Below are 115,343 nucleotides of genomic sequence, written 5' to 3' on the forward strand. Positions count from 1 at the left end.
TGCGAAAGAAAATATACGTTACCTCATTGAAACGATTATTGTCGATTTAATATACATGGGCGATAAAAGGGTGGTAATTTTTCTGCTGATAAGCATCGTTCCCTTTTCTTGGCTTACGTTTGCAATTCTGAAATCAAAATCAATAAAAGACAATCCACTTATAATAACAAAGCCCTTTAGTTTTCGTGGAATAGACAAGCCTGAAGAAGACTCTCTTTTTTGGAGTATTATTATATTCCAAATAGCGCTATTCTTTCATTGTATAATCAGCATCGCAAAACCCGACATTGATACCAAAATACTTTCTATAAGCATTTTATTAAGTTGGTTTACAATTGGAGCATTTACTCTTTTATGCATAAAATCATTTAGGCGATGGAAAAAGTCAAAAAACCTGCAAGACCTACTTTTCGACTGGCCTTTTAAAAACAAATCGTTGCCGAACAAATTAGAATAAATCAAATCCAATAAAGAAAGACCTTTATCTCTACACCTCAGTCAAAATTTTCTCTTTACTTTTTTTAGAAGCGACTTTTCGCCTAATGAATAAAGTGTCATGGTTCGCTATTTCCTAATGCCCTTCGGGTCGGAAATAGGCAGTTTGACACCTTCGAACGGCCACCCCCAACAATCCCCCTCTTTGCGGTTCTTTTCCGGCATGAGCCTCCTTTGCCATTTTCACAAACGGTTTCTTGTAACTGCGACTCATATTATAGCCTCCGTTGTTATGGCCGCATTTGCGACCGGTTGTTTTTCAGAGGCGTTCTTTCGCAAAGGGCCGTGAAACCCAAATTAAAAAGAACGCACCTCGCCTTTCCTTAGACGAGATGCGTTCGGGGATGCAGGAAATGTACCTAAAAAACTACATTTCAAGTCATGCTCACCTCACCCATCGACAACATTCTCGTAGAAAAGGCGAAACGCCAAATGCACTTGCGAAGCGGCGAGAACATTGTCAAGACGTACAAGATTTCTTTGGGCAAGAATCCTGTGGGAGCGAAGGTCAAGTCCGGAGACAACAAGACCCCCGAGGGCAACTACACCATCGAGAAGCACAACCCCAAAAGCAAATTTCATTTATCGCTGAGAATTTCGTACCCAAACGCAGAGCAAATCAAGGCCGCGAAAGATGGCAACTACGAGCCCGGCGGCGACATCATGATCCACGGCTATCCGAACAAGGTTCCGGCATTCCTCTTTAAATTCTGGTACAAGTGGAAAGACTGGACTGCCGGCTGCATCGCCGTCACGAACGACGAAATTGAAGAAATCTACGGCGCAGTCAAGGACGGAACTCCGATAACCATCAAGCCTTAGAATGCCGGATTTTAGGGCGGAGCCTTTCCCCTACCCCTTATACCTTGATTTATACCCGTGATTTTCCTTGGGGCGGAGGTCATTGGGGTACATCACGTCGGTGTAGATGTCCTCTTGCAGCTTTTTCACGAGCTTGTACACTTCCGCGTAATCGGCGATGCTGTCGATGGAAATACCCGCGTTGGTAGAAGTCCTCCGGCCATTCAGCGTTGCGGGATTTGCCTGCGCGGAGGTCGTGATGATGTCGCCCACGCCGAACCACTGGTCGAAAATGCCGCGGTGCAGGTCCACGTGCGAAAGTTCCGCAAACGGCTTTGACTTGTATGTCCTGGCGATGATACCACCGGACGCGTAGATTCCCTTGTCCGTAACGATGTAGGCCGTATTGCGGTACCGCCGAAACGAGAGCAGAGCCCCGCCAAGGTAGAGCCAGACCGGCATCATGTGCAGTGCCATGAACGGGATGATAAAGAAGGCCGCCTCGTCCGCCTTGTCCGAAGAGAATGCTGCCCCGATAAAGAACATGTCAAAAAGTCCCCAGACAATCGCAAACGGGAGCAGCGGATTGAAGATGCATTCGAAGATAAAGCACCTTTTGTCCGGCTTGCCGGCGTAGAGAATCTTTTCGCCTTCCCCAATCAAAAGCGTCAGCTCGTTGTCCATGCACCACCTCGTAAAGAACTATTTCCCCTACTAATATAAACAATTTAACGCACTTTATAAAAAATAAATCTATATTCGGGGAAAATTCGTTAGGAGGACGAATGAAACGAATCATTCTACTAGCCCTTTTGTTCTTTTTAGCCGGTTGCGGCGAAGACAGGGCTTTCATGACACCATCGGAGAACGTCGTCGTCATCGACGTGAACTCGAGGGAATACTTTATCAACGGCAAGAAGGTCGGAGATTCCGTGAAGGATTTTCTCCAAAGCGGGGACTGGAAAGTCCAACCCATTCTCGTTTTTTTCAGCCAGTTCAAGAAAGACAAATCAAGACCGCTGGACGAAAAGGAAGTCCATGTTCACGTTGCCGGGAACTGCACCTTCAACGCTTTCGGCAAGGTGCTGACGACCTTGAACTTCGAACCGCTTGTCGGCAAGGTTCTGTACGTCATCGACAAGGATTTCGCCTCCCCTATCCAGGCAATCAACCCGGCCTGGGATTCCGACGTTCAGACATGCAGGAATGCCACCAAGGACAACGTCATCAAGGTTTCCCACATGGTGATTGGGGAAAAGGGCCTGACGGACGAGGAGATTCTTGCAAAACGACTCAGTGAAAAGAAACTGGAAGCCGAATGCGCCGAAGATTTTATGATGATCAGCGTGATCGTGAATCTCTACGACAAGACAAGCCCCTTCATCGTGAGCCTGAACGAACTCGGTTTCCTTGGCGGAAAAAGGATGTACAATATCGCGAGCGAAGAGGAATTCTGGAAATTTATCGACGAAATCAAGTCGCGCGAATCCCTCCAGAACAAGAAGGACAAGAACCAAATCCTGTTTGTCGTCAACAGAGAAGCCCCTGTGGCAAGCATGAGCCATATCATCAGGAAACTGAACGATTACGGCTACGAAATCACGTTCGCATACACGATTCTACAATCTTTCCCCTAAAAGAAAAGCCCCGCTCGAAGCGGGGCGAAAGTTCAACTCTGGGAAGAATTACTTGGCGTGGCGCTACTTCGTAGCGCTAGCCAATCGGCTCGGTCATGCCGGCAAATAAATTTGCCGTCGCGACGCTCGCCTTACTTGGCTTTCTTGGCGGACTTCTTGGCCGGAGCCTTCTTGGCAGAGGGCTTCTTTGCAGAAGCCTTGCAGAACTTCACGTAGGCAGCGAGGGTGTCGCAGAACACTTCGTCCGGGGTGTTGTCGCCGTTGATGCGGCTGATGATGGACTTGCTGTACTTGCCGAGCACCTTGGCGGTGGATTCCTTGTACACCTTGAGGCGGTTCTTGATAACGGCTTCGTCGGCGTCGTCCTTGCGGCCTTCGATCTTGGCGCGGTTCAGGAGGCGGGCAACGATGGTCTTCTCGTCCTTGATGTCGAGCACGAAGATGTGCTTCACGTCGACAACGGATTCGATGAGCTTGACCTGGGCAACCGTGCGGGGAATACCGTCGAGGAGGAGGGTGTCCTTATCCGGGTTTACCTTGTTCGTATTGATGAGGCCTTCGATGAAGCGGCCGAAAATTTCGACAGTGGCTTCGTCCGGAACCAAGAGGCCCTTGCTGGAGTAAGAAGCGAGGAGCTTGCCGGATTCGCTGGAAGGAGCAATGCCACGGAAGATGTCGCCCGTGGAAATGTGCTTGAGGGAAGTGGTAGCAGCGAGCTTCGCGCCGACGGTACCCTTGCCGGAACCCGGTGCGCCGAAGATAAGAACTGCAGGAATTTTAGCCATTGTTAACCTCTTGGGTTTGATTGTTGAAATTTTTCGCGGTCAAAGATAGCATTTTTACGACTGTATCTTTTCGCACTTGAAACTGAGCTTGCCGTTTTCGACGCCGATGCTTATCGTGGAGAAGTCCGTGAGGGTACCGAGCAGGAGCCCTTCGGCAATCGCGTCTTCCACGAGGTTCTGGATGGAACGGCGGATGGGTCGCGCGCCCAGGGTGGAATCGTAATTGTTGTTCACGATAAATTCCTTCGCCTCCTGGCTGATTTCCAGCAGGATTCCGCGATCGGAGATGTTCTTCTGGAGGAACCCCATCTGGATGTCCACGACGGAAACGAGGTCCTTCTTGCTGAGGGCTCGGAACACAATCTGCTCGTCGATGCGGTTCAGGAATTCCGGCGAGAACACGCGCTTGACCTCTTCGCGGATGGCGTTTTCCATGCGCTCGTAGTCGTCGGTCTCCCCTTCCTTGGTGAACCCCATGCCGCCGCTGTGGCGCACTTCGCGCGCACCCGCGTTACTCGTCATGATGATGATGGTGTTCTTGAAGTTGATCTTGCGGCCGTAACTGTCGGTAAGGATTCCGTCGTCAAGAATCTGGAGCAGGATATTGTAGATGTCCGGATGCGCCTTCTCGATTTCGTCGAGGAGCACCACGGAATAAGGCTTCTTGCGCACCTTCTCGGTGAGCTGTCCGCCGCCTTCCTCGAAGCCCACGTATCCCGGAGGAGCACCGATAAGGCGCGAGACGCTGTGCTTTTCCATGTATTCGCTCATGTCGATGCGGATCATGGATTCCTCGCTCCCGAACAGCGAGAGACTCAGCACCTTCGCAAGTTCGGTCTTGCCCACGCCGGTAGGCCCGAGGAAGAGGAAACTGCCCATCGGGCGCTTGCTGCTGCGGATGCCCGCACGCGTGCGGCGGATGGACTTGACAATCGCATCGACTGCGGCGTCCTGCCCGATAATGCGCTGCTTGATTTCTTCGCCGAGGTGCAGGAGTTTCTGCGTCTCTTCGCCGCCGAGGCGGCTCACGGGAATGCCCGTCATCTTGCTGATGCAGTCGCGGATGTCGCTTTCGTCCACGACAGGGGTCTCCTGCCCTTCTTCCTGCAACTGCTTCTTGCGTTCCGCGATGGAATTCTGGAGTTCCTCCTCGCGGGCACGGCACTTGGCCGCATTCTCGTAATCCTGGTTCGCGACCGCCTCTTCCTTCTTCGAAAGGACTTCGGCAAGTTCCGATTCCATGTCGAGCAGGTCCTGCGGAACCTTGATGGAATTGAGCTTCACGCGCGCGCCCGTCTCGTCGAGCACGTCGATTGCCTTGTCGGGCAAGAACCGCTCGCTGATATAGCGTTCGGCAAGCGTCACCGCGGCACGAATGGCCTCGGGCGTGTAGTGAACCTTGTGGTGCTGCTCGTACTTCGGGCGGAGTCCCTCAAGAATTTGGATAGAATCTTCCGAGTTGGGCGGGTTCACGAGAATCGTCTGGAAGCGACGTTCGAGAGCCGCATCCTTCTCGATGTACTTGCGGTATTCGTCAATCGTTGTTGCACCGATGCACTGCAGTTCACCACGTGCAAGGGCCGGCTTGAAAATGTTGCTCGCATCGAGGCTGCCTTCCGCACCGCCTGCACCCACGATGGTGTGGAGTTCGTCGATGAAAAGAATCACGGAGTTGCTCACGCGCTGGAGTTCCATGATGAGGCCCTTCATGCGTTCCTCGAACTGCCCGCGGTACTTGGTTCCCGCAACCATCGCCGCCACGTCGAGCGTCACGACGCGCTTGTTCACGAGCAGGTCGGGAATCTTCTTCTGCACAATCTTCTGCGCGAGGCCCTCGATAATCGCGGTCTTGCCCACGCCGGGTTCGCCGATGAGCGCCGGGTTGTTCTTCTTGCGGCGGCAGAGAATCTGGATGAGGCGTTCAATTTCCGCTTCGCGCCCGATAATCGGGTCGAGCTTGCCCGCACGCGCCATTGCCGTAAGGTCGCGGCCAAAATGGTCGAGAATCGGGGTCTTGGACTTGGAACCGCCGCGCATCTCGCGCCCGCCCTGCTGCTGGCGAGGCCCCTCTTCGGGGATATCCTGCGGGGCATTGCCGTCGCCATTATGCTTGAGCTGGTCGAGCGTCTGCTGGAAATTCTCGTACGTTATGTTGTACGAAGACAAAATGCCCACCGCAGAGGAATCTACCTGCTGGAGAATCGCGAGCATCAGGTGTTCGGGGCCGATGTACTGGTCGCCTTCTTCCTTCGCGATTTTTGCGGCATTGAAAAGCACCGCCTTCGCGCGGACCGTAAACTGCAACAGGCCGTCGCGCGGGTTTCCGCCGATGGTCATGAGTCCGCCGTTCGAGGAGAGCGAACGCTGGATATCTTCGCTCAGGTCCACGAGGTTTATCCGGAGCGCCTTGAGGGTCTCGACAGCAAAGCCCGAATCCTCGCGTACGAGACCGAGCAAAAGGTGTTCGGTCGAAACGCAGTCGCTCCCGAGGTTACGCGCCGCCATGCGGGCGGCCTGGAGCACGGCCTTCGCCTTCGCAGAGAAAATACCGTTATTGTCAGCCATACCAAATCTCCTATCCGATATCCTGAATCAATCCGTTATGCATTACCACGCGGCGCTTCGCAAAACTCGCCAACTTCTCGTCGTGCGTCACAATCAAGAAGGCCTGGTTGAACTTCTCGTTGAGCTCGCCAAAGAGTTCGTTCAGCTTCGCGGAGTTCGCCTCGTCCAGGTTGCCGCTCGGTTCGTCGGCCAGCACCAGGTCCGGGTGATTCATCAGCGCACGCGCAATCGCAATACGCTGGCGCTCGCCGCCACTGAGTTCGCGCGGCAAGTGCCTGAGGCGGTCCTTGAGCCCGACCGTTTCCAGGAGCATCTCGCCACGTTCGCGGCATTCCTTTTCGGACTTGCCCGCAATGCGGCCCGGGACGCACACGTTCTCGATGGCAGTAAACTCGCTGAGCAAGTGATGGAACTGGAACACGAACCCCACCTTGAAGCGGTGGTACGCGTCGCGCTCGTCGCTGTTGAACTTGCTGAGCGGCTTGCCCTTGAAAAGTATTTCGCCCGAGGTCGGCGTGTCGAGCATGCCTACGAGGTTCAGGAACGTCGACTTGCCCGAACCGGAGGAACCCGTGAGCGCCACGAGTTCGCCCTCTTCTATCGAGAAGTTAACGCCCTTCAAAATCTCGAGCTGTTCGCCCGTCTCGGAGAAAACACGCCTGAGGTCGACAGTCTGCAACAAACTACTCATGCCTAATCGCTCCTACAGGGTCAAGCCTGCTCGCCTTCCATGCCGGAAGCAAGGTCGCGAGCACACAAAGCGCAATGCCAATCACGAAAATAAGGACCACGTCAATCAGGTGCACAGAAATCGGGAAGTACGGAATCACGTAGACATCGCCTGGGAGCGTGATGAAGTGGTAGGCTTCCTGCAACTTGCAGAGCACAAGCCCGATGGTACCACCCACGATGGTGCCGCCCACGCCAATGAAGCTGCCCATGAGCATGAACACGCGCATGATGCCCGCCTTGCTGAAGCCCATGCTGCGGAGGATGCCGATTTCCTTCGTCTTGTCGATAACGACCATGATGAGGGAACTGATGATGTTGAACGCAGCCACGAGGATGATGAGGCAGATGACCGCCGCCACGATGAACTTCTCGTAGTTCATCCACTTGAGGAGCGTGATGTTCTTCGCCTTCCAGTCCATCGAGTAGTACGGGTAGGTAAGCCACTGGCTCATGTCGTAGGCCGCCTCGCCCGCCTTCCAGTGGTCCTTGATGCGGAACTGGATACCCATCACGGCGTCACCCATGCCGAGCAGTTTCTGCATTTCCTTGAGCCCGATGTAGGCCAGGTTGCCGTCGTACTCGTAGGTGCCCGTCTCGAAGATGCCGCTCACCACGCACATCATCATCTTGGGGCCCGAGCCGAGCGCCTCGTCCGGGCTCTGGAACAGCTGGAGCACGAGCTTGTCGCCCACAACCACGCGCAGGCGGTTCGCAAGCCCCGAACCGAGGATGATTCCCGGGCGCATCTTGCCCGTGAGGTCTTCCAGGCTATCGACGGAATACTCGCCCCACTTGATGTACTTGTAGATGTCGGTCACGCCCTTCGCGCTTTCGGCATCGATGCCGTAAATCACGATGCCGTCGTTCACCTTTTTGGAGCTGATGCCCACCTTGTAGATGATGAACGGCGACGAGGCCACGATGTTCGAATCGCGGTTCTTTGCCTCGCGGGTAAGGCTGTCGTAGCTCGCGATGGGTTCGCCGTTGTACGACATGATTTCGAGGTGGGCGTCCTTCCCTATCATCTGGGCGGTGACCTCTTCCTCGAAGCCGTTGACCGCAGCAAGGGCCACCACCAGCGCGAATACGCCGATACTCACACCGAGCATACTGAAGATGCCGATAAGCGAGACAAAGAGACTCTTGCGCTGAGCCCCCAGGTAACGCCAGGCTATTAAAAGTTCAAGTTTATTCATTCTTAGACGAAAGACGAAAGACGAAAGACGAAAGATTATGACTTTTTAGCGGCTTTCAATCCACTCAGCATTTTGGCAATCTCTATAGTCTTTTCATCTAAATCGTCCATTTGTTCCTTAGTAATATAGTTTAACAGTTGAGCAATTTCCATTTGGCTCTGCACTTCCATCAAAGATCCAAAACTTATTTCCAAAAAATGAAGAACCTCTTTACTCGAAGAACGGCTCATTCCTTCAGCTATATTCGACGTTACAGACACTGCCGCACGACGGACTTGACTTACAAGAGCGAATTTTTCTTCATTAGGAAAAGAACTACATAACCTATAGACATCCATAACCCATAAGAGGGACTTCTGGTAAACTTTTAGCTTTCTATACGCAAACATAGCCATCTTAAAAAGTCTATCGTCTTTCGTCTATAGGCTCGTAGAGCCGTTCTTTCGTCTTAACTAGCAGGTCTCCGGCTTCATCAGCGGGAACAGTTGAACGTCGCGGATGGTCTGCTGGTTCGTAAGCAGCATGACCATGCGGTCGATGCCGAAACCAACGCCGCCCGTAGGAGGCAGGCCACTTTCGATAGCGTGCATGAAGTTTTCGTCCATCGGGTGCGTTTCGCCTTCGCCACCGCGGCCGCGGCGCACCTGGTCTTCCAGGAGCTCACGCTGACGGATGGGGTCGTTAAGTTCGGTATAGGCGTTGCCCAGTTCCCATCCGTTAGCGTACGGCTCGAACTGTTCGATGAGCCCTTCGATGGTACGGTGCTTCTTGCAGAGCGGGGTGCTCTCAGTCGGCATGTCTTTGATGAACGTCGGCTGGATGAGCTTGTCTTCCACGGTGAGCTCGAACAGTTCGAGGATACCGCGGCCGCGGCTGAATTCACCGTCCAGGTGTCCGCCGAGTTCTTCCATCTTGGCCTTGAGTTCGTCGTCGCTCATCTCGTTCACCTTCAGGCCGCCGAACTTCTCGATGGCCTCAATCATGCTGTAGCGGGGCCACGGTGCCTTGAAGTCGATAACCTTCCCCTGGTAGTCAATCTTGGTGGTGCCGTTCGCCGCAATGCAGGCGCGTTCGTAGATGTTCTCGAAGTGCACCATCATGTCGTTGTAGTCGGCGTATGCTTCGTAGAACTCGAGGCCGGTGAATTCCGGGCTGTGCGTGCGGTCCATGCCTTCGTTACGGAAGTTCTTGGAGAACTCGAAGACCTTTTCCATGCCGCCCACGATGCAGCGCTTCAGGTAGAGTTCCGGGGCCACGCGCAGGTAGAGCGTCATGTCGCAAGCGTTGTGGTGTGTGGTGAACGGGCGGGCGTTCGCGCCACCGTAAATCGGCTGGAGCGTCGGGGTCTCGACTTCGATGAATCCCTTTTCAATGAGGTATTCGCGGATAGCCTGCAGAATCTTGAAGCGCTTGATGAACACGTCCTTCACGTCGTCGTTCAGCGCCATGTCGATGTAACGCTGGCGGTAGCGGGTATCCACGTCGGCAAACTCGTTGAACACGACCTTGTTGCCGTTCTCGTCGACCTTCTCTTTGGCGACAGGGAGCGGGCGCACGGCCTTACTGAGCATCGTCACCTTCTTCACGTGCACGGAGTACTCGCCCGTCTGCGTCTCGAACATGAAGCCGTTCACGCCGATAAAGTCACCGAGGTCGGTCATCTTGACGACTTCGTAGTTCTCCTCGCCCACCTCGTCGCGGGCGCAAACCACCTGGAGGCGGCCATAGCGGTCCTTCAGGTGCATGAAGCACATCTTTCCCTTGCGGTTGAAGCGGACCACACGGCCAGCGAAGGCGACTTCCTCGCCCGATGCCATCAGGGCTTCCTTGTTTTCCTTGAGCATCTTGGAATCGTGCGTGCGGTTGAACTTGTGCGGATAGGCCTCGATGCCCATTTCCTTGAACTTCGCAAGCTTCGCCAAACGAGCTTGCACCTGGTCATTCATGTCTTGCATTGCCATAATCGGTATCCTGTGATACAATCACGTGAAATTTTGAACGTGGTAAAGATAGAAATTTGACGGTAGCCATCACTTCATCCTTGCGGGATTCGCCCCTCCCATGTAGCCCGTTTCGCAAATAAAATCGACAAAACCCTTGTGCCACCCGTTTCGCCACATGCTATCTTTAGAAAAAAGAGGCATTAGCCTCCCCTTTCAAAAAGGAAAATTTTTTATGGCAGGCTCTACTTACGAAGTTGAAGACAAGACTCTTATAGAACAAATTAAATCCGACGCTCATAGCGCAGCCTTACAACTCATCGAAAAAGCGCACCTGACAAGCGGCCAAATCGTCGTTGTCGGCTGCAGTACGAGTTCAACACTCGGAAACAACATCGGGAGCCATTCCGTACCAGAAGTCGGCAAGGCTATTTTCGAAGGCCTACAATCCGCATTCAAGCCAAGCGGCATCTTTATCGCGGCTCAATGTTGCGAACATCTGAACCGCGCGATTATCATAGAGCACGCCGCAGTCCCGAATGCTGAAATCGTGAACGTGGTTCCGCAACCCAAGGCAGGCGGCTCATTCGCCACCGCCTGCTACGCCGCGTTTGAGCATCCGGTTGCAATCGAGCACATCAAGGCCGATGCCGGACTCGACATCGGCGGAACACTCATCGGGATGCACCTCAAGGAGGTCGCCGTCCCCCTACAGCTTACGCAAAGCCACATCGGCAAAGCAATCCTGCTTGCCGCCCGCACACGTCCGAAATTCATCGGCGGGGATCGCGCACACTACGACGAAAGCCTCAAGGACGGCTATCCGAAATTCTAGAGTTCCTTGTGACGGTGCATGGCACGGATATTCTTCGGCAACACTTCCTTGTGCCACTTGATCCACTCGTCATAATAGATATATTGCCGTTCGCGCTGGCGAAAGACTCGGCCATGAACCGTGCGGCGTCCGTTTTTGACTTCCACAGGAATCACCACATGCAGGCACTCATGATAAACGACGCCCGCGACAGCGTATAGCGGACAATTTGCGGCATCGTAGCCACGGCTGATGCTTATCAGGTGGAAATTTTCGCCCGTTATCGGATCCTTGCGTACGGAATGGAAGCTCAAGCCCCCCACACGATTACTCCAGGTAATACGGCAAGTCAGCTGTTCATCGAAATACGTATGGTTGATGGCGGCGAGCACGTCGTCGAGATTGAAGTAGCGGCCGCGCGGCTTGATTGGCGGCAGACGGCATGTGTTTTCGAGCGGGGAATCGCCCCGGTCCACCAGCACCTGATCGACAACTTCCCAAAAACGGGCAACAAGGTCCTTGACAATGGCCTTGTTCTTCTGCGTCTTGCGGCGGACTGCATGCTCCGCCCACTCGGCAGCAAGTTCGCGAGCAGCGGCAAATTCCGGCGCACGCATATATTCCGGGAGCAAGACTTCCGGATGCCCGAAAAGAAAGCCGGCCTTGCAGCGGATGCTCCTTTTCATGCGGCTGTTATACTTGAAATGGACAAGGCCGTTCGCAGAACACTTTCCCGAAGGGCGCGGAGCAAGGGATTCCCCCTGGACATCGGCCTTCTGGGCCATGTTCAGTTGCGCGAAAAAATCCAACTGTCCTTCCGTTTCGTTCAACCTAAAATTCCTTCGTATGCATTTAGCGAAAGCAACCCGCCGAAAAAACTTTCGGGAAGGTCGAGCGCCGCATAGTGTTCAGAAATTCCGAGCAGGGCCTCCTCGATGTTGTCCGGCAGGTACACAATATAGCTTTCGTTCAGCTCGGTCTGGAGGGTTTCCGGCTTGCAATAGCAGGGATCCGTCTGGCTAAAGTACATCCGGCACGAGACGGGGCGGAAGGCGTATTCTCCGCAGTCCCCCTTTGCATCGGAAAAGGGACAGGGCGTCCACATCGAAAAATAATCGTGAAGCGCCATGTCCTCGGCCACATCCTCGGAATCAACCTCACCCAGCCTTTTTACAAACAAATTATTAAAATTCTCCGAGCGGCCCTGACACGCCTCCATGATGGTGATGAGGTCGCCGCGCTTGCGGATTTCCTGATACAGGTAAATGAGTTCGAACGGTTCCACCGACATGGGATAATGGTGGCAACAGTTTCCGCAGGCGGGCCTGCACTGGATAGGCTTTTCCTGCTGCGGCAACACGGCCTTGAGATACCGGTCGTAGGCAGCGTGGTAGGCCTTCGTGAATTCAACTATCCGGGGGAGCTCCTCGCGCAGGTTGTCGGGACCGACAGCCTGCGGGCGCCCGAGCCTTGCGGCGAGGGCGTCCAGGCGATCCCTTTCCGCCCCGAGGAGCGAACCCATTTTCGCCTCGGCAATGCGGTATGCCCTCGTGGGGAAATAGTCTCTACAAAGTTCCATCGAGCACAAATATATCATTAACACATGAAATTTGTCCTTTTTTTCGAAAAAAAAGAAAGATTTGACATATAAATGAGTCGATTCTTCCTCATGCCCGAGCCAAAATCTTCCAAAGAAATTTATTTTTTGCTTATCGAATTCATTCAAAAAATTTGTTTTTTGGAAGTTGGATTTATGAAACGATTTAAAAGATTCTGGTTGTGTGCGACTGCGGCCCTAGCCATAGGGATTGCCGGTTGCAACCTGTTCAACCCCACGGAAAATGCCGACATCGCCGACGACGATGTCGATGCCCTCACCTACGAGGCCTACATCCATTTCCGCAATGCAGAATACACCATCGCAAGGGAATACTTCGAAAAGGTGCTCAAGGCGGATTCCACCGTCTCCGAGGCGTGGTACGGCCTTGCCAAGTGCGTGCTGAACCAGCAGGGGCTGAACGTCTTCGAAATGCTCAAGTACGCAAACGCAAAGGATGGCCAGAGCGCATTCCTGGAAATGGACGATTCTACAGCAAACCACTACAAAACCGCAATTACCGCAGTCCTGGAAGTCCTCGACCCGTTCATTGAAAGAGATTCCACCGGAAGAACCGACGGAAAGGTGACCTTCAAGACCATCTCGGCAAGCTACACGGTACTCCACCTGACCAAGGCCGCCATCATGGTCCGCAACAACATCAACGACATAACAGGCCTGTTCCGTTTCTCGGACGGAGCCATGGACATCGACTGGAGTTCCCTGAAGGGTATGGGCGAATCCTCCGTCGAAATGTTCGAATCCATGGGCGACATCGGACATGCCATCAAGGCAGACCCGAGTATCGCGACCGAAGTCCTCAAGAGCTATGTTCCTGAAGCGGCCCTGCTCAGCGACTCCGGTCTCACGGTTGCGACCGAAGCCATGGCGACCTACATGATTACCGCGAGCGAAGCGGTCACAAGCAACGAGGACGCCATCATCGCCTACACAAGCATCGGTGACATGATGGACGGAGACGGAGACGGCTGCATCGACGAAGAAATCGCCGACAACTTCGACAACGACGGCGACGGCCTCGTCGACGAAGACATGCGCCAAAACCAGGCGATGGTTCCCGAAACGAACTTCCTGCAGCACCGCTTCGGCCAGATAGCATCGGTCAAGACCGCTGAAGGCTACGAAACGGTCGACATCGACATGAATGGAAAGGCCGCCGATGAAGGGGAATTTACCTTCGTCATCGAAGGTTCCAACGACCGCGACGCCCAGAACAACCACCTGTTCAAGGCATTCGCTGCGAACTTCGGTTTCGCCGAATCGGGCAATACGCTCGCAGAGAACATGAATCTTGCAAAGAAGGATAGGGACGTAAACAACATCAAATACGACCTCGCCTGGCGCAAGGCCAACATCGGCGGATGCTGGGCCAACTACGACGAAGAAATGTTCCTCAAATGGTTTGAAGGGAGGGACTAAGCGATGAAAAGAATTTTAGCGACACTCTTATGCCTCGGACTGGGGGCGGCAGTCTTTGCCGCCAAAGCCCCGACTCACCACTCGATGCGCGGCGAATCCATGGGTAACGCACATGTGGCCGTAGTCGATGACAAGGAAGCCATCTACTACAACTACGCAGGCCTTTCCCAGATTAACCGACTGGGCAACTACGACAAGCGCCCGGAACAAGGCTACTACCCGCGCAACTTCATCGGCGATGCTCGACTGAACTTGGGCGGCGCGGGTCCGTTCGAAACCTACTTCTCCACCTACAACGTGGCGAAGGACCTGCAAGCCCTCTACCAGAACGTGGCCGATGCGGCCGAGGCTCTCGGCCTAAACCAGAACCAGCTTCTGATGGATACGCTTTCCTCGCACCCGGAACTCATCCATAAGATCAATTCCTACGACCACAAGTACCTCACCATGAAAATCAAGATGGATGCGGAACTCGCCATCCACGGATTCGGCGGTGCGGTCTGGGTGGACGGAAGCGTCGCCCCCTACCTCGACGGCGGCCTCATCCTTCCCTTCCTCGGCGTCGACACATTCTACGTCGACGGCGTGGTGCAGGGCGGTGTCGCCTACGGATTCACCGATAACCTCTCCGTGGGTATCGGTGCAAAGGCGGCGAAGCGCCACAAGGTGGAAGTCATCACCATCGACATCCTGAACTACGCCTCCATCCAGGACACCCTCGAAGACCGTTATGACGACGCGACGCACAGCATCTTCGATTTCGAGTCCATCTCGTTCGGCCTCGACTTCGGCGTGCTCTATCAGCTGACCCGTGAATTCCGCGTGGGTGCTTCGCTTCGCGACGTGTACTTCAAGGAACTCGCCGGTGACAAGATTACCCCGAACCTGAGCGTAGGCTTCAACTACTCCCCGAGATTCTTCAACAAGAACACCGGCTACGCGCGCAAGTTCAACTTCGCCTGCGACTATGCCGACGCTTTCAACTCCGACAGGAACTACAAGCCCCTCTCCCACCTGAACTTCGGTCTGGAAGTGGAGCAGACGTTGCTTGCCTGGCCCGGCTACAACAACGAGCTGCGCGCCCTGAGCCTGCGCCTCGCCGGCGGTTTCAAGGGCGGCTACCCCTCCGCGGGCGTGAGCCTCGAAGTGCTCCGTGTCGTGACGCTCGAATTCGCGACCTGGGCCGAAGAACTCGGCTACTACACCGGTCAGGACGAAGAACGTATCTACATGGGACAGATTAGCCTCGGCTTCTAGCCTTTTCTAATTGTTCCAGCCTTAACTGACTAGCTTAAGATAATCCCCCGGTTTATGCCGGGGGTTTTTCGTATCAAATGACTTTGCCGGAAGCACCTGCGTGCTGAGCGGGCAATAACAACCAGGGGTTACTTTCTGGGAACTAACTGCGGCCAGTAGTTTTCAGGCTTTTGGTTCAAGTAGGTGAGGCGCGTCCAAGTTTCGTCACGGAAGCAGCCGCCCACCATGAGCTCGTCAAGCTTGCCCGTAAAGCCGCCCACCTCGAAGTAGGCACGGACGCCGACAGAATCGCTCCTGTCAGAAGGTTCCAGCGAGAACGTAACCTTCGAACCGTCCCAATCGGATTGTTCCGGCGAGGCCGAAACCTTAGCGTCGTTCAGGTAGAACACCGTCTGTTCAAACGCACGCCTGCTGAACGCCACGTAAGTCCATTCGCCCGCCTTGATTCCGTCCGTGCCCGAAGCCCAGGAAACCTTGTAGCTCATAGTATCGAGTGCATCGGACGAATCGGCAACGTGGTAGACTTCCACGACAAAGCCCTTTTCGGGAACATAGAGCAGCGCGTATTCCTTGGCCTTCTCGAAGATGGTCTGCTCCTTGTCGAGCGCATCGAGTTCCACCCATGTCGAGAAGCAGAAGTATCCGTCCTCTTCAAAAGACATATTCACGCTGCGAGTCGAATCCATCTTGGCAGATTCCTTGACATAGAACGAGCCTGCGGAGTCCATTTCCACTCCAATCCCGACAACGCCTTCGGTTATCGCATCGGCATCGACCGAGCCAAATGCAGTACCGTCAAAGTACCCCTTTTCGGCGTAATCTGTCTGGGGAGAAACCGCATAGCCAAAATGCCACACCAGAGAATAGCTGCGGTTCGTGGGGAACACATCGGACGCATAAGCCGGGTCTAGCAGCCCGTCATAAGAGAGTTCCAGCGAATCGGTCACGTTCAACGAATCCACCCTCACCCAAAGCACGGCCTGTTTGGATTCCACTCCGTATACGGGGGTCGCCAACTCGTGGAAGGATACCGGGAGCTTCTTGCTGCGGGAACCATCCTTCGAGACACGCACGGCCTCCCAACGACCCGTCATGTGCTGCAGCGAATCAAAATTGCAGTTCTCTTCCGTAAGGCGAAGCGCAATCGGGATGTCGGTCACTACGGACTTGAGCGTATCTACCCCTTCGGGGAGCGCAAGCGGCGCCACGAACGTCATCGTGACAGAATCATGGGGAATTTCAATTTCGGGTTCACCGTTATAGGGGTCCAGCACGAAAATCGTCTCGGTATCTCCCGGAGCGACGGGAACAGTATCTTGCAGCCAAAGCCTCATCTCGGAAGAATCGCCATAGAAAATCCGCAACTCGAGCGATCCCGCAGGCAGGCTGTCGAATACCATCTCGTCATTGCGAACGACAACTTCCCTACGGATAGTCGTCCCCAGGACAGTCAGGACACCCACCCAGCCCTCATTGAAGGAAGGCCCGGTTCCTGCAAACTTCAACACGCCCGGAGCACGCAGCGTATCGCTCACGGCGACAGAATCGTCTTCCGTCACTTCGATATCCTGCACCAGGAGGCGCTCGCCCGACTGCGCGTGGTAAGCCTCGAGAGCGTAAGTCCCATCGGGCACAGAATCCAGGTGGTAACGGCCGTCCTTGTCGGTCTCTGTGGAATATGCGGCAGGAAGTTCCGTACCGGTCATGGCGTCATAGCCCTCGGGCACGCACTGCACTCGCGCACGAGCCGCAGGCTTACCATCATCGAGCACTAGGATACCCGCAAGTTCCGGTGAACCCGTTTCGGCGCTATTGCCTGCCGACTGACTATTGGAGGAACAACCCCAAAAGGCCGCCAAAGAGGCGACCGCAACAGTCAATATGGTTCTACGGAACTTCATCGATACCAATATAATTAAGTTTTTTTCAAAAAGAAATATTTATTGCAAATACCTGCATTTTATGGAGCCTGCCGTGGTGTATTCCACCACGATGACCCGCGCCGCGGGCATCTTCGCAGGCTTTCTATAGCCTGCGAACAGCGGGCGCCCCTGCATGTCGAATATGCGGTAGTAGGCGGTTTCGGCCTCGGTCGCCCTGTTCACGCGTTGAGCAATCGAAGTCGTTCCGCTGCTGGATTCGACAACTTCGCCCGAAGAAGACTCCGTTTCGGCACTTGAAGAAGATTCGGGAGTATTCGGGTCCGTCACCACGATGCGGCCGCTCTTGACAAAGGTGGAATCGTTGTTGGTTGCCGTGACGGTAAAGGCGAACTCGCCCGCTTCCGCAGGAGTCCCGCTAATAGAAATCTTACGGTTTTCCTTGTCGATGCTAGTCGTAACACCCGCCGGGAAACCTTCAGGCACGACCGTCTCGGCGCCGCTCCAGGTGTAGCAGAAATCTACGATCGGCTCGCCCAGGTTAATACTCTGGCTGCTGGAACCAGCCCCGCACTTCACGACCTCGGGGTAAGCAGCCCCTTCAACCGTGAAGGTCACGAACGAAGACATCTGCGAAAGGCCCGAATTGTCCGTCACCACGGCGACCGCGGAATACACGCCCGGTTCAAGCCCGCTCGCGTTTACCTGGTAGGGAGCGCTTGTCGCAGAGCCGACCAAAGTATTGCCCACGTAGAAGGCGACACTTTTCACGGAACCGTCGTTGTCCTTCGCGTCGGCCTTCAAGGCAACCGTCGCACCCACTTCGAACTTCGCACCCGACGCAGGGGCGGTCATCGAGACCGTCGCCGCCTTGTTGCTCAGTCCGAAAGCCTGGTTGTATTCGGGCATTTTGCCGTAGCGGCCACCCACACCCGCGAGGCTCGGGATTTCTTTCGGGAGATTTGCCACGGTACGCTTTTCAAAACTGTAGCTCGGGTTGAACGTCGCCGCATTCGGAACGCCCTGCGTCACCGTACCGTTGTAGCGGTGCTGTTGCTTGGTCCCGCTCCCGAACGTGACTCCGCTAAAGTAAACGTAGCCGTTGTCGCCCCATTCGGCCAAATAACCCTGGCCGTTATCAATGTAGCTGTTCTCGTAGCGCACGTAGGCCTTCGCGTTTGCGCTGTGGCCGTTCGCACCCGCGATAAAGAAGCGGTTGTAGTCCACGTACTGGTTGTACAGATGCACCTGCGAACCATTGCTTTCGCCCGTCACCTTCGGCACGCGACCATAGGTATTGTGCCAGTAGTTGTTCGCGTATGTCAGATGAGCATCTTCGACAAGTGCCATGTAAGGATCGGTACCCCAGCAGTTGAAATCATTCGCGCCGTCAAAATCCAGGTAGCTGATAGTGGCGTCGTCCACGAATTCCATGTCCATGCCGTCACTGATCCACTTGTAGCTGATGTGGTCGGCCCAAAACTTTTTAACGTGGTTCGATGCGGAGCCCACCGTCTCGAGGCCGTCGCCGCCTTCAATCAAGTGCGGGTTCACATCGTAAATGGCGAGGTTGCGATAGATATGGTTTCCGGACCCTTCGTAGCTACGCACCACGATGGAGGCTCCACGCAGGTTCGCACCGCGACCCATGCCAACAAGGCTCTTGTTAGGCTTGGTGGTAATCCAGTTGCTCCACGCCTGCAGATTGTCCGATTCCTTCACGATTTCGAGTCCGGATTCGCCGAGGCTCGCGCAACTGTTCTTTTCGAAGGCGATACGGTAGAACTTGTTCGTCTTGCCCGTCACGCGGTTCTTCTCGCCGCAAGTCGTGCGGCACCAGGTACGCCCGGCCGCATTCGCCTCGGTCACCGCATTGCGCATCCGCCTGAAGTCGTAGGTACCTTCGGGCACCAGAATCGTCACAGCGTCGTTACTCTGCAGGTACTTGCGGATGCTAGCCGAATCGCTTGCAATCACGATGTTACCCGCTTCACCACCCGTCGTTGAGGCACCAAAGCCTTCCGCCTTCACGTTGAACGTGAAAAGCAGAACCGCCGTCGGATCGGTTTCTGCAGAAGTCCAAATCCACTTTGCCTGCGTGTTTGCGGCAAATCCCGAAAGGGCAGCCCCGCTCGGGAGCTTGTTGCTCGCATAGTTCAAAGTCGTAGCACCGCCCCACTGGCTAAGGTCGCGCCCCTTGTTCTTCCAGGAGTTGTTACCCACCGTAGGTTTCGCCTTCCAAGCGCTGCCGGAATAGTAGGATTTGTCGAGATCATCAATCTGCACAAGAACGCCGGGAGCGCCGGAACCGTTCACTCCCACGACCGAAATTGCGTTCTCGCCAGGAAGGAAGGTCATCGGCACAAAACGCACGCGGCCCGCCTGGTTGTCTTCGGCAAGGAGCGCGCCATTGTGGTAGAGCCTGTAGCCGCCATCGGCCACAATCCAGATACCCGGACCCTCGCCCGCGTTGTACGTCGCGGCCACCAGCTGCGACCCCACCTTGTCGCCACCACCATAGGCGGCGTCGCCCGGAAGCGACACCACCTCGGAGGGGCTTATCGCCGCAGCGGCAATCCACACTCCGCACGCCACGACACCAAACACTTTTTTCATCATAATACACCCTTTCCCGGACAACGCAGACATTTGCGCAACTTTCTCGGGGACCATATAAAATCTACCTCGAAAAAGTGATTTTGCCCACTTATTTATTATTCGACCCCTCTTTTCCGTTGTTTCTAGACAACGCAAAACTTTTTTTCGTTACCCGCTAAATAATCTTTTTTCTTACATTTAGGGCATGGGCGAAAAGAAACCGTCAAAGAAAATCTTCGAATACCTGGACTACCGGGAATTCCTGAAAGATTACTACAACGCAAAGAAGGAGGCAAACCCCGCCTTCTCGCTCCGCGTGTTTTCGGACAAGATCGGTTTCAAGGCCAAGGACTTCATCAGCCGCGTGATGAACGGCGACAAGAACCTTTCAAGCCAGAGCATCCCCAAGGTCGCAAGCGGGCTTCGGCTCGGCAAGCACGAGACGGAATTCTTCGTTGCACTCGTCAAGTTCAACCAGGCTGAAACTACAGAAGAGAGGAACAGCGCATTCGAAGAGATGCAGGCCATACTCAAGGTGGTCCGCTTCGCCGAAAAGCAGCACCTGCTCGGACATGCGCAATACATGGTCTATAGCCACTGGCGCCACCTTACCATAAGGAGCCTCATCGGCATGTTCGGTTTTGACGGCGACTACGAGACACTCGCCAAGCAAGTTCACCCGCACATCACCGCCGAAGAAGCGAAGAAGTCCGTAAAATTGCTCGAAGACTGCCAGCTCATCAAGAAGGGCAAGGACGGCAAATACGAATTGACAGAAAGCGCGATTACCACCGGAGACCGCACGTCAAAACTCGCACTCCGCGGTTTCCACCAGAATTGCCTGAAGCTCGCCGCCGATTCCATCGACCGCGACCCGCCGGGCACACGCCATATTTCAGGGCTCACCCTCGGTATAAGCCAAGAAGGCTACGAACGCATCGTGGAACGCATCAACGCCTTCCGTAAAGAAATTGCGCTCATCGCCGAAGAAGACGCCGACGCGGACAAGGTTTTCCAGTTGCAGTTCGCGCTGTTCCCTGTCGGTGGCAAATAAGAATCGTCAGAACATCACCCGGTAACGGATTTGCTTGTCGAAACTACGACCCTTGAGGTCGCGGTAGGCCTTGCGGGCGGGTGCCGGAGAATCGTGGCGTACAGCATGCGGGGCAATCGCGTCCGTTCCGCTGCTGGAACTAGACTGCGGTTCAGCGGTTCCTGAGCTGGTCGAAGGGTTGCTGGAGCTTGAAATCGGGTCGCCACACGGTGCTTGGTTGCAGACAACCTGCATCGGCTCAAAGATGAGATTCCCGAGAATCGCCTCGCCGGAAATTCCCGATGCCGTCAGGTACAGGTCCTTGATGCCGCGCAGGCCCATATCGCCCGAGCATTTCGCCGCAGACCAGCCGCCACCCATGAGAGATCTATTTGACAGGTCACATGTGAAGACCGCAGTCCCGTCCTTCTTGCCGTCGCGAATCACGATCTTACCCGACGAAGCATTTTTCACCTGAAGGAAAACATTGCCGATATCCTTGAGCGAATCCAGCACCACGTTCTCGAAAATCGCGTAACCGCCGTCCTTGATGGCGAACTCGTCGTCCTTCGTGAGACGCACGCGGATGCCGTTGTCAAATCCGTTCGCGGGAATCGTATCGCGGATAATGCGCAAGAAGTCGATGCGGTCGAGTTCCGCAAAATTTCCGTTCGGCGAAGGCTCGATTTCGATGAAGTTGCCGCCGCGCTTGAGTTTCGCAGGCACCATCACCACAGAATTTTCGGGGAAAGAGCCCCAGGAACCCGTCGGCGGGAGCGTCACCGTCTGCGACTTGCCATTCACCGTCACCTTGTGCGTCGCAGCCGCATCGCCACCGTTCGCGTAGCGGTAACGCAGCAGGTAGTCGCCCGCCTGCATAATGTTCATCGGCAGGCGAATCTTGGAGCCCTCAGTATTCACGTACGCGAGGTATTCCCCGTTCGAGGCCGTATTGCTGCGCGTAATCGCAAGGTCGCCCGAAACGGCGCGGGTCAGCACGCCGTGCTCGACTTCGGCACTCAAATAACGCCCGAGGAAGGGCTGTCCCATCTCGGCCCAGTTATCCTCGGTGAAGACAATATCACGTATATGAATGTGATTGTACTTGTCTCCGTTCAAGTCGTAGTAGTGGTGCACAAATCGCACGCGGTTCAGGTCCTGGAAGGCCTCGCCGCCGCCCGGACCCACGTAGCGCCCGTAGCGTTCCAACAGAATCGTGCCGCCGCCGTTCGCCATGGTGTAACCGGCGCGGTCCTTGTACGGTCCGGTTACTTTGTCTGCACGGCCGTAAGCCGTCTTGTAGGTGGTTTGCTCGATGTCCGGGCCCTGCATGCAGCACTTGTCCCATGCCGTAAACAAGAAGTACTGCCCGCCATGCTCAATCAGGCTCGGGCCTTCTTCGGCGCCGCCGCTCGCGCTGCTGGTACGGCGCGCAATGTTGTAGACCGTCTTGTCGTCGCTCGCCTGGTAGCCTGTCGTTGCATCTAACTTAATCAGCTGAATGCCAAGCCCGAACGAACCGAACGCCATCCAGTAATTGCCCTCGGTGTCACGCACAACGTCGGCATCGATGGCATTGTACTTGTCGCTAGTCGTCGTGTGGAAAACGTGGCCGTGGTCGGTCCAGCCGTAGCCCGATGAGCCCGGCATAATGGACTTTGTGGACTGGTAGCCGATTGCCGAAGAACGCTTGCCAAAGACGGACACGCAGTAATACACGCGGTACTCGCCGTTCATGTAGAAAACGTCGGGAGCCCAGATGCCTTCGGTGCCCGGAGCATAGGTGTAGGCCCACTGCGGAATGGCGCTCACGGTCGACTTGTGGTCGCGCCACGTGTAAGCGTCTTCGCTTGTCCACAGTTGCAGATTGTTATTCGTGCTCATGAGGGCGTAGCCGTCCTCGAACCGTACCATGCTCGGGTCGTGACCGGGTTGCAAATTATCCTTCGCATACCAGTCGGCAGCGGAGGAAACCGACACTCCAAACACAAGCCCAAGGCCAACACGCCCGAACATAGCACGCACGCCGAAGCGTGATCCCATTCCAAACATAAACAGCTCCCTTTTATTGCATCCACCCATCCCAAATATAAATACCGGCACGTCAAAAGTCAATAATTTTTCGATTAAATGTCTACATTTTTACACAAATAGCAAAAATTCGTTCGGTTTTTACAAAAAAATATAAAATAAAAAGTCAACAAAATAGGTAATAAAAAAGTCCTGACCGAGGCCGGGATTTTACAAATTTTCGAGCCAGTCAGCGATAATCACTTGCCGATATCAATTTTCTTTCCATTGAACACAACTTCGTCCTGCACGAGGTCATCGAAATCGGGCTCACGTTCCTTCGAAATTCCTGCCTCCTCGCCCTCCTTCATCAGGTGCACCACGCGCTGCGGGAACGGAATCTCGATATTGTGTTCGTCGAGGACATCCTTGACAATCCTGGAGTACTTGCGCTGGAGCTCGTAGTATTCGAACGTCCGAACCCATACCCATACAGTGATATTTATCGAACTGTCGGCGTATTCGCTCACAAAAAACTTCGGAGGCGGCACTTTCAGGAAGCTTGTCTCGCGCTCTACCATCCTGCGCATGGCGCAAAAGACAACGTCCAGCGAGGTATCGTACGAAACGCCCACCTTGATCTCGAGCCTGCGAACGGGATTGCGGGCATAGTTTACGATAGGCGCGCCCCAAAGCGACCTGTTAGGCGCAGAAACAGCGATTCCCTCGAACGTCTCGAGCGTCGTATTGAAAAGCCCGATGGCACAAATCTTGCCCTTGATGGAACCGCATTCAATATAGTCGCCCGCCACGAACGGGCGCAGGAACAAAAGCAACAAGCCCGAAGCGATATTCGCAAGCGTATCCTTGAGTGCAAGGCCCACAGCAAGGCTTGCCGCACCGAGCATCGCCAAAAGACCATTCGTATTCACGCCAAGAATATTAAGCCCGAGCAAAAGGCCAAGCGCATACGTCGTGTACTTGACAAGGTCCGAAATCAGAGGTATCGCCGCACGGTCCAGGCCATGCCTTTCAGCACGCTTCAAAAACAGGCGGAAGGACTTGTTAAAGAGCCAAATGACGACAATAAGAAGAACCACGAGCAGCAGCTGCTCGATTATCGAATCCTTCGGTATGAGTTCCCTTATTTTTTCCACGTCCACAAATCTAACAATAATTTAAGGAGAAAAATCGCGCAGGAGCCAAACCTATCGTCCCTTTATGACTCCGCTCACAAACTGCAGCACGTCCTGTGCGCTATATTACAAAAAAGACAAGGGAGGGATCCCCTCCCTAAGACCCTCCCCCCTCCATAAAAAAATCCCTGGCCGAAGCCGAGGGATTTTTCATAGGAAGATCCCCGCCTACGCGGGGATGACATCTCTATAATTACGTATGTGCGTCGACCCATTCGGCGTTCTTCTTGCAAGCCTCGACGGACTTTTCGAAGGCGGCCTTTTCTTCGTCGCTCATCTTGACTTCGAGAATCTTCTCGACACCGTTTGCACCGACCACGACCGGCACACCGCAGTAGAGGCCCTTCACGCCGTATTCGCCGTTCAGCTTGGCAGCGCAAGAGAACACGCTCTTCTTGTCGAGGAGGTAGGCTTCGGCCATGTGGATGGCAGAAGTAGCCGGGCTGTAGAAAGCGGAGCCGCGGCCGAGGAGGTTCACGATTTCGCCACCGGCACCGGCGGTACGCTTGGCGAGTTCGGCAAACTTTTCCTTGCTCATGAGCTGAGAAACCGGGATACCGCCAACAGACACGCATTCCATGATGGAAACCATGGTGTCGCCGTGGCCACCCATCACGAGGGCCTTCACGTCTTCGACAGACACGCCGAGTTCGTCGGCGACGAAGCAAGCGAGACGGGCAGAGTCAAGCACGCCAGCCATACCGATGACCTTGTTGGCCGGGAGGCCGGACTGCTTCTGCATGTTGTAGACCATGGCGTCGAGCGGGTTGGTGATCACGATGACGAATGCATCCGGAGCGTTTTCCTTGATGGCTTCGGCAACGGTCTTGATCACGCCGCAGTTCTTGTCCAGGAGGTCGTCACGGCTCATGCCCGGCATACGCGGAAAACCGGCAGTCACGATCACAACGTCTGCACCCTTGAGGTCGGCGTAGTCGGTAGAACCCTGAAGATCGACAGAGGAGTTGATGACGCTGCGGCCTTCCATGATGTCGAGAGCCTTGCCCTTGGGCATGCCCTGAGTCTGCGGAATATCGATAAGGACCACGTCGCCAAGATTCTTCTGAGCGAGCACGAGAGCCATTGTACCACCGATTTGACCAGCACCAACGAGTGCAATCTTCTTTCTAGCCATGATTAACCTTCCTTTTAAGGTATAGAATTATTACGGCGTAAATATAGCAATATTTCGGGCCAATGCTAGACCATCGCGGCAACGAAATCGGCTTCGCACATCAGTTTTTCGTCGAGGAAGGCCTTGCCCGAATACTTGAAGATGCCGTGACGCACGGAAAGGAGCTTCACTTCGAGGCGAATGTCCATACCAGGGAGCACGGGGTTCCTGAAACGGCAGTTCTCGATGCCCATGAAAGCGGGACGCTTGCCCACCACTTCGGCTTCGCGGGCAATCATCGTGAGGAGTGTCGCCGCCTGGGCCATGGATTCCACCTGCAGCACGCCGGGCATCACCGGATTGCCGGGGAAATGTCCCTGGAAGAACTTTTCCTCGCCCGTCACGTGGAAAAGACCCGTCAGGGACGGAAGGACCTCCTTGCCGTCGCCCAAGTCGAGGCTCAGGATTTCGTCGACAAAGGCGAACGGGAACTTCTGCGGGAGCAGTTCGTGAACCACGGCGGCATCGTAAAGGATTCCGGGTTTATCAGACTTCTTGAGGGTTTCCAGTAGAGACATAAGGCAGGAGTTTCTCCATGATTTTATGGTGAATGGTATGGCCGCCGTTCAATATTTGAACGCGAACCTTTGGTAAAGCAGGGACCGCGAAGGCAAGATCGCCCAGCAGGTCCAAAATTTTGTGACAGGCGGGTTCTTCCGCCATGCGGTAACGGGGGTGTTCTCCCGCGCTACCCAGGAGCATGCCGCAGGATTCGTCTACCCCGGCGAGGAGACCTTCGGCGCGGGCCTTCGCGTAATCTTCTTCGAAAATGAACGTGCGGGCCGAAAATGCGCGGTAGAGGTCTTCCGCAGAATACACCGAGAGGGTCGCCGCCGAGCGGAAAGCGACGTCACCCGCAGTCGCATCGCGGGTAATCTCGTATTCCACCTCGAAGCAGTCCGCAGGCGATACGCTCACGCGACCACGCGGGAACTCCAGGTCAAACGACACGGGAACATCGTAAAAGCAGAGGGGTTCGGGAATACCGGCAACTTTCCTCAAGGCATGGAAGAACGGGAGAGCGCTACCGTCCATCATCGGGAGTTCGGTGGCATGCACATCGAACCGCTGGTTCGGCCACATGAGGAATACGGGCGCCAGATGCTCCGTCGAGGCGAGGGAAAGCGGGCCGTGCAGGCCAGGTCTCGAGTAAATCGCCGTGCGCGCCACGCGATACCCGAGTTCGCCATAACAATGCAGGGAATCCGTCGAATAGAAAAGTTCATCGCCAACATACCAGCATACGCGTGGCGCACGGTTCGGATCCTTCTCGAGGATATCCACGCGGACTCTAGCCTGCGGGTACGAAAGCGAAGGCGACGCAAATTCTAGACTCTTGAAGGCCGGCATGCTACTTCTTCCCCATCTGGCGGAGGCGCACCATCGAGCGGCGCCACTGCGTAATTTCTTCGGCAGGGAAACCGGCAACAGTCCGGCCAGCCGGGACACTCTTTGTCACTCCCGCCTTCGCGGCGACGCGCGCCCCCTTGCCTATGGTCAAGTGGCCCGCGGCCTTCGCGCCTCCCGCGAATTCCACGCCGTCCTCAACCACCACGGAACCGGCAACCGCCGTCTGCGAGGCCATGTAGACGCCACTGCCCAATCGGCAGTTGTGAGCGATTTGAACAAACGAATCGAACTGGCACCCGTCCCCAATCGTGGTGGGGTTCAAGAATCCCGCGGCCACCACTGCATTCGCCCCAAAGCCGCAGTTGTCTCCGATGCGCACGCCAGCAAGGTGTGGGACCGGCCGGCGCCTGCCCTCAAATTCATAGAACCCGAACCCGCGCGAACCTATAACGGCGCCCGCCTGGAACACGCAGTTCCGGCCTATCTTTACGTTCGGATAAACGGTCACATTTGCTTCCAGAACACAGCCGTCACCCACTTCAGCACCCCGCATCACCACGCATCCCGGACCCACGACCGCATTTTCGCCCACGCGACCTTCGACGACGGCGCTCGCATGCACACGCGCGGTATTTGCGACAGCCGGCGCATGCGCAGGTTCGTCCGCGGCAAACTTTTCCAAGAACAGTACCATCGCATGATACGGGTTTTCGACAGGGACGACGCAGAGCACCTGCTTAAACAATTCGCACGCGTCATCGAAAGCATCGCGCGGCACGAACAACAAACCGGCCCGCACCCGCGGCAAGAGCGACGACGCGAAGCCATTCGCATTCGTCTCGTTCTTCGCAGAAGCGCCCATCCAAAAGCTGGCATCGGCCGGTCCGGCCGAGTCTATAGACGCAAAACCCGTTATTTCGAATTCCGGCGAGACGCGCGTTTCCGCATCGGCCCGTAGCCATTCCAGGACAACCGATAGCTTGACCGGACGCATCAATCCTCCAGCCTCAGCATCTGCACCTGCGCGGCAAACTCGATCGAAATCTTTTCGCCCAGCCTGCCACTCATGTCTTCGCCGTCAAGCTGCAAGAACTCGTCCGGACGCACCATCATTTCAAGAGAATGGACCTTGATTGACTTGAGAAAATGGCGTTTGAAAATGTAGCCGAGCAGCGGGATGTTCCCTATCGCAATCGCAAGCAAGAAGGCGGGCATATTAGGCACGTCGACCACCTCTAGGAATCCATCCGCCATATTGGCCCTGAAAAAGGGATTCGTGCCACTCGCAAAGCTCGGGATATTCCCGACAATCAAGGTGCGGTGGCCCTTCAAGTCAAGGCTATGCGACTTGCCGTACTTATCGACATAGCGGAGAGAGCCCTGCGTAAGGCGGTAGTTCCTGTCGGCAAAGAAACGGCGGACGTAATGCAGCTTGTTTGCCACCACGGAAGACGAAGAAATCGCTCCGCTAGCACGGTCCTGGTTGAAATCATGCGCTATGCGGGCGTCGATACCACCCGAAAAGTAGTTGGCGAGCGCATATTTCCCGTTGACTTTCCAGATATCGAACGGAACCGCAGGAGCACGCAGCAGCCGACGCACCAGGAACAAAAGCCCCTGGTCCACAAAAGGCTTGTAGAGCTTTAGCACGCGTGCAAGGTCGTTGCCCGTCCCCAGCGGAATAAGCCCAATCTTCACCCTGGTCGCGAAATCGGAGGCAAGCATCGTCGACAAGACCGCGGACACCGTTCCGTCGCCACCGACCGCGATAAGCGTTTCCGTATGGGAAAGCGCATCAAGAATCTGCGCTTCCATGCCTTCGTAGTGGGTGAACTCGGCCTTCCATTCTTCTGCAGCAAAGCCCATGGATGCCATAATTTCGGGCAAGAAGTTAAAGATAACCTTGCCCTGCCCGCCTCCACTGATGGGATTGATGAGAAATACGAACTTGAAACCCATCAGCCGTTCCCGCGCAAGAGCTTGTCCTTTATTTCGACATAGCGGAACATCCCGCCGCGGACATTCTCGATTTCTTCAACAGTCAGTTCGCGGACCACATGGGCGGGAGAACCAAGGACCAGGGAATTCTCAGGAAATTCCTTGCCCTGGGTAACGACGGCTCCGGCCCCCACAATGCAATTTTTCTTGATGTGCGCGCCATCCATCACGATAGCCCCCATGCCAATAAGCACATTGTCGTCAATCGTGCAGGCATGCAGCACCGCGTTGTGCCCCACGGTCACCTCGTTTCCAATAACTGTCGGGACATCCGTCGAAACATGGACCGTCACGTTATCCTGGATATTCGTCCGCATACCTACGCGAATCGGAGCTAGGTCGCCACGGAGCACTGCCCCGTAAAACACGGAAGAATCATCCCCCAATTCCACGTCGCCAACGAGAAATGCCCCATCGGCCACAAACACGCGTTCCCCCAGTCGGGGAGACATTCCGTCAATCTCGACAAACCTAGACATAACCCCAATCTACATTATTATTCCGCAATGGAGACCACGCCGGGACTTATTCGGCCACGGGAATCGCAGAAATCTTGTTCCATTCCGCCGCATCAGCGGGGCGAAGGAGCTTGGCGCCGGCATATTTGCGAAGCATTGTGACGGCCTTGACCGTATCGCCCTCGTCGAGGGCACCCTTCGCATCTTCGAGGATATCCTTCTGGGCGCTACGCATATCGGCAATGGCACCCTGGCGGTTCTGGCGCAGCACTTCCATGGAATCGCTCACGAACCCGAGTTCCCAGGTGCTGTCGTAGCATGCTTCCACTTCCGCATACTTCTGCGGATCTTCCTGGGCGGCCTGATAAAGCGCATCACAGCGGGCAAACGTTTCCGCGCTGGAACGCTTTGCATACTGGTAATACTGGTAGCCGCCGACAATCAGGGCGATGACCACCAAAAGGAACACGCCGTCTTGCCAGCCCATGATGGGGCCGGTTGGCATCTTGGGGCGACCGTTTACAGTCTCCCCCGCTTCCAGCTTTTCTTCTGCTTCGTCAAAGGGGCTCTTGCCATTCAAGAAACTAACCATATTCTAACCTACCTTTTACTTTTTAGACATGGCGTCAAAGACGCGCGCGTACAGATAAATTTGTTTTAGCAGACTCGCAAAGCCGTTGGAGCGGGTCGGCGAAAGTCCGACGTTCAAGCCAATCTGCTGAAAAAACACGGGGTCGAGCGAAAGGATTTCGCTTGGCGGCAAATCGTTGTAGACCCTGAGGGCTAGCGCTCCGAGGCCCCGGCTGATCAGCGGGTTCGTCGTGCCGCCCTCGACATCCATCTCGAAATGGAGAACGGCGCCATCGAACTTGGGCACAAGGTACATCGTGGAGGCGCACCCCTGGATGATGAATTTTTCCGCCTTGAGCGAAGCGTCCATCCCCTTGTGGGCGCGAGCGAGATCGAGCAGGAATTTCCACTTGTCGTCCGGATCGGCAAACGAAGCGAACTTGGCCCTGACATCCTCGACTCTTTCTGCAATATTTCCCGACATCATCGATTCCTACCGAATAAACGAGCGCATTTTCCAGATAACAGTGGGGCACGCCCAAAGCACCGCGAAGAAGATGCGGAGGAGAGTCTGCTTTTCGCGCGGCAGCTTCGAGAGTTTCTTGGCGGCACGGTCGAACTGCGCATCCGAAATACTGTTGAATCCGGGTTTTGCCCGAGCAATCTGCAGGTGCTGCCGACCGAGGGCCGCCATCCAGCGTTCCTGAACTTCGGCTTCGATCTTTTTGCGGTTTTCGCCGGCGTCATCGAGCCAATTTTTTACGGACTCGGCAACAATCTTTCCACAGAGCAAGGCTTCCACGATACCCGAGCGGCTAATGGGGTTCATGCAACTTGCGGCATCGCCCGCCTTGAAAAGTCCGCACCTGGCCATGGGTTTCGTCGACTGCCCACACGAAATCGTGCCTCCATAGACGGCCTTCACCTTCGCATTCGGATAATCCTTAGCGATAAAGTCCAGAAGCTTTTTGCGCAGGGGTTCCTTGTGGCGCACGTTCTTGCCGAGAACAAAGCCGATATTCACTTCCACGCCGTCGCGCGGGAAAATCCAGCCGTAGCCATCAGGAAACTCGCTTCCGAAAAAGAGTTCAATATGCTCGCGGCTGTGTTCGATGCCTTCCGCCACCGCGAAAATCGCGGGTTCGAGGTCGGTATCGCCCGACTCGATGCCCTCGAGGCATTCGATTCCACGGGTAAGCCTGCAGCTCGGACCGGACGCATCGACAACCGCAGCCGCAGAGACCGTTTCAAGCGCGCCGCCCGCGACCGAGACCGTCACATTCCAACCATCCGCCGTCTTTTCCAATTTCTTGATCAGAGCGTCGTAACGGCATTCCACGCCCGCAGCGCAACAGCCATCCGAGATGGAGTGATGGAACCGGGCTCGGTCCAGGATGAGACCGCAATCCTTGCTGTAGAATTCCGCGCGATAACGCTTGGGCGATGTGAAATAGATTCCAGAAAGCGAACCGCGGACAAAGGAAGGGTCCACGGGCCAAAGGGCGTTAAGCCTGTCCGTAGAAACCGCTTCTGCACAGAAAATGGGTTCCTTCCAAGGCTCCTTCTTATCCAAAAGGAGAATCCGTCTGGCACCGCCGGTCAATCTTCCCAGGGTGCAAGCCGCCATGAGACCGGCAGGACCGGCCCCGCAAACCACCACATCGTACCGATTTGATGCAAAATTTGCCATTTCGGGGTATAAATTAGCTTTTATTTATAAAGTTTTTTTCTTTTCTATTGCTATTTGTCATTTTTTTTAATTATTTTAGGGCTATCCGTTATTTGGTTTTTATCCTTAAAGGGAATTGTATATGAATATGAAGATGATAACGAAGTTCGGGCTCTGCCTCGTTGGCGCACTGGCGATCAGCGGTTTTGCCCAGGATTATTCCGGTCAGGATCTAAACACGTCTTTCCGCGACAAGCGTATCGACGGGTTTGATTTTTCGAACGCCAAAGCAAAAAAGAACGTGACCGACTTCCAGCGCAGCGCCGGTGAAAAGATAAACTTCCAGGGCGCTCAGCTCCCGGAAGTCTCCTTCCGTAACGCAGTGATTAGCGAAGCGAACTTCAAGAACGCGAACCTTAAGAAGGTGACCATCAGCGGCGCCGATATCCGCAATTCCAACTTCAAGGGCGCAGACATGGAAGAGGCCGACCTCTACCGTGCAACGCTCCTCGGTAGCCAGTTCCCGAACGTGAACTTCAAGAATGCCCGCCTCGACGCCATGAAGGTGGCCGACGAAACGGACTTCAGCAAGGTGGACTTCACGCAGGCCTCCGTCATGGACGTGGACCTTACCCGTGCCGACCTCAGCAAGGCAAACCTCACGAACGCCAACTTCTCCCGCTCCCTGATGGGCGAAGTGAACCTCAAGAAGGCGACCATCGTGAAGACCGACTTTACGGCCTGCAACCTCATCGCCGCGAACTTCAAGGGCGTTGACCTCATCAACGTGAACTTCGCCAAGGCGGGTCTTTCCCAGGCTAACTTCAGCGGTGCCGAGTTCCAGAACGTGAACCTCCAGGAAGCGGACCTCTCGCTGACCGAATTCAACGACGTCGACCTCTCCAAGACACAGCTCCAGAAGGCCAAGTTCGCCCAGTCCACCGTGAAGAACATGAAGTTCACCGGACAGGACCTGACCGGCGTGGTCTTCGACAAGGGCTCTGTTTCCAAGAGCAACTTTGACAAGGCGAAGCTCAGCAAGTCCTCCTTCTTCGATACCGAAGTGAACAAGTGCGAATTCCGCGGAACCGAACTTACGAAAGCCGTGTTCGATGGCGCCTACATCAAGAAGAACATCTTCGACGGCGCAGACATGGACAAGGCCAACCTCTCGAACTCCACGATCGAGCAGACCGACTTCATCGGCACCCAGCTCAACGGTGCTAGCTTCGCCGGTGCCAAGCTCGTGAAGGTGCGTTTCACCAACGCCAAGATGAGGAACGTCAAGATCGACGCCGACACCAAGATGGAGAACGTCGACTTCTCCGGTGCCGACCTGAGCGACGCCAAGATCGAGAAGTTCACCGCCAAGAAGGTCATCTACGACAGCCGCACCAAGTTCCCCGCCGGCTTCGACCCGCGCCAGTACGGCTTTACCAAGCCGGGTGAAAAGGCCGCCGAAGTGGTCGTGCAGGGTTCCGGCAAGAAGTCTTCTGTTTCTGACGACGCCATGCCAAAAAAGAAAAAGAAGAAAAAGAGAAAACACAGCGACGATGACGACGAGTAGTCAAAACCTCTAACGGATTTAAGAAGCCCCGCACCAATGCGGGGCTTCCTTTTTGGGGCCAGGGAGGTTACTTCTTGTCCATGAGCCAGGAAATAGCTTCTGAAAGGCTCCGGATGCGCACCACCTTCATATTGCCGAGGTTCTCGGGCAGGCGGCCATTGGCAGGGACGACAGCCTCCACCATCCCCAACCGGATGGCCTCCTTGATCCGCTGGTCCAGAAGGCTCACGCTGCGGACCTCGCCTGAAAGTCCGAGCTCGCCGACCGCGATGGTCTGGCGGCCGAGCGGGATACCCAGGTGGTTGCTCGCGATGGCAAGAGCGAGCGCGAGGTCGGACGAGGCGTCAGTCACCTTCATGCCGCCCGCAATCGTCGCGAAGACATCGGACGCGCCTATCGACACTCCGCCAAACTTCTCGAGCAGGGCGAGGATAATCGTGAGACGCTTCGGGTCGATACCCGCGGCCACGCGCTGAGGCACGGCAAAACCCGTCTGGTTCACGAGCGCCTGCGTCTCGAACAGGAGAGCGCGCGTCCCTTCCATCGTGCAGCAGACGACGCTTCCCGGCGTAGGCGGGATATTCTCCTGCAAAAAGACCTTGCTCGGGTTCGCCACCGACTCCAGCCCGTGGCTCGTCATCTCGAAAACGCCCACCTCGTCGGTCGCGCCGAAACGGTTCTTGATGGTCCGCAGCAGGCGGTACTGGTGGTTGCGGTCGCCCTCGAAGTAGACGACCGTATCGACCATGTGCTCGAGGATGCGCGGCCCCGCTATTTGCCCGTCCTTCGTCACATGCCCGATGAGGATGGTGATGCAGCCCGTATTCTTCGCGAACACCATGAGGTCGAGAGTGCATTCGCGAAGCTGGGCCGCCGACCCCGGAGTGCCCGAGAGGTCGCCCTTGTAAACCGTCTGTATGGAGTCGATGACCATGACCTGCGGTTTGACCTCTTTCGCGTGTTCCACGATCTTCTCGAGGCTCGTCTCGCACAGGAGCAGCATGTCGGAACCAGAAATGTTCAGGCGTTCGCTCCTGAGTTTCACCTGGCAAGCGCTCTCTTCCCCGCTCACATACAGCGTCTTCACGCCGGCGGCTGTCATCGTGGCGAGAGTCGTGAGCACCAGGGTGGACTTGCCTATCCCGGGATCGCCACCGATGAGCACCAGGGAACCTGGCGCAAGCCCGCCTCCGAGCACGCGGTCGAATTCCGTATTGGCGGTGCTCAGCCGCCGCGTGTCTTCCGTAGCCACATCCTTGAGTGCCACGACCTGATGGACCGGACCTCCAAGCCCGCGCCCGCCACGCGCAGCCCCCGTATTGACAGGCTCTACCGCATGTTCCTTGAGGGTATTCCACGCCCCGCAGAACGGGCACTTCCCGACCCACTTGGGCGTCGTGTTACCGCAGTCCGTGCAGAGGTATTCAATTTCTTTCTTCGACTTGTTTACTGCTACCATGTGCACTAATATAATAAATGCGAACGACAGAAAGTGTCATTCGCATAAATAATGCACAAAAAAGCAGTCTTTTTTTAGGGACACCGAGTCCAACTTATCAGTAATCCTTGAGGCAACGGACAGAGAAAGCCTGATGCTTGCCCGTAGAGTATAAAACAATGCTTTCTCTCTCGCTCTTGTATTCCAAAGACAAGAAAAACGCGTTATAACTGGCCTTATTTTCTTTTTTGCCTATACCATAGGCTTCAGTCGAACTCCAGAACAACGCGCGGGTGTGCAAGAAATTATAGGTTCCATTAACAGCGAGACCTGCCGGCAAAGCCGTAAAAGAAAAATCATCCGTCCCGTTCGAATATTCCCAGTCATACGTAGACCTCAAAGCAACACCCACATTCACCTTGGATTTCAGTTCATTCCATTCATACTCACTGGGCAGATGCCACCCCTCCGGACAAATTCCCTGTATAGGGTAAACCGAGAAGCAGAGCGTGCCAACACCATTGCCGATAGATTCCGAAGTGTACACCCCTGCACTATCCATTGCTGCACTCCATATGTATAGCCTTCCGTATTTTTCACAATTTTCGGCGGAGTTATCATAGCAAAAACTGCTGGAATCCAGCGAATCTGTCGGTTGCAAATAACGAAGGTTGAGGTTTTCCGCCATCCATTCGCGATTGCCTATTTTCACCGTCTTGTAGACCTGGTCATCACGTTCATCCGTCATGCGCCCAAACGAAATTTCAACATTGGATGCATTCTCTTTGGAAGACGAAGAAGATTTCGCCTTTTGCGAATTTGATGATTCCCAATCTTCGCCGTATGCAATGAAATTGCTCTCGTCATCGCCACACGCGGTAACGCATGCCATTCCCCAAGCAAAAGCTGTCAAACCTAGAATCCTACAAAACATAGAGCCTTTCATGTTACCCCCTAAGCCCCTAATAATCCTTTACGCAGCGTACACTGATATAAAGTTCATCATGGTACATCTCACTAGCAGCCCTATTGGTGCGCCCATTAATAAGTGCATAGAACACGTATTCAGATTGCCAATTAGAGGTAGTCGTATACCAGAAGAAATCAGATTCCCCTATATGTTCGAAACCTTCGTTAGATTGTGCGAACCCAGCGCAATAGGCACCAGAACCAATGGACGAAAAGCCGTAGGTATCATGTCCCGGCGAGATATAGGCATCGGTGCCCCTCCACCCCTTTGCCGACCTTAATTCAATCGCTAGGTCGTCCAATGACGCAAGTTCCTCTCCAGTCGGTATATGCCATCCGTCCGGGCAGATTCCCTGGTGTACCGCACCCCTTTCATGGAAGCAGGAATCCCCCCAGGCGCACCGGACTGAATTCATTGCCGCCCTGCGGTTGTAGAGGCGTCCATACACATCGCAATTAGCCTCCTCGTCGTTGAAACAGAGCGTTCCCTCCTCTAAGAGTGGGTATTCGACAGAATCGGCGAAGTTAAGGTTTTCTGCCATCCATGTCAGCCCGTCGATTTCAACAGTCCTATAGGTCTGGCCATCGCGCTTGTCTGTCATGGTGCCGTAGTCGATATCCGAATTGAACTGAATTCCCTTTTCTGTCAAGGGTGGCGATAAAGGATAAAGAGTCCGCGTAGTCGAAAGGTGAAACTCCGAAGAACTACTCTCCAAATTTCCGTCAACAGAACTCGATGACGAACTCTGCTTAATCGAACTGCTTGATTTGGCCGAAGAGCTCGAAGATTCCCCGCTCAGTCCGGCATCGTCGTTTTTCCTGACCGGGCTAAAATCGTCATCGGAGCCACAACCCACCATGAACAACAAGACAAGAGCCATAAGATATAGCATTCTCATCACCGTTCCTTCCTATTTTCCTTGCAAAAAATACTATTTCGCCGCGGGTTTGGACACCACGGGGCGGATGCGCTTGCCGCAGAGGGTCACCACGATGTGGGCCTGCGCGAACATGTAGTAGGCAGTATCGCGGCTGTTGTTGAGGGTGGACTTCGGGTCGTAATCGTCCTTGGTCACAAAGACTTCGGCAACGCCCGAAAGGCTCACGTCAAGCGCGCAGCGTTCGCACGGGAACCCAATCACGTAAAGCTTGGAGCCGGGAGGCACCTTGCCGCGGGCATAGTGCAGCGCGTTGATTTCGGCATGCACCATGAAAGGGTACTTGTTCGCCTCGAACTCGTGATGGCTCAGGAGTTCGCCCGTATCGGCATCAAGCAGGTCGTAGGCCAGCAGCTGCTTTTCGCGGGTGTACGGCACAGTCTCGTCATCAAAACCTGCGGGGGCGCCGTTATAGCCGGTACTGATGACGCGGCCTTCGGCACTCACGAGCACCGCCCCCATCTGGGTATTCTGGTCTTTACTGAGGCGCGCCTGGGCGCACATCATCTGGGTATATACTTCGTCACGAAGCTTGCTGCGGGATTGAGAATTGTTCATGCCTAGAAATATAAATAGACAGGGAAAACAGGTCAACCGGACACGAAAAAAAGCCCGTCGACATAGCGACAGGCTCTCTCCAAAGCGGAGTTCCTTATTAAGCCTCTACGGACTTGCCCTTCTCGACGGCATCGGCGAGGGTCATACCCGTAAATTCCTGGGCGCTGAACCAGCGGCCGCTCTTCTTGTCGTCGAGCATCACGGAAACCATCGAGCCCGGAATAACGGTTTCGGGAGCGTTGGGGGCGTTCGGGCCGCCGAGGTCGGTGCGTAACCAACCCGGGTCCATCACGTTCATCATCACGTCGGTGCCGTTCAGCTTGCAGGCGAAATCCTTCACGAACTTGGTGAGGGCGGCCTTCGCGCAGGCGTAGCCCATGAGTTCCGGCTCGTTCGCGATACCGCTCGTGGTGAGCTGCATGCGGCCAAAACCGCGCTGGATCATGCCCGGCAAGAAGTGGTAGGCAATCTTGATCGGGGCGAAGAAGTTCACGGCCATCGCGTGGTGGAAATCGTCCATCGTGTTGGTGAGGTAGTCGGTGAAGTAGTGGCTCATGAGGCCCGCGTTGTTGAACACGAGGTCCACCTGCACGCCCCAGCTGTCGATTTCGGCAAGGGCGGCATCGATTTCTGCTTCGCTCTCGAGGTTGCAGCCCACGGCACGCACCTCGACGCCGTACTTCTTGATTTCTTCCATCACCGGCTCGGCATGCGCCTTGTCGCGGCCCTGCAAGATGATGTTTGCACCGAGTTTAGCCATCTCGATGGCGGTGAGACGGCCTACCCCACGGCAGCCGCCGGTAATCAAGGTCCACTTGCCCTTCACGTCAATCATTTTCAATCCCTTTGCGCATTTGCGCGGTTTTCTAAAAAATAGACTTTTAAGGCCTGACTCGGGGATTTTTTGTGCGGAAAAGCGTTTACAGGTGTAAAAAGACGCAGGAACAACGCCGGAATGTATAGAAAAAGCCCCTGCCGGGGTGACAGGGGCTAATTTCGTAGGCGCTTGACCCGAGGTCCTCACGCTTACGAATATAATTTTAGCATTTTTTTTGACAAAGCGGTTGTAAAATCTTACTTTACACGAAAATTTGTTCTCGCGGTGTTCCCCGCCGCATAAAAAAGACCGAAGCAACGACTATCCGTTTTATTATCTTTGAAAATGCTGTATGAAAAAATTTTTTCTTTTTGCAATCATTGGCATTCTTGCGGGAGCGTGCTCAGCACCGAAGGAAGAGTCGAGCGCAGGGACCGACGGCATGTATGAAGATGTCCCTGTTCCTTTTGAAGCAGACGATCCTTCACTACTGAATTTGGCCGTCGCCGTCACCGACAGCTATTTCGTGATAGGAGCACGGCGCGGGTTCCAGCCGAACACCTATTACACCGTTTTGACGGAACTCATCAATCCCTCATCAGAAGATTATCAAAAGAGAAAACCGGAAGTCCTATACGTCGCCATCCAGAAGGAAGCGGAAGACGACCCCGGCAAAAAGATATGGGCGCTACATTCCGATTCCAGCAAAGCCTACATCACCGATTCCACCGGAACGTTCATCGCAATGACCGGCGACGGATTTTCGGGAGAGCGACCTCCGAATTCACTGGAAACTATCCGCAACCGGGACTTTCCACACGCAGAAATCAAGCCGTTGTCCCCGTTCAATTTAATCGCCAAGGACCTGGCTATGGTGCGTCAAGCTAGACGGTTCAACGATTTTCCCGATAGCGACTGGATTGTCCTGATACTGGAAAGCGGCAACAACAAGCGAATTCTACGCGAACTTCTCCCCCTTATGCGAGCAATCAATATTGTCGGTTTCAAGCATATCCAGGTCGGGAGGAATCTCGGCAACCTCGATACCGCAAGAAGCGTCATTGGAACTTTCCGCCTTTACGATTTCGAGCCGAAACAGCTCCAACAGATATACGACGAGCTTTACCGCCCCCTGAACCTGAAGATGCCGAGACAAGTCCCATCAAAAGACTAGTTTATCTTTTACACAACGCAACAGCCTGTTTCTTGCATTTGCGCCAGGCCGTAGGTATATTTGACTCCGTAATCGAACAAAGGAGATTTCATGACGACCCAAGAGATTTTGAAAAACATCCGCGAGAAGCACAACCTCACGCAAGACCAGATGGCTGAACGCATTCACGTGACCAGGCAGGCCGTTAGCCGCTGGGAAACCGGCGAGACTCAGCCGAACACCGAAATGCTCAAGGTGCTCTCGAAGGAATTCAATGTTTCCATCAATACGTTGCTCGGCGCTCCGCGCCAGCTCTTTTGCCAGTGTTGCGGCATGCCCCTCGGCGACGACGCGATGATCAGCCGCGAAGTCGACGGCAACTTCAACGAGGATTACTGCAAGTGGTGCTATGCCGACGGCAAGTTCGCCTACGCCGACAAAAATACACTGCTGGACTTTTTGCTTTCGCACATGCCTAACCCAGAAAACATGCCGGAAGCAGAAAGACGCAAGTTCTTCGACTCGCACCTTTCGCAACTAAAACACTGGAAACAGCAGGCCTAAACGCACATCAATTTTATATCTTTTCGGCAACCATGATTCTTCTCGTCGCCGAAAAGCCCTCTGTCGCCAACCAGCACTACCGCCCGATGCTCGAGCGGATCGAGGGAGAGAAGTTCACGCAGGGCGACGGATGCCTTATCGGCAAGAACCACTGCATCACCTGGTGCGTGGGCCACCTGATAACGCTCGCGCCGCTCGATGCCTACCCCGGTTACGAGGGAGGCTGGCGGCTTTTGAACCTGCCGCTGTTGCCCGAAAAGTTCCGCCTCATGGAAATCGAGAGCACCAAGAAGCAGCTCGCGGTGGTACGCCAGATGATGGAACAGGCCGACGTGCTCGTGAATGGCGCGGATGCCGGCCGCGAAGGTAACCTAATTTTTGACCTGGTGCTCGATTTTACGCCCGCTTTCAAGCAGAAGACCATCAAGCGCCTGTGGGTAAACAGCTACGTGGCGAAGGATTTGGACAAGGCGTGGAAAAACCTGGAAGACGCCACGCAGCGCGTAAACCTGAGCTATGCCGCACGCCTTAGGCAACGTGCCGACTGGATGGTAGGGCTCAACGCGACGCGCGCCTACACACTCACGGCGGGCCGCGGGAAGATGATTTCGGTAGGGCGCGTGCAGACGCCGACCTTGAACCTGGTCGTGGAACGCGATACCCTAGTGGAGCAGTTCAAGGAACTGTACTACTACAGCGTCGTCGGCACATGGAAAGGGTACCAGGCGCAATATGTATTAGACGATAGACGAAAGGCGAAAGACGAAAGAGATGCTTCTGAAAAGGAATCTGACAAGAAGTCCGAAGGTTTAAAAGTCGCGGTTTTTGAGAAGGAAGCGGAAGCGAATGCAGTCGTGGAGCGCTGCAAGCCGCCCGCACCGGCGACCATCGCGAAAATCGACACGCAGCAGAAGAAGCAGTTCCCGCAAAAGCCCTTCGACTTGACGGAACTGCAGAAAGAAGGCAACAAGCGTTTCAAGTTCAGCGCCCAGCAAGTCTTGGACTGCGCGCAGAACCTCTACGAAAAGAAGCTGCTCACCTACCCGCGAACCGACTCGCAGTACCTGCCCGACACCATGAAGCAGGAGGCATACTCACTCGCCCAGAGGCTTGCAAGCCCCGAGCAGAAGGGCGTAATGCGCAACGAAAGCGAGAATTTCGTATTCATCAACTCGAGCAAGGTCACCGACCACTTCGCCATCATCCCCACGGGAGAAACGCCGAACGGGCTACCCGAAATGGAGCAGAAGATTTACGATTTGGCGAAGGAACGCTTTGTGCAGGCATGGCTGAAGCCGTACGTATGGAGCGAGATGGACGTCATCCTGAGCGAAGCGTCAGCGGAGTCGATATACAAGACTTGGGGCTTTAGCCCCATAGTCGCGTTAGGTTCGAAGGAGCAGGATCCAGACCCGAAATCAAAAAATCTAGACCTGTTCCGGCTGAAGCTGAAGCGCAACGAGGATTTGGGATTCCGCGCGCTGGTAAAAGAGACGAAAGACGAGAGACGAAAGACGAAAGGAAAGAAGGGCGATGCCGGCGCGGAGGCCGGAAAAGCTGACGGAGGCGCCGAGGGCAAGGGCGACAGCGACGAAATCACGAACCTGGTCGAAGCCTTCCCGGAATGGAACGTGGGCGACACCTCCCCCTTTGACAGCGTAGAACTGCAGAAAAAGAAGAAGAGCAAGCCCAAGTACTACACCGAGGCGACCCTCCTTGCCGCCATGAAGACCGCCGGCAAGCAAATCGAGAACGAGGAACTCGCCGAGGCCATGAAGGATCGCGGGCTCGGAACGCCGGCCACGCAGGCGGGCATCATCGAGACTCTCAAGAAGCGCGGGTTCATCGAGGCGCAAAAAAATTACCTGGTGAGTACAGAGCGCGGGCGCGAAGTCATCGCACTCATGGACGAGAAGGTGAAATCGCCCGAGATGACGGGCGAATGGGAGTACAAGCTCTCCCAGGTCGAGAAGGGCACCCTTTCGCCGGTCGAATTCCGCGACGGCATCGTGGAATACGTGAAGCAGCTTTTTGCAGACTTGCATGCCCGCTATGCCTGCCAGTTCGAGCGCGAGGCCGCAACCGAAAAGCTGAACTGCCCCAAGTGCGGCGGAGCGCTCGACACCGCCCCGTGGGGCTACGTGTGCCCCAATGCGGAATGCGGCTTCAGGTTCGGGCACACCGTGGCAGGCAAGATGCTCGCCCATTCCGAAGTCAAGGCGCTCCTCGCCGGCGAAACCGTCGGCCCGCTTTCCGGATTCAAGAGCAAGAAGGGCAGCGAATTCTCGGCAAAGCTCACGCTCGACAAAGACTTCAATATCAATTTCGCCTTCGAAAGCGACGGCAAGTTCCACGGGCAAAAGACGGATTACAAGTGCCCGCTGTGCGGAAACCCGCTCGAAGAGAACAAGAACGCGATATTCTGCACGGGAACTACACAATCCAAAGATCCCCGGTCGGAGCCGGGGATGACAAATGGAAAAGAGCCGGGGATGACAAACGACTGCAACTTTACGCTTTTCAAAACCATCGCGGGGCACGTGCTAACCGCAAAGGAAATCGCGGCACTGTTCGGGAGCGGGCACACGCCGCTCATTCAGGGATTCAAGAGCAAGAAGGGAACCGAATTCGCGGCCGCTCTCAAGTGGGGCGAAGGCGCCGACAAGGGCCGCGCCGTGTTCGAGTTCCAGCACAGGGACCTCCCCTGCCCCGTCTGCGGCGACAGCCTGCGCTTCCGCGGCAGCACTTCCCAGCAAAGCGGCCCGCAAGGCACAACCGAAAGCGGCGCCTACGTGTGCCCGCAATGTGGCTACGGCATCCCGCAGGTGTTCTACCAGCGCAAATTCAGCGACGAAGAAGTCGAAGGCCTGCTCAAAAACAAGTTCACGCCCGTCCTCGAGCCGTTCAAGAAGAACGAAACTACCTTCCGCGCTGCACTCGAACTCCGCGATGGCGGCAAGCTCGCATTCAACAAATTAACCGTCGAAGTCATCAAATAAGCCCCTCTTGCCGGCCTAAAAAAGCATTTACACCCGTTTCAGCCATATTTATTCTATATTTGGACTCGTATGCCCAATTGGTGGAAGAATTTCTCCTGGGAATGGCTTTTCGACTCCATTGCCGAAAGGTCGCCTTCGTTTGTGAAGGTCATTGTCGTTACGGGAAAATCATTCCTGTACTATCACGGAATGACCCGAGCGGCAAGTCTTACCTACACCACTCTCGTGGCGGTTGTCCCGCTTCTCATTTTGCTCACCTCAATAACGCTCGCGGTGGGGTTTGGCGGGTTCATGTCCGACTACCTGCCCATCATCATCGATGTTCTTAACCTGGACTGGCCTACCGAACAAATCATCGACATCGTGCAAAACGCCGAGCACATTCCTATCGGCAAACTCGGATTCATCGGTGCCCTTGGCCTTTTCGTCACCTTCATTCTCGCTTTCGGCAGTTTGGAAACAAACTTCAATGTCGTATGGGAAGTCAAGACCTCGAGAACGCTGTTTAGGCAGATCCAGGTCTACACGCCCTTCCTGCTCATATTCGCCGGTTTCATCGGAATGTTCGCAGGATTCGTGAACCATGTGCAAGACGTCCTCACCATGATAGTCGTCGACGGCTTCCACTTCTCGCCGGAACTGCTCAAGGTCCTCATTACCGCATTCTGGTATATCGCGTTTCATTTTGCGGCAATGCTCCTCATTTTCCTGATGCTCTACGCGCTCCCGGCCAGAAGCCTCAGACAAAGGGAAACCGGAGTCAAGCCGCCCTATCGCAAAAGCAAGCTCTTCGCCGTTTCGCTCATGGCAACCATCATTGCATGGATCGCCATCAACATTTACGTGAAGATTCTCATGCTCATCCAGACAGCGATGGTAACACGCATGTCCATTTTCTACGGCTCTCTCGCCTTTATCCCGTTGGTGCTGTTCCTCTTTTTCGGAGTCTGGTCCATTATCCTATGCGGCAACAGCCTCGTGTGGACCATCTGCTACTGGCCGGAATCTTCACAAAAGAAGTGGAACTGGACCGCAACCCTGGAGGATGTCCACAATGCAAAGTCAGACCAAGAAAAATAGGCTTTCCACGAAGGCCATCGCCATTTGCCTTCTGCTTTTCTTCTGCGTCGGCTCGAGCTACGCCGAACTGGCAGGCATGGGCGACACGCCCGTCACCGAGGAAAAATCCGAAGGCGGACTCAAGGCCCTTATCGGAGTAAGCGGCGGCAACGTGCTTGTGGCCGACGACGGAGCCATCTTCGCAAATCTCCGCATCGGTCTCGACATTGCGCCCATCTTCTCGACGGGCATGTGGGTCGACAGGCTCCTAAGCGATGTCCACAACCACAATGTCAAAGAAAAGCAGATGATCAAGTACATGTCGTTCGGCGGCTTCATCGAGCTTTTCCCGCTCCGATTCGACAAGATTGCAATTTCTGTCCCCATCAACGTGGGCGGCGGAGCCCTCTACGTGATGGAACCCGACGATGAAGCTTTCGAATCCGAAGACTACTTCTTCACGGCGGATATTTCGGCCCACTTCAACTACCGCATCACCAAGATGCTCGAAATTTCCATCGGCGGCGGATACCGCATGTTCGCAGGAATCGAAACGAACAACCTCGACAACATGGACCTCTGCACCCCGTTCGGCGAACTGCGATTCACGGTAAGGGAATAAGCTCTATTCCATGCCCGAATTTATTTCGATACGTGGCTGCAGACTGCACAATCTAAAAAATGTGGACGCCCAATTTCCATTGGGCAAGATTACCGTTGTCTGCGGTCCTTCGGGTTGCGGAAAATCGACACTCGTTCTCGACACCCTGCATGGAGAATCCAAGCGTCGCTATCTCGAGACTCTATCGCCTTTTGCCGCTGAACTTCTGGGCGGGAGACGCATTATCCCCCTCGACAGTGCCGACGGCCTGCCAGCAAGTCTTGCCGTAGGACCAAGCCACGGGGAAGCCCCAGCCAAGGCATACGCGTTGAGCATCTCGGAATGCGACAACACCTTGCGGGCGCTTTTTGCCGCCTACGCAAGGCCCGCCTGCCCCGTATGCGGGAAACCCATGGAAAGCCAGAGTCGCGAGAACATCATCCGAGAAATCGCAGGATTACCGCAGGGGACCAAGCTGCAATTTTTGGCGAAAGTCGAATCCGCCTCCAACCTCGACAAGCTCTCGGCAGTATTCCTAGCCCAGGGCTTTACGCGAGCCATGGCCGATGGAGTCAGCTACTCGCTAGCCGACCTGACCGACAGCGAACGCAGGATTGTTCCCGAAAAATTTTTCATTGTCGTGGACCGCGTGATTGTTCGCGAGAACACCCGCACCCGCATCGCCGAAGCTGTAGACGGCGCACTGAAACTCACCCACGGCGGAATCACGCTTGACATTGATGGGACCCGCAAGGTTTACAGCACCGTGCCACGCTGTCCGGACCACGGAGAGCAGCTTTCAAGGCCACTTGCCGCAGAAGACCTCTCGCCCTACACCCGCGAGAGCGTTTGCCCTGAATGTGCAGGGACCGGCATCATCGAATCAGAAAACGGCGACGAGGGTTCCGAATGTCCTCGCTGCAAGGGACTCCGGCTGAACGGGAGCATCCTAAGCGCAACCGTCGAGGGCCAGGGAGATGGCGCTCCCAGCAAGAGTCCAACCACCTGGAAAAACGTTCTGGACACGCCGTTCGCAAAGCTCGAAAGCCTGCTGCACACCCTTTTCGACAAGCGCCTTACAGCAAAACAGCTTCCCGCATTCAACACTCTCGTCGACCGCATCCGAGCCATCAACGAACTGGGAATCGGCTATCTGACGGGAGGACGGAGCGCCTCGACCCTTTCAGGGGGTGAAATCCAGCGCCTAAGGCTATCGAGCCTTTCCACCGGACTCCTGAACAACCTGCTCATCGTCCTTGACGAGCCCGCAAGCGGACTGCATGAGTGCGATGTTGACGCCCTCTGGAAAGTCCTCAAGAAGGTCCAATCCCGCGGAAACACCCTCGTGCTTATCGAGCACAATCCAGGCATCATCAGGCGTGCAGACTGGATCATCGAAATGGGACCCGGAGCGGGAGAAAAGGGCGGAGAAATCCTATTCCAGGGAAAAGCGAAAGAGGTGCTGGAGAACCCCAATTCGCCCACCGGCAACTGGTTAAGAGAACTCGGAATTCGGAAGCAGGCAAGCACAAGGATCAAGCCCTCAAAGACGAACGCCATCGCAATCGAGAATTTCGCCCTGTTCGACATGAAGCCAGTTTCGGCGTGGTTCCCGGTGCAAAAATTCAGCGTCATCACAGGCCAGAGCGGCAGCGGAAAGTCGACCCTTCTCTTCCGTAACCTCGCCTACCGCGGAACCCGAGGAGAATTCAGTCCTCTCGGCATCCAGGCGCTATCCATCCTATCGACAGGCGATTTCCACGGCAACCGCCGGAGCACCGTAGCCTCCGCAATCAACCTGAACATGATTCTTCGCGAACTGTTCGCGAAGCTTCCCGAAAGCAAAGTCCGGGGCTACACCGCATCCAAATTTGCGACCCATGCCCCTGGCGGCCGCTGCGAAAACTGCAAGGGCGAGGGAGTCATCCTCGACCCCGCAGGCTACGAAGAGTCCGAATGTCCTGTCTGCCTCGGCAAACGCTTTAAAGACGAAATCCTGGAAGTCCGATTCAAGTCCCTCTCCATCGCCGACATCTACGATTTGGAAGTCGGCAGTGCATACAAGCTATTCTCCAACCTCAAGCCGTTTGCAGACAAACTCAAGCCTCTCGTGGATACCGGGCTCGAATACCTGAAGCTTGGGCAAACGACAGCACACCTGTCCGGTGGCGAGCGCGCAAGGTTGCGACTGTCAATCGCGCTTGCACGCGCGAAGGCCCCCAACACGCTATTCCTCTTCGACGAACCCGCGCGAGGGCTCCATCAAAAGGATATCCAGCATCTGCTAAAACTCATCCACGGGCTTACCGATGCCGGCCACACCGTCATTGCAATCGAACACGCCCAGGATTTTGTGAACGCAGCAGACTACGTACTCGAGCTCAGCCGAAAATAGCCGTTATTCTTAGCTGAGCCTCTTTGTAATTGCAAGTTCGTTCTGGTCGCCGTTTCTGCGGTAACTGACGCTATCCATCGTCTTCTTGACAATAAATATTCCAAGGCCACCGATTTCGCGTTCTTCGGCAGAAGACGTCACGTCCGGGTCTGCCTGCTTGAGCGGGTCGAAAGCAGCCCCGTTATCGATAAAGGTCAACCGCGCATCGAGTGTCGCCTTGCGGATTTCGACAATCAGCGTCACGCTTGTGGCTCCGGAGAACTTGACGATATTGCTGTAGATTTCATCGATTGCAATATTGATTTGCATCTGGGACTTCATCGACGCCTCCATCGGCGCCAGAATCCCCTCGACAAAGGCAGTAAGAATGTCCTGGTTTTCAGGAATGACGTCCACGATTTTTTCATAACGTTGCCAAGCATCCTGCATCTGCATTTTCTTGGCACCATCCATCGGAGTGAGGATATTTTCAACAAATGATTTGAGAGCGCCCTGATTGTCCTTCGCGACATCTACGGTCTTTTCGTAACGTTCCCACACCGGTTCGTCATTGCCAATAAACTTCACGGTCAACATGGTAATATCGTCGAACTGCGGGGCGTCCTGCACAAAATCGTCAATACTCTTCTTGACAAAGGCGCATGTTTCAGCAGGTTTCAAATCACCGCCCCTTTCAAGCGTCTCAAGCAACCTCTTGTCGCCAAAAAGTTCATCCCGGGAATTAGTCGCTTCTGTTACGCCGTCGGTAAAAAGGAACAGCGAATCGCCAGTCTTGAGATCAAAAGACTGCGACTGGTAAAGCGTATCCTCCATTGCCGCCAGAACAAGTCCCGACTTGCTATTTACAAATTCGACAGTGCCATCGCTATGACGGACCGCAGGCGGGTTATGGCCAGCCGAGGCGAATTCCACATGGCCGGTGCGCAAGTCGATGATTCCGGCCCACACGGTCACGAACATGTTCAGCCTGTTGCGTTTCGCAAGCGCGAAGTTCGTGCTGTTAAACGCATTCACGACGGATTTCATGTTCTTGGTCATCGTCCGCAGGATAATTCGGGAAATCATCATGAACAGCGCGGCCGGGACACCCTTGCCCGAGACATCGCCCACCATGACGCACAAGTGATCGTTATCTATCTTGAAGAAATCATAAAAGTCGCCGCCCACTTCCTTCGCCGGAAGCAGGAACTGCGAAAGTTCGTGGCGGTCGTCATCGGAATTTTCTTCGCATTCTTCTCTCGGAAGCGTCGACAGCTGGATATTGCGGGCCAGGTCGAGTTCGCGCTCGATGCGCTTCATGTCCTTCTGCCTTTCGACATGATCCTTGAGCGAAGAAAGCATGTTCGAGAAAGCCCAGGCGAACTCCGCCACCTCGTCGTGCCCCTTCATCTGCGGAATCGCCACGTCGAAATCGCCATTGCCAAGTTTCTTTGCGGCAGCGGAAAGTTCCTTGAGCGGCTTCGCGACCCTGAACGAAATCAACAACATGATAACCAGCAAGACCGCATAGCCGCAGGCCGCAAGCACCACAAAAAGTCTAACCGAAGATTGTCTTTGTTCAAGGAATTTCTGCGCAGGCCAGACAACCATGAAAGTCCAGTTGTTGGATTTCATCGTCGTATAGTAAATGGCAGCCTCTTCGTCACCGACAACAGAACCAAGAATCAAGCCCTTGTCCTTTTTGCCTCGCCTGTCGAACGGCACCAAGTTCTTATTGTTAAATTCCTTGACCGCTATTTCCTTTTTCCCTCTCCCTTCTGCAATGTATTTAGGGAATGCAACCGGGACATTCTTTTCGGAGAGGACCATGGCAAAGCCAGAATTGGGAACCTGGGCCGCCGCCACCGTTTCCTTGAGGAATTCGATGGACATATCCACGGCCAGGACTCCAGCAAGCACTTCATTTCCCTTCTTATCCTTATGGAATATGGGAACCGTATAGACCGCAATGGGTTCATCCACAAATTCACCGATAAAGGGTTCCTGCCAGCGGCTAGAGTGGGCATCCCTTGTGCTTGCATACCATTCCTTATCCTGGTAGTTGGCGCCCGTAATCAACTTTGTTTCGTTGTCCACAAACCGCGCAAGCCGCATGAATTCGCCCTTGGGAGTCTCCGGCCCCATTCCCTGTTCGAACGCAACCACAACCGCCACAATATGGGGGACGAGATTGCGGGCAGTCGCAAGCGTATGCGTCAGGAACTCGTCGAGTTCGGCTTTTGTCATGCGACTATTGCTCAAAGTCGACGCGGCATCTTCGCCGACATGCTTTCCGGCATCGAATAGCTTGTCGATGTAGGTCACGTTCGCAAGGCTAATCTGCTCGCCATTCTCAATGGTCATCTCTTCTAGTTGCGAACTCATTTTCGAAGTCATGATTCCGAAAATCAGGCCGACAATGACCGTGACGGCAACAAGAATCATCAGTGATTGCTTGAAAGCAAGTCCGCGGAAGTTGAATCCCATATACTACCTCTTTTTTAAAAGCCTTTTCAGGCAGGTTCCCCGAATTAAAGTTTACACCTCGCTCATAAATTCTTCCATACTCTTGCGCACGGGGTGCCTGGGCGAAGGACCACCGTTCTCAGGGTCGGCGTAACCGATATCCAGAAGGCAGGCTAGCTTTAAGTTGTCCGGAAACTCGAACGCGCTTTCGATGTACGATGCGTTGAATCCGCGGGCCCAGAGCGTCGCAAGGCCGAGGTCGGTGGCCTGCATCATCATGGAGGTGGTGACGATGCTTGCATCCATCACGCCGCTGTTGAAGTTGTCGTTGTACTTTTCGGCGGTATAGCACTTGGGTTCGTCGTAGCAAACCATGAGCACCACGGGGGCGTTGTAGGCCATGCGGGTAATGCCGCGAATCTTTTCCAGAGCCTCGGGGGACTTGATGACCTTCACGGTTACAGGCTGAGCGTTAATTGCCGTCGGGCTCAGGCGGCCCGCCTCGAGCACCTGGGCAAGTTTTTCGGGTTCTACGGCCTGGGCGGTAAATGCTCGGCAACTGTAGCGATTCTTGGCCAAATCCATGAAAGACATAAATACCTCTTGTTTTTCCCTTAATATAATTTTTCTATCTTTGGGCACATGAAAAATTTTTACGTTACCACCCCGATTTATTACGTGAATGACGCCCCGCATATCGGGCACTCCTACACCACCGTCCTCGCGGACATCCTTACCCGCTTCCACAAGATTCTCGGCTACCAGACCTTCTTCTTGACCGGTACCGACGAACACGGCCAGAAGGTTCAGCGCGCCGCCGAAAAGCGCGGAGTGACCCCGCAGGAACACGTGGACGAATACTACCATCGCTTCGAAGACCTGTGGAAGAAGATGGGTATCGGCAACGACTTCTTTATCCGCACCACGATGCCCGAACACAAGGCCTTTGTGCAGGAATGCCTCCAGAAGCTCTGGGACAAGGGCGAAATCTACTCGAAGGAATACGAGGGCTGGTACTCCGTGGGCGAAGAACGCTTTTTTGGCGAAGACGAACTCGACGAGAACAAGTGCGACCCCATCAGCCACCGCCCGGTGGAATGGCTCAAGGAGAAGAACTACTTCTTCAAGATGGGTTCCTACCAGCAAAAGCTCATTGACTTTTTGGAAAGCCACAAGGACTGGATCGTGCCGGACTACCGCTGGAACGAAATCCGCGGGTTCCTGCGCCAGCCGCTGAACGACCTGTGCATCAGCCGCCCGAAGGCCCGCCTAAGCTGGGGCATTCCGCTGCCATTCGACACCGATTACGTGACCTACGTGTGGTTCGACGCCCTCCTGAACTACGTGAGCGCCTCCACCGCCTTCCACAAGACTTATGCCGACGGCACGCCGATTTGGCCTGCCACTTACCACCTCATCGGCAAGGACATTCTCACCACGCATAGCGTGTACTGGCCGACGATGCTCATGGCCCTCGACATTCCACTTCCGCAGCACATCCTCGCCCACGGCTGGTGGCTCGTGAACGGCGGCGAAAAGATGAGCAAGTCCGCTGGCAACGTCGTGAACCCGATGGACTACATGGAAAAGTACGGCATCGACGCGTTCCGCTACTTCCTCGCCCGCGAAATGGTGGTGGGCCAGGACGCCAACTTCACCCACGATGCCTTCGTGCGCCGCATCAACAGCGACCTCGCGAACGACCTCGGTAACGTGCTGAACCGCGTGCACCGCCTGGTGCTCAACAACTTCGAAGGCAAGCTCCCCGCAGCGACCTCCATCGGCGACGCCGAGAAGGAAGTCATCGACCTTGCGAACAAGGTAATTGCTGAAATCAAGGAAGGCCTGCCGCAGGCCCGCCTCTCCCAGTCCATCGAGACCATTATGCAGCTCGTGCGTAGCATCAACCGCTACCTGGAAGTCAAGGCCCCGTGGAAGCTCGCGAAGGACCCTGCTCTCAAAGATGAACTCGCGACCGTGCTCTACGTGTCTGCCGAAGCCGTGCGCCTCTCGCTTTGCCTGCTGTGGCCGGTGATTCCCTCCAAGGCAGAAGAAGGCCTCGCCATGATCGGCTGCAAGTTCCAGAGCGCCGACGACCTCGCCTGGGGTATCCTCAAGGGCGGCGAAACGTTCGGCGAAGGCAAGCCGCTCTTCCCGCGTATTGAAGAAGAAGTCAAGAAGCAGGAAGCTCAGCCGAAGCCCAAGCAGAACAAGCCCCTGATGGCCGCCGACGTGCCCGCTGCCATGGACATGCGCGTAGCCCAGATTAAGGAAGTGGCCGACCATCCGGACGCCACAAGCCTCTACGTGCTCAAGGTAGACGCCGGCGAAGGCGAGCTCCGCACCATCTGCAGCGGCCTCAAGAACAGCTACAAGGCCGAGGAACTGAAGGACAGGAAGATCCTGTTGTTCGCAAACCTGAAGCCGAGCGCTCTCCGCGGTATCATGAGCCAGGGAATGCTCTTTGCGGGCGACCTCGACAACGAGGCCCACACTTGCAGGCTCGTTTCCGTGCCCGAAGACGCCAAGCCCGGTGACCGCGCCCTCTTCAAGGGTGTAGCACCCAGCGAACCGCGCGAACTGAAGGTGAAGGACTTCGAGAAGATTGCGCTCTCCGTGAAGGGTGGCGCCGTGTTCTGCGACGCTCTCGCTCTCGAGGTGAACGGGAAGCCGGTGACCTGCGACGTGGCCGACGGCAACGGCGTGCATTAAAAATTCTCCATATTTCACACAAGGGTATTCCGACCTGGAATACCCTTGCGTGTATTTCATCACTACATTATTCCCATTTGTCAATTTTTCAGCACTGCATTATCCGTTTTGTTCAGGCTCGCAGTATATTTAAGGCATGAGATTCTTCTATCTGACAGTCCTCGCATTCCTTATCGCGCTCAGCGGATGCACCATGCACCCGCCTTCAGCGTCTGGATTCATGGAATCGCTTGAACTATCACGCGAAGGCGAAAACAACAGGGTCTACACCGCGCGCCTCGAAAAAATCAACTTCAGCATGCAAGGCAACGAATGGGAAATCCCGCTCGGCCTCGAAACGACCAAGGGCTACGCCAACGGTTTCGTGACAGGCTGGGGTCTCCTCCCCTCTCCCTACTTCATGTTTGGCCAAGGCAACAAGTATTTCGCCTGGCGCACTTGGGTCTCGGCCATCTGGCTCGGAATTACCGTCGCGCTGGTCTGCGAAACTGGAGCTTGCGACGACGATGGCGACAGCGACTCCTACAGCTACTACGACGACGAATATGACGACTACGACTATGTAGCAATCAATTCCCTTCTTGACGCATGGATGGAACTTTTTAGCGGCGGATTCTCGGTCATCGAGCAAATTCCCATCGGCGACTTTATCCGTATCGGCTTCGAGCAATACATCTGCCGTAACTTCTGGCTCAACCTCGGCTGGATCGACGACCAGCTCGACTTCGGCAACGTAGAAGTCGGCGTCGGCAGCTACGTGAGTTTCAGGCTAGGGGCACACAGGATATCCCTGGATGCACGCTACGGCATCCTCGACTTCAACCCCAAGAAGCCACGCCTCTCGATCGGCCTCAGCTACAGCAATTCCATTCTCTTTGGTTCTGCCCCGGCGACAGCGCCAAGGTAAATCTCGCCTACGGCTGGATTTTATAAATCTGCGGCCAGTATTTGCCCGTCACCCAAAGGAACTTACCGTCGAAGGCAATCCCGTTCAACACGTCAATGTTGCGGTGGTTCCGGTAGATTTCTTTCCACTTCTGCGTAAGGTCAAGGTATTTTTTGACCCTCCCGCTCGGCAAGTCGATTACTGCAATCAACCCCGTCTGCCAGACATTTGCGTACAAAGTATTCCCGGCAATTTCAAGTTCGTTTAGATTTTTCACGGGACGCCCTTCGTCGGTTACGCGGATGACGCCCACCACGTTGAAACTCCCGAGCGCAATTTGCAGAAGCTCTTCGGAACCGTTGCTCATGAGGAGCGCGTTTCGCCAATACGTGAGTCCCCAGCCTTCCGTCGGGATGCGGAACTCGCCCTTCGCACGGAACGGCTTGCGGTTATAGATGAACGCCTTCTTCGCTTTCCAGGTGAGGTAGAAGATGTCTTCGCCTACAGCAATCGAGCCCTCCCCGAAATAGCGGTCCGCAATCCGGGCCGAATCGAGAATTTTACCGTCGAGAGTCCGACGATAAAGTCCGGATTGTCCATATTGCCCTGTCGTTTCGATAATTTCCTTTCCGTCAAAGAAAATTCCCTGCGTAAAGTGCGTCGATTCGTGCGGCACGGAATCAAGTATTGCGGGCACCTCGCGCGGCGTCTCGGCAAGGGCGACAGACATAAGGGCAAACACGGTCAACAAACAAAAGCGCATATCTCAAAAATACTAAAAGCCGCGGTTTTCGCCTTTTACTAAATTGTAATTTATGGGCGAACTCAGGACTCCAGCCAAGGTCAAGATTGTCGTAGGTATCCTCGCAAGGGACACCTCCGCCGTCGAATCCGTCCGGGAAACCCTGGTTAAGCGCTTCGGCACCGAGGACCTGAACCTCGAACCGTTCCCCTTCACGTTTACCAACTACTATGTCGACGAAATCGGATCCTCGCCCGTCCGTGCCTTCTTCAGCTATGAGCCCCTCGTGGAACGCGAGACCATCGTCGACATCAAGCTTTGGTCAAACGAGGTGGAACTCGAAATCGCAAGGCAAAACGGAACGCCAGGGCTAAGACCCGTAAACCTCGACCCGGGCTACATGACCCTCGGCCAGTTTTTCCTTGCAACGACCAAGGACCAGCGCCAGCGCGTCTACATGCAGCGAGGCATTTTCGTGGAACCCACGCTATACTTTCAGGACGGACATTTCCACGCCTTCGACTGGACATACCGCGACTACCAAAGCGAAAAGTACATCCAATACCTGGAACAAGTCCGCGCCCGTCTCGCCTACCAGATGAGCACCGGAAAGCCTTATCGCCTTAGAACTTCATCCCACTAGATCTCAATTATTATGAAAGCAGGAATTCTCACAGTCATCCTCCTCATCATCAGCAACGTCTTCATGACAGCCGCCTGGTACGGGAACCTCAAGCTCAAGGAAATGCACATCAGCACCGACTGGCCGCTTATCCTCGTGATTCTTGCCTCGTGGGGTATCGCCCTCATCGAATACTTCTTCATGATTCCCGCGAACAACATCGGCAGCAAGATTAACGGAGGTCCCTTCAACCTGATGCAGCTGAAGGTCATCCAGGAGGCCATTTCGCTTACGGTATTCACCGTCATCGCGACAACAGTCTTCAACAACGAAGCTTTGCACTGGAACCACATCGTCGCTTTCGCGCTCATCATCGGCGCCGTATTTTTCGCATTCCTCAAGTAAAAGGTTCATGGGAATGAGACTCTTTATCCTGGCATTTCTCTGCATCGCGGCGGCCCACGCGGCCGAAACCGCCGATACGAGCGCAGTCCAGGAAAGCAGCGCTTCAACTACGAACAAGGTAGCAGCCGTCGCCGTCGACCGCGACTACCTCGACTTTTCGAACATGCTCATTCCCGTCACACACGAGGCGAGACTCGGCTCCCCCTATGGAATCCGCAACCACCGTCTGCACCGGGGTGTCGATGTCAAGATTATCCGCGACGAGCCTATCGTCGCCGCACTGCCCGGCGTGGTCATCATGTCCAAGTACAACCCCGGCGGCTACGGCCACTACGTACTGGTCCAGCACGACAACGACATCCAGACCCTCTACGGGCACCTCTCCAAGCGCGAAGTCAAGGTCGGCGACAAGCTGCTTCCCGGCGACATCGTCGGATTGGGAGGCAACTCCGGACGCTCTTCCGGAGCGCACCTCCATTTCGAAATCAGGTACGGGAACTACAACATCGACCCCGAAACCGTCATCGACTTTCCACACTGGTCCCTGACAGAAGACGCAAGCCATATTTCCAAGAGCGATGTCATCACCGCACACCGCAAGATGCAGTGGCGCCTGAAGAAAGAAGAATACGTTGTCAAGAAGGGCGACACCCTCGAAAGCATCGCCGCATGGTTCAACATCTCGGTAAAGGCGTTGTGCCGCATCAACAACATCTCGCCAGAATCGCCGCTCAGGATCGGACAACGGCTTCGCGGCAGCGGCCAGTAATACAGCCCAAGTTATGCGTTCAGGTCCAAAAAGGCCTGTTTAAGTTCTCGGGTCGCAAGTTCCGGGTCGGCAGCCTTCATGATTGCGGAAACGACACAGATGCCAGCAATGCCGGAACCCTTGAGAACAAAGATGTTATCCTTGTTGAGACCACCAATCGCGTTCACAGGAACCGGGACAGCCTTCACGATTTCTTTGAGAGTTTCGACAGGAGTAATCACCGTTTTCACATGCGTCGTGGTCGGGTAAATCGCACCGCAGCCCAGGTAATCTGCACCCTGCTCATAAGCCTCGAGCGCCTGCGGGATAGTCTTTGTCGTCGCCCCTATGATCTTGTCCGGCCCCATGATTTTCCGGGCGATACCTACAGGCATATCGCTCTGCCCCACATGAACTCCCTCGGCACCAATAGCGAGGGCCACATCAACGCGGTCATCGATAATCAGCGGAATCCCGTATCGGGCCGTAATCTCGTGCGTTGCCACCGCCAAGTCCATATACTCGCGGGTAGACTTGTCCTTTTCTCGCAACTGGACGATGGTCGCCCCGCCCTTGCAGGCGGCCTCAACAACTGGCAAAAAACGCTCTTCGGGAACGCTCGTGCTGTCGGTAATGAAGTAAAGGGTCGTATCGAGGGTCTTCATGCTCCTAAAAATAGCAAAAACAGGCCTTATATTGTGATTTTGCTTAAATTTCGCCCAAAAATCAAAAAAATTTTGTTTACAGGGCTCCGAAAAAGTTATTTTCTTAATGTAAATGATTCATTATTTGCAAGGGATGTAGCACGATGCACATGCAAGCGCAAAATAAGGGTCGCAGGGGCTTTACCCTGATCGAAGTCATGGTGGTGACCGTTGTCATGGGGATACTTGCTGCAGTGGCCGTACCGAGTATATTCGGGCTGGTCGAAAGATCAAAAGAAAAAATTGATTTGTTGAAACTGTTCTATCTGAGGGACGCGCTGAACAGGGCACTGATTGAAGATGAAGAAGCTTTGTTCAAAGGTGATTTTGCTTCCCAGAATCGCAGCAAGTTGAGTACTAAATTGGCTAGTTCAACCGGTGTAGACTTGTTCGTTATTGAAATGCATCCAAACCATCCCAACAATATACAGAGTGCCCACACCAGCATCAACAAAGGCTCAGAATTCAGCAAACTGGTCGGAAACAGTGGAATATGGTATGAAGCTCTGAATGAGGCTGGTTTTTATGGCGTCGCAGATATTCTCGATGCACGAAATAGTGGCAAAGACTTAAAAAAAGGTGGTGATACATATATCACGTACAAGTATAAAGACGTTAATGGTAAAGATCAATATCGGTCCTATCCCAAAGAACCTTTGTTCATCAGCAAGCTGTTGAATCACGGAAAAGAGGCTGGTCTGGATGCAATACAACACCAGGGCGGAAACAACACTAATTATCGTGTGACAGTGAGTTTCCAGTGGACAGGGATGGAGCCGACAAGTCGCTCCGTAGAGGTCGCCTTGCTTCCTGCTTCAATGAAAATGCGCGAATCAAAAACAAACCCAAAAGGCGGAGCTCTTCTCTCCGACCACGGTGTCTGCTTCTCGACCTATGGAGACATAGGCTGCGCGAATTTCAGTTACTAGCCGCTACACGTAAAGATAATCGTTCAAGACGGGCTGCAAACCTTCGCCCGAGATGTCGCCGTACATATCGTTGAAACTGCGGGAGTCGTTGATTTCGAACTGTTCGTCGCCGCCTTCCCCGTCGTCGTGACCGCTGTACTTGCTTTCGTGGTCGCCGATGCCCGTAGAAACGCCGGCGGAAACTTTCGTCGCACAGATTTTCACGATGCCGTTCCTAAATTCCTTGCTTTCGCGGCTCGAAACCGTAATGCCCACGTACGGCAAGAAGATGCGGTAGGCGCAAAGCACCTGGCAAAGTTCCTTCTCGCGAACGTCCAGCGGGTCGATTTTGTCGTTGTTGATGATGGGGCGCAGTCTCGGGCAGCTTAAGCTCATCTCGGCATGCGGGTACTTCTTTTGCAGGTAATACACGTGCAGTGCCGACGCGAGTGCGTCGCGGCGGAAGTCCGAAAGGCCGAGGAGCGCGGAGAAGGCCACCCCACGCATGCCCGCCATCAGGGCGCGTTCCTGCGAGTCGAAGCGGTACGGGAATACGCGCTTGTGGCCAAGCAGGTGAAGTTGTTCGAAACGCACCTTGTCGTAAGTTTCCTGGAAAACCGTCACATAGTCCACGCCGCATTCGTGCAAGTAGCGGTATTCGTCGACGTTGACCGGGTAGACTTCCACGCCCACCATGCGGAAATACTTGCGTGCGAGCTTGCAGGCCTCGCCGATGTATTCCACGCTGCTTTTGGCGCGGCTCTCGCCCGTGAGGATCAGGATTTCTTCCATGCCGCTGTCGGCGATGACCTTCATCTCGTGCTCGATCTGCTCCATGGTGAGCTGCATGCGCTTGATATGGTTGTAGCAGTTGAACCCGCAATAGACGCAGTAGTTTTCGCAGTAGTTCGCGATGTAGAGTGGAGTGAAGAAATAGACGTTGTTGCCGAAGTGCTTGCTCGTCTCGATTTTCGCCTTCGCAGCCATCTGCTCGAGATACGGGGCGGCCGCCGGAGAAAGGAGCGCCTTGAAGTCCTCAAGCGTGCAGCGTTCGTGCTCCAGGGCGCGCTTTACGTCCTTGCCGGTGTATTTGGAATAATCGAAATTTTCGGACTCGGAGAGAACCTTGTCGGCAATGTCCGACTGGATGACTTCCATGCCGGGCAGATAATCCATTATATTAGTACGGGAACTCGGATCGTTTTCAAGGCGGTGCTTCTTGGCAAGCGCCCCTTCCGAGAGATTCCCGGAATCGAACAAGTAATTGTTGTCTTTTCTTTCTTGATTTTCCATTTCAAAACACCATCCGAAACCTATTTCAATTCCAGATTCTTCAGCCACTGGCGCATGGTAAATACCGACACGCTTTCTTTCCGGGACTGTTTCGCAATCCTGCTCCCGAAACCTGTCGCCATCTTTTCGGGATCGAGCGGAATCCCTACCCTGCCCAGGTCGAGCCTGTCGGCATCGTAGCAGCAGTCTATGGTCGGGTCTCCGTTTTTCGGTTCGTGCGTGTGGAACTTGCAGGCATGGTAAAGCTTGTCGAAGCGCTCGTCGTCAATCTCGAAGAGCTTAGCCTCGCGGCATTCCTTCGCGAATTCGGCACCGCGTGCGCCGTGCTCAGGGTCGTGACCATCGTCAAAGCGCTTGCTGTCGTGGAATATGGCAAAGAGGCGAACGACTTCGACATCCACGCCGGCAACACGGCCAGCAAGCAGGAGCCCGTTGGCCTCCACCTGGTGCCAATGCTCTATGCCGTGAACGTCCGAAAGGTACGGACGGTTCGCGAAGGCATGTTCCATTATGGCAGCAAAGTCTATCATAGTCAGGCGCCGTACGCTTCCTTCAGTTCCATCAAGCGCTGGAGCGCCTGCATCGGGGTCATTTCCTCGGGCTTGAGCCTGCGGATTTCGTCCTTCAACAGCTGAGTGTTCTCGTCGGGCGGTGCAAACATGTCCAGCTGCGGGTGTTCCTTCTGCTTCTTCTTCACGGCGCCGTCACTCGGGTCAATCTTTTCCTTCTCAAGCCGGAGAAGAATCTTCCTCGCCCTGCGGACAACGTTGTTCGGGAGGCCCGCCATCTCGGCCACATGGATGCCGTAGCTCGAGTCGCAGGCGCCCGCGAGAATCTTGTGGAGGAACACCAGCTTGTCGCCCTTCTCCTGCACGGCCACCTGGAAGTTGCCCGCATGTTCGAGGCTTTCCACGAGCCCGGTGAGTTCGTGGTAGTGCGTCGCAAAGAGGGTCAGCGCCTGCCGTGCGGGCTCGTCGTGGAGGGTTTCCACAATCGCCCAGGCGATGGAAAGCCCGTCGAAGGTGCTCGTGCCGCGCCCGATTTCATCGAGCAGCACAAGGCTGTGCGGAGTCGCGTTCCGCAATATATTTGCGGTCTCTATCATCTCGACCATGAAGGTACTGAGCCCGCGACTCAGGCGGTCACTCGCCCCCACGCGGGTGAATATGCGGTCCACTACCCCAATGCGGGCAGATTCCGCAGGCACGAAGCTTCCGATTTGCGCCATCAGAACAATGAGCCCGGTCTGGCGCAGGTAAGTCGACTTACCCGCCATGTTCGGGCCCGTGATGAGCATCAGGCGCGTGCCATCGGGTGAAAGAGAAACGTCGTTCGGGATAAAGTCCAGGTCCGGGTTCACGGCGACAATCACCGGATGGAAACCGCCGCGGATCTCGATGCCCGAGCCCTCGAAAACCTCGGGGCACGCGTAGTTGTACTTGCGGGCCGCCCGCGCGAAACTGTAGAGCGTATCGACCTTCGCCACCGCGTCGGCAATCTCCTGGAGTTCGCCACGCCAGCCGTTCACGCGGTCGCGCAAACTACAGAAGATGCGGTATTCCAGGTCGTGAATATTCACTTCGGCGTTGCTGATGATGGATTCGCATTCCTTCATCTCGGGCGTAATGTAGCGCTCGCCGTTCACCGTCGTCTGCTTGCGGATGTATTCCTCAGGAATCGGGCTAGTCGCCTTCGCCATCTGCGCCTTGGTAATCTCAATATAGTAGCCGAACACGCGGTTGTAACCGACCTTCAGGCTCGGGATTCCGAGGCGTTCACGCTCGCGGCCTTCCAGCGAGGCAATCCATTCGCGCTTTTCCTTGATGTCGGCGTTCATTGCGTCGAGTTCGGCATTCGCGCCAGGGCGTATCATACCGCCCTCGCGCACCGTAAGCGGCAAGTCCTCATTGAACTGCGCCAACAGTTCCTCGCCACGCCCGCGCGCATTTTCCAGCGTGCTGCGGAGCCCTTCGAATATGGAGGAGCGCAGGCCCTCGAGCACGTCGGCCACCTTCGATGCCTGCGAAAGCGAACGGCCCATGCCCGCGAGGTCGCGCGCGTTGGCACGCCCACTCCCCACGCGCCCCATCAGGCGTTCCATGTCGAGGATGCTCGTGAGCGATTCCTTCAGTTCGTCAAGCGCCACCGGGTTCTGTACCAGTTCGGCGACAGCCTCCTCGCGTTCCTGGATGCGCGGGACAGAAATCAGCGGGTGACTCACCCAGTCCTTGAGCGTGCGCCCGCCCATCGCGGTCACCGTGTGGTCCAGCACCGAACAGAGCGTGCTCGAGTAGTCGTCCGCATTCAGCGGGCGCGTAAGTTCCAGATTCCTGAGCGTACTCGGGTCAAGCGTCATGTAGTCGTCGAGATTCAAGATCTCGAGCGTCGTAAAGTGCGAAAGTTCGGACTTCTTCTGGTCCATCAGGTAGGCCATCAGGGCACCCGCGACTTCCGTCTCGCATTCGCGGCCATCGAGCCCGAGGCCCACCAGCGATTCCACCTTGAAGTGGCTAAACAGAACGTCGCGGCTCTGCTCCTCCCCGAACATGAACTCGGGAATCTGCGTCACCAGCACGTTGTCCGCCTTGACCATGTCCATGATGCTGGAGGGAATCACCGCCCCCTCGGGCACCACGATTTCCTTGGGCATGCGGCGGCTGAACTCGCACTCGAAAGCCTGCACGCTACTCCTGCACACGGCGAGGTAGCCCGTCGTCACGTCGGCGACGGCAAACGCGGCATCGTTACCCGCGGGCACGTAGGCAAACAGGTAGTTCGCCTCCTTCGCATTCAGGTTCGACTCGTCCATCGCGGTGCCGGCACTGATAATCTCCACGATATCGCGCTTCACGATACCCTTCGCGAGCTTCGGGTCTTCCACCTGCTCGCAAATCGCGATGCGGTAACCCGCCGCCACCATCTTCGGCACGTAACGGTCTGCGGCATGGTGCGGGAACCCGCACAAGGGAGTCGCACCCGAGGCGCCGTTGTTGCGGCTCGTGAGCGTGAGTCCAAGAATTTTCGATGCCACCACGGCGTCGTCCTCGAACAGTTCGAAGAAGTCGCCCATGCGGAAAAATAAAATGCAGCCAGGGTTCTGTTTCTTGATCTCGTAATACTGCTGCATCAACGGGGTGACAGCCATTACAGGTCTCCCATCGAAAGTTCAATCTGTTCCGGGTTATCTTCCGGAGGCACAGGTTCCGTAGGTTCGGATTCCTGCTTCGCGTACTGCGGCACGAGCGTGCCCGCTTCCAGGAGTTCGCTGAACTCGCGCAGGCGCGGCAGGTCCTCGGGAATGCGGTTGATGCCGAAATACTTCATGAATTCCTGCGTCGTCACGTAGGTGTAGGGGTTGCCGACCGTCTCGGCGCGGGCACCCAGCGCAATAAAGCCCTTGTCGAGCAAGTTCCTGATTGGGCCATCCACAGAAGACACACCGCGCACCTGCTCGATGGCGGCCTTCGTGATGGGCTGCTGGTAGGCAATCACCGCGAGGGTCTCGAGTGCGGCCTGGCTCAGGCGGCGCGCATTCGCCTCGGGGAACAGCTTGCGCACCCACGGGTAGTACTTCGCACGCGTGCGGAAACGGTAGCCGCCCGCCTGCTCCACAATCTCGAACGGGGAATTAATCTTGTTCAGCGAATCGTTCGCAGCAATGAGCGCATCCGACACGGTACGGGCATCCAGAAAGTCGCCCAGAATCTCGCGCAACTTCTTGAGCGTCACAATGTCGGGCGAAGCGAACACGATAGCCTGTATAATGCGGGCAAGGTCCTCGCTGCTTTCCACTTTCGGAAGTTCTTCTTCGACTTCCTCGGCCTCTTCTACATTCTGCGGGTTTTCACTCATATTCGGTAAGATAGTAAAAAAAAAGGCCGCGTGGCCCTTCCCCGCCCGCTAGAACTGGAAATAAAGGAACGGGTTGTAGCTCTGAGTAAAGAGCGCAAGTGTCGCGAGCACAAAGAGCCCGAGCGCGACCGCGGCCTTCCAGGGTTTCACCTCGTTGCACCAGTCGAAACTGCGGAACTTCCAGAACGAAAGCAGGGCTGCCACCGCCATGAACACGATGCACGTGGGCGTGAAGATTTCGGCCGTAAGGATGGCGTCGGCAGCACTCACCGGCATAAGCCCGAGCATCGCCTTCCACATGCGCCACGCCTCGCCAATGCTATCGGCACGGAACAGCACCCAGCCGAACAGCACGAGCACCTGCGTTATAAGAATCTGCACCACGCGGGGCGCCTTGTAGTAAAGCGCGTTCTTGTTGTTCGCACGTTCCACGATCATGAAGAAGGCATGGTACAGGCCCCAGCAAACGAACGTCCAGTTCGCGCCGTGCCACACGCCGCTCAAGAACATGACCATGAACAAATTAAAATACAGGCGCTTCTTGCCCACGCGGTTTCCGCCGAGGGCGATGTAGAGGTAGTCGCGGAACCAACTCGTGAGCGAAATGTGCCAGCGTTTCCAGAATTCGGTAATGCTCCCCGAGCGGTACGGGCCGTTGAAGTTGCGCGGGAAATGGAACCCGAGCATCAGGCCAAGGCCAATCGCCATGTTGCTGTACGCCGAGAAGTCGAAGTAAATCTGGAACATGTAGGCAAGGCTACCCCACCACGTATTGAGTACGCCCGGAGCGTCTGCCGCAAACACGCGGTCGGCGATGATGCCCACCTGATTCGCAAGGAAAATCTTCTCCGCAAAGCCGAAACTGAAGAACATGATGCCGCGAACGAAGTTCTCGAGCGTATGCGTGCGTGTCGCAAGTTCTTCTGCGACCGTATTGTAACGCACAATCGGGCCCGCCACGAGCTGCGGAAACAGCGCCACGTAACAGGCAAACGTCACGAAGTCCTTGACCGGAGGGGCCGTGCCACGCCACACGTCAATCGCGTAGCTCATGGACTGGAACGTATAGAACGAAATGCCCACCGGCAAAAGCACCGTCATCACCGAGAACGGCTCGCAGCCAAGCTTTGCCACCACATCATTGATGACGCCCATGCCGAACATATAGTACTTGAAGAACCCGAGCGCACCGAGGTTCACGACAATCGCCGCAAGGAGCGCCAAATTGCGTTGCCGCTTGCTAGCGCCAGGCGCAGAGATGAACCGCCCGCTCACGTAAACAACGAGCGTCGAGCCGAACATCAGGAATACGAGCCACGGTTCGAGCCAGCCGTAAAAAATGTAACTGAAAATCGTGATGAAGAAGTTCAGGCCGGAATGCTTGACCCCGGCACGGAACAGCACAAAGTAGCCGACCAAAAAAGTCGGCAAAAAGTAGAACAGGAAAATCTGGGAAGAGAAGACCACAGCCTACTCGTTCACTTCAATCGCGAGATAGCGCGGGGATTCGTCGTCAAAATACTCGTCTTCCACTGCGCCATCCCAGTTGCCTTCGAGTGGCACAATCTTGAGCGTGTGCTTGGCCTTCGCCTTGAACTCGCCCACGTTGCCCTTGCTCTTGTCAGCCATCTTGTCCTTGACCTTGCCGCGGGCGATAAGCGGGTTGTACACGCCCACCAGGATTTCCTTCGCGTCGAGCTTGCCGGAGACCACCTTCAGCACCTTGTACTTGAACACGTACACGTAGCTGTAGAGGTCGTTGCTAGGCATCTTGCCCGGGATTTCGGTCAGGCGGGCTTCAACAGTGACGGGGTCAGCCGCGAACGTAAAAGCCGCGGCAGCGAGGATAGCGATAAGCAGGTTCTTAATCATAGGATGAAATATACAAAATAAGCAACAAGCCCTCCCTTGTCGCAAAAACAAAGAACCCCGCTCTTTCGAACGGGGTTCTAAGCTGCTTCACTTGGACTCGAACCAAGGACAACGCGATTAACAGTCGCGGGCTCTACCAACTGAGCTATGAAGCATCGTCTGTTAGACGCCCCCAAATATAGATAAACAACGTCCTTTGTCAAGGGGATTTTGCGGAAAAAATCATAAATTTTTGCGTTTTTTTCGCATAAGGTCGATTTCGGCGGCATAACCGGGGAGTTCGTTCGGGGTTTCGAGGTAGAACGGCAGGTCGCGGAGCGCCGGATGGCTCACCACGCGCACAAGCGCCTCGAGCCCGATAAAGCCCGCGCCGATAACCTCATGACGGTCCTTGTGGCTCGCCAACGGATTCTTGCTGTCGTTCAAGTGTATCGCATGCAGGCGTTTTAAACCGATGACCTTGTCGAACTGTTCCAGCACCCAGTCCAGGCGGTTCACGATGTCGTAGCCGCCGTCATGCACATGGCAGGTATCCAGGCAGACCCCGATCTTGTCCGAAAGTTCCACACGGTCGATAATCGCGCGCAGTTCCTCGAAGGTACGGCCGACCTCGCTCCCCTTCCCCGCCATGGTTTCCAAGAGCACGAGCGTCTTCAGGTCCGGTCGCAGAATCGCGTTCAGGTGTTCTGCAATCAGCACGATACCCCTTTCGACCCCCTGCTTCACGTGGCTCCCGGGGTGGAAGTTGTACATCGCTCCCGGAAAGTGGTCCATGCGCCACAGGTCGTCCTTCATCACGTCGCGGGCATAGTCGCGCAACCCCGGGTCCGCCGCACACGGGTTCAGCGTGTAGGGTGCATGCGCAAGCGCGGGCCCGAACTTGTTTTCGCGCATCAGGTCCTCAAGCGCCGCCGCGTCTTGCTTATCGAAAGGCTTCGCGGCACCGCCGCGCGGGTTGCGGGTAAAGAACTGGAATACGTTGGCCCCTATGGAGAGGGCTTCCTCGCCCATCGCCTTGAAGCCTGCTGCACTAGAAAGATGACAACCGATATAGAACGTCACAAACGAATCCTCATGGAGCGGGTTTCGCTTCCGGCCTTGACCATCAGCACGAACACGCCGCCACGACCGAAAACGGAAAGGGAGAGGCTGTTCATGCCCGGCTGCACCTTGCCAAACGCACGCGACAGCATACGGCCCTGCAAGTCGAGTAGGCGAACCTCGGACCTAGACCCGGCAAGTGTTCCCGGAGCTTCGAAAGCGACGTCCAGACTACCAGCAGACCGCACGAAGCGGATTTTCCCGATAGAGCTTGCGGCAACGGCGGGCAACGCCGACTTCGGGACAACACGGAATTCGGCTTTAGCCACCCTGGAAGAAAGTTCCAGCTTCACCGGATGGCCCGCTGCGCACACGCGCTCCATGCCATCAACAACAAGTACCGCGCTATAGCCCATCGCTTCAAGTTCTGCCAGGCCTTCCACGCCGAGCAACGCCGATTGCGGTTTCGCCGACGAAACCGCGAGCGTCCAAGAGACGCTCCCGCCGGCAGGCATGGCCGATGCAGCCCGAACACTCTTCGCAAGTGCACGCGTGCTGTCATTCCCACCCGAAATAGAAAGGTTAACCCCCGGCGCCATCCCTGCCGGCGGCTCGGCGACATCCACGCTACGGCTACCGACCCCGACAACATTCCAGGCATCCTCGCTGCCGTCCTCGCCCTTCAGCGTCAAGCGCACGCTCCACGAACCGCGAGCCGCCTTCCGGAGCGATTTTTCGAGCGAGACAACCGCCACATGCTCGACATGTCCGTAAGTCGCCACGGGATCCTTCCCAAATGCCGGTTCGGTAGAAACGGCCCGGACGCTTTCGCTATCGCTATGGACCCAGAACGCGCCAAACGGAGGCAACACGGAAACAGGGTCATAGTCACGCTTATCCGCATTCCACACCCACAGGGGGCTTTCCGCGCCCTCCGCATTCTCAAAATCGGAAGCATCGCCGGTCGAAAGCGCCCACGGATAAGGGTTCGCGACCATGTTCCAGCCGTAGAATTCATGTTCCAACTTCCAACGCAGAGAATCTGCAACGGAATCCGGAGCCTTCATCGGAAGCTCGAGTTCCGACTTCGAATAGGCCCAGAAGCCATCGACCGCCTCCACGGCATCATCCAGCGCATACGGCACATACTGCCAGTAATCGCAGACCTTCGCGCGCTCGTCCCAACGGTAGGCCGTCAGGCCGGCCACACCCTTCACGGAGTCCTTCTCGACAGAACCGAGCGCCACCATCGTCCAGGAATTCGCCATCAGGGTTACGCCGCCCGCAACATTCCATTCCGTCGTCTCGAAGGTGTTCGTATCGAGCGTGACAACCGCCCTGTAGTTCCCCTTCGGAATATCCCGGAAGACGAAAATGTCGAGGGAATCTTCCGGAGTCCTCACGACAAGCGTATCGACAACGGCGGAATCCGCCCCATTGACAAGCGAAAGCTTCATCACGACAGGCGACGGAGTCTCGTTGCGGATGCGGATATCGACCTTCGCAATATTGCCCGATGCGTAGACCTCGATGGATTCGCAGCGCACAACCTGGATCAATGTATCAAGCGCATCGGTTTCTTCGGGAACCACTTCAACTGTGTCGACGCCACCGTCATACGCATCAAACTTCGGGAGCGACACAAGCCACGGAAGGCCATCGTTCTTGTTTTCGTCCCAATCCCAAGCAGGGGCTTCACGTTCTTCGGCCCCATTCAGCACATCCCTGAAAATAGCAGAATCCATTACGACCAGGACCTTCTCTCCGCGATATTGCAGGATAAACTCATCCGAAGGCTCCGTAGCAACCACCTCGATCAGTTTCTGCTTTACCTGTGACGCTTCCCGCGCACGCCCCGTAAAATCGACCGCATAGACCGCGTTGACATAGGCACGCTTGTTTGCCGCAGCCGTCACGCCGAAAATCAAGGGCTGGCGCTGGCACTTGAAACCATCCAGGTCGAAACCGCCACGATAATAGGCGTCCTGCATCAGGAAATCCGCATTCTTCACCGTGCTGTCGTCACGGCCGAGAATACCCGCCAGGTTCATGTATTCCTGCCCCGTCGTGAGCAGCGTATCGCGAAGCACCATGGCTCCTCTAGCGAACACCTCCCGAATCTTGACAGAAGGAACCCTGCCAACATTTCCAACCAGGCCCCCGATGGCAAAAGATCCCGTATCAGCCGGCTGGAAGCGGACATCCATCAACGTATCGCGCTTGCCGACCGCATACGAGCGCTCAATAACGAGGGAATCCGCAGTATCCGTCTCCCCGAGCAGGCCGCCTAAAGAAAGACGCCCGGGAACATTCGTCGCCATCACCCTACCCGCGAAGAAAGAGGAATCCACCAGCAGGAATCCCTTGGAAGCAAACCCCACGAGACCTCCCGCCTTCCACGCCGTCACCGTATCGATAGACGACCTCTGCACCGCAAGTTGCAGGCTCCCGGAATACGACGAAGACCTCACGGCCAGTTTCGCATTCTCGGAAAAACCGACCAGACCTCCCAAGTACAAGGGGGACCGGGCATCATAAAGCTGGTTATGCATCTGCATCCCGATTTTTCCCGACGCCTGCACATTCCTGATTCCGACCGCCAGGGCATCCATGCGGCCGACGAGGCTTCCCGCCGCACCGCTGAAGGTGAAACCGCGCATTTCCGGAGCGGATTTGACATTTTCGATAACGGCAGAGAAGTATCCCGATTCGCTGTGGATGTCGCCTACGAATCCGCCCGCATAGATGCGCTGCACGTGGTTCGCAAATCCGAAGTCCATTTTTCCGTCATACCCGACATTCATAACCGATACCAGCGGGCGCGCCTTCTCGTCGTCAACAAAGGCATTGCCCAGGATACCGCCCACGTCCAGGAACGGAACAAGCAGGCTATCGGTGCCTATATCCACATTGACCGAGCCGCCGTTTACCCAGAAGGTATCGGAATTGACAGCCTTCCATTGCCCGACAAGGCCGCCCACATAAAATACGGTTGCAAAGAAATGGTCCGTATCGAACAGTGTCGAAGAAGACGCCTTGATGCGTCCGTTCACTACCGCATCCGCGGCAAGGAATCCGCCGGACGCAATCTTCCCCGCGACGCCTCCTATATTCACGGCTTCCGTATTCGCATCGAAATCCCCGGCGATAGAAATATCCACATTAAGCGTATCCATGACAAACTGGGTCATGTTGTTCGCCATGCCGACAACGCCACCGAACAGGGCCGTATTGGCATCCACCTCACCGTCAATGCGCCCCTGCTCCATCGAAAGCGAAATGCTCGAGAGCATCACCGTAAGCGAATCCTGCACATAGCCGAGGAGACCGCCCACCGCCTTCTTCGAGCTGCTGTTCACAACAAAATCACGAACCACGACATTGGAAAGGACCGCCTTACCCCTCTCGGGTCCCTCTTCGGGCGGCGAAACGATACCGACAAGGCCTCCCGCAAACGACGACGCGGAATCGACATTCACCCGGACATTCTCGAACAGCACGTTTTCGAGACGCAGGTTTCCATCGACGCGGCCGGCAAGCAAGCCAAAATACTTTGCGCCCTTGGCATCCGCACGGATATTCCTGAACCTCAAGTTTCGCACGACCAGCTCATGTTCAGCCACATTGAACATGCCGTAGGAATCGGCCATCGCCGTATTTTCCATGCAGATATTGGATATCGTGTGCACCTCGTCGCCCTTAAGGATAAAGGAGCCCGCAAAGTTGACCGCATCGAACGCAGGGACGCACCCCGAATCCGGAGCGGACTCGTCAAATTCGATATCCGAAGTGACGGTTACCTGAAGCGTGTCGTATTCTGCACACAGCACTTTACATTCCAGAATCTCCAGATTAAGCATCCACCAATCATCCGCGGAAGCAACATTCATGTCGCACCGTTTCCCGGATTCGGAACAAACCGTCGCAGCACACCATCCGTTAACGGCAAAAAACGAAAGTATCAGAAACAACAAAAAACGATTCATACCACACATCTCATTGCGCAAAAAAATCAGAACGCATAATTCACCGTCGCCGTGCCGTAGAGGTCAAAGTATTCATCCGAAAGCAGGTCCGGGCGATGGCTGTAGAGCGCCCCGATTGTCCACGAGGATGTCAAGTTCTTCAAGTGCGTAAACCCGAGCGTCAGGGAACCGCCCACATCCATTTCTACTTCGCGCACATGGGCAGAACCCTCGTCGCGGTTCAGGAACTCCTGGCGGAACAAGCCCGTCAGCGACAGGTCCATAAACTTATCCACAATCGGCATCTGCAGGCTTTCCGCGATGCGCCATTCGAAATCGTCCATATTGTCGCGTTCATAGACCTTATAGCGCGGCACCACCGAGAGGCGGTTGCGCACCTTGCCCACAGCAGTCAGGAGCGAAACAGGATAGCTCTGTTCAAAATAGTCGCCACCATGGAAGTAATAGCCGAGAATTCCGAAAGTCTCGTCGCTAAAATTGAAATCGGAGATTAGTTTATCCTGTTCGAATCCAGAATAATCCCGCCGAATGCACCACACTCCACCGACATTCAAGGTGTTGTAGGGTAGCGAGAGGCTAAGGCCCAAGTTAAACGTGTGCTTCGCGATGTTCTCTTCGAACTGCGTCGCCAGGTAAGGCTTTTGGGCAAGTGCATAGTATTTCACCCACCGTGCGGAATCCACCTTCAGCGTATCGTCGCCATCGACGACATCAATGGTCGCCCCGCCGCGTTTCGCAAACCACAGGTCGGAGTAGATTCCCGATGCCGCAGAATAATTCGCATAGAGCCTCTGGTCCGTACTTCTCGTCCTGTAGTTGAAGGCATAGCCCGCAACGATTTTCAACCGGCCCGCCACATCAAAATTATTCGCGATTTTCGCGGTATGATCGTAAAGCGTTCGGCTATCATCCTGCTCATGCTTTTTAAGCCAGTCGTCGTCCGCGCCAGGCAAGAGGCCAAGAGCACTCCCTTCCGCAAAGCCGAACACGTTGTAATCTTCCCCATGCGCCGCATTTTCAATTTCAAGCTTGTACTCGGCATTCAGTTTCCAGAAATCCATCACTTTCTGGTTCAACGACACAAACCACTCGCGGGAGTTCTGCAGCAAGTCGGGAGAGCCCGCACTAAAGTAATCTGGGCCAACGAACCGCATGTGGGCATCGACAACCGTATTTTTGAACGCCCAGTGCATGGACGCGAGCCACGCAAAATTCTCGCCGTTCCAATTCTTGATATCGGCATGCGAATCCTCGTCGTCCTTGTAACCAGACAACACGCGTTTCGCGCGTTCCAGGTACGCCTTGAGAGCAGAACGCATCTCCGCCTCGGTCATCATCGCGTTTTCGCCAAAGATTTCTTCCAGTTCGCCACGCGAAAGCAGTTCCACAAGCGTCTGGTTGTTCATGAGCCTGCGGAGCTTCGCATAGTTCGACACGTCAAGCCCGGCATCGGAAAACACCTTGTTCACAGCGCGCTGCATCAGGACTCCCGACGTGTCGGCACCGCCAACTGCAAACTGCGCATTCAGCGTCAAGTCGCCCGGGAACATCTTCCATTCCGCATCGGCAAAGAAGGCCCTCGACGATGTCGCCGGCACCGCCGTATTCACGTTAGCGCTGGAACCGTCTCGCAGAAGCGGATCTTCGAGTTCATCCTTGTTCCCGATAAAGCCAAACGTCGCATTGAACCTCCGATTCAGATTCCAACGGACTTTCCCGCCCACAATGAGCTGCTGCGGCTCCGCCTCGCCATCCTCGATGTAGTCCTTGTAGACATCCTTGTTGCGCTCGCCCACGAGTTTCGGAGCGCGCGTCTCGCCACCAAAAGCGCTCAGCATGAACATCGGAATCCCGGCAGAATTGCGCAACAGGTTGAAGTCATAGCTCGCACCCAGCAGATCGATTCCCGCAAGGTAGGTTTCCCCGCCCAGGAGGTACATGTCGCCAAGCGCAATCCGCTGCAGGCTGTCCCGGTAAACGGCAAGGACATTCTCGGGGTTGAAATAGTTCCAGCGGTCCATCGAAAGGTTCGCAGACATCTCAAACAGCTTTCCGTCCGTCGATCGCACCTGCATATAGGCATTTGCGTTTGCAAAGAGCCCCGGCACCTGGAAGAGATTCGGATATTCGTCGCCGTTCTCGTCTTTCTCCGTCCAGACCGCATGATAGCCTAGCGTCATTGCAACGTTTCCGCTCATCGCCCATTGGACTGGGGCTGCCGATTCCGCATGGTGGCTCTTCGAATAGGCTTCCGCTTCTGGATTCTCGGGTGCATCGGGAAGATTCTTCATCACCATCGCGAAATCCTGGGAAAAGTCGCTGTCGTTACCGCTTACCGCATTCTTGAGCTCATCCGAAGGACTGTCGCTCTGCACAAGACCGACCTGGTTTCCCTCGATACTGAGCCTGCTAAAATTCAGGCTGTTCCAGTCCTGCGACACCAGGCCGACCTCGTTACCGCTGATGTTCGACTGGTCGAATTTGAGTTTCGCGCCTTCCTGCAAGACTGCACCAAACTTGTTTCCAAACAGCGAAGCTCCTTCGATTTCGGCCTTCACCCCCGAAGCAAGCCAAAGCGCAACGCCCGCATTGTAATTGAAAGCGCCACCGTTCACCTGCACGGAAGCATCCTTCGCAAAAAAACCGACCCGCCCCGCATTCAAGATATCCACTTCGCTCATGGAAACCGAGCCGCGCTCCACCGCAAGTCCGATTTCCGCACCGTCGATTTGCAGGTACGAAAGGTTCGCCTTGTGATTGCCCGCCACCGAGATTCCGTTCCAGGAGCCACCGTCGACACCGCGGAACACGACCGGGCTATCGGCTTTGCCCATCACCGAAAGCGAACCGCCACGCACATCGAGCCCAGCCCCCTGCCTGAATTCAATCACAGCGCCCGCCTCGACAACAAGGCCCTTGCCCTCGCCCACGACTATCGTCTCGCTTACCGTATAGGGCGACTTGTCCACCATCAGGAATCCGGAGGTTTCCCCCTTCAACTCCGAAGGCGCAGCAACCGCAAAGACGGATGCCGCAAAGGCAACAACTCTAACAAACCAACTTCCGAACGACATTAGCGAACCTCGAACCGCTTAACCGCCTTGGCCTTGAATCCGCTCTTATGAATCACTTCGATATCGAACTTGTTCTTTGCTCCACGGACAAGCTCGACGGGAATGTCGTAATCCAGCGACTGGATTTGCGACAGGGTCTCCTGCAAGATGACCTTGCCGTTCTGGCGCACCGTTACCCTGTAAAGGAACTGCGGGTCGTTCTCCGGGTTCTTGATCTTGAACTGGAGCGTCTTGCCGATGCGGTCCGCGATTCCCATCGGAGGAGGAGGCACCAGAAGATTCTCGTTCGGTTCTCCGAACACTTCGACAACAAAACGTTGCACCGGATAGCAACCCATCGATTTCTTTGCCGTAGCGACATTCTTCGCAAGGTCCGTCGCCGTGTAGACGTATTCGTGAACGCCAGGGACAAGCTTGACAGTCCTCTGGCCATTCTTGGACACAGTCTCTTCCGAAGTCGCAGAGCCGTCCACCGAGAGCGCAAGGAGGGCCTCATCGCCCTGCATTCCGCCAACCGAGAGCTGCGCCTTGCACGCAACGGAATCATACGAGACGAACTGAATCTGCGGAGCCACCTGGTTCACGCCCGCACACGAAGCATTCACGCCGACCGCGACCTTCTTAGTATCCTTGGCCTTCGCCGATGTAAACACGACCTGGGCCTCGGTTTCGGTCCAAAGCCCGTTTGCATCGTTCACGGGAATATTCTGCACAAATGCATGCGGAGCGCCATCCGCCACCGCCACAAGATTTGACGACGTGAAGGTCTTGCCAAGTTTAACCACGAGCTTCGCGTTCGGGTCGGCCGTGCGGTAGTTTCCGCTGACGGTAAGGCCAGCCTCGCACACTTCTGCGCTCTCCGCATCCAGCGTGAATCCGTTCTCGGGCAAACTTTCCACCGCGGCCTTCTTCATCTCTTCCTGCACAGAAGCATCCGCTGCCTTCACATCCTTCACCATCTCGTCGAGCGCCTTGCCCGACTTCATGATTGCCACGAGGCGGCGCGCCAGTTTCGGGTTACCCGAAGAAGCGAGCTTGAGCGTCACGAGCGAATCCTTTCCGAAAATCGTCTCGCCCGCACCGATGGAAGATGCCGGACCGTCCTCGCCCGTTTGCACATCCAGCTTACCCGTCGAAAGACTCGCAAAAAAATTCTCGCCGCCACCCACGAAGCCATCCGTTCCACGGATGGATGCCGTGTGAACCCCCGTCTTGAAACGGAACTTGGACTGTTTCTTCTGCTTCTTGATGGCGAACTTGACGAAGCCGTCCTCCACGTTCAGACGCGTATCAAACGAACCCTTTCCATCGGGTTCCAGGAGGCGTTCAATCTCGACCTCGGCGTTTTCCGCAATCGAGACCGTGCTCCCGTCCGGAAGACCGAAAATGATTTCGGACTCGGCGCCCGTGCGCAACCTGTCCGTCTGGAATATGGAAGCCCCCACGACAAGCGGAGACCACTTGACTTGCTTTGCCTTCTGCCTCTCGCATTCGCCAAGGGCGGCGCGCACCTTGCCTGCAACAGATGCAGAGAAGACCAATGAGGGGATTAGAAAGAGAACCGGAAGCAGGCGGAACGGAGAAGTTTTCATAAGACTCCTTTGGGGCGTTCGACTTGTTAAAAATAAACCTTTTTTTTCAAAAAAGCACGTGCCGCATTTCACAAAGAAGCCTTTTGCAACCCTTTTTTGACACCGCATCCAGCCATCGCCAAAGCGTCTCCGGAGCGCCATGCAGTCGCCATTTCCCATAGAAATAAATAACCCCTTGAGTATCAAGGGGTTACAAAAATTTCATCGCCAGGGGCGCGCTATTTCTGGTCCGGGCGCTTGTAGCCGAAGCTCTTCAGCAGGTCTTCCTTGACAGAGCGGGTCGCACCCTTCTTGTTAGAAGCCTTGTCCGGTTCATACTTGCCACTGCCCCTCGTCGTTTCGGTGAACGGCGGCACGGAGCAACGCAGCGTGGACTTCAGCTCGACTTCCGTCTTGTAGACATATGCACCCGTCGCATACAGACGACCCGATTCCGTGCGGACATTGCCGTCACGATCCGGCTTCATTTCGAAGTACATCGTGAGGAGGCCCGCATCGTTCACGTAGTCGGGGTTGTCCAGATCCTGCGTGAAGGAGTAGTAATCCACAAACTGGCCGAGGCTAGTGTAAATCCAGATCTTCACGTACATCTTCGTCCTGAAGAGGTTCGCGCGGCTGATATCGGACCCCACGTTCTCGGCGAATTCAGCGTCGCAATACTGGTCCATGTATTCATCGACCGTAATCTTCACGCTGTTTGCGGCATCGACGCCTTCCAGCGGAACCAGGCCATCCTTGCCGACAAGGTCGTCAAGCGTAGCAAGGCCGCCAATCGCGTTCACGGTCGGCACCTTGGTATCAATGCCAAGAGTCGGGCCCAAGTGTCCAGCAAGTCCCGGGTAAGGTTCGTCGCCACTGCCGGGCTTAGATTCGAAATCTCCGCCCACCTGGGTTTCCACTTCCTTATCCGTCTTCGTATTGTAAATGGTAACGGCGAACGTCTCGCCTTCCTCAGGCTCGTTGGACGCATAGTACTCTTCCGTCTTCTCGCGGGTCACCACCGTCACCGGCTGTTCCACAGCGATATCCACATCCTTCGCGTTCTTCATGATGACGATAATCGTATCGGAAGCCTGGTTGCCGGCCTTGTCGCGGTAGAAGCGCACGATGGCGTTTGCCCCCTTCTCCAGGGCCTGCGTAATGAGGGTATCCTGCACTTCGCCATTCACCATCCACTTCACGTCCACAAAGTTCGTGTACACCACTTCGCCATCGACAGGCGCAACAATTTCCACGACCGGCGAAACCTGGTCGACCACGATAAACAGGGAGCGGGTCGCAGAGTTGCCGTACTTGTTCGTGTAGGTGTAGCTCACTTCGTAGCCGAGGTTGCCATCTTCGTTCTTCACGAGGTTGCCTTCGGCATCGACACCATAAGCAACCGTCATGATATTGCCGTTCGCATCCACATAATCGTAGGTGACCGTAAAGACAACCGGATTCTCGGACTTGCCATCCTTAGAGTCCTTGTTATCCTTGCCACCCTTTCCAGATTCCTTGCCACCATCCTTGGAATCCTTGCCGGATTCCTGCTTGGTATAGCCGCCCGTAGTCTGGACAACCTCGCCCGTCACGGCATCGGCCAAGTACGAGATGCGGACTTCGCGCCCTTCCACCTCGGTCGTGTAGGTGACAGTCATCGTCTTGATTCCGTCGGCATTCTCGATAATGTTGCCCTCGGAATCCGTGTAGTAGGTGACCGTCACATCCTTGCCGTTGACCTTTTCCGTATAGGTCACGGCGGTAGAATTGCCGTTGACCGGGGTATAGGTCACATCCGTCGCATGTTCGTTCAGGGTCACACAGGCATCCACAAGTCCACCAAGTGTTTTCTTGAACGTGTTGGACGGAATGTCGACAGCCTCGAGTTCAACCTTCACCGTGAACGATTCGCTCGTGTGGGTAACCGTATCCGTCACCGTCACGAGAATATCGTTCTTCGGATTGTTCACGTAGAACGTGGTATCCTTGGCAGCAGCCTCTTCCACGATGGTGAAGATGTTGGTCTTCGCGTTCGCATCCGAAGCCTTCGAGACCGTCACGACCGGGGTTGCCGTGCTGAAGTAAATGACCAAGGTATCCACGCCCGGGAAGTCCTTCGTCGGATCCTGGAAGGTGCGGACAATGATATTCTCGCCTTCGTGGAGCTCGAGATCGCAATCCGGTCCCATGAGCTTGCCGTCAGCCTTCCATTCAATGCACACGTCCGGAGTGTTCACGTAAAGCGTATCGGGATTGATGACGACCGTATCGCGGGTTTCGGCACGGGTGATTTCCACTTCGGAACTTTCGACTACGTTGCCGACTTTGATGGTCACGGTGGCCGTATCCCTGAATTCGCCGTCGAACACCTCGACAACAAGAGTGTATTCGCTCTTCTCTTCGTAATCGAGAGAATCAATCAGCGTCACGACTCCCGTCGTGGAATCGACTTTGAATACGGACGAATCACCACCGACAATCGTGTAGATAAGCTCGTTGTACTTGGGATCGTCATCCGGATCAGTCGCCTTGACCGTATCGACAGGAGTTCCAATCGGCGTATCTTCACTGACCGTAATGGTTTCGTCATCAACTTCCGGAGCTTCGTTCTTGTCGGTAATCTTCACGACAATCGTCTTGGTTTCGGAAGCATCCTTCGTGTCGGTCACCTTCACCTTGATCGGGAGTTCCTTGTTCTTTTCGTAGTCAAGTTCCTTGCAGTTGTCGGTCTTCACCGTAACGACACCGCTCTCCGAGACATCGAAGCAGCCGCTCTTGTCCTCGACAAGCGTGAATGTCAGCACGGTATCGTAGAGATCAAGGTCCTTAGCCTCGATGGTATCGATGACCGTTCCCTTCTCCACGTTCTCCTCGACGACCACGGAATCCGTCAATATCCACGGATCCTCGTTGATGTCAAGCAGCGTGATGTGGATGGTATCGGTTTCGACAAGTTCCGGCATCAGCGTATCCATCAGCGAGATGTAGATGGTATATTCCGTCGGATCCGTCTCGAAATCGAAGGTCTTGTTCGCAACCAGGTCGCCATTCGGCAACAGCGTGAACAGCGTATCGGCACCGTCGGCACCTCCCGTCAATTCGAACTTGTCGTGGATGTAGTTTTCGGGCTTGCTGATTCCCGAAATGGCCATCGTGTCAACATCTTCGCCATGTTCCACATGTCCCACGACAACGCCGGGCTCGTTGTGTTCCTTGAATTCGAACGGCCAGGATTCGAAGGTTGGCGGTTCGTTGATGTCAATCACCTCGATAACGCGCTTGAGCGTATCGGCAAGGCCATTCACGTCTGTCACGACAATCGAAACTTCATGTTTCGGATTAATCGTCTCGTAGTCGAGCTTGGCGCTATCCTTCACCGTGACGACAACCTTGGTCTTCGCGCCCGTGGTATCCAGCGCGATCGAGAACAGGGAATCGGCACCCGAATTCTTGTCATCCAAAAGTGTCGGAATAAGATGCTTCACTTCGCCGAAATCTTCGTCAGCAACGACATAGCTCACAACAACGGTTCCTGTCGGCACGTTCTCTTCGACACCCACGGTAAGGGTCTTCTTGCCCTGCGGGTCAACACCACGACCTGTGGTATCGCAGTTCGCAATGCACTTTTCATCGGAATCGTCATCGCCGTCATCATCGTCATCCACGATAATCTTCGGATTTTCGCCCTCGTTGGAAAGCTTGATTGTGACCGATGCCGTAGCGGAATTCGTGCCATCCGAGACCTTCACATGGAATGTGAACACGGAATCCTTTTCATAGTTCAGCCTGTCGCTATCGGCAACCTTGATGACATTGGAATCCAAATAGAACGGGACGTCATTCTCGAGAATCGTGTACGTGAGTGTGCTGAACGCCTTGTTCAGCACGTCAGGATCCGTAGCGTCGAGTTCGCCCACCACAGAATTGTTCGGGAGGTTTTCGGCGATGGTCTTGGTGAAGTCCTTAACCACAGGAGCCTCGTTCACATCCTGCACCTTGATGATACGCACGATGGAATCCTGGAGGCCGTCCGGGTCCGTAATGAAGACCGTCACTTCATGTTCGAGCTTGACCTTCTCGTAATCGAGCTTCGAGCCATCCTTCACATACACGACCACTTTCGTCTTGCCGCCTTCCGTCTTCATGCCAACCTTGAAGAGGGAATCGACACCCGTATTGTTGTCGTCCTTCAGACTCGGCGTCAGGTTGCCCACGTCGCCAACGTCCTCGTCCGCAACCACATAGGCAAACACGACCACGTTGGTTGCGCTATTTTCATCGATGCCCACCGTAAGGGTCTTCTTGGAAACCGGGTCGTGTCCGCGGCCAGTCGTATCGCAGTTCGCGATGCAATCCTCGTCGGTATCATCGTCACCGTCATCATCGTCATCGACGACAATCTTCGGAGTCTCATTCACATCCTTAAGGTTGATGGTGACAAGGGCTGTATCGACCAAGCACATCTCGGTGTAGTTGCCCGTCGAGGGATTCTTCTCGCAGTTCTTCACTTCCACGTTAAAGACAAACGTCGGAGTCGTCTCGAAGTCGAGCTTCGTAGAATCGCCTACCCTAACCTTGTTCGAATCCATGTAGAACGGCATGTTTTCGGTAATGATCGCGTAATCCAGATGGCCGAAATCAGCCACATGCTTCGTATCGGGATCCGTCGCGGAAAGTTCTGTCACGACGGCATCCTTCGCAAGATTTTCGGGCTGCTCCGCGGTCTTGTTCGCAATCGTCGGGGCTTCGTTCACGTCCTTGATATTGATAGTACGGATGAGCGTATCTGTCGCACCGCCGGCATCCTTGACCGTCAGGATAACCGTATACACGGAATCCACAGCTTCGTAGTTGAGCTTGGTACTATCCTTCACCACGACGGTCACTTCCGAATGAGCGTCGTTCAGCTTCACGTCAAAGAGCGTAGCCGCAATGCCGCCGGGCACAGAATCGGTGAGGGCCACAGTCAACTTGCCGGCATCGTTCGCATCCACGTCCGTAATCGCAAACGTATGGATTTCAGTACCGGTCTTCGAATTTTCGGCAATCTCGAACGGGCCGTTGCACTTGGTGTCACCCACAATGCACTTGATTTCCGGAACTTCGTTCACGTTCGTAAGGGTAATCGTCACGGTAGCGGTATCGGCAAGGCAGCGTTCAGTGTACTTGCCCGTAGAGGCGTTCTTCTCGCAGTTTTCCACTTTCACATTGAAGGTGAACACCGGAGTTGTCTCGAAGTCAATCTTTGTCGAATCGTCAACCCTGACCTTGTTCGAATCCATATAGAACGGCATGTTTTCGGTAATGATGGAGTAATCCAAGTGACCAAAATCAGCCACATGCTTCGTATCGGGATCCGTCGCAGAAAGTTCCGCCACAACGGCGTCCTTCGCAAGATTTTCGGGCTGATCCAAACTCTTGTCGGCAATCGTCGGCTTTTCGTTCACATCCTTGACATTAATCGTGCGGATGAGCGTATCGGTCTTGCCACCAACATCCTTGACCGTCAGGACAACCACGTACACGGAATCCACCGCTTCGTAGTTGAGCTTGGAACTATCCCTCACCACGATGGTCACTTCCGAATGAGCGTCGTTCAGTTTCACGTCAAAGAGCGTCGCCGCGGTACCACCGGGCACAGAATCGGTGAGGGCAACAGTCAACTTGCCCGCATCGTTCGCATCCACGTCCGTAATCGCAAATGTGTGGATTTCAGTGCCGGTCTTCGAATTTTCGGCGATTTCGAACGGGCCGTTGCACTTGGTATCACCCACGATGCACTTGATTTCCGGATCCTCGTTCACGTTCTGAAGCGTGACCTTCACGTCGGCCGTATCGGCAAGGCAGCGTTCAGTGTAATTGCCCGTAGAGGCATTCTTCTCGCAGTTCTTCACCACCACACGGAAAGTGTATTCCGGAGTCGTTTCAAAGTCAAGCAGGCTAGCATCGCCCACCTTCACCTTGTTCGAATCCATGTAGAACGGGACATTCTCAATGATGGAGAAAGCCAGATGGCGGAACTCGACATTCTTCGTATCGGGTTCATCGACCGTCATTTCGCCCACGACTTCATCGTTTTCGATATTTTCATCCGGGGTGAAGTTCCTGTTGGCAATGACCGGAGCTTCGTTCACGTCAAGCACCGTAATCTTCTTGTCGAGCGTTACGGAATTGCAACCGGCAACGCCGTTCTGATCCTTCAGGGTCAGAGCAACAAAGAATACAGAATCGCCATTTGCATCCAGTATCGCTTCGAAATCCGGAGAATTCTTAACGCGAATCACGGCGTATGTCTTGCTGTCGCTCTGTTCAATTTTTGCTTCAAACAGGTTGTCGGCAGAAATTGCATTTTCTTCCATATCCGAAAGGACAACCTTCAGAGCTGTCGCAAAATTGGCATCGACAGCATCGACATCCATGATTTCGTAGCGAGCGATTTCCGTTGTCGCAAGCGTGTTTTCGGGCACGTCATAGTTGTCCTTGTCGTCGTCGATAATAATGGGCGGTTCGTTCTCGTCGGTAAGTGTAACCGTCACCGTAGCCGTATCGGCAAATACACCATCGGTCACTCTCACATGGAGCGTAATTTTGTGGTCCGGAAGAGTCGTTTCGTAATCAAGGACGGCACCTTCGAGAACCCTAATTGTACCGGCAGCATCGATCTCGAACTGGGTCGACGTTTCCACAAAGCTATAGTAGAGGGTTCCGAAAGCGGCATTTGCCGTATCCGGATCAGAAGCAACGACTTTGCCGACAAGCGTTCCTGCCGCAGAATTTTCGGCAATCGTGAAGTCGCCATCCTCGGCAGTCGGCTTTTCGTTCTCGTCAGTCACGAAAATCGTCGTGAAAGCTGTATCGGTAAGGCTTCCTTCGGCGGCACCACGGTCCGTAAGCAGGAGCCTTACATCGAAGAGAACCTCATTTTCGCCATTTGCCAGCAGGGCTTCGTAATCAAGCTTCGCGCTGTCCTTTACGGTAATGACAATCCTCAGAGAATGGTCCGTCGTATCCTCCACCACAGTGGCTTCGAAAAGGTCTTCTGCAGTCACACCTTCAGACTCGATAAGGTTTTCGAGTTTGGCCGTCAAAGTTGTCCTTCCGTCGTCATTATCCTGGTCCGTAACCTTGATTGACGCAAACACGACTCCATTCCCCGTATTTTCGACAACGTTATATTCGTTTTCGGGTTCCTCGATGTGCGGTGGCTCGTTCAGGTCGTTGATTATGATGACCACTTCAACCGTCTGCGGCAAGAAGCCATCCGTAACAACAACATGAATAATCCAACTGGATTTTGTTTCAAAATCAAGAGCATCATCTTCAGAAACCGTAATAACGCCCTGATTGTCGATTGCAAACGGAACATCCGTTTCAACAAGACTGTACTTGAGCACACCGAAGTCTGCGCTCTTTACATCCGGGTCTGTCGCAAGCAGCTTGCCGACCTCGGTTCCAGCCTTGGAATTCTCGTCCACCGAGAACGTCGTATCACGAACAACCGGAGCTTCGTTCTGGTCGACAATCTGGAGCACGACAACAGCATAGGCTGAATCTTTGCCCACACCGCTGGTCGTAGCAGCATTGTCGACGACCTTCACCTTGATGGCAAGCACGCTGTCGGCCGATTCGTAATTCAAAACAGCGTCATTCTTTACAGAGACAACGCCCGTTGCGGGATCCATCTCGTAGAGCGACGTAATCTTATTGTAGTTGGCCTCGGTGAATGTTTCATCAAAGGCGTTATCGAAAGAATATGCCAAAGCATCACCTTCGATATCCGCACCGACGATGGAACCGGACTTCACCTCGTGGTCAACTTCGCCGATCTTAATTGTATCGGCAGTTATCGTCGGCTTGTCGTTCACCGGATTTACCTTAACCGTAACGGTGTAAGGCTTTTCAGACACGACATTATCCGCATCCTTCATTTTGAAGGTAAAGGAAGTATAAGCCGGAGAAACACCATATTCATCCTTTGCAGCAATGAATTGCAAATCTACGTTTGTCGTTTCATTAATCGGAATAAACTTATTCAAATCAGAGCTTGTAAGCGTGTCGCCATTACTCAGCAAGAACCCTTTTTCGGGAAGCGACATAATCACGACGCCCTGTTCAACCTTATCAAAAGCAGATGCGTACTTGAACATGGAAGAATCAAATGTAAAGAATTCATCTTCCGTAGCAGCGATTTCAAAGTTTTCACTAGTCGGTTCAATATTCGCATCGACAATAATCAAGTCGAAATAACCATCCAACTTATTACCCGGCAACACTGCACCAGAAATATTCGTGATTTTCAAGCGAAGAGTTTCATTCGGCCTTTCAACCAATTCGTCCTTAGCGACATTAATCCACACACTAACATCAGGAGCATCAGCAGGAGTTTTTGCATCTTTAAGGATTGTCACCTTGCCCATGTCCTGCCCACATATGGGGAACAGGTATTTCTTTCCATCAGTGGAATGAGAATAGACACCTCCATCAATGTTGTCTAAGAGGAAATCACTTTCCTTCGCCGACGAATTTTGCAAATCAAAGCAGTAGTCAATGAACACATCTGCCGGAGCGGGGGTATCGAGCGCAATGGGAACCTTTACCAGCAAATCGTTTTCAGGGAATTCAAGCGGAGTATCGGCCTGAGGCTTTAAATCCAAGACCGGCGGATCAATCGGAACAAAAACAAAGCTTCGGCCATCAAATTCGTTACCAACCACCAGTTCATTAGCAATCAACTGTCCAGCAAAGTTAATGTTACTCTGCAAGAAAATCCTTCCGGTAGAAACATATGTTCCCAGAAGGATACTGTTGTCCGTATTTTTAATGTTTATGTCATGATCTGTATAGAACAACAGATTACCCGCATACTTTTCAGCAGGAACTTCAACAACAGAACCATCTTCTTGCGGAGTCCTATAAACGATTTGAATAACAGTATGGTTTCCCAACTGTATCTGATGTACAAAGATACGTGTCACACGACCACCTGCAGGCATACTCACGATAATTCGAGCACCATCAGTACCGTTAATACCTGTATGAATTTCGTCTATGTACAAATCATAGGGGTCCTTGCTCCCATTTTCGGCATCAGGAACAAAAATTTTCACTTCACCATTATTCGTACCAATCTCGATATTACTTGCCGTTGGGGATTCCGGCCAATCAAGACGAGGAATGCTAACCGCGGTATTTGCAGAAGGCTGATCAGGACAGTTACTAATTGGTTGAGCCTGAAATCCAGCCGTTCCACCACCAGTAACCGCTGTATTGTCCAAGCATATCGGAGCAGCATAATAACAGTTATTACAGTTCTGACCCGACTCGAAAGAACCTCCACGAATAGGTCCCGTAGTGAACTTATACCCATCTCCGGTAGTTATTTGCCCCGCAACGACAATGGGACCACCTAACTGAGTTCCAACCGACACTCCCTGCCCATCCGGTTGTTCAGCTCTAAAATAACCATTGGATCCGGTCCAGCCCGATTCATCGTGAATGATAACGCGGTTTCCGGTCTTTACAAAATCGTTCCCGAACAGTTTATACTTGACGAGATAATTCCAGTATTCCTGCTGCAGGTTTGCCACAATACGGTTCCCTTGGGCATCAACGAAGTAAAGCGGAGCCACATCCATTGCAAATGAAGCGCCTATTCCAATTAGGAATATTACAAGGCCAAAAATTTTCTTCTTCATGTTATCCACCACAGGATAGGGTTTAGACCAAATCCCCACACACAAGTAAAAATACTAAAAAAATCTTACATTCAAAGACCGGCAAGGGGGAAATCGGAACAAATCGGGCCGTTTTTCGGCCACCTGGAATATCCCGTGAGCCAAATCACACTGATTTGTAAAGTTTTAAAAACAAAAAAAAAGAAAAGGCCCGGGAAAACACCCAGGCTTTTCATTTTTCTTGGCAACGCTAGTCCTGTTTCGGGCGCTTGTAGCCGAAGCTCTTCAGCAGATCTTCCTTGACGGAGCGGACAGAGCCCTTCACGTTCGAATCCTTGTCCGGGCTATACACGCCGCTTCCCTTCTTCGACTCGACCATCGGGGGCAGCGAACAGCGCAGCGTGCTCTTCAGTTCGACCTCCGTCTTGAAGACGTAGGCGCCAGTCGCGTAGAGCCGTCCCGACTTCGAGCGGACGTCGCCGTTGCGGTCCGGCTTCATTTCGAAGTAAAGCGTGAGGAGTCCCGCATCGTTCACGTATTCCGGATCGTTCAGGTCCTGCGTAAACGAGTAGTAGTCCACAAACTGGCCAAGGCTCGTGTAAATCCAGATATTCACGTACATCTTGGTCTTGAAGAGGTTCGCCTTGCTGAAGTCCTTGCCGGCGCTCTCGGCAAACTCCGCATCGCAGTACTGCTCCACATACTCGTCGACGGAGATCTTCTCGCTGGTCTTGGAATCGACACCCTGCAGCGGGACCATGCCGTCCTTCGAGACGATATCGTCAAGAGTCGCAAGTCCGCCCGTCGCTGTCGCTATAGGCACCTTCGCATCGATTCCGAGAGTCGGTCCCAAGTGACCGGAAAGTCCCGGATACGGCACATCCCCGCTCCCGTCCTTCGTCTTGAAGCTTCCGCCCACCTGGGTTTCCACTTCCTTGTCCGCCTTTGTATTGTAGATGGAGATGGCGAATGTTTCACCCTCTTCGGGTACGTTCTTTGCATAGTATTCATCCGTCTTCTCACGAGTCACGACCGTCACAGGCTGCTCGACCGCGATATCCACGTCCTTCGCATTCTTCATGATGACGATAATCGTGTCGGAAGCCTCGTTCCCCGCCTTGTCGCGGTAGAAGCGCACGATGGCGTTTGCACCCTTCTCGAGGCCCTGCGTAATGAGTGTATCTTGCACGATAGCGCCACGGCCGTCGCCCATATCTACGGTCCACTTCACTTCCACGAAATTCGAGTACACGAGGTCCCCATCGGCAGGCGAGAGGATTTCCACAACGGGAGCCACCTCGTCGAGCACGATGAAGAGCGAACGAGTCGCCGAATTGCCGTACTTGTTCGTATAGGTGTAGCTCACCTCGTAGCCGATGTTGCCATCGCCGTTGCGGACTATGTCGCCCTTTTCATCCACGCCGTAAGAAACCGCAACGACGTTGCCGCTGGCGTCCACGTAGTCGTACGTCACCGTAAAGACAGCCGCATCCAAGGACTTTTCATCCTTCGTACCCTTGCCATCCTTGCCGGACTTTCCGGACTGACCGTCCTTGCCCGTTTCGGAAGTTTCCAGGGCCGCGCTCGCAAAGCTTCCCGCAGAGTGGAAGACCTCGCCCGTAACCGCATCGGCTTCGTAAGAAATGCGCACCTCCTGGCCGTTCACTTCGGTCGTGTAGGTGACAGTCATGACCTTAGCCCCGTTCCCGTTCTCGAGAATATTTCCCTTCAGGTCGGTCTTGTAGCTTACGACAACTTCCTTGCCGTTCACCACTTCCATGTACGATACGACGACCGTATCCCCGTTTACCGGCGAGTAGGTCACTCCGGAAGCAGGATTCTCGTTCAAGGTGAACCCCGCATCTACGATACCCGATAGGGTCCCGCTAAACGTTTTTTCAGGCACCTTCATCGTGTCGAGTTCCACCTTCACCGTAAAGGATTCCTTCGAACCGGTCACCGTATCCGTCACGGTCACCCTGATGTCATTTTTCGGGTCGTTTACATAGAAGGTCGGGTCGTTAGCCGCCGGTTCCTCGATAACCGTGAATATGCTCGCCCATGCGGCCTCATCCACAGCCTTCGTCACCGTCACGACCGGAGTAGCCGTGCTCATGTAAACCACCAGCGTATCTGCTCCCGGGACATCCTTAGTCGGATCCTGGAACGTGCGGATGATGATGTTCTCGCCTTCGTGGATATCGAGGTCGCAGTCAGGGCCCATGAGCTTGCCGTCGGCCTTCCATTCGATACAAAGGTCCGTGGTGTTCACGTAAAGCGTGTCGGGATTCAAGACGACCGTATCGCGCGTCTCGGCACGGGTAATCTGAACTTCGGACTTCTCGACGACATTCGTCACCTTCACAGTCACGAGCGCCGTATCCGAAAGCAGCCCATCGGTCACGCGCACCTTGATGGTAAGTATGGAATCCTTCTCGTAATCAAGTTCCTTCTTGAGCACGACCGTGCCATCTTCCTTCACATCGAACACGCTGCTCTCTTCCACCAGTTCGTAGGTCAGCGTGCTGAACGCCTTCGCCGTATCGGGATCGGACGCAACAATCTTGCCAATGTCGCTACCGACAGCGGCGTCTTCCTTCACCGTGATGGTCTGGTCAGGCACATCCGGAGTTTCGTTCACGTCGTTCACCTTGATGGTCACGGTCGCCGTATCGGTATAGCCGAACTTGTCGGTCACGACCACGGTCATCGTGTATTCGTTCTTGGTTTCGTAATCGATGGTACTGTCAGCCTTCACCGTAATCTCGCCGGTCGCGGAATCAATAACGAAGGTGTCGGTCGGATCCTTGATGCTGTAGGTAAGCACATCGTCTTCATCCACATCAGATGCAGTTACGAAACCGACGCTCGTCCCCGCGGGCACATTCTCGTCGACCGACAACGTGGGAGTCTTGTCATCAAACTTCGGCGGTTCCGGCGTATCGTTGAGTTTCACCGTAATTGCGGCGGTATCGGAGAGACCGTCCTGGTCGGTAACAACCACATGGAACGTAAACACGGAATCCGTCTCGTAATCGAGTTTGCCGGGTTCTTTAACCCGAATGATGTTGGAATCGAGTTCAAACGGCACTTCTGTCTCTACAATCTCGTAAGTGAGTACGCGGAACTGCGCCGCAGTGTCGAGATCAGACGCGATGACAGCCCCCGCGGAATCGCCCTTCCTGGGATTTTCGTCAATCGCGAACACAGCATCCTCAATAGAGGGAGCCTCGTTCACGTCATTCACCTTGATGGTCACGGTAGCCGTATCGGTAAGGCCATCCTTGTCAGTCACCACCACCTTCACCGTGTACGAGGACTTGGTTTCAAAGTCGATGGTGCTATCGGCAATGACCTTGATTTCGCCCGTAGAAGGAACAATCTTGAACGTACCCGTTTCATCGATAATGGAATACGTCAGGTTTTCCGTACCATCCACGTCACTTGCAGTCACTACACCAACATGAGTGTCGGCAGGTGCATTCTCGTCCACCGTAAGCACAGGGATGTTGTCCCCAAAGTGAGGAGGTTCGTTCACGTCGGTAAGTTTCACCGTCACGAGAGCCGTATCGGTGAACTCGCCATCATAAACAACCACATGGAACGTGAGCACGGAATCCGTCTCGTAATTCAGCTTGCTCGGATCCTTTACCTTGACGATGTTCGAATCCATCACGAACGGCACGCCGCTTTCCACAATCGTATAGGCAAGCTTCGTGAATGCCGCCGCCGTATCGAGTTCCGTAGCGACAACCGGACCGACAACCGTACCGGAATCGCAAATTTCAGGAACTTCGAGGTTTGTATTCGCAACAGACGGAGCCTCGTTCTTGTCGAGCACGCGAATCGTCACAGCGACATTGTACGAAAGCGTATCGGCAAGCTTCGTCGTCGAAGCCATGTCACGCACATGCACCGTCACCGTGTATGTCGATTTAGTCTCGTGATCCAAAACGGCCTTCTTGACAGAAATCTCGCCCGTAGAGGAGTTTATCTGGAAAATATCGGTAGCACCGCCCACCAGGGTATAGACAAACGCATTGTCATCCACATCCTTCACGACGAGCGACCCAGTCGCTTTTGCACCGACTGCAGAATTTTCAACAATGGTAAATTCGCTCGCCGTAGCACTCGGCTTATCGTTTACTGCAGCAAGATTTACCGTCATGATAGCGGCACCCGAGGTGGAGTTCATCTCGTCACGAACCTTGAACTGGAAGGTGGTGGCAGGAGTCCCGAAATCATCCTTCTTGCCCGTGTACTTGAGGTCGCCGATGGAATCCACCGGAATAAACTGGCCCGCAGTAACGTTGCCGCCCTTGTAAGTCAAAGTACCCTTGTTCGGGAGCGTGGCCACAACCACGCCCGTTTCCGCATAGCCCTTACTCGAAGAGTACGAGAAGTCGCTCGTCTTGAAGGTGTACGCCACATCTTCGGTACCCGTCACGCTAGAAGCACCAGCAACCGGCGGGTTATTCGCATCTACAATGGTCAACGTAAAGTGACCCTCACGTTCATTGCCTTCCAACACAGCACCTGCAAGGTTGAATATCTTCATGTGCAGGTATTCTTCACTTTCTCCGATGCCATCGATAAACACGTTCAGGTACGCCTTGTTCTCATCGTAGGGAGTGAGGCGATGTGCAGGGATAACCACATAGCCGGAGTCATGATGGACAACATGGCTTACATACACACTATCTATTATAGGCATAGAGGTATCGTCATTTTCATGGACGTAGTTCCACGTGGTATCACTCCATTCGCATACCGGGAACGGAGCCTTTGCCGTCCTCTGGAAATCCTCCAGCGTTGCCGTCGAGAGATTCAAATCGAAGCAGTAGTTGAAATCGACAGACGTGTTCGTTACGGTATCGAGAGATATCGGAATTTCCGCATCGTCGTTGTTTTCGGGGAAGGCTCCGTTCTGGAGCACTTCCGGGTCAATTTTCAGTATGGGTGGGTCAAACGGCACATAGCGGAAATCGCCCACGATATCGGATTCGAACCACAGATTATTTGCCACAAGTTGGCCAGCGAGTGTAAAGTGGTTTTCAATGGTGAACTTACCTGTCGTCATGAAGGTTCCCTGGTAACTCGGCTTGACCATAGATTTCCAGTGAACATCCTTATTTGTATAGAACATCAGGTTACCAGCATATTTCGCATTACTTATGTAGTTACTATCGACAAGAGCGCTCACATCCCACTCTTTGGTGGTCGTATTGTAAACGGCGTTCCTATCGACATAGACAACCTGAATCACCGCGCTGTTTGCACTCGGCTGAATATTGAAACCATCGCGCACAAAGATTCTTGTAAGGCGACCACCATGCGGCATTACAACGTACAAGTACTTGTGTGCGCTGTTGTGCATATAGATATTTTCAATATACAGGTCATACGTGCCATATTCGTTAATATAAGCGCTTTCCGGCGGAACATGGATATAGGCAACTTCGTCAATACCATTGGACATATTGATACCTGGAGCCCATTCTGCAGGTTCAGGCCAAAGAGGCACACGCAAGTGAGTATCTACCGGAGGGACCTCCACCGGGCAAGACTGGTACGTACCCACTGCAAACGGATAGGCCACGTATTTGTAGTATTCCGTAACAGGGACAAGGTCACCCGTTTCAGGATTCTCAACATTATAAGTGTAAGTAGAATCGGCAGTCGCAGCATCCGCAGCAACCACACCCGACGTTCCATAGACACCGCCCTTGACCATTGCAGCCCAATTGGTCAGTGTATTATCGTAAGCCTGCGAAGAACGTGTTCTGATAGAGCCCTGCACGCAATAAGGTCCTTCATAGATGGCTCCAGAAACCGGACCAGAATTTGCCGCCCAATCTGCAATTGCAAAATCACCAAGAACCCTTACCGGGCCTCCACTCAGGGTATCATTATTGGGAGTCGTGCCATCATCCGAGAGATGCAACCCCTTTCCCGAAAGAAGCGGCCCGCCCACATGATGAGCTCCGTTGAAAAAGGAAATATCGCCCGTTGCAGTGCCGTTATAGCCATTTTTATCCGCAATATGCACCGTATGCTTATTGAACGTCAATCCTTCAGAGCCCCATAGCTTGTACTTCATCAAACCTTCCCAGTACTCTTGCTGGGAATCGGCATTTTCCGCGGCCGAATTTCCGAGGCTTTCAAAGTAAAGCGGTGCAACCTTGGCCGCAAAAGCAACACCAAATAGGCTGGACAAAAGCACAGCCAAATAAACCGTTTTTTTCAATCCTTCAAACATGATCGCCTCCTGAAAAACAGGACTTTCAAAAAATGTTCTATATAGGCACGAAATGAAACGGAATTTTTACATCCCACAAAAGTAATATATACAAAAATTTACAGGATGGAACATTTCGTCTCTTTTTTTGTGCACAAAATCTCATTTTTTCAACAATTTTTCAACAAAATGGCGAATTTCGCTCAAAAAAGGCATTCAAATTTCTTGTTCTTTGCAGAAAATTTTCTATATTTGAGGTTCCTAGGCCCTGCGCAATGACTATTTGCGGGCAACTCGCCAGGGCGAAAGCAGCAACGGACTTGTGAATTTTTATGTGCTCAGGTCGCCTAGGATTTCTTTTTTTTGCAACCCTCGGGTTGCACTTTTTTTAACTAAAGATCCCCGCCTGCGCGGGGATGACGAAGCAGCAATGATTCTCTGGACCGTTCGCCATACCAAGCCCTACAACCCGAATGACGTCTGCTACGGACGACTCGACTTTGACGTATCCCCCTCATTCGAAGACGAGGCAAAAAGCGCCATCGATGACTACCTGAAGGCTGGCGCCCACCCGACCCGACTCTTCAGCAGCCCGCTCCTGCGGTGCATGCGACTCGCCGAGAAGGTTTCGGGGGCCACCGGGCTTAACATCGAGAAAGACGACAGGCTCATGGAGATAAACTTCGGCACGTGGGAAGGCCAGAAGCTCACCGCCGTCCCCCGCAACGAGATGGCCGCCTGGAAAAGCGACTGGCGCGGGTACAGGTTCCCCACGGGCGAAAGCTTCCACGACGTGGACAAGCGCGTAGAGTCACTTCTTGACACGCTCGACGACAACGGCGAATACCTGTGGGTAAGCCACGCGGGCGTAATCGCTGCCCTCCAGCACTTCGCGTGCGGACTGCCGGACGAGGTCTTTGTCGAAGGGATGTTCAGCTACGCGATGGTCACGCGATTCGAGTTCACGCGCAACAGCGAAGGGCATTTCCGCGGGAAGTTCACGACCGTGCACGAAGGCATCAAGATGCCCCCGCTCGTGATGGGTGATTGATAATTGATAATTGATAATTGTCGCTCCGCGACTGCGGTGTGACGAAGTTGTCAAAAATCTAGCGAGAACATCGCCTGCGCGCCACCGGTAAGGTTCGGCAACAGCGCAAAGTGCATCGGGTTATCGAAGTCGCTCAGCAGGGCATCGACAACCGCATCGCCGAGGGAATACAGGTAGATAAGCGCCAATCCCCAGATATACTGGTTCCTGTTCTTGCGGTAATACGTGACGCGCTCGGTCACGCGGTCAAGTTCCTCAGACGAGGAATTCTCTTTCTCCAGAAAGTGCTTGCGGTCGAGGTAGTATTCCACCATGTTCTGCGAGGTGCGGATACTCGCCGCCGCCCCGATGAGTCCCATATAAAGTAAGCCCGCCTTGCCAAACTCGCCATTGTACATTTGTCCGAGTCCCGGAATAAGCCCAAGCAACAGCGCCGTCGTCATGCTGCGGAGTTCCACGCTCCTGTAGTTGTTATTGTACCAGATGCCGAAAGCGTCCATCATCCCATACAAGTGAAGACCGAACAGCCAGGCATTCTCGGCGTAGCGCAGGTCCTCCTGTTCCATCTTCTTGTCGCTCTTCTCGCGCACGCGGTTTGCATACTCGTTCCGCTTGTTCTGGTAATAGGCCAGGCTGTCGCGGTTGTCCATTTCGCGTATAATCTTCGTGTACATCGATACGGAATCGCGGAAGGGTCGCGCCTGTTCGAGCACGCGGTCCTTCTGCCAAGCCTTGTTGATATACACTTCGTAAAAGAGCAGCGCCTCGATACCCGTGATGAACCCGCCCCGAACGTAATGTTCCGTATAGTAATGCCCTCCGCCCGGCAAAATACTCAGGAGCATGGTAAGTCCAAGCGAATTGCGCTTCGTGGGAATATCCCACTCGTTCACGGGAAGCGTATCTATGGATTCAATACCCGTCTTGCCCTTCACCAGCGGGTCACCCACAAAAGAGGACGAATCTGGCTGTACGGAATCCGCCGGAACCGTCTGCGCAGCCGATACGCCAGCAAAAAAGAGGCTCACAAGCAGGATTATGGCAGACAGGTATTTAAACATCGTAAAGAAATATAGTTAAATGCGAGAAACCGGGTGCGCAGGGCGACTCCGAAAAATATATTTTTCAAGAAAATTTCAGGTTTTATCTACAATGTCATTTTATGACACACAATTATTCTAAATTACGGAGTATGGAAATGAAGAACGAACAAGCCGTCACGGACGCAAACATCGAAGGCATGGAAATCGAGGCCAGCGCACTCGAAGCAAAAATTGCCGAACTGGTCCGCGCCATCAAGGCGACCCTCATCGAACGCGGCGAGATGATGGCAACAGCGGAATCGTGCACGGGCGGGCTTGTAGCGTCGAGCATCGTGAACGAGCCCGGTTCTTCAGAAGTCCTTGCAGGCGGAATCGTCGCCTACCAGAACGAGATCAAGGAAAAACTCCTCGGAGTCCGCCACGAGACCCTCGAACAGTTCGGTGCCGTAAGCGAACAGACCGTCCAGGAAATGTCCAAAGGCGCACTCGAAAGGTTCGGCTGCCAGTGGGCTGTATCCACCTCGGGCATCGCCGGGCCGGGCGGGGCCGTCCCGGGCAAGCCCGTGGGCACCGTCTGGATGTCGATTTCCTGGAAAACAGGCAACAATTGTTTGCAAAATGAGGCTTTTTGTAAAATTTTCGACGGTGACAGGCACAAAGTGAGGCTCAAAACCGTTTTTATAGTGCTGGGCAAGCTACTTTTTTTGTTAAATAACCAAAAAAGCACTTGCACAAGTGAACACTAAATAGTATATTTAGACAAGAAAAACAAAAAATGGAGTCCAATATGGCAAAGAAAAACACGACACCCACAAGCAACCTTTCCGCCGACAAGGCAAAGGCGGTCGAAGCCGCCATTGCGCAGATCGAAAAGAACTATGGTAAAGGTTCCATCATGGCTCTCGGACAGCAGCCCGTCGAAGAGATCCCCGTCATCCCGACCGGGTGCATCCAGCTCGACATGGCTCTCGGCGTGGGAGGCTTCCCCCGCGGCCGCATCATCGAAATCTACGGTCCCGAATCTTCCGGCAAGACGACGCTTACCCTGCACGCCATCGCCGAAGCCCAGAAACTCGGCGGAGTCGCAGCCTTCATCGATGCGGAACATGCCTTCGACGCGGTCTACGCCCGCAAGCTCGGTGTCGACATCGAATCCCTCCTCGTTTCCCAGCCAGACACTGGCGAACAGGCCCTTGACATCGCCGAAACGCTCGTCCGCTCCGGCGCCATCGACATCATCGTAATCGACTCCGTGGCCGCCCTCGTGCCACAGGCCGAAATCAACGGAGAAATGGGCGACAACCACGTGGGTCTGCAGGCTCGCCTCATGAGCCAGGCGCTCCGCAAGCTCACCGGCATCCTTTCGAAGTCCAACACCTGCATGCTCTTCATCAACCAGCTGCGCATGAAGATCGGCGTGATGTTCGGGAACCCCGAGACCACCACCGGCGGCAACGCCCTCAAGTTCTACGCCACCCAGCGTATCGACATCCGCCGTATCGCAGCCATCAAGGACGGCGAAGAGGTCATCGGCAACCGCACTCGCGTGAAGGTCGTCAAGAACAAGGTCGCGGCCCCGTTTACCCAGTGCGAATTCGACATCCTCTATGGTTGCGGAATCTCCCGCGAAGCCTCCATCCTTGACCTTGCATGCGAGCTCGACATCATCCAGAAGAGCGGAGCCTGGTTCAGCTACAACAACGAACGCATCGGCCAGGGCCGCGAGAACGCCCGCCTGTTCCTCAAGGACAATCCGGAACTCTGCTCCGAAATCGAGCAGAAGATCCGCGAGAGCATGAAGGACGTGGAACTCTTCAAGCTCGGCGAAAACGACGCGCTCGAAGCCGACGACGACGCCGAAATCAGCGCAGTCGAAGAAGGCTAGTCGATAGCCCCGAATTCTTCCTAAACCAAAAAACTCCGTTCCCTCCTTTAGCCATTGGGAGGGCCCGGAGTTTTCGTTTTTTTAAAGTTTTAATTTGGCAGCAAGCAAAAGCCGTCGCTTTTTTATATCTTTAGAATCATGAGATTCCTTATCGCGTTCGCACTGGCATTCGCCCTACTTCCGGCATCCTACGGCCAGGACCTTTGCGTCCACAAGCTTTTCGAACGCTCAATGATAGCCAATCTCGAAGGATGGTTCATCAACGTGCAGCACTCGCGCGCCCGTATCGACATCGAATGGAGACACCACGAGCAAGAGCAGGTCGACACGTTCTTCATCCACCTGCCCGACCGTCCCTCCTTCAAGTACATCACGACAAATGACCTACGCTATATCGAACAGGATTTTCCGAAACTGAAGCGCCAAATGGCGATGCACCACCTCCGCGACGAAATCGCAAACACGCCCATCAAATACGACGACCTGGAACTCCTTGCCCACGGGAACTTCCTGTGCAAGGATACAAGCGAACAGAAACCGAACATTCTCTCGACCGCATTCTCGAACATGTGGTGGAGCATCGCCCTCGACACGCTGCCGCAACCGAACTCGGTCACCATGCGCGGCGCCCGCAAAGAAAAGAGGGTCATCCAGATCAATTCATGGAAAAAATTTTCCGGGCTTGATCTTCCTGCACTTGCAACCGTGGAACACCCGAACTACAGGGGCAACATCTGGATCCGTTCCATCTACCCCATCGAAGACCTGGCAAAGGATCCCCTGCGCGAAAGCATATTGAATACGGACCGCGCCTACCGCACGTTCTTGTGGATCGGAAACGAGAAGTAACCCTGGTACTGCAGCTGTACGATAAACTGCTGGCTCAGGTCGCCATCGTAGAACGAGTCCTTCAGCCTTTTCCAGAAACCCAGTTCAAGGGTGGCGCTATGCAATCCGTCTTTCCAGGAAAGGTGCGGGCCAAGTTTCACCATCATGTAGCGAAGGGATTCCTTCTCCACCACATCGCCATTGCGCAACAGACCTGTACTAAACACGGACGTTTCGACAAGGGCAGCCACGTGTTCGCTTACCGGGATGCGGCCGAAGAATTCGAAATCCAGAACGAAGTCTCGGCTGAACACCGGCATGTTGAGCCTATAGTCATAGCTTTTTCCCTTGAAATCCGTGCTGATATCCGACAGGATATAGTGCATGTTCAAGCCTATGAGCGCCGATTTCGGGAAAAAATACTCGATTTTGACAGCGATGTCGAAAAGCTGGGCGTAGTTAAAGCCGTCGTCTTCCCCGCTCCAGACGTTATCGACGATGTAGTCCGCATTCCACGTTTCGGCGATGCGACCTTCACCGATGACATCGGAGGTCACCATTTCAAGATTGCTTCTCAGGTAGAAAAAACTCAAGTAGGTGGCCATGACCTCGACCTGCGGATTGGTCTTGAACGGCCGGAGCCCCAGCCCTGCCTGGTATCCCGCATAGAAAGGCGAAATTTCCAGGGCGCCTTCCATCTTCAGGAACGTGGGCGTCTTTCCCATTTTGTCGCCATAATTGAGTTCACCGACCGGTTCCAGCCATGTGTAATGGACATCCGCAAGCAGCTGCGGCAACCACTGTCCCCATACAAAAGGGGTATTCCCCATGATACTCCAGGAGAGGTTCGGCCCATAGCGAAAGCCATACTGGGCACTCTGGTCAAAACCGTCGCCCATGGACAGGACGAACGCGAAGACCACCGTAAGCAGCGAAATACGTATTTGACGACCAAAAAGTCCCATTTCAATGTAAAATCTAAAAAATATTCGTCCATTTGCGCAAGAAATTCTTATTTTGTAGGCACAAAACTTATAGGAGACCCTATGAAAATTTCTCATCTGTGCGTGCTTGCCCTGAGCGGACTGCTCTTTTGGGGTTGCGCAAACAAAGCTTCCTCCCCTATTCTTATCGAACGAGGTGTAGGCCAAAACGAATACGAACGCGAATACTTCGTCACGAAGGAAAGCATGGGCATCGACAAGCGCCTCAAGGACGTGTTCAAGCAGGGTTATATCGAAGAAGGCATGACCAACGACATGGTGAACCTGCTTTGGGGCCCTCCCGACCACGAAATGGAAACGGAAACCAGCAGCGTGTGGGAATACTACACACCTGAAGGCAAGCTCATCACGCGCCTCATCTGGAAGCACCCCGACCAGGCACGTTTGAAGGGCTACGAGAACGAATGGATCTTGGAAAAGATTGAAGGCGACCGCTATGGTGGCTCCCCGGCCCCGACTTCCAGCCGTTCCAGCAACTACAACTAGCCTAAATCCGGGTTAGACAAGCAAAAGCCACCTTCCCAAAGGCGGCTTTTTTGCTATATTTACGCCCGTTAAATTTTAAACCTCTCAAGGAGTTAATTATGCGTCAGTATATCATTGCTGGTAACTGGAAGATGAACAAGACCGTTAGCGAATCCATTCAGCTCGCTAAGGATATCGTGGAAGCCGTCAAGGACGTGAAGAAGACCGAAGTGGTCATCGCCCCGACTTACCTCGCCGCCGCCAAGGTCGCCGACGTCATCAAGGGTACCAACGTGAAGCTCGCCATCCAGGACATCCACTGGAAGGACCAGGGCGCATTCACCGGTAAGGTCTCCGTTGACATGGTCAAGGAAATCGGCGCCGAATACATCATCATCGGCCACTCCGAACAGCGCCAGTACTTCCACGAAACGGAAGAAACCGTGAACCTCAAGGTCAAGAAGACCCTCGAAGCCGGCCTGAAGCCGATTATTTGCATTGGCGAAACCCTCGACCAGCGCAACGGCGGCATCCTCAAGGAAGTCCTCGGTCTCCAGATTAAGGGCGCCTTCAAGGACGTTTCTGCCGAAGACGCCGCCAAGTGCGTTCTCGCTTACGAACCGGTTTGGGCAATCGGTACTGGCGTTACCGCTACCGACGAACAGGCTCAGGACACTCAGGCCTACGCCCGCTCCGTTGTTAAGGAAATCTACGGCGAAGCCGTTGCCGAAGGCATGCGCATCCAGTACGGTGGCTCCATGAAGGGTGCCAACGCTGCCGGCCTCCTCGCCCAGAAGGACATCGACGGCGGTCTTATCGGTGGTGCAGGCCTCAAGGCTAACACCTTCAAGGAAATCATCGACGCTGCCGAAGCTCGCTAATTAAAACTTTAAATTCAAGGTAAAACGACTATGACAACACTCTTTTGGATTGGTATCGTCCTGCACGTGTTCCTGTGCCTCTTCCTCATGTTGCTCGTTCTGGTTCAGAACGACAAGATGGGCGGTCTCGCAGGCCTCGGCGGCATGACTTCCCAGTCTGCATTCTCTACCGCAGGTGCCGCGACCTTCATCCAGAAGTTGACCCGCGTCGTGGCCGTGATCTTCTTTATCGTCGTCTTCCTCCTCGGCCTCATCACGGCCAAGCAGGACCAGACGGTGGAAGAATCTGCCATGCAGAAGGCGACTCGTGAAAACGCCGCCCAGCAGCAGGCTCCGGCTCCGGCCCTCCCGGGAGACTTCGCCGCTCCGGCAGCACCGGCAGCTGAAGTTGCTCCTGCAGCTGAAGCCCCCGCTGCTCCGGCTACCGAAGCTCCTGCTGCGCAATAAGGATTTTGTTGACGCAGGCGGTTTTGGCCGCCGCGTCGGCTATCCTGCGGTCGTGGTGGAATTGGTAGACACGCTAGCTTGAGGTGCTAGTGGGAGCGATCCCATGACAGTTCAAGTCTGTCCGACCGCATTACGAAGTCCGCTCTCGCGAAAAGCGAGGGCGTTTTTTTTGAAAGAGGAAAATTGTAGTTTTGTTCACAATGATTCGTTCCATCGTAACATTCATTCTGCTCATTATCTGCATTTCTATCGCGGCCCCGAAAAACCGCGACATCGAAGGCATGCTCGACCGTATCGGAAGGCAGCCACAAATGCTGGATGCACGCTACAACCTGATGTTAGCTTTGGAACAGAAAAACATCCCGGCAGTAGATTCCCTAATAGAGGTTTTGTCCAAAGAAGCATTAGAGTCTTACGCCCTAGACCGTTACGAACTCCTGCAAATCAACTTGCTATTGGAGCGCTACGACAAGGCTCTTGATATTTGGTTTGACGAATACGCCAATGCAGGGAACCTAGAACGTTATTCCTTTGCAAGAACTGACACATTACAGAAATACCTCACTTCCCTTATGGACTTGACTGACAGCAATAACGTCAAGAGAGAATCGGAAAAAATCAAGACAAGAATAGAATCCCAAGAAAAGAAAGACCTACATTCTTTACTGGCCACATTATCGAAAGCTCTTACCTTTTACAATAGATTTTACCCTGATATAGATAGATGCGATGATTCCCTGCTTTACGTTCGAGTAGGCGCAAAATTTCATTCAGGTAATTACGAGGACAACGTTAATTGGGATTGGGAAGCAGCCATGGCGAACGCACTAAAAGTCCTATCGGATTTCAGCACAAAATATCCAAGCCCCCGAACTGTCCAGTTTTCCGATTATTTAATAAAATATTTTAAAGAATCCGCAGTTACTTTTCAAGTGGTAAAAGACCCTGTACTAAGCAGGCGATACACAGGATGCTTCGGTATAGAAGCGTTCTTAAACATTTCAAATAGGCCGGAAATAATATTTGGCCTTCCACTTCAAATATGGCGAATCATCTTCATCCCCGCTTTTCAATTCTCTAAAGATTACTCCGGACCAAGTGCGACTGCCGGATTTGTCGTTTTTGATTCTCGCCACGTAAAAGTTTTTCCCCTCGTAAACATGAGCACAGGACTTGGTTTCGGTGGAGAAATCGACTATAGATTTTACATCAGTAAAGAGTCTTATGGGTTATTCGGTGTATGGTCATTTAACTTCAGATATATCGGAGGATGGTACGAGACCGAGACTAAAAACTCCATAGAAAGTCGATTCCAAAACAGATTTATGTTGGGGGTCAGTGGCTACTTGTGGTAACAGGTTGCTAAATTTTCCGCATCAATAAGGCGGACCAATCTGCACGTCGCAGAACGGTACCACGCAAAAAGGTTTGATATGAGCAGTAATCTTGTAGCGCCGGTCGGCGTTCTCGGTTTTGGCGTCGAAGGCCAGAGCACGTTTAATTACCTTGTACGTAATGGTGTCAAGGAAATCGTAGTGATGGACAAGAACCCGGTGAAGTTACCGGACACACCCGCAGACGTAAACGTGAAGGTTTTCAGTGGCGAAGGCTACCTGGACGGACTCAAGGACTGCGTAACCGTCGTACGCTCGGCAGGCGTGTACCCGATGAGTCAGGACCTGTTCAAGTTCCAGATGAACGGCGGAATCATGACGAGCCAGATTCAGCTGTTTTTAGAACAAACTAAATCCAAGAAGGTCGTAGGCGTCACGGGAACCTTGGGCAAGGGCTCGACCGTGAGCATGATTAGCCACATCTTAACCAAGTGCGGCGTAGAGAACGAAATTGGCGGGAACTTCGGCGTGCCCGCGCTCGACCTGCTCGAGACAGAGACGCCCGACCGCATCAGCATTCTAGAACTTTCCAGTTTCCAGCTGATGACGCTTTCGCTCTCGCCCGACGTGGGCGTGGTGCTGCGCGTATCCACCGAGCACCTGGACTGGCACAAGAGCGTCGAGGAATACCGGGACGCGAAGGCCAACCTCGTCCGCTGGCAGAAACGCTCCGGTACCTGCGTGTACCTGAAGGATGCAGAGCCCTCGGCAAAGATTGCAGGGGAAAGCCCTGCCGGAACGAAGTATGCCGTATGCCACGCTAACGAAGACGGTTTCGGCGACGGAGACGCCGTCATCGACGGCGCCACCCTCGCCATCGACGGCGAGAAACTTTACCTTTCGGACTGCAAGGTCCGCGGCATTTACCAGCTCGAAAACATGGCGGCGGCGACCCTCGCTTGCAAGGCCTTGGGAATCAAAGTGGCCGACGCGTTTGAAGCCCTCAAGAGCTACGAAACACTCCCCTTCCGCATGGAATTCAAGGGCGAAAAACGCGGAATCGAATTCTACAACGACAGCTATGCCACCCGCCCCGACGCGACGATCGCCGCAACCGCCAGCATGAAGCGCCCCTTCGCGCTCATCCTCGGCGGCTCCGAGAAGAACGCCGACTTCACCGAACTTTCGAACATCCTCGTGAAAGAGCGTCCGAACCTCAAGCGCATCGCGCTCATCGGCGCCACCGCCGAGCGCATGCTCGATTCCCTGAAGCAGGCCGGGCTCGATTCCGCGGGCATCGCGGCAAAGATCTTCCCCACCCTCGAGGAAGCCTTCGCCGACAGCCTAGCCATCGGCAAGGGCGGGACGGTCATCATGAGCCCCGCCTGCGCAAGTTTCGGCCTGTTCAAGAACTACAAGGTGCGCGGGCAAGTGTTCGACAAACTGGTCGCGGGCGTTTAATTTTTAATTTTTTCAAAAATTTTCACCCCTACCCCTTTACAAACGGCGCAAATCAATCTAAATTTGTTGCCGTTCCGCTAAGGACCACGCGGTCGTGGTGGAATTGGTAGACACGCTAGCTTGAGGTGCTAGTGGGAGCGATCCCATGACAGTTCAAGTCTGTCCGACCGCAGAAGAAACCCGGCTGAAAAGCCGGGTTTTCTTTTTGCTTTTAATTTCTATCTTTAGCACCAAGATAAACAACTTATATTTATTTCATGAACCGTTTCGAGCTCCTAAAGACCTCCAAGAAGTCAAAAGCCCGCCTCGGCGTGGTCCACACCGACCACGGCGACGTGACGACCCCCATCTTTATGCCCGTGGGCACCGAGGCGACCGTCAAGGCGGTCACGCCCGCCCAGCTCAAGGACATCAAGGCGGAAATAATACTTGCGAACACGTACCACCTGTACCTGCGCCCCACCACGCCCCGCATCGCGAAGGCGGGCGGCATCCACAAATTCATGGCGTGGGACGGCCCGGTCTTGACGGACAGCGGCGGATTCCAGGTATGGAGCCTGAAGGATTTGCGCAAGATTACACCGGAGGGTGTCGAGTTCAGGAGCATACTTGACGGTTCAAAACACTTCTTTAGCCCCGCAAGCGTCATGAACGCCCAGCGCGAAATCGGCGCAGACATCATCATGGCGCTCGACGAATGCACGCCTTACCCGAGCACCGCGAAGGAAGCAGAACACAGCCTCAAGTTCACCCTCAAGTGGACCGCAGAAGCGATGCAATGGCTCAAGGAACACCCGCCTATCCACGGTTACGACCAGCAGTTCTTCGGGATTATCCAAGGAGGCATGCACAAGAACTTGCGCAAGCAGGCGATTGAACGCATTGCGGAACTCGGGCCCGACGGATTTGCGATGGGCGGCCTCTCCGTAGGCGAGCCCACCGAGACGATGTACGAGATTGCGGACTTCTGCACCGATATTCTACCGCAGGACCACGCCCGCTACGTGATGGGCGTAGGAACCCCCTGGAACCTGTTGGAGCTCATCGAGCGCGGCGTGGACATGTGCGACTGCGTGATGCCCACGCGCAACGCCCGCAACGGAATGCTGTTTACAAGCGAAGGCGTACTGCGCTACAAGGCGGCGCGCCATGCCGAGGAATTCGACAAGCCGGTCGACCCGAACTGCGACTGCTACTGCTGCAGGAACTTCAGCCGCGCCTACCTGCGCCACCTGCACCACGCCGGAGAATCCCTCGGGTTCACGCTGGCGAGCATCCACAACCTGCACTTCTACCTGCACCTGATGCGCGAAGCCAAGCAGCACATCGCCGACGATGATTTCGAAACTTGGAAAAAAGCCAAGTGTGAAATACTCCAAAGAGACCTACAGTAGTCTTTAGCTTTAGGGAAAGGAGGGTGTTAGGGAGGGGCTCGTATGACGACCCCTCACGGCGCAACAAACAAAAACACCCGGCTTTTTCGAACCGAGTGCTTTTTGTTAGGAGGAGAATCTTTATCGGCGCTTCGACAAGCTCAGCGACCTTTATTACATCATGCCGCCCATGCCACCCATGCCCGGGTCCATGGCCGGAGCAGCCGGCTTGGGTTCCTTCTTCTCGGTAATCACGCAGTCTGTGGTGAGGATCATCGAGGCAATGGAGGAGGCATTCTTGAGGGCCGTGCGGGTCACCTTGGCCGGGTCGATGACGCCAGCCTTGATGAGGTCTTCGTAGGTGTCGGTCTTCGCGTTGTAACCGAAGGCGTCCTTGCCTTCCTTGACCTTGTTCACCACCACAGAGCCTTCGAGGCCAGCGTTCTGCACAATCTGGCGGAGCGGTTCTTCGATGGCGCGGCGGATGATGGCAGCACCGGTCTTCTGGTCGTCGTTATCGAACTTGAGGGAGTCGATGGCCTTCTCGGCACGGATGAGGGCAACGCCACCACCCGGAACGATACCTTCTTCGACGGCAGCGCGGGTTGCGTGCATGGCGTCGTCGACGCGGTCCTTCTTTTCCTTCATTTCAACTTCGGTAGCGGCACCGACCTTGATCACGGCAACGCCGCCGGCAAGCTTGGCCAGGCGTTCCTGGAGCTTTTCGCGGTCGTAGTCGCTGGTGGTGGTTTCAATCTGCTTCTTGATCTGACCGATACGGCCCTTGATGGAGGCAGCATCACCGGCACCTTCCACGATCGTGGTGTTGTCCTTCGTGATGGTGATGGACTTGGCCTGGCCAAGAACGGTGACCGGAGCATCTTCGAGCTTCGCGCCCGTGTCTTCGGAAACCAGCATACCGCCAGTGAGGATAGCGATGTCTTCGAGCATGGCCTTGCGACGGTCACCGAAGCCCGGGGCCTTGACGGCGGCGACCTTCAAGGTGCCACGCATCTTGTTCACGACGAGCGTTGCGAGAGCTTCGCCATCCACGTCTTCGGCGATGATGAGGAGAGACTTGCCCTGCTTTGCCACATGTTCGAGCATCGGGAGCAAATCCTTCATGGTAGAAATCTTCTTGTCGTACAACAGGATGTACGGGTTCTCGAGGGAGACTTCCATGCTGTCAGTGTTGGTGACAAAGTAAGGGGACAGGTAGCCGCGGTCGAACTGCATACCTTCCACCACGTCGAGCACCGTGTCGGCGGTCTTGGATTCTTCGATGGTGATGACACCGTCGTTGCCGACCTTTTCCATGGCGTTGGCCAGGAGGTCACCGATTTCCGGGTCGTTGTTCGCGGAGATGGTAGCGACCTGGGCAATGTGTTCCTTGCCGTTGATCTTCACGGCCATCTTGCCGATTTCCTTGATAACGGCGTCAACCGCAGCATCCATACCGCGCTTGATGTCCATCGGGTTTGCACCGGCGGCCACGTTCTTGAGGCCTTCGCGGGTGATAGCCTGGGCCAGCACCGTAGCGGTAGTGGTACCGTCACCGGCGGCATCAGAAGTCTTGTTCGCGACTTCCTTGGCCATCTGGGCGCCGAGATTTTCGTAGGCGTCTTCGAGTTCCACTTCCTTAGCGACAGTCACGCCGTCCTTCGTCACGTTCGGGGCACCGAAGGAGCGGGCGATCATCACGTTACGGCCCTTGGGGCCGAGAGTTACCTTGACTGCGTTGGCGAGCTTGTCCACGCCCTTCATGAGGGATTCGCGAGCCGCCACATCAAACTTGAGTTGCTTTGCCATTTTGTTTTTCCTTTTTTATAAACCTTTTTGATTAGAGCGTCGCGATGACGTCCGGTTCCTTCACGATGAGGTAGTTTTCACCATCGACAGTGACTTCAGTGCCGCTGTACTTGCCGTAGAGCACCACGTCGCCCACCTTGACTTCCATCGGGACGATTTCGCCCTTGTCGTTCTTGCGGCCCGGGCCCACGGCCACGACCTTGCCCTGCATGGGCTTTTCCTTGGCGTTATCCGGAATGAAGAGACCCGAGGAGGTCTTCTGCTCGGCTTCTGCCGGCTTGACAACGATTCGATCTGCTAAAGGCTTGATCATTTTACTTTTCCTTTTTTGCGGGCAGTCGCTTTCGCGACACCCTTTTGTTTAAATCTTGGTCCAAGTTGGACTATTTTGTTCGCTTGAACAAAAGCAAAATCTGTGCCAAACAGATTTTTTCCAAAAAAGACCTTTTTGGCAAGATTTTTGCGTCAAACAGGTGGAAAAGTCAAATATCAGCCAATTTTTTCGCACGCTCGCGTGTTTTATTTTGAGACATTCTTGCAAGAGTGTTTTAAAATGAAACATTCCGCGGCTGTCAGCTACGATTCCAACAGATTTCGCCCCGATGTATTCCTGATATATTCGGCAGCCTTGCTCCGCTCCCGAAGCCGACGATTCTTCGCCATGTATTCCGCCTCATAGATGGCCGAAAACCTTTCCAGCAGTTCGACCGGTGTCATATCCAGTCCCATCGCCAGCGCACAAAAAGTCTCAAAAGAGGGAATCCTCTTTCCGCACTCCAACATTGATATAAATTGCCGAGTAAGCCCCGAAATCTTCGACAGCTGACGCTGCGTGACCAACGAATCCCTCCTTATGCCGATCACAAGTTTTCGGAACGCACTACAAAACACCTCATGGTCATCTAATTTCATACAATAAAGATATAAAAAACTTGCAAATACAAAAGTATACATATGTTCCCAAATGTAAAAATTCCCATGACCTTTTGTTAAAGAAATATATTTTAGACTCCCCTTTTATTTTTAAAAATCATTACTATATAGGGGCCGCTTTGCAGGACCTGCTTTACGCAAGTCGTTTTTTCTGCGGGGAAGGGCTATCGGGAGGCATTTTCGCGGGGATTTCGCCTCGAAAGAACAAAAAAAAACGACCTGCTTTACGCAAGTCGTTTTTTCTGCGGGTGCCAGGACTCGAACCTGGAGCCTTTTGGTTCGTAGCCAAACGCTCTATCCAGTTGGGCTACATCCGCGTGACGTGCCCAAATATAGAATTATCGGTTGAATTGTCAAGGGATTTTTCTAAATTTGTTGAATAATTTTTTTATATCCAAGAATTAACGATGAAAAAAGTCAAGTCCATCCTAGCCTATTGCCTGACCATCGCAAAGAAGCTTTTCTCCGACAAAAAGTTCGACATTTGCCTCGCCATCCTCTGCTTTCCCATAATTCTCGGATTTGTCGCAGTCGTCATCGTCTATAACCATTACCTGCCGGAGCTCCCCTCCCTCGCCCAGCTAGAGCAAATAAACCCGAAGCTCGTCACCAACATTTACGACATGAACGGGAAAATTGTGCACAAGTACTTCGTGGAACGCCGCGAATGGACCTCGTTCGATTCCATCCCCGAAGACGCAATCCACGCCGTCATGGCGACCGAAGACCGCGCCTTCTACAACCACTGGGGCATGAACGTCTGGGCCATCCCGTCGGCAATCGTCGAGAGCGCCCTCAGCGGCAAGCAGCTCCGCGGCGCCTCCACCCTCACCCAGCAATTGACCAAGCTCCTGTTCCTCACGCCGGAACGTTCCATCGCCCGTAAAATCAAAGAGGCGATGACCGCCATCCGCATCGAGCAGACCTATACCAAGCAGGAAATTCTCGAGTTCTACATGAACGAGGTGTACCTGGGAGGCGGCAACTACGGGTTCCAGGCCGCAGGCAAATACTACTTCGGCCGACCGCTCGACAGCCTCACCATTCCGGAATACGCCGTGCTAGCGGGCATGCTCAAGGCGCCCGAATCCTACCGCCCTGACAAGCACCCCAAGGCATCGCTCGAACGTCGCAACACGGTCCTTTTCGCCATGTACGACGCAGGCTACATCAGCAAGGAAGACTACCACAAATACATAGCGACCCCCATCGCGCTCGCCGAAAAGGAACCTGAAACGGGCTCCGGCCTCTACTACTACGAAGAAATCCGCAAGTACATGGAAAAGAAGTACGGGCAGAACTCGCTCTACGCTGACGGAGTTTCCATCTACAGCACCATTGACCCCGACATCCAAGAACTCGCAGACAGCGTCATCCAGTCGACAGTCAAGAAATACCGCAAGGAATTCCAGAAGAAGGCGGCCAAGAACCTAAAGCTCGCCGACAAGTACAACATGGAACTTGACAGCGTTCTCGTCCACTTCGACAGCGTCTACACCCTGTTCAAGAAGGACTACCTGAGCAAGGACACTTCCGCAAATATCAAGAAATGGCGCTACCCGCCCGAAATCCGCTACCATGACGTAGAAATGGCGGCAGTCGTTATCGAGAACGAGACGGGCGCAATTCGCGCAATGGTCGGCGGCAGCGACTTTAACACATCGCGATTCAACCGCGCCGTCCAGTCCCTGCGTCAACCTGGGTCGTCCTTCAAGCCGATCGTCTACTCCGTCGCCATGGACAACGGCGCTTCCCCCTGCGACTCGGTGAACGACGCTCCCATCACCATGACCGACGAGACTGCGGCAACCGGCATGTGGCGACCGCACAACTCCGAAAAGAACTTCGAAGGCATGATGTCGCTTCGCAGGGCGCTTTACCGTTCGAAAAACATCCCCGCCATTCTCACCGCCTCGAAATACGGTTTGAGCAACGTGGTGAACTACGCCCGCGCCTTCGGCATCCGCAAGGCTCCGCTCGTAGCGGTTCCGAGCCTCGCCCTCGGGTCTGTCGGAGCGACGCTCCTCGAAATGACCTCGGCCTACACAGTATTCCCGAACGGAGGAACCCGAATCGAGCCCTACATGATCGAATCCATCGAAGACAAGAACGGCGAAGTAATCGAAAAGAATTCCAAGGTCGAAAGTGTCGTGATGAAGCCCTCCGCAGCCTACCTAATGGTCGACATCCTGAAAGACGTAAACGTCCGCGGAACCGGATTCAAGGTCGCACAGAGCGGATTCAACCACCCGAGCGGCGGCAAGACCGGAACAACGAACGACTACACCGACGCCTGGTACATCGGCTTTACGAAGCATTACACCATGGGCGTCTGGGTCGGTTTCGACCAGGCCGTCTCCATGGGCGTCGGCCATACGGGCGGCAACTACGCGCTTCCCGCATGGATTGCCGTCATGACAAAGATTCACAAGGGTCTTCCGCAGAAATCGTTCCCCGTTCCGAGCGGAGTCATCAGCCGCGGCGTTTGCAACGTCACGGGTAAACTCGCGGGTGAATTCTGCACCGAAAAGACATACTGCCTCTACACCACCAACAACTATCCCGACGAAGTCTGCGATGGCGACCACTACAAGGTGAAAACCAAGTCCGCCGACGACGCAACGCTCTTCAGCAACAAGGGTGCCGCAGAAAACACGCAAGGGCCGAAAAAGCCCCGCAAAATGTTCTAGCGCATGACCGGCAAGATAGCCTCAATCCCTTATTTTTAAAGGGATTGAAAAGCTTTTTTACCCTTAACAAAAAACTGTTTTTTTTCTATCTTTACGGCCACCATGGAATGGCCGCGCGACATAAAATCTCTCACGACTGACGAGCTCAAGGCTTGGCTTCGCGATGTAAACGAGAAGCAATACCGCGCCGATCAAATCCAGAAATGGCTTTTCTGCCAACAGGTAAAATCCTACGACGAAATGGCGAACGTGCCGCCCTCGCTCCGCGAAAAACTGGCCGAACAGTTTTCCATCCGATCCCTCATCGAGGAACAGCGCATGGAATCGGTCGACGGCACTGTCAAGTGGCTCTTCCGGACGCGCGACGACCACCACATCGAAACCGTGATGATTCCAGCCAACGGACGCTTCTCCGTATGCGTGTCGACCCAGGTGGGCTGCGCCATGAACTGCGCTTTCTGCCGCACCGCAAAGATGGGCTTCACCCGGAACCTCGAAGCGGGCGAAATCCTCGAAGAAATCCTCAATGTGAACTGGTACCTGAAAGAGGCCGGTCTCTTGAACGATGAAGGCAACGTTGCCCAGGTCACGAACATCATCTTCATGGGCATGGGCGAACCGCTCAACAACCTGGAAAACGTGCACAGAGTCTGTTGCACCCTGCACAACCAGAGTCTCTTCAACATGGGCGCAAAGCGCATGACCGTGAGTACAAGCGGCGTTGTCCCGAAAATCAAGGAACTTGTCGACCGCAATACGCCCTGCTGCCTCGCCGTAAGTCTCAACAGCACGAACAACGAATACCGTTCGTCCGTGATGCCGGTGAACAAGACCTGGCCCATCGAGAAACTCCTCGAAGCGGTTGACGAATACATCCGCCGCACCGATAATTATGTGACGTTCGAGTTCGTGCTCATCAAGGACATCACCTGCACCCCTAAGGCCGCAAAGGAATTGATCCGCATCTGCGCCCCCCGCCGAGTGAAGGTGAACGCAATCGTGCTTAATGACGGTGATGACCCGAGCTTGCACGCCCCCACGCCCGAAGAGGTCGAGGATTTCCTCGCCGCCGTGCGTGCCGCCGAAATTCAAATAACGATCCGCAACCCGCGCGGCCGCGACATCCTCGCCGCCTGCGGGCAACTCGCGTACAAAAAGGAAGGTAAAGAATGTTAACGCAGAACCTCCCGGAATTCTGGGACAACCTCTATGCCGATGGCAAGGACTACTGGAATTTCAAGAAGGCGACCCCTGCCCTGCTCGAATTTTTCAAGCACCCCTCTTGCCCGGCTACCGGCTCCGTGCTGATTCCCGGAGCAGGTTTCGGCTACGATGCAGAAGCTTGGGCCGAACGCGGCCACGAAGTGCTCGCCGTAGACTTTGCGCCCACGGCCGTTGACGAACTCGACCACCTGAGCCGCAAGCACAAGAACTTGCGTTCGCTCGACCTTGACCTCTTCACGCTCACCCCCAAGGACCCCAAGCGCGGTGGCCAGCAGTTCGACATCGTGTACGATTACTGCACTTTCTCCGCCATCCATCCGGGGCGGCGCGACGAGTTCTTCGAAGTCTGCTACAAGATGCTCAAGGACGACGGCGTCCTGATCCTTTTCCTCTACCCGCTCATGAACGGCAAGACGCTGCAGGGCCCTCCCCATGCAACGAGCGAAGGCGAACTCATGGCGCGCCTCGGCGGCGTTTTCGATGTGGTGGAACGCATCAAGCCCGTAAATAGCATCCCCGGCCGCGAAGGTAAGGAAGAAATCTGGCTTTTGAAGAAATGCCTGTAATCTAGAACGGCTCAACGAGCCTATAGACAAAAAGCTTGCGACAAAAGACGAGAGACTGGAAAAGCTCTCGTCTTTTTTTGTGCGTCCAATTTCTCCATTCCTATTTTTTTCTAATTTTTCCTCAAAATTTTTAATGCGGCATGGCCGCCAAACAAAAACACAAGGATTAAACTATGGCTCAAGATTTATGCCCCTGCGGATCTGGAAAAGAATACTGCGAATGCTGTGAACCCATCATCAAGGGAACTGCCCTCGCCCAGAGTCCCGAAGCGCTGATGCGCTCACGCTATACAGCCTACGCCAAGCACGAAATCGCCTGGCTCAAGGACTCCCTCGAAGCTAGCCAGCGCAGTGACTTCGACGAACCGAGCGTAGAAGCCTGGAGCCGCGACTCCGAATGGCTCGGCATCGAGATCAAGCAGACCAAGACCGAAGAAGAGAAGAACATCGGCTGGGTCGAATTCGTCGCACGCTTCAAGCAGGGAAACATCACCCGCAACCACCACGAACTCGGCGAATTCCACAAGGTGGGCGGCGCATGGTTCTTCTACGACGGCCGTGCAGTGAAGCAGGAAACCGTCCGTCACGAAGGTCCGGTTGTCGGCCGCAACGACCCGTGCCCGTGCGGTTCCGGCAAGAAGTACAAGAAGTGCTGCGGCGCAGGCAAGTAATCAACCTTCAACCTCAATCCGATAGAAAGATGTTCAAAGTTTTCGTAGATGGTGAAGCAGGGACCACTGGCCTGCAGATTTATGAGAGACTCGCAAAGCGCACCGACATCGAAGTGTTGCGCATTTCTCCTGAACTCCGCAAAGACATTAACGAACGCAAGAGGCTCATCAACGAGTCCGACGTGACGTTCCTGTGCCTGCCCGACGCGGCCGCTGTCGAAAGTGCAGCCCTCTGCGAAAATCCGAACACCCGCGTGATTGACGCTTCTACCGCGCACCGCGTGAATCCGGACTGGACCTACGGGATGCCGGAACTGAGCCCCGCCCAGCGCGAAGCGATTGCAAAAGCCAAGCGCATCGCGAACCCCGGCTGCCACGCCTCGGGCTTTATCCTCGGCGTGCACCCGCTGGTTGCCGCAGGAATCCTCCCGAAGAGCGCAAACCTCGCCGCCTACAGCATTACCGGTTATTCCGGCGGCGGCAAGAAGCTCATCGCCGAATATGAGGAAGCAGCAGCCCTTTCGCATGCTGCCGGCGAATCGAAGGCCATCATGGCGCCCGCCCCGTACGCGCTCGCGCTCGCTCACAAGCACCTTCCCGAAATGAAGAAGTACTGCGAACTCGAAAACACGCCGTTCTTCAACCCGGTACTCGGCCCCTATTACAAGGGCATGGCGGTGACGGTCGCCATCTTCGCGAATGAACTCACCAAGAAGGTCGGCCCCGAAGGCCTCACCGAAATCTTGGCGAAGCATTACGAAGGTTCCCGTTTTGTGAAGGTCATGCCGTATGAAGCAGCCCCCGTGCTGTTCAACGGCCGCCTTGACGCCACCGTTTGTAACGACACGAACAACGCCCGCATCCAGGTGTTCGGCAACGAGAACGTGATGCAGGTGACGACGATTATCGACAACCTGGGCAAGGGCGCCAGCGGCGCCGCCATCCAGAACATGAATATCGCGCTCGGCCTCGACGAAAGCATCAGCCTGGTCTAGGCAACAACCGGCAACGATTATACAAAAGCCAGCCCGATTGCGGCTGGCTTAAATGTTTAAATGCAAACAGCGACTTAATCTTCACTGAAGGTGAACGGAATCGTCACAGTCGTGTTACCAGACTTGACCTTGCTGAAAGTCCAGCGACTCACGGCGTTCTTAATTTCGCCGTCAAATTCGCCATACCCGGTCGTAGAGGACGCAATGGAAATACTGATAATTTCACCACCCGGAGCAATCGTGAACTTCAGGGTAACCTTACCCTGGAATCCCGGTTTTATCTTCAGGAACTTGTTATAGATGTGGCGCAGGCCCGGAGTACGCTGACGTACGACCTTCATGATGTCAGCAGCGGAACGAGATCCACCACCGGCACCCATCTTGACATCATCTCCAGACGGAGTCTTGATATTTCCCTTGGCCTTGGTTGCACTACCGCCACCGAAGAGACCTGCTAGGCCGTCACCAATACCACCAGCCCCACCTTCTGCATAGCCCTCATTGAAGCCGTCACCCGTCTTGTTGTGACCTGACAAGGAAGAATTAAACAATCCCTTTTCATTAATTACATCCGAATAGTCAGAACACAAAGTCCAAAACCATTCCAACGTCTTGTTCAGGAAGACGGGATTCACTCCGCCATCATAGATAAATTGGTATGTCAACCGCATGACGCCATCCCCATTGTCACGTCTGAGAAATGAGGCCTGCGTCAAAATTTTATCAATATTGAACTGGTTTGCCGTCTCGATAGCCAAGGATTCATCCACATCCTGGGTTCCACCCCACGTTGCAGAAAGCTTTACAAGTTTCTGGTTGGGATATACAAAGATATAGCCCTTGTAGGTTCCATTTGTAATAAAGAGGTCGCCATCCTCATCAATCCGGCCCTGAGTTTCACCTTCCAGGAGTTTCAACAGGTTTTCTGTATTGACGTCGCTTTCCTGCAATCTTTTGCCAGGTCCAAAAGATGCCGGAGCGTAGCTTGTTTCGTAATGACCATAGGCAAGGACCTGCTGCGCACAGAATGCGACAAATATACCGAACAATATCTTTTTTAGATTTTTCATGAACAACCGAACCTTTTCCTATATGCAGCTATTCCACAGCGCCTCGAACCAGTGCCCAAAATAGCTAGCATCGCACAGTTGGTGGAGTACTCCCGAAACACAAGCAAATTTCTTCGGGTTATAAGGGAAACCATTGCAAGACACGCCATTTAAGCAGCTAGAGCATTGACTTTCATCTGCAGACCAGCAACTTGTATTGCAAAACGTATCTACGACATTGTCGTTGCAGAATTCTTTCTTGGGATTATAAGTATTGCTGCCACATACCGCAACGCTAGCCACAGAACTGCTCGATTTGGGTTTGGTATAGTTTGTCACGGAACTGCTTGATGTGGGAGTATAGTACGTCGTAGAACTGCTTGATAAATAAACAGGATTACTTTGTTCCGAGCAACTCGACACCTGAGCATCCACCATCTCCCCGTATTCATCCTCAAGCTGGGCGGCATAGTCCGTACAGCCGGGCAGGCAAAGAGCAAGCAAAAGTAAAGCGAGAAGCCGTTTCATAGTCTTACAAACCTTTATTATTGACAAGATGGAACACTATTCAAATCAATCGCTATTCTATCATCTTTCAAATCAATGCCACCGCTCCATCGCCCTTCTTTATCAGGGCTCACAGCAAATTTACAGAAACCATCTTCAGGAACATTTACCAATGCGCTTCCGTGAATTATAAATGTCTGGGTAACGGTATTGCCAGACTTGCTAAACAACTTGTTTTTCGCAAACATATTATCCGAGTCAAAATACCACTTCAAGTAATTGATGGTTGTCCCTGCCCGGGTAGTATAATTACAGCGGTAGCGGACCTCTTCAATTTTGTGGGTTCCCGGAATCAGGTAAGAGGCGAACAGCCTGTTCGACACAAAGTCAATCTGTTCCTTTTTTCCGTCAGGTCCATAAAGGATGATTTCTCCCGTTTCCGAGTCACAGGCACCAGAGAGCGAGGCATGAACAACACCGATTACCCCCGATTCGCCTTCGAAAGCGGCTTCGTTTCTCAAATCCCATTTGTCGAAGGTCTGATTTATTGCGCAGCTGCTTAAAGCAACCAACGTTAACGCAAAAATAAATCCTTGAATTATTCTTTTAGCCATTTCAAGTTCCTTTTTGCAAAACAACCCGCACCTATTCGCAACGGACGTTCTTTATCTCCAAATAGTTGCCCACAGAGGAATAACCTTCGATTCTCCAAGTAAGTCCTATAAGCGATTTCCTGAATTCTTCCATCGAAACTTCTCCGGCAACATTCGGATTATTCCAGGGAAGCGTAACCTGACGCCAATCTTCCGAATCCTTTATCAGGACCGGCACCGTAACGAACGAGCCTCCCAAAAGGGACGTCGTCGCAAAAAACACATGTCCCGAGCCCCGGTAACTGTAAGACAAGACCGAGCATGTCGAAAGGTCCTTCTTCTGTTTCATTTCCGCCACGACATTTGGCTTCGAGGCAACAACATCGTCCGAATACGAAACCGATACCTTCCCCGCTTTTTCCGTATTCAGTTTTGCCGTACCACCGATATTTTTCCAGACAAAGTCATCGCTATTCAGACAAGAGCTCTGGCCCGATACGACAAGTTTCTCCTTGTACAGGACATCATCCGAATATATCAGGCAATCGGGAAGCTTTTCCAGATTCACGGCAAGACTGCCGTAAGGCCTCTTCGCTTCAATTTCCTGCTTTCCGGGAACAAGCGAAAGCTCGGATGCGGCCAGGATGTCCATCTTGCAGAAGCCTACATGCGGTATCTTCAAATAAAGCCTTTTGTCGGGCATGCCGTCAAAGCCCCACGAGAATTTCGAGTGGGCATCGCTCCCTTCGCAGAAATACGCAATGGAATCAACCTCATAATAGCCCGGCGGGAGCGGGGCCGCAAAGACCTGGTTGGGGTGAAAAGGAACAGCGGCCTTCAGGCTGTCGCCCGACAAAATCAAGGTTCCGTTCTTCTTTTGGCAAACTTCCTTTGCGTCGCACGCAGACTCGGCCGAGACCACGGACAAGAATCCCGTTTTCGCCTCGAACGACTTTTTGTCCGAAAGAGCGTCTCCTTCGATAACCAATTTAGACTGCGTACATCCAGCCAGAACCAAGAACAACAAGAACAGCAACACCTTCATACGCAATCCCCTCAAAAAGCCAGTGTCAGGACAACACCAAGGGCTCCGATTCCAGCCACACAATATCCGATAGCTCTTATAATCTGCCAGTTCTTTGCTGCATCAATGCGATCATTCAACTCAACTCTAGATGCCGGGACCCCCGCATCACGTTCCTGCTTGGCCCTGAGGTCACCGTAGTACGCGGCAGCGCCCCCTGCAACCAGCACAGCCGATGAAATCATGAAGTTGCCCCAGTTTACCCGGAACTTCCTCTTCTTTTTGGCCGGTTTCGGAGATGTCTTCGGTGCGGCAGCGACCTGTTCCGACGAACCTCCCTGAGGCGTGAGAAAGTCCATTTCATCCTCGACATCCAGGTCAAATTCGGCATGCAACAGACTCCCGTTAAACTGGTCAAACGGATCGTTCAGATTCAACGGGGTGTTTAACGTTCCCGCCAACTGTTCATCGAACGGTTCGTCGGCGAAGTCTTCCTCATAGGATTCCTCTTGCGCATGAGCACAAACCGTCATGGCAATAGCAAGAAGAATGTAAACAAGGAAGCGCATACTACATCTCGACTTAATTTTCACTGAAAGTAAATGGAATCTTCACCGTCGTACTGCCAAAGTCAACCTTATTGAACATCCAGTTGGAGACCGCGTTCTTGATACTAGCATCAAATTCGCCATATCCGGTCGTAGAGGAAACAATCGAGATAAAAGTAACCTCACCACCCGGAGCAATCCTTAACTTCAAGACGATGCGGCCAGCAAAACCTTCCCTCTTCTTCAGGAACTTGTTATAAAGATGGCGCAGGCCCGGAGTACGCTGGCGCACGACCTTCATGATGTCCGATTCGGAGCGGAAACCGTCATCACTTATGTCGATATCACGGGCAGTCGGAGTTTTTACGTTTCCCTTGGCCTTGGTTGCGATACCGCCTTTATTGCTACAACTGTCGCCACAGAAAAGCCCCGCAAGTCCGTCGCCAATACCTCCGTTCCCTTCGTTGGAGCCGCCGTCAGTTTTTCCCGACGTCTGGAGGCCAGCAACATCTTTCAGAACGCGGTCAATATCCTTAGAGAACTTCTGGTTTTTCATTAGGTCATAAGCCGCAGCACTAGCGGTCTTGCTTTTAGCTGTGAGAAGCATTATGGGGGCACACTTGTTCGAAGGCTTAAGACCGAGCGGAGAAAAGAGTTCGTCGTAAGCCATCTTTTTTACCGATTCATCCACTTTATCCAAAAAAAACAGGCAAATATTCCGGAACCCCGCATTCTTCAACGCGCTCATCAAGGGACGCAATTCACGGAGCCTATTATCGTCAAAAAAAGTGCTACTTATAATCAAGCCCGCACAATTAACATCCTCCATATCACTGAACTGCGTATGTATAGCGACTAGATCCTTTGCAATCACGTCAAACACAGACAAAGGAGCAACGACAGCCCTTTGAGCCTCCCATTGGCTAAGCACACGGGCTGAATTGGGCGAAATCGTTGCAAGAACAGTCCCGGCGCGGGGCTTAGTCAGATATTCCGGCGGTTGCATACCCGAAGGACCCTCACCGGGAAGAGCGAGAAAATTATTGTTTTCATCTACATAGGCACTGTCCGGTTCTCCATTTCTTGAAGAATAGACCGTCCAAATAACACGGCCGGGATCTTCCTCAGATTCCTTCTGTATTGCTACATAACGATCCGGATAGCGCCCCCCCAGGACTTCATAATACACGTTCGGCTGAAAACCACCTCGCGCCCCGATAACAATGTAATTGTCTGTCACAGCAACATGAAGGGCCAAGCCATTTTGATTCTGATTCGACGAGGCTTTCTGAAAACCCCCTCCAGCTTCGTCCCCTACAGAAATTTCATCATCATAATCCGAGCTCGTATCGTAATGACCATAGGCAAGGACCTGCTGCGCACAGAATGCGACAAATATACCGAACAATATCTTTTTTAGATTTTTCATGAACAAACAAACCTTTTCCTATATGCAGCTATTCCACAGAGCCTCGAACCAGTGCCCAAAATCGGAGTAGCCAGCACCAAAACAAAGAGCCGTCAACACAAATGCAATCCAGAGAAGGCGTACCATAAAAATACCCGTTACTCAAACAAATTTTTTTCGTTTATCATTGACGAAAAACCGGAACACAAAGCCCAAAACCAGTTGAGGGTTTCATTAAGGAAAACAGCGCTGACTCCATCATCATAAACAAAGTCATAAACCAGGCGCATCCGACCTTCCCCATCTTCCGCCTGATAATAGTAAGCTTTCCCCAAGACTTTACCCGCATTGAATTCGTTGGCGACAACAATCGCAACTGATTCGTCAACCTTCAGGTTGCCACCCCACAAGGCTGAAATTTTCACCATTTTCTTGTCTGGGTAAACATATACGTATCCCTTATAATTTCCATCCGTGACAAACAGATCACCATCCTCATCTATCCGTCCAAGATTTTTACCCGAC

Annotated in this window: 89 protein-coding genes, 4 tRNA genes and 1 other RNA gene (1 of these 94 running past the window's edge); 38 read left to right on the forward strand and 56 right to left on the reverse strand. The window is 54.1% G+C overall.

All coding sequences use genetic code 11. From position 1 onward, the window contains the following. Positions 1-457 (forward strand): hypothetical protein (locus B4A77_RS08255; RefSeq protein WP_290739863.1); only part of this gene is annotated, 457 nt, incomplete at its 5' end. 419 nt (positions 458-876) lie between these two features. After that, positions 877-1,317: a L,D-transpeptidase family protein gene (locus tag B4A77_RS08260; protein ID WP_290739866.1), complete on the forward strand. Its 441-nt coding sequence runs from the start codon at positions 877-879 to the stop codon at positions 1,315-1,317. 30 nt (positions 1,318-1,347) lie between these two features. Here the strand turns inward: B4A77_RS08260 and B4A77_RS08265 are convergent, their stop codons facing one another. Then, the gene (locus B4A77_RS08265) at positions 1,348-1,980 is read right to left on the reverse strand and encodes a PH domain-containing protein (RefSeq protein WP_173381457.1); all 633 of its coding nucleotides are present in this window, start codon (positions 1,978-1,980) and stop codon (positions 1,348-1,350) included. A 101-nt stretch (positions 1,981-2,081) separates the two neighbouring features. Between B4A77_RS08265 and B4A77_RS08270 the strand changes: the two genes are divergently transcribed. After that, on the forward strand, positions 2,082-2,933 hold the full coding sequence (locus B4A77_RS08270) for a hypothetical protein (protein ID WP_290739869.1): 852 nt from the start codon (positions 2,082-2,084) through the stop codon (positions 2,931-2,933). Positions 2,934-3,064: 131 nt separating this feature from the next. Here B4A77_RS08270 and B4A77_RS08275 read toward each other — a convergent pair whose 3' ends face one another. From B4A77_RS08275 to lysS, 6 genes are read right to left on the reverse strand one after another with little or no spacing between them, the layout of a single operon-like run. Then, entirely contained in the window at positions 3,065-3,718 is a 654-nt protein-coding gene (locus tag B4A77_RS08275; protein WP_173366470.1) for an adenylate kinase family protein, read from the reverse strand. A 54-nt stretch (positions 3,719-3,772) separates the two neighbouring features. Beyond that, positions 3,773-6,283 (reverse strand): ATP-dependent Clp protease ATP-binding subunit, encoded by a 2,511-nt coding sequence (locus B4A77_RS08280; protein WP_173366469.1) that lies wholly within the window; start codon positions 6,281-6,283, stop codon positions 3,773-3,775. A 10-nt stretch (positions 6,284-6,293) separates the two neighbouring features. After that, positions 6,294-6,974, reverse strand: a complete 681-nt coding sequence (locus B4A77_RS08285; protein WP_290739876.1) for an ABC transporter ATP-binding protein — start codon at positions 6,972-6,974, stop codon at positions 6,294-6,296. After that, positions 6,967-8,211: an FtsX-like permease family protein gene (locus B4A77_RS08290; protein WP_290739879.1), complete on the reverse strand. Its 1,245-nt coding sequence runs from the start codon at positions 8,209-8,211 to the stop codon at positions 6,967-6,969. The genes B4A77_RS08285 and B4A77_RS08290 overlap by 8 nt, the downstream gene beginning before the upstream one ends. 35 nt (positions 8,212-8,246) lie before the next feature. Next, positions 8,247-8,606 (reverse strand): four helix bundle protein, encoded by a 360-nt coding sequence (locus B4A77_RS08295; RefSeq protein ID WP_290733880.1) that lies wholly within the window; start codon positions 8,604-8,606, stop codon positions 8,247-8,249. 57 nt (positions 8,607-8,663) lie between these two features. After that, the gene (gene lysS / locus B4A77_RS08300; RefSeq protein ID WP_290739882.1) at positions 8,664-10,172 is read right to left on the reverse strand and encodes a lysine--tRNA ligase; all 1,509 of its coding nucleotides are present in this window, start codon (positions 10,170-10,172) and stop codon (positions 8,664-8,666) included. A gap of 214 nt (positions 10,173-10,386) precedes the next feature. Here lysS and B4A77_RS08305 point away from each other — a divergent pair, with 214 nt between their 5' ends. Beyond that, positions 10,387-10,986: a TIGR01440 family protein gene (locus B4A77_RS08305; protein WP_290739885.1), complete on the forward strand. Its 600-nt coding sequence runs from the start codon at positions 10,387-10,389 to the stop codon at positions 10,984-10,986. Here the strand turns inward: B4A77_RS08305 and B4A77_RS08310 are convergent. Together B4A77_RS08310 and B4A77_RS08315 are read right to left on the reverse strand one after the other, a co-directional pair. Further along, positions 10,983-11,795: a hypothetical protein gene (locus B4A77_RS08310; protein WP_290739888.1), complete on the reverse strand. Its 813-nt coding sequence runs from the start codon at positions 11,793-11,795 to the stop codon at positions 10,983-10,985. The genes B4A77_RS08305 and B4A77_RS08310 overlap by 4 nt on opposite strands. Beyond that, positions 11,792-12,544 (reverse strand): YkgJ family cysteine cluster protein, encoded by a 753-nt coding sequence (locus B4A77_RS08315; protein ID WP_290739891.1) that lies wholly within the window; start codon positions 12,542-12,544, stop codon positions 11,792-11,794. Before B4A77_RS08315 ends, B4A77_RS08310 begins: the two co-directional genes overlap by 4 nt. 174 nt (positions 12,545-12,718) lie before the next feature. Between B4A77_RS08315 and B4A77_RS08320 the strand changes: the two genes are divergently transcribed. Together B4A77_RS08320 and B4A77_RS08325 are read left to right on the forward strand one after the other, a co-directional pair. After that, entirely contained in the window at positions 12,719-14,002 is a 1,284-nt protein-coding gene (locus B4A77_RS08320) for a hypothetical protein (RefSeq protein ID WP_290739894.1), read from the forward strand. 3 nt (positions 14,003-14,005) lie between these two features. Next, complete coding sequence (locus B4A77_RS08325) at positions 14,006-15,259, forward strand: hypothetical protein (RefSeq protein ID WP_290739897.1); 1,254 nt, start codon at positions 14,006-14,008, stop codon at positions 15,257-15,259. Between the two features lie 128 nt (positions 15,260-15,387). Here the strand turns inward: B4A77_RS08325 and B4A77_RS08330 are convergent, their stop codons facing one another. After that, a complete protein-coding gene (locus B4A77_RS08330; protein WP_290739900.1) occupies positions 15,388-17,160 on the reverse strand; it encodes a carboxypeptidase-like regulatory domain-containing protein in 1,773 nt (590 codons plus the stop codon). Between the two features lie 39 nt (positions 17,161-17,199). Further along, complete coding sequence (locus tag B4A77_RS08335; protein ID WP_290739903.1) at positions 17,200-19,758, reverse strand: Ig-like domain-containing protein; 2,559 nt, start codon at positions 19,756-19,758, stop codon at positions 17,200-17,202. Between the two features lie 184 nt (positions 19,759-19,942). Between B4A77_RS08335 and B4A77_RS08340 the strand changes: the two genes are divergently transcribed. Beyond that, positions 19,943-20,791 carry a TIGR02147 family protein gene (locus tag B4A77_RS08340; protein WP_290723696.1) on the forward strand — a complete coding sequence of 283 codons (849 nt, stop codon included), beginning with the start codon at positions 19,943-19,945 and terminating at the stop codon, positions 20,789-20,791. Between the two features lie 6 nt (positions 20,792-20,797). Here the strand turns inward: B4A77_RS08340 and B4A77_RS08345 are convergent, their stop codons facing one another. The 11 genes from B4A77_RS08345 to B4A77_RS08395 form a co-directional block, all read right to left on the reverse strand. Then, a complete protein-coding gene (locus B4A77_RS08345) occupies positions 20,798-22,813 on the reverse strand; it encodes a family 43 glycosylhydrolase (RefSeq protein ID WP_290739906.1) in 2,016 nt (671 codons plus the stop codon). A gap of 227 nt (positions 22,814-23,040) precedes the next feature. Further along, entirely contained in the window at positions 23,041-23,937 is an 897-nt protein-coding gene (locus tag B4A77_RS08350) for a mechanosensitive ion channel family protein (protein WP_290723700.1), read from the reverse strand. A gap of 232 nt (positions 23,938-24,169) precedes the next feature. Continuing rightward, complete coding sequence (mdh, locus tag B4A77_RS08355; RefSeq protein ID WP_290739909.1) at positions 24,170-25,111, reverse strand: malate dehydrogenase; 942 nt, start codon at positions 25,109-25,111, stop codon at positions 24,170-24,172. Positions 25,112-25,176: 65 nt separating this feature from the next. Next, a complete protein-coding gene (gene fabZ, locus B4A77_RS08360; RefSeq protein ID WP_290723705.1) occupies positions 25,177-25,668 on the reverse strand; it encodes a 3-hydroxyacyl-ACP dehydratase FabZ in 492 nt (163 codons plus the stop codon). Beyond that, positions 25,637-26,500 carry a UDP-3-O-acyl-N-acetylglucosamine deacetylase gene (locus tag B4A77_RS08365; RefSeq protein ID WP_290731621.1) on the reverse strand — a complete coding sequence of 288 codons (864 nt, stop codon included), beginning with the start codon at positions 26,498-26,500 and terminating at the stop codon, positions 25,637-25,639. The genes fabZ and B4A77_RS08365 overlap by 32 nt, the downstream gene beginning before the upstream one ends. A gap of 1 nt (position 26,501) precedes the next feature. Beyond that, the gene (locus B4A77_RS08370) at positions 26,502-27,494 is read right to left on the reverse strand and encodes a UDP-3-O-(3-hydroxymyristoyl)glucosamine N-acyltransferase (protein ID WP_290739912.1); all 993 of its coding nucleotides are present in this window, start codon (positions 27,492-27,494) and stop codon (positions 26,502-26,504) included. After that, positions 27,494-28,459 carry a diacylglycerol/lipid kinase family protein gene (locus B4A77_RS08375; RefSeq protein WP_173366490.1) on the reverse strand — a complete coding sequence of 322 codons (966 nt, stop codon included), beginning with the start codon at positions 28,457-28,459 and terminating at the stop codon, positions 27,494-27,496. The genes B4A77_RS08370 and B4A77_RS08375 overlap by 1 nt, the downstream gene beginning before the upstream one ends. Continuing rightward, positions 28,459-28,977, reverse strand: a complete 519-nt coding sequence (locus B4A77_RS08380; RefSeq protein ID WP_173366491.1) for a gamma carbonic anhydrase family protein — start codon at positions 28,975-28,977, stop codon at positions 28,459-28,461. The genes B4A77_RS08375 and B4A77_RS08380 overlap by 1 nt, the downstream gene beginning before the upstream one ends. Before the next feature lie 46 nt (positions 28,978-29,023). Continuing rightward, positions 29,024-29,548, reverse strand: a complete 525-nt coding sequence (locus B4A77_RS08385) for a hypothetical protein (protein WP_290723718.1) — start codon at positions 29,546-29,548, stop codon at positions 29,024-29,026. A gap of 15 nt (positions 29,549-29,563) precedes the next feature. Next, a complete protein-coding gene (locus B4A77_RS08390) occupies positions 29,564-30,013 on the reverse strand; it encodes a SufE family protein (RefSeq protein ID WP_290733854.1) in 450 nt (149 codons plus the stop codon). Positions 30,014-30,019: 6 nt separating this feature from the next. After that, positions 30,020-31,216, reverse strand: coding sequence for an NAD(P)/FAD-dependent oxidoreductase (locus B4A77_RS08395; RefSeq protein ID WP_290733852.1), 1,197 nt, complete (start codon positions 31,214-31,216; stop codon positions 30,020-30,022). Positions 31,217-31,337: 121 nt separating this feature from the next. Between B4A77_RS08395 and B4A77_RS08400 the strand changes: the two genes are divergently transcribed. Then, positions 31,338-32,762 (forward strand): pentapeptide repeat-containing protein, encoded by a 1,425-nt coding sequence (locus tag B4A77_RS08400; protein WP_173382432.1) that lies wholly within the window; start codon positions 31,338-31,340, stop codon positions 32,760-32,762. Between the two features lie 67 nt (positions 32,763-32,829). Here the strand turns inward: B4A77_RS08400 and radA are convergent, their stop codons facing one another. The 5 genes from radA to B4A77_RS08425 all read right to left on the reverse strand — a co-directional run bounded on the left by radA (position 32,830) and on the right by B4A77_RS08425 (position 37,500). Beyond that, entirely contained in the window at positions 32,830-34,221 is a 1,392-nt protein-coding gene (gene radA, locus B4A77_RS08405; protein WP_290723728.1) for a DNA repair protein RadA, read from the reverse strand. 97 nt (positions 34,222-34,318) lie between these two features. After that, on the reverse strand, positions 34,319-35,146 hold the full coding sequence (locus B4A77_RS08410) for a fibrobacter succinogenes major paralogous domain-containing protein (RefSeq protein WP_290739917.1): 828 nt from the start codon (positions 35,144-35,146) through the stop codon (positions 34,319-34,321). A 16-nt stretch (positions 35,147-35,162) separates the two neighbouring features. Further along, a complete protein-coding gene (locus B4A77_RS08415; protein WP_290739920.1) occupies positions 35,163-36,068 on the reverse strand; it encodes an FISUMP domain-containing protein in 906 nt (301 codons plus the stop codon). 33 nt (positions 36,069-36,101) lie between these two features. Continuing rightward, positions 36,102-36,665: a deoxycytidylate deaminase gene (locus tag B4A77_RS08420; RefSeq protein WP_088637897.1), complete on the reverse strand. Its 564-nt coding sequence runs from the start codon at positions 36,663-36,665 to the stop codon at positions 36,102-36,104. Positions 36,666-36,762: 97 nt separating this feature from the next. Continuing rightward, positions 36,763-37,500 carry an SDR family NAD(P)-dependent oxidoreductase gene (locus tag B4A77_RS08425; RefSeq protein ID WP_290739922.1) on the reverse strand — a complete coding sequence of 246 codons (738 nt, stop codon included), beginning with the start codon at positions 37,498-37,500 and terminating at the stop codon, positions 36,763-36,765. A gap of 334 nt (positions 37,501-37,834) precedes the next feature. Here B4A77_RS08425 and B4A77_RS08430 point away from each other — a divergent pair, with 334 nt between their 5' ends. The 6 genes from B4A77_RS08430 (at position 37,835) to B4A77_RS08455 (ending at position 46,253) form a co-directional block, all read left to right on the forward strand. Next, positions 37,835-38,656 (forward strand): hypothetical protein, encoded by an 822-nt coding sequence (locus tag B4A77_RS08430; RefSeq protein ID WP_290739925.1) that lies wholly within the window; start codon positions 37,835-37,837, stop codon positions 38,654-38,656. A gap of 90 nt (positions 38,657-38,746) precedes the next feature. Next, positions 38,747-39,199: a zinc ribbon domain-containing protein gene (locus B4A77_RS08435; protein WP_290739928.1), complete on the forward strand. Its 453-nt coding sequence runs from the start codon at positions 38,747-38,749 to the stop codon at positions 39,197-39,199. Positions 39,200-39,231: 32 nt separating this feature from the next. Next, positions 39,232-42,198: a DNA topoisomerase gene (locus B4A77_RS08440; RefSeq protein WP_290739931.1), complete on the forward strand. Its 2,967-nt coding sequence runs from the start codon at positions 39,232-39,234 to the stop codon at positions 42,196-42,198. A 69-nt stretch (positions 42,199-42,267) separates the two neighbouring features. Next, on the forward strand, positions 42,268-43,278 hold the full coding sequence (locus B4A77_RS08445; RefSeq protein ID WP_173366228.1) for a YihY/virulence factor BrkB family protein: 1,011 nt from the start codon (positions 42,268-42,270) through the stop codon (positions 43,276-43,278). Then, positions 43,253-43,879, forward strand: a complete 627-nt coding sequence (locus B4A77_RS08450) for a hypothetical protein (protein WP_290731590.1) — start codon at positions 43,253-43,255, stop codon at positions 43,877-43,879. Before B4A77_RS08445 ends, B4A77_RS08450 begins: the two co-directional genes overlap by 26 nt. A gap of 61 nt (positions 43,880-43,940) precedes the next feature. After that, positions 43,941-46,253, forward strand: coding sequence for an ABC transporter (locus B4A77_RS08455; RefSeq protein WP_290739933.1), 2,313 nt, complete (start codon positions 43,941-43,943; stop codon positions 46,251-46,253). A 9-nt stretch (positions 46,254-46,262) separates the two neighbouring features. On the opposite strand, the gene B4A77_RS08460 is transcribed toward B4A77_RS08455, so the two are convergent. Both B4A77_RS08460 and B4A77_RS08465 read right to left on the reverse strand, forming a co-directional pair. Beyond that, positions 46,263-48,719 (reverse strand): SpoIIE family protein phosphatase, encoded by a 2,457-nt coding sequence (locus tag B4A77_RS08460; RefSeq protein WP_290739936.1) that lies wholly within the window; start codon positions 48,717-48,719, stop codon positions 46,263-46,265. Positions 48,720-48,770: 51 nt separating this feature from the next. Next, positions 48,771-49,292 carry a nitroreductase family protein gene (locus B4A77_RS08465; protein ID WP_173382421.1) on the reverse strand — a complete coding sequence of 174 codons (522 nt, stop codon included), beginning with the start codon at positions 49,290-49,292 and terminating at the stop codon, positions 48,771-48,773. A gap of 48 nt (positions 49,293-49,340) precedes the next feature. On the opposite strand from B4A77_RS08465, the gene metG reads away from it, so the two are divergent. Then, entirely contained in the window at positions 49,341-51,410 is a 2,070-nt protein-coding gene (metG, locus tag B4A77_RS08470; protein ID WP_290739939.1) for a methionine--tRNA ligase, read from the forward strand. 136 nt (positions 51,411-51,546) lie between these two features. Then, on the forward strand, positions 51,547-52,317 hold the full coding sequence (locus B4A77_RS08475; protein ID WP_173366233.1) for a hypothetical protein: 771 nt from the start codon (positions 51,547-51,549) through the stop codon (positions 52,315-52,317). A gap of 7 nt (positions 52,318-52,324) precedes the next feature. Here the strand turns inward: B4A77_RS08475 and B4A77_RS08480 are convergent, their stop codons facing one another. Then, a complete protein-coding gene (locus B4A77_RS08480; RefSeq protein WP_290739942.1) occupies positions 52,325-53,059 on the reverse strand; it encodes a glutaminyl-peptide cyclotransferase in 735 nt (244 codons plus the stop codon). Positions 53,060-53,111: 52 nt separating this feature from the next. Between B4A77_RS08480 and B4A77_RS08485 the strand changes: the two genes are divergently transcribed. Genes B4A77_RS08485 through B4A77_RS08495 form a run of 3 tightly spaced genes read left to right on the forward strand, consistent with a single transcriptional unit; the run spans position 53,112 to position 54,834 of the window. After that, positions 53,112-53,681 carry a DUF4416 family protein gene (locus tag B4A77_RS08485; RefSeq protein WP_290739945.1) on the forward strand — a complete coding sequence of 190 codons (570 nt, stop codon included), beginning with the start codon at positions 53,112-53,114 and terminating at the stop codon, positions 53,679-53,681. A 12-nt stretch (positions 53,682-53,693) separates the two neighbouring features. Further along, the gene (locus B4A77_RS08490) at positions 53,694-54,065 is read left to right on the forward strand and encodes a DMT family protein (protein ID WP_173366236.1); all 372 of its coding nucleotides are present in this window, start codon (positions 53,694-53,696) and stop codon (positions 54,063-54,065) included. Positions 54,066-54,078: 13 nt separating this feature from the next. Next, a complete protein-coding gene (locus tag B4A77_RS08495; RefSeq protein WP_290731575.1) occupies positions 54,079-54,834 on the forward strand; it encodes a M23 family metallopeptidase in 756 nt (251 codons plus the stop codon). 11 nt (positions 54,835-54,845) lie between these two features. Here B4A77_RS08495 and thiE read toward each other — a convergent pair whose 3' ends face one another. Then, positions 54,846-55,478, reverse strand: a complete 633-nt coding sequence (gene thiE / locus B4A77_RS08500) for a thiamine phosphate synthase (protein ID WP_290723765.1) — start codon at positions 55,476-55,478, stop codon at positions 54,846-54,848. Positions 55,479-55,621: 143 nt separating this feature from the next. On the opposite strand from thiE, the gene B4A77_RS08505 reads away from it, so the two are divergent. Further along, the gene (locus B4A77_RS08505; protein ID WP_290731571.1) at positions 55,622-56,446 is read left to right on the forward strand and encodes a type II secretion system protein; all 825 of its coding nucleotides are present in this window, start codon (positions 55,622-55,624) and stop codon (positions 56,444-56,446) included. A gap of 3 nt (positions 56,447-56,449) precedes the next feature. Here the strand turns inward: B4A77_RS08505 and thiH are convergent, their stop codons facing one another. The 13 genes from thiH to B4A77_RS08570 form a co-directional block, all read right to left on the reverse strand. Next, positions 56,450-57,718, reverse strand: a complete 1,269-nt coding sequence (gene thiH, locus B4A77_RS08510; protein ID WP_290739950.1) for a 2-iminoacetate synthase ThiH — start codon at positions 57,716-57,718, stop codon at positions 56,450-56,452. A gap of 20 nt (positions 57,719-57,738) precedes the next feature. After that, complete coding sequence (locus tag B4A77_RS08515; protein ID WP_290739953.1) at positions 57,739-58,248, reverse strand: hypothetical protein; 510 nt, start codon at positions 58,246-58,248, stop codon at positions 57,739-57,741. Positions 58,249-58,250: 2 nt separating this feature from the next. Next, complete coding sequence (mutS, locus tag B4A77_RS08520) at positions 58,251-60,863, reverse strand: DNA mismatch repair protein MutS (RefSeq protein WP_290739956.1); 2,613 nt, start codon at positions 60,861-60,863, stop codon at positions 58,251-58,253. Continuing rightward, a complete protein-coding gene (gene scpB, locus B4A77_RS08525) occupies positions 60,863-61,570 on the reverse strand; it encodes an SMC-Scp complex subunit ScpB (RefSeq protein ID WP_073113677.1) in 708 nt (235 codons plus the stop codon). The genes mutS and scpB overlap by 1 nt, the downstream gene beginning before the upstream one ends. A 48-nt stretch (positions 61,571-61,618) precedes the next feature. Continuing rightward, positions 61,619-63,037: an MBOAT family O-acyltransferase gene (locus tag B4A77_RS08530; protein WP_290739959.1), complete on the reverse strand. Its 1,419-nt coding sequence runs from the start codon at positions 63,035-63,037 to the stop codon at positions 61,619-61,621. 3 nt (positions 63,038-63,040) lie between these two features. Continuing rightward, positions 63,041-63,442, reverse strand: a complete 402-nt coding sequence (locus tag B4A77_RS08535) for a hypothetical protein (RefSeq protein WP_290733826.1) — start codon at positions 63,440-63,442, stop codon at positions 63,041-63,043. Positions 63,443-63,524: 82 nt separating this feature from the next. Continuing rightward, positions 63,525-63,597 (reverse strand) — tRNA-Asn (locus B4A77_RS08540). Between the two features lie 67 nt (positions 63,598-63,664). Then, positions 63,665-64,504: a deoxyribonuclease IV gene (locus tag B4A77_RS08545; protein ID WP_290739962.1), complete on the reverse strand. Its 840-nt coding sequence runs from the start codon at positions 64,502-64,504 to the stop codon at positions 63,665-63,667. After that, the gene (locus B4A77_RS08550; RefSeq protein WP_290739965.1) at positions 64,501-68,373 is read right to left on the reverse strand and encodes a hypothetical protein; all 3,873 of its coding nucleotides are present in this window, start codon (positions 68,371-68,373) and stop codon (positions 64,501-64,503) included. The genes B4A77_RS08545 and B4A77_RS08550 overlap by 4 nt, the downstream gene beginning before the upstream one ends. Before the next feature lie 122 nt (positions 68,374-68,495). Then, positions 68,496-71,543, reverse strand: a complete 3,048-nt coding sequence (locus B4A77_RS08555) for a right-handed parallel beta-helix repeat-containing protein (protein WP_290739968.1) — start codon at positions 71,541-71,543, stop codon at positions 68,496-68,498. After that, complete coding sequence (locus B4A77_RS08560) at positions 71,543-73,135, reverse strand: FecR family protein (RefSeq protein ID WP_290739970.1); 1,593 nt, start codon at positions 73,133-73,135, stop codon at positions 71,543-71,545. Before B4A77_RS08560 ends, B4A77_RS08555 begins: the two co-directional genes overlap by 1 nt. A gap of 218 nt (positions 73,136-73,353) precedes the next feature. Further along, entirely contained in the window at positions 73,354-81,849 is an 8,496-nt protein-coding gene (locus tag B4A77_RS08565; RefSeq protein WP_290739973.1) for a cadherin repeat domain-containing protein, read from the reverse strand. A gap of 1,192 nt (positions 81,850-83,041) precedes the next feature. Continuing rightward, entirely contained in the window at positions 83,042-89,050 is a 6,009-nt protein-coding gene (locus B4A77_RS08570) for a cadherin domain-containing protein (protein WP_290739976.1), read from the reverse strand. Between the two features lie 238 nt (positions 89,051-89,288). Between B4A77_RS08570 and ffs the strand changes: the two genes are divergently transcribed. Further along, an RNA gene (ffs, locus tag B4A77_RS08575) (signal recognition particle sRNA small type) lies at positions 89,289-89,385 on the forward strand. 74 nt (positions 89,386-89,459) lie between these two features. Next, positions 89,460-90,080 carry a histidine phosphatase family protein gene (locus B4A77_RS08580; RefSeq protein WP_290739978.1) on the forward strand — a complete coding sequence of 207 codons (621 nt, stop codon included), beginning with the start codon at positions 89,460-89,462 and terminating at the stop codon, positions 90,078-90,080. Positions 90,081-90,130: 50 nt separating this feature from the next. On the opposite strand, the gene B4A77_RS08585 is transcribed toward B4A77_RS08580, so the two are convergent. Then, the gene (locus tag B4A77_RS08585; RefSeq protein WP_290739981.1) at positions 90,131-91,141 is read right to left on the reverse strand and encodes a DUF5683 domain-containing protein; all 1,011 of its coding nucleotides are present in this window, start codon (positions 91,139-91,141) and stop codon (positions 90,131-90,133) included. A 137-nt stretch (positions 91,142-91,278) separates the two neighbouring features. Here B4A77_RS08585 and B4A77_RS08590 point away from each other — a divergent pair, with 137 nt between their 5' ends. From B4A77_RS08590 to B4A77_RS08600, 3 genes are all read left to right on the forward strand, one after another. Further along, the gene (locus B4A77_RS08590; protein ID WP_290739984.1) at positions 91,279-91,869 is read left to right on the forward strand and encodes a CinA family protein; all 591 of its coding nucleotides are present in this window, start codon (positions 91,279-91,281) and stop codon (positions 91,867-91,869) included. Between the two features lie 41 nt (positions 91,870-91,910). Next, on the forward strand, positions 91,911-93,008 hold the full coding sequence (recA, locus tag B4A77_RS08595) for a recombinase RecA (RefSeq protein ID WP_173365248.1): 1,098 nt from the start codon (positions 91,911-91,913) through the stop codon (positions 93,006-93,008). Positions 93,009-93,146: 138 nt separating this feature from the next. Then, the gene (locus B4A77_RS08600; protein WP_173382397.1) at positions 93,147-93,857 is read left to right on the forward strand and encodes a hypothetical protein; all 711 of its coding nucleotides are present in this window, start codon (positions 93,147-93,149) and stop codon (positions 93,855-93,857) included. On the opposite strand, the gene B4A77_RS08605 is transcribed toward B4A77_RS08600, so the two are convergent. Continuing rightward, on the reverse strand, positions 93,821-94,801 hold the full coding sequence (locus B4A77_RS08605; protein ID WP_173382396.1) for a hypothetical protein: 981 nt from the start codon (positions 94,799-94,801) through the stop codon (positions 93,821-93,823). The genes B4A77_RS08600 and B4A77_RS08605 overlap by 37 nt on opposite strands. 81 nt (positions 94,802-94,882) lie before the next feature. Between B4A77_RS08605 and B4A77_RS08610 the strand changes: the two genes are divergently transcribed. From B4A77_RS08610 to tgt, 8 genes are all read left to right on the forward strand, one after another. Continuing rightward, positions 94,883-95,326, forward strand: a complete 444-nt coding sequence (locus B4A77_RS08610) for a hypothetical protein (protein ID WP_290739987.1) — start codon at positions 94,883-94,885, stop codon at positions 95,324-95,326. A gap of 98 nt (positions 95,327-95,424) precedes the next feature. Continuing rightward, positions 95,425-96,186, forward strand: a complete 762-nt coding sequence (gene tpiA, locus B4A77_RS08615) for a triose-phosphate isomerase (RefSeq protein ID WP_088658315.1) — start codon at positions 95,425-95,427, stop codon at positions 96,184-96,186. A gap of 30 nt (positions 96,187-96,216) precedes the next feature. Then, entirely contained in the window at positions 96,217-96,633 is a 417-nt protein-coding gene (gene secG / locus B4A77_RS08620; protein WP_173382953.1) for a preprotein translocase subunit SecG, read from the forward strand. 46 nt (positions 96,634-96,679) lie between these two features. Continuing rightward, positions 96,680-96,763: transfer RNA gene (locus B4A77_RS08625), tRNA-Leu, on the forward strand. Between the two features lie 70 nt (positions 96,764-96,833). Then, the gene (locus B4A77_RS08630) at positions 96,834-97,988 is read left to right on the forward strand and encodes a hypothetical protein (RefSeq protein WP_290739990.1); all 1,155 of its coding nucleotides are present in this window, start codon (positions 96,834-96,836) and stop codon (positions 97,986-97,988) included. Between the two features lie 78 nt (positions 97,989-98,066). Beyond that, positions 98,067-99,428, forward strand: coding sequence for a UDP-N-acetylmuramoyl-L-alanine--D-glutamate ligase (gene murD, locus B4A77_RS08635; protein WP_290739993.1), 1,362 nt, complete (start codon positions 98,067-98,069; stop codon positions 99,426-99,428). Positions 99,429-99,516: 88 nt separating this feature from the next. Beyond that, positions 99,517-99,600: transfer RNA gene (locus tag B4A77_RS08640), tRNA-Leu, on the forward strand. A gap of 85 nt (positions 99,601-99,685) precedes the next feature. Further along, positions 99,686-100,822, forward strand: coding sequence for a tRNA guanosine(34) transglycosylase Tgt (gene tgt / locus B4A77_RS08645; RefSeq protein WP_290731516.1), 1,137 nt, complete (start codon positions 99,686-99,688; stop codon positions 100,820-100,822). Positions 100,823-100,975: 153 nt separating this feature from the next. Here the strand turns inward: tgt and groL are convergent, their stop codons facing one another. From groL to B4A77_RS08665, 4 genes are all read right to left on the reverse strand, one after another. Beyond that, complete coding sequence (gene groL / locus B4A77_RS08650; protein ID WP_072809725.1) at positions 100,976-102,610, reverse strand: chaperonin GroEL; 1,635 nt, start codon at positions 102,608-102,610, stop codon at positions 100,976-100,978. Between the two features lie 31 nt (positions 102,611-102,641). After that, a complete protein-coding gene (gene groES, locus B4A77_RS08655; protein WP_072809723.1) occupies positions 102,642-102,923 on the reverse strand; it encodes a co-chaperone GroES in 282 nt (93 codons plus the stop codon). A 263-nt stretch (positions 102,924-103,186) separates the two neighbouring features. Beyond that, positions 103,187-103,522: a helix-turn-helix domain-containing protein gene (locus B4A77_RS08660; protein WP_290723821.1), complete on the reverse strand. Its 336-nt coding sequence runs from the start codon at positions 103,520-103,522 to the stop codon at positions 103,187-103,189. A 264-nt stretch (positions 103,523-103,786) separates the two neighbouring features. Further along, positions 103,787-103,860: transfer RNA gene (locus B4A77_RS08665), tRNA-Arg, on the reverse strand. Between the two features lie 90 nt (positions 103,861-103,950). On the opposite strand from B4A77_RS08665, the gene B4A77_RS08670 reads away from it, so the two are divergent. From B4A77_RS08670 to argC, 5 genes are all read left to right on the forward strand, one after another. Further along, positions 103,951-106,233 (forward strand): penicillin-binding protein 1A, encoded by a 2,283-nt coding sequence (locus B4A77_RS08670; protein ID WP_173382601.1) that lies wholly within the window; start codon positions 103,951-103,953, stop codon positions 106,231-106,233. Positions 106,234-106,335: 102 nt separating this feature from the next. Beyond that, the gene (gene rlmN / locus B4A77_RS08675) at positions 106,336-107,409 is read left to right on the forward strand and encodes a 23S rRNA (adenine(2503)-C(2))-methyltransferase RlmN (protein WP_173382602.1); all 1,074 of its coding nucleotides are present in this window, start codon (positions 106,336-106,338) and stop codon (positions 107,407-107,409) included. Next, a complete protein-coding gene (locus tag B4A77_RS08680; RefSeq protein WP_173365367.1) occupies positions 107,403-108,023 on the forward strand; it encodes a methyltransferase in 621 nt (206 codons plus the stop codon). The genes rlmN and B4A77_RS08680 overlap by 7 nt, the downstream gene beginning before the upstream one ends. Before the next feature lie 173 nt (positions 108,024-108,196). Next, complete coding sequence (locus B4A77_RS08685; protein ID WP_173365366.1) at positions 108,197-108,694, forward strand: YchJ family protein; 498 nt, start codon at positions 108,197-108,199, stop codon at positions 108,692-108,694. Between the two features lie 29 nt (positions 108,695-108,723). Continuing rightward, entirely contained in the window at positions 108,724-109,689 is a 966-nt protein-coding gene (argC, locus tag B4A77_RS08690) for an N-acetyl-gamma-glutamyl-phosphate reductase (RefSeq protein ID WP_290731503.1), read from the forward strand. A 74-nt stretch (positions 109,690-109,763) separates the two neighbouring features. On the opposite strand, the gene B4A77_RS08695 is transcribed toward argC, so the two are convergent. The 6 genes from B4A77_RS08695 to B4A77_RS08720 all read right to left on the reverse strand — a co-directional run. Continuing rightward, positions 109,764-110,759 (reverse strand): TonB family protein, encoded by a 996-nt coding sequence (locus B4A77_RS08695; RefSeq protein ID WP_290731500.1) that lies wholly within the window; start codon positions 110,757-110,759, stop codon positions 109,764-109,766. A gap of 524 nt (positions 110,760-111,283) precedes the next feature. Further along, positions 111,284-111,859 (reverse strand): hypothetical protein, encoded by a 576-nt coding sequence (locus B4A77_RS08700; RefSeq protein ID WP_290731496.1) that lies wholly within the window; start codon positions 111,857-111,859, stop codon positions 111,284-111,286. Between the two features lie 31 nt (positions 111,860-111,890). Continuing rightward, complete coding sequence (locus B4A77_RS08705) at positions 111,891-112,883, reverse strand: hypothetical protein (RefSeq protein WP_290731493.1); 993 nt, start codon at positions 112,881-112,883, stop codon at positions 111,891-111,893. Positions 112,884-112,894: 11 nt separating this feature from the next. After that, entirely contained in the window at positions 112,895-113,431 is a 537-nt protein-coding gene (locus B4A77_RS08710; RefSeq protein WP_290731490.1) for a hypothetical protein, read from the reverse strand. A gap of 13 nt (positions 113,432-113,444) precedes the next feature. Beyond that, a complete protein-coding gene (locus tag B4A77_RS08715) occupies positions 113,445-114,839 on the reverse strand; it encodes an AgmX/PglI C-terminal domain-containing protein (protein WP_290731487.1) in 1,395 nt (464 codons plus the stop codon). 137 nt (positions 114,840-114,976) lie between these two features. Then, a protein-coding gene (locus B4A77_RS08720) for a YbjN domain-containing protein (protein ID WP_290731484.1) crosses the window boundary here: on the reverse strand, positions 114,977-115,343 show its 3' portion. 188 nt of this gene lie beyond the right edge of the window; only the last 367 of its 555 coding nucleotides appear in the window; its start codon lies beyond the right edge, outside the window — the gene reads right to left on this strand; its stop codon occupies positions 114,977-114,979.

It is taken from the genome of Fibrobacter sp. UBA3718, from assembly GCF_002371935.1.
GTDB lineage: Bacteria > Fibrobacterota > Fibrobacteria > Fibrobacterales > Fibrobacteraceae > Fibrobacter.

Bases quoted from the DNA above. Each gene is read 5' to 3' on its own strand.
- B4A77_RS08260 (WP_290739866.1), top strand. From the start codon at position 877: ATGCTCACCTCACCCATCGACAACATTCTCGTAGAAAAGGCGAAACGC.
- B4A77_RS08265 (WP_173381457.1), bottom strand. From the start codon at position 1,980: ATGGACAACGAGCTGACGCTTTTGATTGGGGAAGGCGAAAAGATTCTC.
- B4A77_RS08270 (WP_290739869.1), top strand. From the start codon at position 2,082: ATGAAACGAATCATTCTACTAGCCCTTTTGTTCTTTTTAGCCGGTTGC.
- B4A77_RS08275 (WP_173366470.1), bottom strand. From the start codon at position 3,718: ATGGCTAAAATTCCTGCAGTTCTTATCTTCGGCGCACCGGGTTCCGGC.
- B4A77_RS08280 (WP_173366469.1), bottom strand. From the start codon at position 6,283: ATGGCTGACAATAACGGTATTTTCTCTGCGAAGGCGAAGGCCGTGCTC.
- B4A77_RS08285 (WP_290739876.1), bottom strand. From the start codon at position 6,974: ATGAGTAGTTTGTTGCAGACTGTCGACCTCAGGCGTGTTTTCTCCGAG.
- B4A77_RS08290 (WP_290739879.1), bottom strand. From the start codon at position 8,211: ATGAATAAACTTGAACTTTTAATAGCCTGGCGTTACCTGGGGGCTCAG.
- B4A77_RS08295 (WP_290733880.1), bottom strand. From the start codon at position 8,606: ATGGCTATGTTTGCGTATAGAAAGCTAAAAGTTTACCAGAAGTCCCTC.
- lysS (WP_290739882.1), bottom strand. From the start codon at position 10,172: ATGGCAATGCAAGACATGAATGACCAGGTGCAAGCTCGTTTGGCGAAG.
- B4A77_RS08305 (WP_290739885.1), top strand. From the start codon at position 10,387: ATGGCAGGCTCTACTTACGAAGTTGAAGACAAGACTCTTATAGAACAA.
- B4A77_RS08315 (WP_290739891.1), bottom strand. From the start codon at position 12,544: ATGGAACTTTGTAGAGACTATTTCCCCACGAGGGCATACCGCATTGCC.
- B4A77_RS08320 (WP_290739894.1), top strand. From the start codon at position 12,719: ATGAAACGATTTAAAAGATTCTGGTTGTGTGCGACTGCGGCCCTAGCC.
- B4A77_RS08325 (WP_290739897.1), top strand. From the start codon at position 14,006: ATGAAAAGAATTTTAGCGACACTCTTATGCCTCGGACTGGGGGCGGCA.
- B4A77_RS08330 (WP_290739900.1), bottom strand. From the start codon at position 17,160: ATGAAGTTCCGTAGAACCATATTGACTGTTGCGGTCGCCTCTTTGGCG.
- B4A77_RS08335 (WP_290739903.1), bottom strand. From the start codon at position 19,758: ATGATGAAAAAAGTGTTTGGTGTCGTGGCGTGCGGAGTGTGGATTGCC.
- B4A77_RS08340 (WP_290723696.1), top strand. From the start codon at position 19,943: ATGGGCGAAAAGAAACCGTCAAAGAAAATCTTCGAATACCTGGACTAC.
- B4A77_RS08345 (WP_290739906.1), bottom strand. From the start codon at position 22,813: ATGGGATCACGCTTCGGCGTGCGTGCTATGTTCGGGCGTGTTGGCCTT.
- mdh (WP_290739909.1), bottom strand. From the start codon at position 25,111: ATGGCTAGAAAGAAGATTGCACTCGTTGGTGCTGGTCAAATCGGTGGT.
- fabZ (WP_290723705.1), bottom strand. From the start codon at position 25,668: ATGTCTCTACTGGAAACCCTCAAGAAGTCTGATAAACCCGGAATCCTT.
- B4A77_RS08365 (WP_290731621.1), bottom strand. From the start codon at position 26,500: ATGCCGGCCTTCAAGAGTCTAGAATTTGCGTCGCCTTCGCTTTCGTAC.
- B4A77_RS08370 (WP_290739912.1), bottom strand. From the start codon at position 27,494: ATGCGTCCGGTCAAGCTATCGGTTGTCCTGGAATGGCTACGGGCCGAT.
- B4A77_RS08375 (WP_173366490.1), bottom strand. From the start codon at position 28,459: ATGGGTTTCAAGTTCGTATTTCTCATCAATCCCATCAGTGGAGGCGGG.
- B4A77_RS08380 (WP_173366491.1), bottom strand. From the start codon at position 28,977: ATGTCTAGGTTTGTCGAGATTGACGGAATGTCTCCCCGACTGGGGGAA.
- B4A77_RS08385 (WP_290723718.1), bottom strand. From the start codon at position 29,548: ATGGTTAGTTTCTTGAATGGCAAGAGCCCCTTTGACGAAGCAGAAGAA.
- B4A77_RS08390 (WP_290733854.1), bottom strand. From the start codon at position 30,013: ATGATGTCGGGAAATATTGCAGAAAGAGTCGAGGATGTCAGGGCCAAG.
- B4A77_RS08395 (WP_290733852.1), bottom strand. From the start codon at position 31,216: ATGGCAAATTTTGCATCAAATCGGTACGATGTGGTGGTTTGCGGGGCC.
- B4A77_RS08400 (WP_173382432.1), top strand. From the start codon at position 31,338: ATGAATATGAAGATGATAACGAAGTTCGGGCTCTGCCTCGTTGGCGCA.
- radA (WP_290723728.1), bottom strand. From the start codon at position 34,221: ATGGTAGCAGTAAACAAGTCGAAGAAAGAAATTGAATACCTCTGCACG.
- B4A77_RS08410 (WP_290739917.1), bottom strand. From the start codon at position 35,146: ATGAAAGGCTCTATGTTTTGTAGGATTCTAGGTTTGACAGCTTTTGCT.
- B4A77_RS08415 (WP_290739920.1), bottom strand. From the start codon at position 36,068: ATGAGAATGCTATATCTTATGGCTCTTGTCTTGTTGTTCATGGTGGGT.
- B4A77_RS08420 (WP_088637897.1), bottom strand. From the start codon at position 36,665: ATGAACAATTCTCAATCCCGCAGCAAGCTTCGTGACGAAGTATATACC.
- B4A77_RS08425 (WP_290739922.1), bottom strand. From the start codon at position 37,500: ATGATTGACGTGAAGGGCAAGTGGACCTTGATTACCGGCGGCTGCCGT.
- B4A77_RS08430 (WP_290739925.1), top strand. From the start codon at position 37,835: ATGAAAAAATTTTTTCTTTTTGCAATCATTGGCATTCTTGCGGGAGCG.
- B4A77_RS08435 (WP_290739928.1), top strand. From the start codon at position 38,747: ATGACGACCCAAGAGATTTTGAAAAACATCCGCGAGAAGCACAACCTC.
- B4A77_RS08440 (WP_290739931.1), top strand. From the start codon at position 39,232: ATGATTCTTCTCGTCGCCGAAAAGCCCTCTGTCGCCAACCAGCACTAC.
- B4A77_RS08445 (WP_173366228.1), top strand. From the start codon at position 42,268: ATGCCCAATTGGTGGAAGAATTTCTCCTGGGAATGGCTTTTCGACTCC.
- B4A77_RS08450 (WP_290731590.1), top strand. From the start codon at position 43,253: ATGCAAAGTCAGACCAAGAAAAATAGGCTTTCCACGAAGGCCATCGCC.
- B4A77_RS08460 (WP_290739936.1), bottom strand. From the start codon at position 48,719: ATGGGATTCAACTTCCGCGGACTTGCTTTCAAGCAATCACTGATGATT.
- B4A77_RS08465 (WP_173382421.1), bottom strand. From the start codon at position 49,292: ATGTCTTTCATGGATTTGGCCAAGAATCGCTACAGTTGCCGAGCATTT.
- metG (WP_290739939.1), top strand. From the start codon at position 49,341: ATGAAAAATTTTTACGTTACCACCCCGATTTATTACGTGAATGACGCC.
- B4A77_RS08475 (WP_173366233.1), top strand. From the start codon at position 51,547: ATGAGATTCTTCTATCTGACAGTCCTCGCATTCCTTATCGCGCTCAGC.
- B4A77_RS08480 (WP_290739942.1), bottom strand. From the start codon at position 53,059: ATGCGCTTTTGTTTGTTGACCGTGTTTGCCCTTATGTCTGTCGCCCTT.
- B4A77_RS08485 (WP_290739945.1), top strand. From the start codon at position 53,112: ATGGGCGAACTCAGGACTCCAGCCAAGGTCAAGATTGTCGTAGGTATC.
- B4A77_RS08490 (WP_173366236.1), top strand. From the start codon at position 53,694: ATGAAAGCAGGAATTCTCACAGTCATCCTCCTCATCATCAGCAACGTC.
- B4A77_RS08495 (WP_290731575.1), top strand. From the start codon at position 54,079: ATGAGACTCTTTATCCTGGCATTTCTCTGCATCGCGGCGGCCCACGCG.
- thiE (WP_290723765.1), bottom strand. From the start codon at position 55,478: ATGAAGACCCTCGATACGACCCTTTACTTCATTACCGACAGCACGAGC.
- B4A77_RS08505 (WP_290731571.1), top strand. From the start codon at position 55,622: ATGCACATGCAAGCGCAAAATAAGGGTCGCAGGGGCTTTACCCTGATC.
- thiH (WP_290739950.1), bottom strand. From the start codon at position 57,718: ATGGAAAATCAAGAAAGAAAAGACAACAATTACTTGTTCGATTCCGGG.
- B4A77_RS08515 (WP_290739953.1), bottom strand. From the start codon at position 58,248: ATGATAGACTTTGCTGCCATAATGGAACATGCCTTCGCGAACCGTCCG.
- mutS (WP_290739956.1), bottom strand. From the start codon at position 60,863: ATGGCTGTCACCCCGTTGATGCAGCAGTATTACGAGATCAAGAAACAG.
- scpB (WP_073113677.1), bottom strand. From the start codon at position 61,570: ATGAGTGAAAACCCGCAGAATGTAGAAGAGGCCGAGGAAGTCGAAGAA.
- B4A77_RS08535 (WP_290733826.1), bottom strand. From the start codon at position 63,442: ATGATTAAGAACCTGCTTATCGCTATCCTCGCTGCCGCGGCTTTTACG.
- B4A77_RS08550 (WP_290739965.1), bottom strand. From the start codon at position 68,373: ATGAATGTTGCTTCCGCGGATGATTGGTGGATGCTTAATCTGGAGATT.
- B4A77_RS08555 (WP_290739968.1), bottom strand. From the start codon at position 71,543: ATGTCGTTCGGAAGTTGGTTTGTTAGAGTTGTTGCCTTTGCGGCATCC.
- B4A77_RS08560 (WP_290739970.1), bottom strand. From the start codon at position 73,135: ATGAAAACTTCTCCGTTCCGCCTGCTTCCGGTTCTCTTTCTAATCCCC.
- B4A77_RS08570 (WP_290739976.1), bottom strand. From the start codon at position 89,050: ATGTTTGAAGGATTGAAAAAAACGGTTTATTTGGCTGTGCTTTTGTCC.
- B4A77_RS08580 (WP_290739978.1), top strand. From the start codon at position 89,460: ATGATTCTCTGGACCGTTCGCCATACCAAGCCCTACAACCCGAATGAC.
- B4A77_RS08585 (WP_290739981.1), bottom strand. From the start codon at position 91,141: ATGTTTAAATACCTGTCTGCCATAATCCTGCTTGTGAGCCTCTTTTTT.
- B4A77_RS08590 (WP_290739984.1), top strand. From the start codon at position 91,279: ATGAAGAACGAACAAGCCGTCACGGACGCAAACATCGAAGGCATGGAA.
- recA (WP_173365248.1), top strand. From the start codon at position 91,911: ATGGCAAAGAAAAACACGACACCCACAAGCAACCTTTCCGCCGACAAG.
- B4A77_RS08600 (WP_173382397.1), top strand. From the start codon at position 93,147: ATGAGATTCCTTATCGCGTTCGCACTGGCATTCGCCCTACTTCCGGCA.
- B4A77_RS08605 (WP_173382396.1), bottom strand. From the start codon at position 94,801: ATGGGACTTTTTGGTCGTCAAATACGTATTTCGCTGCTTACGGTGGTC.
- B4A77_RS08610 (WP_290739987.1), top strand. From the start codon at position 94,883: ATGAAAATTTCTCATCTGTGCGTGCTTGCCCTGAGCGGACTGCTCTTT.
- tpiA (WP_088658315.1), top strand. From the start codon at position 95,425: ATGCGTCAGTATATCATTGCTGGTAACTGGAAGATGAACAAGACCGTT.
- secG (WP_173382953.1), top strand. From the start codon at position 96,217: ATGACAACACTCTTTTGGATTGGTATCGTCCTGCACGTGTTCCTGTGC.
- B4A77_RS08630 (WP_290739990.1), top strand. From the start codon at position 96,834: ATGATTCGTTCCATCGTAACATTCATTCTGCTCATTATCTGCATTTCT.
- murD (WP_290739993.1), top strand. From the start codon at position 98,067: ATGAGCAGTAATCTTGTAGCGCCGGTCGGCGTTCTCGGTTTTGGCGTC.
- tgt (WP_290731516.1), top strand. From the start codon at position 99,686: ATGAACCGTTTCGAGCTCCTAAAGACCTCCAAGAAGTCAAAAGCCCGC.
- groL (WP_072809725.1), bottom strand. From the start codon at position 102,610: ATGGCAAAGCAACTCAAGTTTGATGTGGCGGCTCGCGAATCCCTCATG.
- groES (WP_072809723.1), bottom strand. From the start codon at position 102,923: ATGATCAAGCCTTTAGCAGATCGAATCGTTGTCAAGCCGGCAGAAGCC.
- B4A77_RS08660 (WP_290723821.1), bottom strand. From the start codon at position 103,522: ATGAAATTAGATGACCATGAGGTGTTTTGTAGTGCGTTCCGAAAACTT.
- B4A77_RS08670 (WP_173382601.1), top strand. From the start codon at position 103,951: ATGAAAAAAGTCAAGTCCATCCTAGCCTATTGCCTGACCATCGCAAAG.
- rlmN (WP_173382602.1), top strand. From the start codon at position 106,336: ATGGAATGGCCGCGCGACATAAAATCTCTCACGACTGACGAGCTCAAG.
- B4A77_RS08680 (WP_173365367.1), top strand. From the start codon at position 107,403: ATGTTAACGCAGAACCTCCCGGAATTCTGGGACAACCTCTATGCCGAT.
- B4A77_RS08685 (WP_173365366.1), top strand. From the start codon at position 108,197: ATGGCTCAAGATTTATGCCCCTGCGGATCTGGAAAAGAATACTGCGAA.
- argC (WP_290731503.1), top strand. From the start codon at position 108,724: ATGTTCAAAGTTTTCGTAGATGGTGAAGCAGGGACCACTGGCCTGCAG.
- B4A77_RS08695 (WP_290731500.1), bottom strand. From the start codon at position 110,759: ATGAAAAATCTAAAAAAGATATTGTTCGGTATATTTGTCGCATTCTGT.
- B4A77_RS08700 (WP_290731496.1), bottom strand. From the start codon at position 111,859: ATGGCTAAAAGAATAATTCAAGGATTTATTTTTGCGTTAACGTTGGTT.
- B4A77_RS08705 (WP_290731493.1), bottom strand. From the start codon at position 112,883: ATGAAGGTGTTGCTGTTCTTGTTGTTCTTGGTTCTGGCTGGATGTACG.
- B4A77_RS08710 (WP_290731490.1), bottom strand. From the start codon at position 113,431: ATGCGCTTCCTTGTTTACATTCTTCTTGCTATTGCCATGACGGTTTGT.
- B4A77_RS08715 (WP_290731487.1), bottom strand. From the start codon at position 114,839: ATGAAAAATCTAAAAAAGATATTGTTCGGTATATTTGTCGCATTCTGT.